Source organism: Mixta sp. Marseille-Q2659, from assembly GCF_940807255.1.
GTDB lineage: Bacteria > Pseudomonadota > Gammaproteobacteria > Enterobacterales > Enterobacteriaceae > Mixta.
In genome coordinates, this window is record NZ_CALNWY010000007.1 from 56,153 (window position 1) to 168,071 (window position 111,919).

Annotated in this window: 102 protein-coding genes and 10 pseudogenes (1 of these 112 only partly in view); 53 read left to right on the forward strand and 59 right to left on the reverse strand. The window is 53.8% G+C overall.

Annotated features, from left to right (window positions below; all coding sequences use genetic code 11):
• From P3C52_RS07390 to P3C52_RS07415, 6 genes are all read left to right on the forward strand, one after another.
• On the forward strand, positions 1–326 hold the 3' portion of the coding sequence (locus P3C52_RS07390; RefSeq protein WP_003100853.1) for a hypothetical protein. The gene continues 46 nt to the left of window position 1, outside the view; the window shows 326 of its 372 coding nt (coding positions 47–372); the start codon falls outside the window, past its left edge; it ends in the stop codon at positions 324–326.
• Positions 320–877, forward strand: a complete 558-nt coding sequence (locus P3C52_RS07395) for a recombinase family protein (RefSeq protein ID WP_003100847.1) — start codon at positions 320–322, stop codon at positions 875–877. Before P3C52_RS07390 ends, P3C52_RS07395 begins: the two co-directional genes overlap by 7 nt.
• Positions 878–913: 36 nt before the next feature.
• Positions 914–1,882, forward strand: a complete 969-nt coding sequence (locus tag P3C52_RS07400) for a magnesium and cobalt transport protein CorA (protein WP_032640602.1) — start codon at positions 914–916, stop codon at positions 1,880–1,882.
• 91 nt (positions 1,883–1,973) lie between these two features.
• On the forward strand, positions 1,974–2,546 hold the full coding sequence (locus tag P3C52_RS07405) for a hypothetical protein (RefSeq protein ID WP_004099040.1): 573 nt from the start codon (positions 1,974–1,976) through the stop codon (positions 2,544–2,546).
• Positions 2,547–2,633: 87 nt separating this feature from the next.
• Complete coding sequence (locus P3C52_RS07410) at positions 2,634–3,083, forward strand: hypothetical protein (RefSeq protein WP_004099042.1); 450 nt, start codon at positions 2,634–2,636, stop codon at positions 3,081–3,083.
• A gap of 106 nt (positions 3,084–3,189) precedes the next feature.
• Positions 3,190–3,591, forward strand: a complete 402-nt coding sequence (locus P3C52_RS07415) for a RidA family protein (protein ID WP_004099044.1) — start codon at positions 3,190–3,192, stop codon at positions 3,589–3,591.
• Positions 3,592–3,621: 30 nt separating this feature from the next.
• Here the strand turns inward: P3C52_RS07415 and P3C52_RS07420 are convergent, their stop codons facing one another.
• From P3C52_RS07420 to P3C52_RS07445, 6 genes are all read right to left on the reverse strand, one after another.
• Complete coding sequence (locus tag P3C52_RS07420; protein WP_004357638.1) at positions 3,622–4,893, reverse strand: MFS transporter; 1,272 nt, start codon at positions 4,891–4,893, stop codon at positions 3,622–3,624.
• On the reverse strand, positions 4,881–5,393 hold the full coding sequence (locus tag P3C52_RS07425) for a DM13 domain-containing protein (RefSeq protein WP_004357637.1): 513 nt from the start codon (positions 5,391–5,393) through the stop codon (positions 4,881–4,883). The genes P3C52_RS07420 and P3C52_RS07425 overlap by 13 nt, the downstream gene beginning before the upstream one ends.
• 3 nt (positions 5,394–5,396) lie before the next feature.
• Complete coding sequence (locus tag P3C52_RS07430; RefSeq protein ID WP_011191345.1) at positions 5,397–5,867, reverse strand: hypothetical protein; 471 nt, start codon at positions 5,865–5,867, stop codon at positions 5,397–5,399.
• 151 nt (positions 5,868–6,018) lie between these two features.
• Complete coding sequence (locus P3C52_RS07435) at positions 6,019–6,309, reverse strand: DUF1330 domain-containing protein (protein ID WP_011191344.1); 291 nt, start codon at positions 6,307–6,309, stop codon at positions 6,019–6,021.
• A 62-nt stretch (positions 6,310–6,371) separates the two neighbouring features.
• The gene (locus P3C52_RS07440) at positions 6,372–6,803 is read right to left on the reverse strand and encodes a heme-binding protein (RefSeq protein ID WP_004357630.1); all 432 of its coding nucleotides are present in this window, start codon (positions 6,801–6,803) and stop codon (positions 6,372–6,374) included.
• Between the two features lie 73 nt (positions 6,804–6,876).
• On the reverse strand, positions 6,877–7,887 hold the full coding sequence (locus tag P3C52_RS07445; protein ID WP_011191343.1) for a zinc-binding alcohol dehydrogenase family protein: 1,011 nt from the start codon (positions 7,885–7,887) through the stop codon (positions 6,877–6,879).
• A gap of 605 nt (positions 7,888–8,492) precedes the next feature.
• Between P3C52_RS07445 and P3C52_RS07450 the strand changes: the two genes are divergently transcribed.
• A complete protein-coding gene (locus tag P3C52_RS07450) occupies positions 8,493–8,876 on the forward strand; it encodes a molybdopterin-dependent oxidoreductase (RefSeq protein ID WP_224750805.1) in 384 nt (127 codons plus the stop codon).
• Positions 8,877–8,880: 4 nt separating this feature from the next.
• Here the strand turns inward: P3C52_RS07450 and P3C52_RS07455 are convergent, their stop codons facing one another.
• Complete coding sequence (locus tag P3C52_RS07455) at positions 8,881–11,778, reverse strand: Tn3-like element Tn5403 family transposase (RefSeq protein WP_001553819.1); 2,898 nt, start codon at positions 11,776–11,778, stop codon at positions 8,881–8,883.
• A gap of 94 nt (positions 11,779–11,872) precedes the next feature.
• On the opposite strand from P3C52_RS07455, the gene P3C52_RS07460 reads away from it, so the two are divergent.
• On the forward strand, positions 11,873–12,478 hold the full coding sequence (locus tag P3C52_RS07460) for a recombinase family protein (RefSeq protein ID WP_000509966.1): 606 nt from the start codon (positions 11,873–11,875) through the stop codon (positions 12,476–12,478).
• A 50-nt stretch (positions 12,479–12,528) separates the two neighbouring features.
• Here P3C52_RS07460 and P3C52_RS07465 read toward each other — a convergent pair.
• Positions 12,529–13,362, reverse strand: a pseudogene (locus P3C52_RS07465) (ISNCY family transposase); the annotation flags it as partial.
• A gap of 262 nt (positions 13,363–13,624) precedes the next feature.
• Between P3C52_RS07465 and P3C52_RS07470 the strand changes: the two are divergent.
• Entirely contained in the window at positions 13,625–14,578 is a 954-nt protein-coding gene (locus P3C52_RS07470) for an Rpn family recombination-promoting nuclease/putative transposase (protein WP_040113433.1), read from the forward strand.
• Positions 14,579–15,265: 687 nt separating this feature from the next.
• Here P3C52_RS07470 and P3C52_RS07475 read toward each other — a convergent pair.
• The 18 genes and pseudogenes from P3C52_RS07475 to P3C52_RS07560 all read right to left on the reverse strand — a co-directional run.
• Positions 15,266–15,423: pseudogene (locus P3C52_RS07475) on the reverse strand (type II toxin-antitoxin system mRNA interferase toxin, RelE/StbE family); the annotation flags it as partial.
• A pseudogene (locus tag P3C52_RS07480) lies at positions 15,420–15,575 on the reverse strand (antitoxin); the annotation flags it as partial. The pseudogenes P3C52_RS07480 and P3C52_RS07475, both read right to left, overlap by 4 nt.
• Before the next feature lie 26 nt (positions 15,576–15,601).
• Positions 15,602–16,609, reverse strand: coding sequence for a substrate-binding domain-containing protein (locus P3C52_RS07485; RefSeq protein WP_040113382.1), 1,008 nt, complete (start codon positions 16,607–16,609; stop codon positions 15,602–15,604).
• Between the two features lie 29 nt (positions 16,610–16,638).
• On the reverse strand, positions 16,639–18,048 hold the full coding sequence (locus tag P3C52_RS07490; RefSeq protein ID WP_040113381.1) for a sucrose-6-phosphate hydrolase: 1,410 nt from the start codon (positions 18,046–18,048) through the stop codon (positions 16,639–16,641).
• The gene (locus tag P3C52_RS07495) at positions 18,048–19,418 is read right to left on the reverse strand and encodes a sucrose-specific PTS transporter subunit IIBC (RefSeq protein ID WP_040113380.1); all 1,371 of its coding nucleotides are present in this window, start codon (positions 19,416–19,418) and stop codon (positions 18,048–18,050) included. The genes P3C52_RS07490 and P3C52_RS07495 overlap by 1 nt, the downstream gene beginning before the upstream one ends.
• Positions 19,419–19,482: 64 nt before the next feature.
• On the reverse strand, positions 19,483–21,003 hold the full coding sequence (locus tag P3C52_RS07500) for a carbohydrate porin (protein WP_275554476.1): 1,521 nt from the start codon (positions 21,001–21,003) through the stop codon (positions 19,483–19,485).
• Positions 21,004–21,251: 248 nt separating this feature from the next.
• Complete coding sequence (locus tag P3C52_RS07505) at positions 21,252–22,460, reverse strand: aldose 1-epimerase family protein (RefSeq protein WP_192415528.1); 1,209 nt, start codon at positions 22,458–22,460, stop codon at positions 21,252–21,254.
• Positions 22,461–22,791: 331 nt separating this feature from the next.
• Entirely contained in the window at positions 22,792–23,046 is a 255-nt protein-coding gene (locus P3C52_RS07510) for a Txe/YoeB family addiction module toxin (protein ID WP_040113377.1), read from the reverse strand.
• Positions 23,043–23,294, reverse strand: coding sequence for a YoeB-YefM toxin-antitoxin system antitoxin YefM (gene yefM, locus P3C52_RS07515; RefSeq protein WP_040113376.1), 252 nt, complete (start codon positions 23,292–23,294; stop codon positions 23,043–23,045). Before yefM ends, P3C52_RS07510 begins: the two co-directional genes overlap by 4 nt.
• Before the next feature lie 177 nt (positions 23,295–23,471).
• Complete coding sequence (locus P3C52_RS07520; protein WP_040113375.1) at positions 23,472–24,398, reverse strand: aminoimidazole riboside kinase; 927 nt, start codon at positions 24,396–24,398, stop codon at positions 23,472–23,474.
• A gap of 236 nt (positions 24,399–24,634) precedes the next feature.
• Positions 24,635–25,381 carry a MerR family transcriptional regulator gene (locus tag P3C52_RS07525; RefSeq protein ID WP_040113374.1) on the reverse strand — a complete coding sequence of 249 codons (747 nt, stop codon included), beginning with the start codon at positions 25,379–25,381 and terminating at the stop codon, positions 24,635–24,637.
• Between the two features lie 165 nt (positions 25,382–25,546).
• A complete protein-coding gene (locus P3C52_RS07530) occupies positions 25,547–26,779 on the reverse strand; it encodes a VWA domain-containing protein (RefSeq protein ID WP_040113373.1) in 1,233 nt (410 codons plus the stop codon).
• A 74-nt stretch (positions 26,780–26,853) separates the two neighbouring features.
• On the reverse strand, positions 26,854–27,429 hold the full coding sequence (locus P3C52_RS07535) for a TerD family protein (protein WP_040113372.1): 576 nt from the start codon (positions 27,427–27,429) through the stop codon (positions 26,854–26,856).
• A 69-nt stretch (positions 27,430–27,498) separates the two neighbouring features.
• Entirely contained in the window at positions 27,499–28,077 is a 579-nt protein-coding gene (locus P3C52_RS07540) for a TerD family protein (protein WP_040113371.1), read from the reverse strand.
• 68 nt (positions 28,078–28,145) lie between these two features.
• A complete protein-coding gene (locus P3C52_RS07545) occupies positions 28,146–29,180 on the reverse strand; it encodes a TerC/Alx family metal homeostasis membrane protein (RefSeq protein WP_040113370.1) in 1,035 nt (344 codons plus the stop codon).
• Positions 29,181–29,208: 28 nt separating this feature from the next.
• Positions 29,209–29,664, reverse strand: a complete 456-nt coding sequence (locus P3C52_RS07550; protein WP_040113369.1) for a tellurite resistance TerB family protein — start codon at positions 29,662–29,664, stop codon at positions 29,209–29,211.
• Between the two features lie 12 nt (positions 29,665–29,676).
• Positions 29,677–30,843 carry a TerD family protein gene (locus tag P3C52_RS07555; protein ID WP_040113368.1) on the reverse strand — a complete coding sequence of 389 codons (1,167 nt, stop codon included), beginning with the start codon at positions 30,841–30,843 and terminating at the stop codon, positions 29,677–29,679.
• Positions 30,843–31,421, reverse strand: coding sequence for a TerD family protein (locus P3C52_RS07560; RefSeq protein WP_094111573.1), 579 nt, complete (start codon positions 31,419–31,421; stop codon positions 30,843–30,845). The genes P3C52_RS07555 and P3C52_RS07560 overlap by 1 nt, the downstream gene beginning before the upstream one ends.
• 307 nt (positions 31,422–31,728) lie before the next feature.
• On the opposite strand from P3C52_RS07560, the gene P3C52_RS07565 reads away from it, so the two are divergent.
• The 8 genes from P3C52_RS07565 (at position 31,729) to P3C52_RS07600 (ending at position 39,484) form a co-directional block, all read left to right on the forward strand.
• Positions 31,729–32,826: an ATP-grasp domain-containing protein gene (locus P3C52_RS07565; protein WP_071882942.1), complete on the forward strand. Its 1,098-nt coding sequence runs from the start codon at positions 31,729–31,731 to the stop codon at positions 32,824–32,826.
• Complete coding sequence (locus P3C52_RS07570; RefSeq protein WP_192415530.1) at positions 32,826–33,956, forward strand: phosphoribosyltransferase domain-containing protein; 1,131 nt, start codon at positions 32,826–32,828, stop codon at positions 33,954–33,956. Before P3C52_RS07565 ends, P3C52_RS07570 begins: the two co-directional genes overlap by 1 nt.
• Positions 33,949–34,740: a hypothetical protein gene (locus P3C52_RS07575; protein ID WP_040113365.1), complete on the forward strand. Its 792-nt coding sequence runs from the start codon at positions 33,949–33,951 to the stop codon at positions 34,738–34,740. Before P3C52_RS07570 ends, P3C52_RS07575 begins: the two co-directional genes overlap by 8 nt.
• Entirely contained in the window at positions 34,727–35,812 is a 1,086-nt protein-coding gene (locus P3C52_RS07580) for a cysteine protease StiP family protein (RefSeq protein ID WP_040113364.1), read from the forward strand. Before P3C52_RS07575 ends, P3C52_RS07580 begins: the two co-directional genes overlap by 14 nt.
• A gap of 1 nt (position 35,813) precedes the next feature.
• The gene (locus tag P3C52_RS07585) at positions 35,814–36,746 is read left to right on the forward strand and encodes an HpcH/HpaI aldolase/citrate lyase family protein (RefSeq protein ID WP_040113363.1); all 933 of its coding nucleotides are present in this window, start codon (positions 35,814–35,816) and stop codon (positions 36,744–36,746) included.
• Between the two features lie 30 nt (positions 36,747–36,776).
• Positions 36,777–37,232 (forward strand): hypothetical protein, encoded by a 456-nt coding sequence (locus P3C52_RS07590; RefSeq protein WP_040113362.1) that lies wholly within the window; start codon positions 36,777–36,779, stop codon positions 37,230–37,232.
• Between the two features lie 166 nt (positions 37,233–37,398).
• Positions 37,399–38,952 carry a sensor domain-containing diguanylate cyclase gene (locus tag P3C52_RS07595; RefSeq protein ID WP_040113431.1) on the forward strand — a complete coding sequence of 518 codons (1,554 nt, stop codon included), beginning with the start codon at positions 37,399–37,401 and terminating at the stop codon, positions 38,950–38,952.
• Positions 38,953–39,049: 97 nt separating this feature from the next.
• Entirely contained in the window at positions 39,050–39,484 is a 435-nt protein-coding gene (locus tag P3C52_RS07600; protein ID WP_192415531.1) for a DUF4174 domain-containing protein, read from the forward strand.
• 56 nt (positions 39,485–39,540) lie between these two features.
• Here the strand turns inward: P3C52_RS07600 and P3C52_RS07605 are convergent, their stop codons facing one another.
• The gene (locus P3C52_RS07605; protein WP_040113361.1) at positions 39,541–41,640 is read right to left on the reverse strand and encodes a pyrroloquinoline quinone-dependent dehydrogenase; all 2,100 of its coding nucleotides are present in this window, start codon (positions 41,638–41,640) and stop codon (positions 39,541–39,543) included.
• 10 nt (positions 41,641–41,650) lie between these two features.
• The gene (locus P3C52_RS07610; protein ID WP_040113360.1) at positions 41,651–42,013 is read right to left on the reverse strand and encodes a hypothetical protein; all 363 of its coding nucleotides are present in this window, start codon (positions 42,011–42,013) and stop codon (positions 41,651–41,653) included.
• Positions 42,014–42,478: 465 nt separating this feature from the next.
• On the opposite strand from P3C52_RS07610, the gene P3C52_RS07615 reads away from it, so the two are divergent.
• Positions 42,479–43,176 (forward strand): IS1 family transposase gene (locus P3C52_RS07615; RefSeq protein ID WP_223429336.1). Its coding sequence is split into 2 segments (ribosomal slippage): positions 42,479–42,728 and positions 42,728–43,176, totalling 699 coding nucleotides; the frame shifts between segments, so codons are not numbered across the junction.
• A gap of 45 nt (positions 43,177–43,221) precedes the next feature.
• Here P3C52_RS07615 and relE read toward each other — a convergent pair.
• Both relE and relB read right to left on the reverse strand, forming a co-directional pair.
• On the reverse strand, positions 43,222–43,509 hold the full coding sequence (gene relE / locus P3C52_RS07620; RefSeq protein WP_040113359.1) for a type II toxin-antitoxin system mRNA interferase RelE: 288 nt from the start codon (positions 43,507–43,509) through the stop codon (positions 43,222–43,224).
• Positions 43,509–43,748 (reverse strand): type II toxin-antitoxin system antitoxin RelB, encoded by a 240-nt coding sequence (gene relB / locus P3C52_RS07625; RefSeq protein ID WP_040113358.1) that lies wholly within the window; start codon positions 43,746–43,748, stop codon positions 43,509–43,511. Before relB ends, relE begins: the two co-directional genes overlap by 1 nt.
• A 24-nt stretch (positions 43,749–43,772) precedes the next feature.
• On the opposite strand from relB, the pseudogene P3C52_RS07630 reads away from it, so the two are divergent.
• The 6 genes and pseudogenes from P3C52_RS07630 to P3C52_RS07655 form a co-directional block, all read left to right on the forward strand.
• A pseudogene (locus P3C52_RS07630) lies at positions 43,773–43,869 on the forward strand (hypothetical protein); the annotation flags it as partial.
• Between the two features lie 500 nt (positions 43,870–44,369).
• Positions 44,370–45,419 (forward strand): tyrosine-type recombinase/integrase, encoded by a 1,050-nt coding sequence (locus P3C52_RS07635; RefSeq protein ID WP_040113357.1) that lies wholly within the window; start codon positions 44,370–44,372, stop codon positions 45,417–45,419.
• 49 nt (positions 45,420–45,468) lie between these two features.
• Positions 45,469–45,852 (forward strand): lysozyme inhibitor LprI family protein, encoded by a 384-nt coding sequence (locus tag P3C52_RS07640; protein ID WP_275554477.1) that lies wholly within the window; start codon positions 45,469–45,471, stop codon positions 45,850–45,852.
• 322 nt (positions 45,853–46,174) lie between these two features.
• Positions 46,175–48,271: an EAL domain-containing protein gene (locus P3C52_RS07645; RefSeq protein ID WP_192415538.1), complete on the forward strand. Its 2,097-nt coding sequence runs from the start codon at positions 46,175–46,177 to the stop codon at positions 48,269–48,271.
• Entirely contained in the window at positions 48,265–50,046 is a 1,782-nt protein-coding gene (locus P3C52_RS07650; RefSeq protein WP_275554478.1) for a sensor domain-containing phosphodiesterase, read from the forward strand. The genes P3C52_RS07645 and P3C52_RS07650 overlap by 7 nt, the downstream gene beginning before the upstream one ends.
• A gap of 738 nt (positions 50,047–50,784) precedes the next feature.
• Positions 50,785–52,272 (forward strand): PhoPQ-activated protein PqaA family protein, encoded by a 1,488-nt coding sequence (locus P3C52_RS07655; RefSeq protein WP_040113427.1) that lies wholly within the window; start codon positions 50,785–50,787, stop codon positions 52,270–52,272.
• 183 nt (positions 52,273–52,455) lie between these two features.
• Here the strand turns inward: P3C52_RS07655 and alsS are convergent, their stop codons facing one another.
• A complete protein-coding gene (gene alsS, locus P3C52_RS07660; RefSeq protein ID WP_040113443.1) occupies positions 52,456–54,135 on the reverse strand; it encodes an acetolactate synthase AlsS in 1,680 nt (559 codons plus the stop codon).
• Between the two features lie 14 nt (positions 54,136–54,149).
• Positions 54,150–54,932, reverse strand: coding sequence for an acetolactate decarboxylase (gene budA, locus P3C52_RS07665; RefSeq protein ID WP_040113426.1), 783 nt, complete (start codon positions 54,930–54,932; stop codon positions 54,150–54,152).
• A gap of 104 nt (positions 54,933–55,036) precedes the next feature.
• Here budA and P3C52_RS07670 point away from each other — a divergent pair, with 104 nt between their 5' ends.
• Positions 55,037–55,918 carry a LysR family transcriptional regulator gene (locus P3C52_RS07670; RefSeq protein ID WP_040113425.1) on the forward strand — a complete coding sequence of 294 codons (882 nt, stop codon included), beginning with the start codon at positions 55,037–55,039 and terminating at the stop codon, positions 55,916–55,918.
• Here the strand turns inward: P3C52_RS07670 and P3C52_RS07675 are convergent, their stop codons facing one another.
• Positions 55,919–56,809 (reverse strand): ABC transporter six-transmembrane domain-containing protein, encoded by an 891-nt coding sequence (locus P3C52_RS07675; protein WP_052246541.1) that lies wholly within the window; start codon positions 56,807–56,809, stop codon positions 55,919–55,921.
• A 140-nt stretch (positions 56,810–56,949) separates the two neighbouring features.
• Positions 56,950–58,905 (reverse strand): annotated as a pseudogene (locus P3C52_RS07680) (methyl-accepting chemotaxis protein).
• 277 nt (positions 58,906–59,182) lie between these two features.
• Between P3C52_RS07680 and P3C52_RS07685 the strand changes: the two are divergent.
• Positions 59,183–59,779, forward strand: coding sequence for a TetR/AcrR family transcriptional regulator (locus P3C52_RS07685; protein ID WP_040113424.1), 597 nt, complete (start codon positions 59,183–59,185; stop codon positions 59,777–59,779).
• Here the strand turns inward: P3C52_RS07685 and P3C52_RS07690 are convergent.
• Positions 59,762–60,451: an aspartate/glutamate racemase family protein gene (locus tag P3C52_RS07690; protein ID WP_040113423.1), complete on the reverse strand. Its 690-nt coding sequence runs from the start codon at positions 60,449–60,451 to the stop codon at positions 59,762–59,764. The genes P3C52_RS07685 and P3C52_RS07690 overlap by 18 nt on opposite strands.
• A gap of 95 nt (positions 60,452–60,546) precedes the next feature.
• Between P3C52_RS07690 and P3C52_RS07695 the strand changes: the two genes are divergently transcribed.
• The 6 genes from P3C52_RS07695 to P3C52_RS07720 all read left to right on the forward strand — a co-directional run bounded on the left by P3C52_RS07695 (position 60,547) and on the right by P3C52_RS07720 (position 66,155).
• Positions 60,547–61,263 (forward strand): DJ-1/PfpI family protein, encoded by a 717-nt coding sequence (locus P3C52_RS07695; protein WP_040113422.1) that lies wholly within the window; start codon positions 60,547–60,549, stop codon positions 61,261–61,263.
• Between the two features lie 146 nt (positions 61,264–61,409).
• Positions 61,410–61,697 (forward strand): LysE family transporter, encoded by a 288-nt coding sequence (locus P3C52_RS20940; protein ID WP_071882944.1) that lies wholly within the window; start codon positions 61,410–61,412, stop codon positions 61,695–61,697.
• Between the two features lie 34 nt (positions 61,698–61,731).
• Positions 61,732–62,994: a DUF2254 domain-containing protein gene (locus tag P3C52_RS07705; protein ID WP_040113421.1), complete on the forward strand. Its 1,263-nt coding sequence runs from the start codon at positions 61,732–61,734 to the stop codon at positions 62,992–62,994.
• 90 nt (positions 62,995–63,084) lie between these two features.
• Complete coding sequence (gene betT, locus P3C52_RS07710) at positions 63,085–65,079, forward strand: choline BCCT transporter BetT (protein ID WP_040113420.1); 1,995 nt, start codon at positions 63,085–63,087, stop codon at positions 65,077–65,079.
• A gap of 102 nt (positions 65,080–65,181) precedes the next feature.
• Complete coding sequence (locus P3C52_RS07715) at positions 65,182–65,676, forward strand: DinB family protein (protein ID WP_040113419.1); 495 nt, start codon at positions 65,182–65,184, stop codon at positions 65,674–65,676.
• A 50-nt stretch (positions 65,677–65,726) separates the two neighbouring features.
• Positions 65,727–66,155 carry an ASCH domain-containing protein gene (locus P3C52_RS07720; protein WP_040113418.1) on the forward strand — a complete coding sequence of 143 codons (429 nt, stop codon included), beginning with the start codon at positions 65,727–65,729 and terminating at the stop codon, positions 66,153–66,155.
• A 73-nt stretch (positions 66,156–66,228) separates the two neighbouring features.
• Here the strand turns inward: P3C52_RS07720 and P3C52_RS07725 are convergent, their stop codons facing one another.
• A complete protein-coding gene (locus P3C52_RS07725; RefSeq protein WP_040113417.1) occupies positions 66,229–66,798 on the reverse strand; it encodes a DsrE family protein in 570 nt (189 codons plus the stop codon).
• A 211-nt stretch (positions 66,799–67,009) separates the two neighbouring features.
• On the opposite strand from P3C52_RS07725, the gene amyA reads away from it, so the two are divergent.
• Together amyA and P3C52_RS07735 are read left to right on the forward strand one after the other, a co-directional pair.
• Positions 67,010–68,488 (forward strand): alpha-amylase, encoded by a 1,479-nt coding sequence (gene amyA, locus P3C52_RS07730; protein WP_040113416.1) that lies wholly within the window; start codon positions 67,010–67,012, stop codon positions 68,486–68,488.
• An 83-nt stretch (positions 68,489–68,571) separates the two neighbouring features.
• Positions 68,572–69,255, forward strand: a complete 684-nt coding sequence (locus tag P3C52_RS07735) for a haloacid dehalogenase type II (RefSeq protein ID WP_040113441.1) — start codon at positions 68,572–68,574, stop codon at positions 69,253–69,255.
• A 144-nt stretch (positions 69,256–69,399) separates the two neighbouring features.
• Here the strand turns inward: P3C52_RS07735 and P3C52_RS07740 are convergent, their stop codons facing one another.
• The 7 genes and pseudogenes from P3C52_RS07740 to P3C52_RS07770 all read right to left on the reverse strand — a co-directional run bounded on the left by P3C52_RS07740 (position 69,400) and on the right by P3C52_RS07770 (position 77,731).
• On the reverse strand, positions 69,400–70,134 hold the full coding sequence (locus P3C52_RS07740) for a GntR family transcriptional regulator (protein ID WP_040113415.1): 735 nt from the start codon (positions 70,132–70,134) through the stop codon (positions 69,400–69,402).
• Between the two features lie 101 nt (positions 70,135–70,235).
• Positions 70,236–71,021 (reverse strand): annotated as a pseudogene (gene frlD, locus P3C52_RS07745) (fructoselysine 6-kinase).
• A gap of 127 nt (positions 71,022–71,148) precedes the next feature.
• Positions 71,149–72,171 carry a fructoselysine 6-phosphate deglycase gene (gene frlB / locus P3C52_RS07750; RefSeq protein WP_040113413.1) on the reverse strand — a complete coding sequence of 341 codons (1,023 nt, stop codon included), beginning with the start codon at positions 72,169–72,171 and terminating at the stop codon, positions 71,149–71,151.
• Positions 72,172–72,192: 21 nt separating this feature from the next.
• Entirely contained in the window at positions 72,193–73,530 is a 1,338-nt protein-coding gene (gene frlA, locus P3C52_RS07755) for a fructoselysine/psicoselysine transporter FrlA (RefSeq protein WP_224144874.1), read from the reverse strand.
• Between the two features lie 703 nt (positions 73,531–74,233).
• Positions 74,234–74,965 carry a complement resistance protein TraT gene (traT, locus tag P3C52_RS07760; protein WP_040113412.1) on the reverse strand — a complete coding sequence of 244 codons (732 nt, stop codon included), beginning with the start codon at positions 74,963–74,965 and terminating at the stop codon, positions 74,234–74,236.
• A 314-nt stretch (positions 74,966–75,279) separates the two neighbouring features.
• A complete protein-coding gene (locus P3C52_RS07765; protein ID WP_040113411.1) occupies positions 75,280–76,818 on the reverse strand; it encodes a methyl-accepting chemotaxis protein in 1,539 nt (512 codons plus the stop codon).
• Between the two features lie 112 nt (positions 76,819–76,930).
• A complete protein-coding gene (locus tag P3C52_RS07770; RefSeq protein WP_040113410.1) occupies positions 76,931–77,731 on the reverse strand; it encodes an SDR family oxidoreductase in 801 nt (266 codons plus the stop codon).
• 211 nt (positions 77,732–77,942) lie between these two features.
• On the opposite strand from P3C52_RS07770, the gene P3C52_RS07775 reads away from it, so the two are divergent.
• The 4 genes from P3C52_RS07775 (at position 77,943) to P3C52_RS07790 (ending at position 80,034) form a co-directional block, all read left to right on the forward strand.
• Positions 77,943–78,179: a DUF2171 domain-containing protein gene (locus P3C52_RS07775; RefSeq protein ID WP_040113409.1), complete on the forward strand. Its 237-nt coding sequence runs from the start codon at positions 77,943–77,945 to the stop codon at positions 78,177–78,179.
• 390 nt (positions 78,180–78,569) lie between these two features.
• Positions 78,570–78,815: a hypothetical protein gene (locus P3C52_RS07780; RefSeq protein WP_040113408.1), complete on the forward strand. Its 246-nt coding sequence runs from the start codon at positions 78,570–78,572 to the stop codon at positions 78,813–78,815.
• A 23-nt stretch (positions 78,816–78,838) separates the two neighbouring features.
• On the forward strand, positions 78,839–79,144 hold the full coding sequence (locus P3C52_RS07785) for a hypothetical protein (RefSeq protein ID WP_275554479.1): 306 nt from the start codon (positions 78,839–78,841) through the stop codon (positions 79,142–79,144).
• 192 nt (positions 79,145–79,336) lie between these two features.
• Positions 79,337–80,034, forward strand: a protein-coding gene (locus tag P3C52_RS07790; RefSeq protein WP_223429336.1) for an IS1 family transposase whose coding sequence is annotated in 2 segments (ribosomal slippage) — positions 79,337–79,586 and positions 79,586–80,034 — 699 coding nt in all. Because the reading frame shifts where the segments join, the coding sequence is not laid out codon by codon here.
• 289 nt (positions 80,035–80,323) lie between these two features.
• Here the strand turns inward: P3C52_RS07790 and P3C52_RS07795 are convergent.
• On the reverse strand, positions 80,324–81,457 hold the full coding sequence (locus tag P3C52_RS07795) for a glutathione-independent formaldehyde dehydrogenase (RefSeq protein WP_040113397.1): 1,134 nt from the start codon (positions 81,455–81,457) through the stop codon (positions 80,324–80,326).
• 71 nt (positions 81,458–81,528) lie between these two features.
• Here P3C52_RS07795 and P3C52_RS07800 point away from each other — a divergent pair, with 71 nt between their 5' ends.
• The gene (locus tag P3C52_RS07800) at positions 81,529–81,798 is read left to right on the forward strand and encodes a hypothetical protein (RefSeq protein ID WP_133052070.1); all 270 of its coding nucleotides are present in this window, start codon (positions 81,529–81,531) and stop codon (positions 81,796–81,798) included.
• Between the two features lie 118 nt (positions 81,799–81,916).
• Here P3C52_RS07800 and P3C52_RS07805 read toward each other — a convergent pair whose 3' ends face one another.
• The 5 genes and pseudogenes from P3C52_RS07805 to P3C52_RS07825 all read right to left on the reverse strand — a co-directional run bounded on the left by P3C52_RS07805 (position 81,917) and on the right by P3C52_RS07825 (position 86,336).
• On the reverse strand, positions 81,917–82,339 hold the full coding sequence (locus P3C52_RS07805) for a GNAT family N-acetyltransferase (protein ID WP_040113438.1): 423 nt from the start codon (positions 82,337–82,339) through the stop codon (positions 81,917–81,919).
• 506 nt (positions 82,340–82,845) lie between these two features.
• Entirely contained in the window at positions 82,846–83,313 is a 468-nt protein-coding gene (locus P3C52_RS07810; protein WP_040113396.1) for a GNAT family N-acetyltransferase, read from the reverse strand.
• Between the two features lie 226 nt (positions 83,314–83,539).
• Positions 83,540–84,400 (reverse strand): SMP-30/gluconolactonase/LRE family protein, encoded by an 861-nt coding sequence (locus P3C52_RS07815; RefSeq protein ID WP_275554480.1) that lies wholly within the window; start codon positions 84,398–84,400, stop codon positions 83,540–83,542.
• Between the two features lie 57 nt (positions 84,401–84,457).
• Positions 84,458–84,924, reverse strand: a pseudogene (locus P3C52_RS07820) (DMT family transporter).
• Positions 84,925–84,938: 14 nt separating this feature from the next.
• Positions 84,939–86,336 carry an amidohydrolase family protein gene (locus P3C52_RS07825; RefSeq protein ID WP_040113393.1) on the reverse strand — a complete coding sequence of 466 codons (1,398 nt, stop codon included), beginning with the start codon at positions 86,334–86,336 and terminating at the stop codon, positions 84,939–84,941.
• A 130-nt stretch (positions 86,337–86,466) separates the two neighbouring features.
• Here P3C52_RS07825 and P3C52_RS07830 point away from each other — a divergent pair, with 130 nt between their 5' ends.
• Positions 86,467–87,384: a LysR family transcriptional regulator gene (locus P3C52_RS07830; protein WP_010259086.1), complete on the forward strand. Its 918-nt coding sequence runs from the start codon at positions 86,467–86,469 to the stop codon at positions 87,382–87,384.
• A 94-nt stretch (positions 87,385–87,478) separates the two neighbouring features.
• Here P3C52_RS07830 and P3C52_RS07835 read toward each other — a convergent pair whose 3' ends face one another.
• Complete coding sequence (locus P3C52_RS07835) at positions 87,479–88,669, reverse strand: MFS transporter (RefSeq protein WP_040113437.1); 1,191 nt, start codon at positions 88,667–88,669, stop codon at positions 87,479–87,481.
• 87 nt (positions 88,670–88,756) lie between these two features.
• Between P3C52_RS07835 and P3C52_RS07840 the strand changes: the two genes are divergently transcribed.
• The 3 genes and pseudogenes from P3C52_RS07840 (at position 88,757) to P3C52_RS07850 (ending at position 91,067) form a co-directional block, all read left to right on the forward strand.
• Complete coding sequence (locus P3C52_RS07840; RefSeq protein WP_040113392.1) at positions 88,757–89,551, forward strand: helix-turn-helix transcriptional regulator; 795 nt, start codon at positions 88,757–88,759, stop codon at positions 89,549–89,551.
• Between the two features lie 214 nt (positions 89,552–89,765).
• Positions 89,766–90,550: pseudogene (locus P3C52_RS07845) on the forward strand (DUF4113 domain-containing protein); the annotation flags it as partial.
• Positions 90,551–90,758: 208 nt separating this feature from the next.
• Entirely contained in the window at positions 90,759–91,067 is a 309-nt protein-coding gene (locus P3C52_RS07850) for a hypothetical protein (protein ID WP_052246537.1), read from the forward strand.
• 725 nt (positions 91,068–91,792) lie between these two features.
• On the opposite strand, the gene P3C52_RS07855 is transcribed toward P3C52_RS07850, so the two are convergent.
• Entirely contained in the window at positions 91,793–92,161 is a 369-nt protein-coding gene (locus P3C52_RS07855; RefSeq protein ID WP_040113391.1) for a helix-turn-helix transcriptional regulator, read from the reverse strand.
• 630 nt (positions 92,162–92,791) lie between these two features.
• On the opposite strand from P3C52_RS07855, the pseudogene umuC reads away from it, so the two are divergent.
• Positions 92,792–93,960, forward strand: a pseudogene (gene umuC / locus P3C52_RS07860) (translesion error-prone DNA polymerase V subunit UmuC); the annotation flags it as partial.
• A gap of 365 nt (positions 93,961–94,325) precedes the next feature.
• Here umuC and P3C52_RS07865 read toward each other — a convergent pair.
• Positions 94,326–94,721, reverse strand: a complete 396-nt coding sequence (locus P3C52_RS07865) for an AraC family transcriptional regulator (RefSeq protein ID WP_343252008.1) — start codon at positions 94,719–94,721, stop codon at positions 94,326–94,328.
• 93 nt (positions 94,722–94,814) lie between these two features.
• Positions 94,815–95,105 carry an AraC family ligand binding domain-containing protein gene (locus tag P3C52_RS07870; RefSeq protein ID WP_224144871.1) on the reverse strand — a complete coding sequence of 97 codons (291 nt, stop codon included), beginning with the start codon at positions 95,103–95,105 and terminating at the stop codon, positions 94,815–94,817.
• Between the two features lie 959 nt (positions 95,106–96,064).
• On the opposite strand from P3C52_RS07870, the gene P3C52_RS07875 reads away from it, so the two are divergent.
• The 3 genes from P3C52_RS07875 (at position 96,065) to P3C52_RS07885 (ending at position 100,543) form a co-directional block, all read left to right on the forward strand.
• Positions 96,065–97,273 (forward strand): AAA family ATPase, encoded by a 1,209-nt coding sequence (locus P3C52_RS07875; RefSeq protein WP_192415537.1) that lies wholly within the window; start codon positions 96,065–96,067, stop codon positions 97,271–97,273.
• Positions 97,270–98,244, forward strand: coding sequence for a ParB/RepB/Spo0J family partition protein (locus P3C52_RS07880; protein WP_040113389.1), 975 nt, complete (start codon positions 97,270–97,272; stop codon positions 98,242–98,244). The genes P3C52_RS07875 and P3C52_RS07880 overlap by 4 nt, the downstream gene beginning before the upstream one ends.
• Before the next feature lie 1,252 nt (positions 98,245–99,496).
• Entirely contained in the window at positions 99,497–100,543 is a 1,047-nt protein-coding gene (locus P3C52_RS07885; RefSeq protein ID WP_082032682.1) for a RepB family plasmid replication initiator protein, read from the forward strand.
• Positions 100,544–101,447: 904 nt separating this feature from the next.
• On the opposite strand, the pseudogene P3C52_RS07890 reads toward P3C52_RS07885, so the two are convergent.
• Positions 101,448–102,140, reverse strand: a pseudogene (locus P3C52_RS07890) (IS1 family transposase).
• Between the two features lie 318 nt (positions 102,141–102,458).
• Between P3C52_RS07890 and P3C52_RS07895 the strand changes: the two are divergent.
• Both P3C52_RS07895 and P3C52_RS07900 read left to right on the forward strand, forming a co-directional pair.
• Positions 102,459–103,754, forward strand: coding sequence for an MFS transporter (locus P3C52_RS07895; RefSeq protein WP_275554481.1), 1,296 nt, complete (start codon positions 102,459–102,461; stop codon positions 103,752–103,754).
• Between the two features lie 14 nt (positions 103,755–103,768).
• Complete coding sequence (locus P3C52_RS07900) at positions 103,769–104,566, forward strand: substrate-binding domain-containing protein (protein WP_040113385.1); 798 nt, start codon at positions 103,769–103,771, stop codon at positions 104,564–104,566.
• Here P3C52_RS07900 and P3C52_RS07905 read toward each other — a convergent pair.
• Positions 104,541–105,440, reverse strand: coding sequence for a LysR family transcriptional regulator (locus P3C52_RS07905; protein WP_040113384.1), 900 nt, complete (start codon positions 105,438–105,440; stop codon positions 104,541–104,543). The two genes, P3C52_RS07900 and P3C52_RS07905, sit on opposite strands and share 26 nt — an antisense overlap.
• Before the next feature lie 248 nt (positions 105,441–105,688).
• On the opposite strand from P3C52_RS07905, the gene P3C52_RS07910 reads away from it, so the two are divergent.
• Positions 105,689–107,140, forward strand: coding sequence for a sugar porter family MFS transporter (locus tag P3C52_RS07910; protein ID WP_192415535.1), 1,452 nt, complete (start codon positions 105,689–105,691; stop codon positions 107,138–107,140).
• Between the two features lie 4 nt (positions 107,141–107,144).
• Here P3C52_RS07910 and P3C52_RS07915 read toward each other — a convergent pair whose 3' ends face one another.
• Positions 107,145–107,315: a DUF2256 domain-containing protein gene (locus P3C52_RS07915; RefSeq protein ID WP_071882943.1), complete on the reverse strand. Its 171-nt coding sequence runs from the start codon at positions 107,313–107,315 to the stop codon at positions 107,145–107,147.
• A gap of 357 nt (positions 107,316–107,672) precedes the next feature.
• Between P3C52_RS07915 and P3C52_RS07920 the strand changes: the two genes are divergently transcribed.
• The 3 genes from P3C52_RS07920 to P3C52_RS07930 all read left to right on the forward strand — a co-directional run bounded on the left by P3C52_RS07920 (position 107,673) and on the right by P3C52_RS07930 (position 109,592).
• Positions 107,673–108,038 carry a hypothetical protein gene (locus P3C52_RS07920; RefSeq protein ID WP_192415536.1) on the forward strand — a complete coding sequence of 122 codons (366 nt, stop codon included), beginning with the start codon at positions 107,673–107,675 and terminating at the stop codon, positions 108,036–108,038.
• A 197-nt stretch (positions 108,039–108,235) separates the two neighbouring features.
• Entirely contained in the window at positions 108,236–109,177 is a 942-nt protein-coding gene (locus P3C52_RS07925) for an Rpn family recombination-promoting nuclease/putative transposase (RefSeq protein ID WP_040113383.1), read from the forward strand.
• A gap of 85 nt (positions 109,178–109,262) precedes the next feature.
• Complete coding sequence (locus P3C52_RS07930) at positions 109,263–109,592, forward strand: hypothetical protein (protein ID WP_052246535.1); 330 nt, start codon at positions 109,263–109,265, stop codon at positions 109,590–109,592.
• Positions 109,593–109,961: 369 nt separating this feature from the next.
• On the opposite strand, the gene P3C52_RS07935 is transcribed toward P3C52_RS07930, so the two are convergent.
• The 3 genes from P3C52_RS07935 to P3C52_RS07945 form a co-directional block, all read right to left on the reverse strand.
• Positions 109,962–110,597, reverse strand: a complete 636-nt coding sequence (locus tag P3C52_RS07935) for a hypothetical protein (protein WP_275554482.1) — start codon at positions 110,595–110,597, stop codon at positions 109,962–109,964.
• Complete coding sequence (locus tag P3C52_RS07940) at positions 110,597–110,923, reverse strand: hypothetical protein (protein WP_275554483.1); 327 nt, start codon at positions 110,921–110,923, stop codon at positions 110,597–110,599. The genes P3C52_RS07935 and P3C52_RS07940 overlap by 1 nt, the downstream gene beginning before the upstream one ends.
• A gap of 148 nt (positions 110,924–111,071) precedes the next feature.
• Complete coding sequence (locus P3C52_RS07945) at positions 111,072–111,326, reverse strand: hypothetical protein (RefSeq protein WP_275554484.1); 255 nt, start codon at positions 111,324–111,326, stop codon at positions 111,072–111,074.
• Between the last annotated feature and the right edge of the window lie 593 nt (positions 111,327–111,919).

The window sequence follows — 111,919 nt, forward strand, 5'->3', positions numbered from 1 at the left end:
TTGCCGAGGAAGCGGAATTCCCCGCTGACTACGAGGGGACTGCCACACCACAAGCGCATCGGGCTAGCGAAGCTATTCAGGAGCAGATTCGGGAGCGCATCGTCGCCACCAACGACATGCGGCTGTTCAGCCTGCTGCACCTGCTGGGTCAGGCGTCGCTGCGCATGGAGCAAGCGCTGTGGCCGGAGGATTACGAGCGGATGACGCGCGAGGTTGAGGAAGCCCTGCGGCAAGCCACCGACGCCAACGCCAGATCGTACACCCACGAAGAAGTGATGCAGGCGATGCAGGAACGCATCGACCGGGCGCGAGACAAGCCATGTTGATTGGCTATGCGCGCGTCTCGACGCAGGATCAGAACCTGGAGCTGCAACGCGAAGCCTTGAGCAAGGCCGGATGTAAAAAGGTCTTCGAGGACAAGGTGAGTGGCACGCGGGCAGACCGGCCTGGCTTGGCCAAGACGCTCGAAATGCTGCGCGAAGGCGATACTTTGGTCGTCTGGAAGCTCGACCGGCTGGGCCGGTCGGTCAAGCAACTGGTCGATCTGGTCGGCGATCTGCACAAGCACGGTGTCCAGTTCAGGAGCCTCACCGACTCCATCGACACCGGCACACCATCCGGGCGGTTCTTCTTCCACGTCATGGCGAGCCTTGCCGAAATGGAGCGCGAGCTGACCGTCGAGCGCACCCGCGCCGGGCTGGAAGTCGCCAAGCAGCTCGGCCGCAAAGGCGGCCGCAAGCCGAAGATGACCGACAGCAAGATCGAGTCGGCCAAGAAGCTGCTGGCCAGCGGGGTGCCGCCCAAGGACGTGGCCAAGAACCTCGGCGTGTCCATTCCGACGCTGTACCGCTGGGTGCCAGCCTCCACGCACGCTTAGCGTGCTTTATTTTCCGTTTTCTGAGACGACCCCTGCATGACCATTATCGCCGCATATTATTACAACGAAGGTAAGCGAGTCCGTGAAATCAGGCTCGATGAGCACGTCGAACTAAACGAGAATCGCTCGGGCTTCTGCTGGATCGCGCTTAGCGAGCCCACCGCAGACGAACTCAGCGCGATCCAGACGACGTATAACCTCCATCCTTTGGCGATCGACAACGCCATGCACCCGCTGTGCCCGCCCAAGCTCGAGGTCTACAACGATGAGTTGTACGTCGTCGCCCAGACCGCCGAGCTGGTCGGCGACCGGATCAGCTACGGCAAGATGGCGATCTTCACCGGTCACAATCACCTTATCACCGTGCGGCACGGCAATGCCGGAGCGCTGGGCAAACTTCGGGAGCAACTCGAGGCATCGCCGACGCAGTTCGGCAAGGGTGTCGACTATGTGCTGCACGCGATCTTGCACCGAGTGGTCGACCAGTATCTGCCCATCTTCGAAATGATCGAGGACGACGTCCTGGCGATGGAGCGACGGTCGCTGCACGATTTCCTCGAGCCAGAAGAGGTGGCGCGAATCTTCGAACTAAGGTCCGAACTCACGCGGTTCCAGCGCACGCTCGGGGCTATGGCCGAGCTGGTGCGAAAGCTCGTTCGCGGCCACTTTCCCTGCATCAGCGCCGAAATGACACCATATTTCCACGACGTCGCGGACCATGTCCACCGCGTGCAGTCCATGGTCGACGGCCTCCTGCTTGTCCTGTCCACGGTCTTCGAGGCCAGCAGCCTTCTGGAAGCGCAAAGGATCGGTGTGGTCACTCGCCAGCTCGCGGCCTGGGCGGCGATCTTGGCGGTCCCGACGGCGATCGCCGGAATATATGGCATGAACTTCAAGCACATGCCGGAACTGGACACGCCATATGGCTACTTCGTCGTGCTCGGAGTGATAGCGGTGTTCTGCCTTCTCCTATTCATGCGCTTCAAGAAGGCCAAGTGGCTATGAGTAACGCACTTCGCGAGCTTCTCCGTCCGCCGAGTCACAGCGCGCTTTGTGCGCGAGCGTGTCCAATCCAGTTCAAGATGAAGGTGCTTCCATGACCTCCCAGGTGACCGACGTTCTAGAAGCAGTCCAGTCATTCATCGCCAAAGGCTATGACCGCGAATACCGCGTCAAGGACGGCAATCTCGTCGATCTCGAACTAGGGTCAACCCTCGATGCATGCAGCATTCGCGTCGATGCGGCGTTGCGCCTCGAGAGCGGGGACGACGGCGAAGATGCCTCCAACATCTACGCGATCACCGATCCGGCGACAGAGCATAAAGGCCTGTTGATCGACGCCTTCGACGTGTTCCACGAAATCTGCCCCCGCGACTTGTCCGAGCGCCTTGTGGCGCATCGGGAAACAGCACCGGCAGGTGACCAGGACGCGCCGAGCAAGCACGGACTACGGAAAGTCTACAAGAGCGAGTTTCACAGCGATCCCGAGCGTTACGTTCTGCGCGAGGGCTTTCCAGACTTCCCGCCATGCCCTTTCGGCCAATCCTTCAGCATCCTCGGCTTCGATACCGCCGAGCAGGAATATGTCTGGCTCGTCACGAGCATCATTCGAGATCCTCGGCTGATCAGGGTTCCATACCAGGGCGAAGACGTCATCAGCGACGAATAGCGGTGTCGCTTAGCCGGAAAGGCTGGCCTTCCTGGCCCACACATCTGCAGGCTGAACTTTAAGAACATCGAAAATTAGGAGGTGATTATGGACTGGAACAAGGACCACATACGAGAAACTATGCTCTTGCTGGAGACAGCAGCGTTGCACAGCGCTCGCGAAAACTACCTGGACTATGTCTCTACCGCTCGGCTCGATCGGAGCGAACCGATCGAAAACGACGAACTAGCTCAGGCCGAGGTCGCGAGCGACTTCGCTGAAGCGCTCGATGACACGCTCCATGACTACGCCAATAAACTCGAAAAGCTCAGGACGATCGATTTCGGCCCCAAGTTGGCCGTCAACGAAGGCGCTGTCGTCAAGCTGTCCGGCCGCCACTTTGTGATCGCGGTGTCAACGAGCAAGTTTACCTGTCAGGGGCGTGAGCTCATGGGCATTTCCACGATGGCGCCGATCTTCGAAGCGATCGAGGGTGCCCGAGCCGGGGAGACCGTGCAGTTCAACGGCCGGGACCTCACCGTAGAAGACGTGGAATAAAGCCCTCCACCGCAGCCGGCGCGCTAGTGCCGAACGCCCTGCATCTCTTTCTGCATGCATACGGTCACTTGCAGCCGCGTTGACCTGGCTCATCAAAGGCAAACTCATGACAACACCTTCATTCTTCATCACCCCCGGATACGGGACGCGCCTGCATGACGCGCTTCATTATTCTCAGGCAATGCGCATTGGTGACCGCGTGGAGATCTCCGGACAGGGCGGATGGAACGACGATCTCGTCATTCCGGAGTCGATTGAGGAAGAGATCGAGCAGGCGTTCAAGAACGTGGAACGGACGCTCGCGACCGCCGGAGCACGCTGGCCGCATGTGGTCCACGTCAATTCCTATCACGTCGGTGGATTCCCTCCCGTGATCAACGAAACAATGGCCAAGCTGTATCGCCACTACATGCCCGACCGCGCTCCAATCTGGACGCAGTTGGGAATCGAAGCGCTGGGGCTTCCAACCATGCGTATCGAAATTCGCGTAACAGCTATCATCGCCTGACCCCGCGGTTCGTGCAGGCGCCGTGCCGCGCTAATCCCGCACGCCCTGCGCCCGCTTCTCCATGCATATCATCGTATCGAGAGATCCGGTTATCATCGGCGTGCTCGGAGAACGGGGGGCCGCCTTGGCCTGGTTGGCGCGCCTCGGCTGCCTGCGGGCGATGGCCAGCACTGCCAGGAGCGTGAGCAACGCCGCCGCATAAAGGAACAGGCCGCCAGGGCCGACGATATTCATTGCAGCTGCTCCTATTAGGGGGCCAGCGGCTGTCCCGATCCCGTTGAGCAACAGAAGCCCGCGCGCGGTGCCGAGTAGCCGACCGGCCGGAAGATCGTCGTTTGCGACGGCGAGACACAACGAATAAATCGGGATGCCAAAGCCGCCGAACAGCGCACCTGCCGCAAGGAGCAGCGGCAGAGGCGCTTCCACCGCCAACGCTACGCCGATGGCAGACGCTGCGGACGCCAGCGCCGCACCGGCGATGACAAGATTCCGGGGCACTCGATCCGAAAGCCAACCGAGTGGCCAATGGAAGGCGAGCGTTCCACCAAGAACCGCAGCCATGAAGGCGGAGATACCGCCCACATCGAGGCCGATGCTCTGGGCGAAGTTCGCGCCCATGCCCCAGAAACCACCGATAGCCAGGCCGGCCAGGAAAGCGCCAGCCGCAGCGAGAGGTGATACGAGGACGAGGTCCCTGAACGCGACCCATTCCTGTTCCACCTGGGCCGGCGGATGACTGGGCAGCAAGGTGATCGGAACCACCGCCGCTGATATCAGCAGCGACACGATGAGGAACAATGTCACGTCGGCGGGCGGTGCGATGTTGAGTAACGCCTGCCCGATTGCCCATGAGCCCATAGAGACAACTCCGAATATCGACAGGAGCTGCCCGCGTGTGGATGGCAATGCGTGGGCGTTGAGCCAACTCTCCGTTGCGAGGATCATGCCCGCGTAGGCGAAGCCGGTAATCAGGCGAAGCGGCATCCAGGCGATCGGCTCCACGAACGCCACATGGAGAAGGGCGGTCATCGAGGCAATGGCCGCGAAGCCGGCGAAGGTTCTGACATGTCCCACGGAGACGATGATCGGTGGCAACACGAGCGCGCCGATCGTGAAACCCGCGAAATAGAAGGACATCATCGCGCTGATCGCGCCGGTCGAGAACCCCTTATGGCCGGCTCTCACGATCAGGAGCGTGCTCAGCAGGCCATTGCCCAGCAGCAGAGCGGCGACGCTCAGCAGCAGCGCCGCCACCGGCGCGAGAACGAGGCCGCGCTTGCCCGCCGACCTCATGGTATCCATCGCCGGGCTCGTTCTCGGGCCTGACTTGAGGGTTGATACTCTGCCGCACTGATGAACTGGTCGAATGCTTCGCACCAGATGACGACCGTGTTGTAGTCACGGACATCGATGCCGGCAGGCACCTCGACGATGAAGCCGTTGAACGTCTTCACATCGCCCACGCGGACTGATCTGTCCTTGATTAGGAGAAAGGCCTCCTTCGTGTCGACGAAACGTGGTGCGAGGTAGAGCTTGTAGTCGGGACCAGGGGCGAGGCGCCCGATATGGGCGATACGGTCGCGCGAGACCCGGATCTCGCCTTCCCCCCAGTGAAGCAGGTCGCTGCCTTTGAGATCGCGGGCCAGACGCCCTGCGTAGAGCGTCTCGGCTGAGATGGTCCGCAAGGCCGCCGCGTCCGGGGCCTGGGGGGCGGTCAGGATCGGCAGCGTGTAGACACCGCCCGCGAAGCCCATGGCGAGCATCGCGAGATGGGTGGCAATCAGGATGACCCAGCGCCGCATCGGTTACACCAGCTCCAGTCCCTTCACGAGCTGATCGGCGTCGAGATGGAAGTCCGAGAATACGATGCGGCCGCCAGCGTCCATCACGGAGAACCAGGGCGTTCCCCGCGTGCGGTAGTCCTCCATGAAGGTGGGAAGCGTCGCGCCGGCAGGTGGCTCGTCCTGACCGAACGCGACAGGAAGCGCATACTTGAGCTGGTTCACGCGCAGCTTCTCGAAGGTGTTCTCATCCGCTCCTTCGAAGACGGTCTGGATCACCGCGAAGCCCACGCCCTTGGCGCTCAATGCACCATGCAACCTTTGTAGCGTCGGAAATCCATGCAAATGGCAGCCACGGCACCAGTGCTGGAAGGCGAAGAGGACTTTCGGGCCGGTGCCGAGATCCGACAGCTTGAGCGGCGCGATGCTTTCTCCATCCGCGCCAATCCATCTCTGCACCCGCAGCTCGGGGGCTTGTCGTTCGTCGACGCTCATCTGATCCTCCAATTCCGATGCAGAAGTCCGATGAGTGGTCGCGTGTGGCGATGGCACGCGAACCTCACCGCCTTGATCCCCTACAGGTTGTAGGATGCGAGTTCGCCGACCGATACCTCGTGGCCAGCCCCGCCGTTCTTCCGTCGGTGTGTCACCGCCGCCCCTCAATGACAAAGGCGCGATAGCGGGAACCGGCAAAACGGTGCGCAGCGATGGTTTGGTAGGCGGGGCTATGATACCAATCACGGGCGGCCTGCATCGTCGGGAACCGCAAAATTACGGCCCCTTCGACGGGCGGCCCCTCCAAATGCTCCATCGCGCCATAAGCGGCGAGAAAGGTTACGTCGTGGCCATCGAACGATGGGCCGACGCCTGCAGAATAGGTTGCGAGTTCTTCCGGATCGGTGGTTTCTTCGCGGGTGAAGACGACGAACGCTTCCATCTTAAAGTCTTTCATAAGGTCGCATCTGCAGGCCACCGCCGCTGGCGATGGCCTTAAAGTCGTCAGGCTGGCAGCTCGAACCCGATTTTCGTGAGTGCCTCGACGCACGCATCCTGATCCTGCTGATAGTTGCCTCCGGAGATGCCGATCCCGCCGATCAACTTCCCGTCTTCCAGGATCGGATAGCCTCCGCCGACAGCGACCATCCGGGGGCGATAGGCCAGCGGCGCCACTTTTGGATCGTTCGAAACATAGTCGTTCCAGACATGGGTGGGGTACCCAAACGAGGCGGAACTCCAAGCCTTGTCGATGGCAACATCGACGGTGAGAAACGGCGCGTCATCAGTGCGCTCGAACGCGCGCAGGTTACCGGTGGCGTCGACGACGGCGACCGCAGCCGGGATGCCGATTGTACGTGCCGCGGCGATCGCCGCGTCGATGAGGGCGACGGCGGTTTCGCGGTTGATCGAGGCGGTGGCAATGGATTTCGTCATGAAATTTCCTTCGCCGTGGCGTAATCCGTCCGGCGTTCTTGAGGTTAGAAAAGACGTTCGGCGGTGGCAGTCATCAGAAGCCTTCGAGGACAATCTTGCCTCTTGCCGCGCCACTTTCGATCAGTGCGTGCACCGTCTTCAGATTGGCGGCATTAATTGGCGACAATTTTTCGGTTAGCGTCGTGCGAATTTTGCCGTCGTCCACCAGCACCGCCAGCGAATTGAGGATCTTGCCCTGCTCATCCATGTCGGGCGTGCCGTAGAGCGACCGTGTGAACATCAGCTCGTGGTGGATCGACACTGCCTTGCGCTTGAACAGCATGACGTCGAGCGCCTTGGGATCGTCGATGAATCCGAACCGTCCTTGCGGGGCGATCAGTTCGGCGATGTCGGATGCATGCTGCTCGGTATGCGTGGTCGAGAACACGAAAGCGGGAGCGCCGATGTTGAGCTCGGCAATCTGTGGCGCGAGCGGCCGAGAGTGGTCGATGACATGATGAGCCCCAAGCCCTTTAACCCACTCCTGGGTTTCCGGCCGAGAGGCGGTGGAGATGACGATGAGATCCGTGCGCTGTCGAGCGATCTGGATGGCGATCGACCCGACCCCACCCGCACCACCGATGATGAGGATCGCCGCCGCCCCGGGAACGGGCTTCGTCACGTCCAGGCGATCGAACATGGCTTCCCAGGCCGTCAACGTCGTGAGTGGCAGCGCCGCCGCTTCCGCCCAGTCGAGCGACGCGGGTTTACGACCGACGATCCGGGCGTCGACGAGATGGAACTCCGCATTGGTGCCAGGCCTTATGAGCGATCCGGCATAATAGACCTCGTCGCCTACCGCGAACTGCGTCACGTCGGGGCCGACCTCTTGCACGATCCCGGCCGCATCCCATCCCAGCACTTTCCAATCGCCATCAGCGGGCGGCGTGCTGCTGCGGATTTTGTAGTCGACCGGGTTGACCGAGACAGCCTTCACCTCAACCAGGATATCGCCTCCTTCAGCGACAGGCCGAGGCAGATCAATGTCGACCAGAGAGGCGTCCTCGGCGATGGGTCCCGGAACCTTGTAACCAACGGCTTTCATCGGTGTCTCCAGCTTGCTGTATCCTGAAGTCTTATCGATCAGATCGAAATTTCTTCCGAAATATACTCAGGATTTAAAGATTTCGCGTGTCAGACTATGAAGGTATGCGCGCAACATATCCAATAGCGGTACGACATAGTTTCCATACCTCGGAGCCGGATTCAGAAGTTTATCGAAAATAGCGGTTTATTGCTGTTCGGCGGGTGAGCATCCGGATGGAGGCGATAAGCGCCCAAGCGGTTGAGGAGTCGACCTCTCAGCGGTCGCGTTGGCAGGGGCGATCTCGCCCGCCGGTCTCACACCAACGTTGGCAAGCGACGGCGTCCGCTCGAAATCCGCTGACGGGGATACGCCTGCAATGCCGATTCGAAGCTATCGAAACTATAGCTACAGGGTATTGGGAAATCATACTGGACTGACGCTATAGTCTTCACGCATAACCACGACTCAAAATGGTCCAACACTTTTCTCTACGCTAATAGAGAATCCGGTATTCTGATTTTCAGTGAATTGGCTCGTTCGGCGGTTGTGCGCGCAAAGATCTTTTACAGAATTCTGAACTGAATCAGGTTCTGGTCTGTCGTGACAAGCAAGGGGGTTTCGCTATGGTCACCAGAGGTTTCACAGGCCGCGGTCCAGGCGGCGACCAGTCCGATCGGATACCGCCGGGTCAGCATCTCGTGGAGAATTTCCCTGTTCTGACGGCCGGGCCAACGCCGAGCGTGGAGCCCTCCGATTGGAAATTCACCGTCAAGATCGGTCCGAAGCCCGTCAAAGTGTGGAACTGGAGCGAGTTCAACGCCCTACCGAAGACCAAGATGACCCGAGACATTCACTGCGTCACGTCCTGGTCCAAGCTGGATACCGCCTGGGAGGGCGTACTCATCGAAGACATCCTTGCAGATGCAGGGCTCGATCGGCCCACCGATTTCGTCTTGGCGCACTGCTACGATAATTACTGGGGTCGGTTCCGGCTGAGGGCGAAATGACACCCTAAGCTTTCGGTTCCTTGGGCCAAAGATATTCGCCAGTCAGTAGAATGTGCGCCCAGCCCAATGGGGATATGTGGGGAAGAAATTCAGGGGGAACATCCAACCCTTCGTTCCGCCGCTCCGTGACGGCATGACCAAGATGGACGGTATTCCAGTAAATGATCACCGCAGTCAATAAATTGAGCCCAGCGATTCGGTAGTGCTGCCCCTCTGTCGTGCGATCGCGAATTTCCCCCTGCCTCCCGATACGGAGCGCATTTTTGAGCGCATGGTGGGCCTCTCCCTTGTTAAGACCGATCTGAGCACGCCGCTGCATGTCCGTATCCAGGATCCACTCAATAATGAAAAGGGTCCGTTCAATACGACCAACTTCACGAAGCGCAACTGCAAGGTTGTTTTGTCGTGGGTAAGAAGCGAGCTTGCGCAGGAGTTGGCTGGGCCTGATTTTGCCAGCGGTCATCGTCGCGGCACAACGGAAAATATCAGGCCAGTTCGCAACGATAAGATCCTCCCGGGCTTTTCCACCTACCAACTTGCGTAACTCCCTGGGGGTCGTATCGGGATTAAATACGTACAACCGCTTCGATGGCAGATCCCTGATTCGCAGAACGAGATTGTAGCCGAGCAGGCTACTGGCTCCGAACAAATGGTCGGTGAATCCTGCTGTATCGGCATACTGTTCGCGAACATGGCGACCGACCTCGTTCATCAGTAGTCCATCGAGAATATACGGTGCCTCGCTCACGGTCGCCGGGATCGACTGACAAGCGAATGGCGCGAACTGGTCGCTTACGTGAGTATACGCTTTGAGGCCGGGAACAGAACCATATTTGGCATTGACCATGTTCATGGCTTCGCCATGCCGCGCTGTCGGGAAAAACTGACCATCGCTCGATGCTGACGTGCCCATCCCCCAGACGCGTGACATCGGCAGTTTACCCTGCGCGGCCACCACAATTGCCAATGCCTGGTTCATGGCTTCGCTTTCAACATGCCAGCGGGCAAGGCGTGAGAGCTGCCAGTAATCATGCGTGTTTGTAGCTTCCGCCATCTTACGCAGGCCCAGATTGAGCCCTTCAGCGAGCAGGACGTTGAGCAGACCGATCCGGTCGCGACATGGAGCCCCGGTTCTCAGATGGGTAAACGCATCTGTGAAACCAAGGGCTGCATCAACTTCAAGCAGCATGTCGGTAATCCGAACGGACGGCATTCGGCGATACAGATCCAGTATGAGTGCCTCGGCACCATCCGGCACGTCTGCTGTCAACCTGTCGATCCGCAACGTTCCATCTTCTATGCTACCGTGCGGAATAGTGCCGTTACGGGCAGCCCGGGCCAGCCGCTTAAGAGCGATCGTGAGTCGCGCCTTTCTGTCTGCCAGCCAATCCTGTGGGTTGGAAGGCACGGCCAGTTTTGCATTTTCCTGCGCCGCGATCATCGGCACCAGTACCTGCTTGAGGTCACCATAGCGGCGCGAATGAGCGAGCCAGACATCTCCGGAACGAAAAGCATCCCGGAGGTGAAAGAGTACCGCCACTTCCCAAAGACGGGTATCTCCTTTTTCCTGAGCTCGTAAATGACGGTTCCATTTGGAGCTGGGCCGCAGGAAACGCCTTTCTGGCGATGCAACACCTTTCATCTCTCCGATCGACAAAGCTGCTGCTACCAATGGTCCGGCGACCGGCGCGGCTTCGAGCTTCAGACAGCGCAACATGCGGGGCGCATAACGACGAAAGCGATGGTATCCCTGCCCGACATATGCAAGAGGCTCATCGGCTAGCGTGTTGCTGAGTTGAGTCCCTGTCGCTACCAGTTGAGCGAGCCGGTCCCATGCAACCGAACTGGCGACAGCCATCTCCAGCGGGGTTCCGTCACTGCGGGCCTCAAGCAACGAAGCTCCCAGCGCGGTGAAGGTACGGATCGTATCCGTGAGTGTGGCTTTAGAGCCGGAAATTGTTTCGTCATGCTGGCGCTTCGCTTCCCGCCAGGTTTTTCCTACGATCCTGTCATGGGTTTCGACTATGGCATCAGCAATCGCCGCTTCCCACTCCACAACACAGACGGCAAGGATCGCCCAGCGGCGGTCCGAAGTGATGTCACGCAAACCGTCGGTGAAGTAGCGTTCACCCTGCCGACGCAGCCGGGCAATGCGATGGGCAGGTATGCTGGCCAAAGCACTATGATTGATATTCAGGGTACGCAGAAATTCGAGCCTGTCGAGCAAACGGTTAGCAGCAGCCGAGTTGTTACCAACCTCGAAGTTGCGAAGCCAGATGAAACGACTGATATTGCCGGCGAGCATTTCACTCAGAAGTTTGTCCAGGTGATCGCGAACATCCGCTGTTAAATTTTCCGCAATCCGCGTTTCAATCCGCCGCTCAGCGGCGACCAGAGCATCCGCGCACAAGCGCTCGATTGTCGATACTGCGGGCAGAATGGTGGAAGTTTCCCGACACCGCACAATAAAACGATGAGCAAGATCCTCGTTTGATCTGGCATCTTCGGCCTGGCCGAAAGTCCACTCCCGCAGATCACGGGCACCACGGCCCGTGAAGGTCTTGTAGCCGTAAATTTCGCGCAGCGTGTCCATGTGCTGCTGACGGGTTTGGCGCCGTGTGGCATAAGTGAGAAGCGCATCAGCCGGAACTCCAAGCTGAGCACCGACGAAGGAAAGGACTTCACGCGGGATCATCTCACCAGGAGCCAGTGCACGGCCCGGATATCGTAAGGCACAAAGTTGCAGGGCAAAGCCAATCCTGTTTTCCGGTCTGCGGCGCTGCCTAATGTTTTCCAGGTCATCATCGCCCAGCGTGTAGAACTTCAGTAGCGACAGTTCGTCCGTGGGCAGATCGAACAGCGCTGCTCGCTGCCGTTCGGTGAAAATATGGCGTCGTGACATACAAATTCGTCCCTTTTGAAGTATAGTCTGTTTTGGACAACAGCCAGCCCATATAAATCAGGGCGTTCCGATACAAAAATCCAGGAGGGTTCAATTGGGACATCGTGCCGCCATTTACTGCCGGGTTTCAACAGCGGATCAGTCTTGTGAACGCCAGGAATTTGATCTGCGAGCCTTCGCCGGCCGTGCCGGCTACGACGTGGTGGGAATATTTAAGGAAACAGGTTCAGGAACTAAACTCGACCGGGCCGAGCGAAAGAAAGTCCTGGCGCTTGCCCAGTCCAGACAAATTGATGCAATCCTGGTCACTGAGCTTTCCCGGTGGGGGCGCTCGACGCTCGATCTGCTCAATACGCTACGTGAACTGGAGAACTGGAAGGTTTCCGTGATAGCCATGAATGGAATGGCGTTCGATCTTTCGTCGCCGTATGGACGAATGCTGGCGACGTTTCTTTCCGGCATTGCGGAGTTTGAGCGGGATCTCATCAGCGAGCGGGTCAAGTCAGGCCTTGCTGTTGCGAAGGCACGTGGTAAGAGGCTTGGTCGTCAGGCCGGAGTGCGACCAAAATCAGACCGACTTTTGCCTAAGGTGGTTGCGATGAGGGCCGAGGGACGCAGCTATCGCTGGATCGCACGCGAGCTCGGTATCAGCAAGAATACCGTCGCTGACATCGTGCAACGACACAGAGCTAACGCTTAGGGTGTCATTTCGCCCTCAGCCGGAACCGACCCCTAAGAGTTGGCTTCACTCATTGAAGAAATGCCTTTAAGCCTAAATTCCTTTACTAGTCGGTCCTGAAGAGTGAGGTGCGCACGTTCAACGCGCCCTTTAGCTGAGCTTGTTTCAGCACATATAGTACGAATATTTAACTCATGCATGGCTCGTCCAAATTGTGTAAAACCATCACCGCCAGTAGCATTTTTGTTATTGATCCTGAAAACGCTGGCTTTATCACTATACAAAGAGAGAGGCTTCCCATGTTTTTCAATATAACCTCGCGTAGCCTCAAAGTAAGTGAATGTTGATTCCGATTTTACAAAGCGAAGCTGCATCAGTCGGCTGGTCGCATCATCAACGTAAACTAATGCTGTACATTTAGGCCCTCGGGCTTCAAACCAGTCGTGTTCACACCCATCGATTTGAATTAGCTCTCCGATGCAGGGGCGACGATAACGAGGTTGTTGAATTTTTGGTGCTCTCTGTCGCCTAGGGATCCAAAGGCTTGATTGTATCATCAGCTTTCTCACCGTTTCCTTCGACAGATAAACTCCATGAACTTCATTTAGCTTTTCACATGCGAGCGTTGGACCAAAATCTGAGTAATGTTTTTGTATGATAGAAAGCGCGTACTCAGCCATACCAGCAGGCAGCTGATTATTACTTGGTTGACCGGTACGTCTATTGGTCACACCAAGTGGGCCTTCGTCACGATAACGAGCTATCAGACGCCTGCATTGACGAGGTGAAATGCCAAGATGCTCAGCGGCTCGGCTTGTCTTCATGCGACCATCAATGACGTCCTGAATGATTTTGAGGCGATTGGCTTCTTGCAACGTGAAATATCCTGATTTCTGAGCTGTCATGCAGCAGAGTCCTCATTACATTTCCCCGTGGTTGATTAAAGTTCGCCACACCACGGAATTAGTATAAGTAGGACACTTGAACTTTGCCAGATACGGACATTACAACTTTGCCCCTACATGTGAAGTTCGCTTAACTTAATTTATGTTAAATGATAGCGAGTGTTAAATAGTTACCTGCTGACGTTGAAGAGCCGCCCCCTGTCAATAAAGGTAGTTGTCTGCCTGTGGTAATATACAGCGGTCATTTTCAGGGATGGAAATGATGAAGAAGAAAAATCGCACACCCACTCCTCACGATGCCACGTTCCGGCAGTTTCTGACTCACCCGGATGTTGCCCGCGATTTCATGGAGCTTCATCTGCCTGCAAAGCTTCGTGCTATCTGCGACCTCAGCACGCTGAAACTGGAGTCCGGTTCATTTGTTGAAGAGGATCTGCGGCAATATTTCAACGACGTGCTTTACAGCCTGAAAACCACTGCAGGCGATGGATATATACATGTTCTGGTTGAACATCAGTCCACGCCTGACAGGCATATGGCGTTCAGGCTGATGCGCTATGCTGTTGCCGCCATGCAGCGGCACCTTGAGGCGGGCCATAAACAACTGCCACTGGTGATACCGGTGCTGTTCTATACCGGCCGGCGCAGCCCCTATCCATACTCAACGCGATGGCTTGATGAGTTCGATGACCCGGCATTAGCGGAAAATCTCTACTGCAACTCTTTTCCTCTGGTCGATGTTACGGTTATTCCGGATGATGAAATCGCAGACCATCGTAGTATGGTTGCCCTGACTCTGCTGCAGAAGCATATTCATCAACGCGATCTGGCGGAGCTGGTTGACAGGCTTGCCCCCATTTTGCTGGCCGGATATCTCTCTTCATCACAGGTGATATCATTGATACACTATATTATACAGGCAGGCGAAACATCAGACGCTGAGGCCTTTGTACGCGAACTGGCACTGCGTGTGCCGCAACACGGAGACGGACTTATGACCATTGCACAGCAGCTTGAGCAAAAGGGAATCGAAAAAGGTATCGAAAAGGGTATCGAAAAGGGTATCCAGCTTGGTGAACAGCGCGGTATTGAAAAAGGCCGAAACGAAGTCAAACTCGACATTGCGCGTACCATGCTGCAGAACGGTTTCGACCGCAGTACGGTCATGACAATGACCGGCCTGACGGAAGAGGATCTGGCACAAATCCGGCACTGACTGTTTTACGCATCTTTCTGACTGTATCGCTGAGCCGTAATGCTTAGCATCACTGCTCCACCGTTGCATTATGCGCTTTCAGCAATCAGCTGCATTTCATCGGGATTCAGGCCGCCGTAACGCCTGGGCCTGAGCAACATTGCTTTATATCTGCATTAACGTTTACCTGCACCAGACATCCACTATAGACAGTAGCGTCGCTTTTTTACGATCCGCTGAAGAGAGCGTTTGCCTTACTGATTTGCCTGCTGTTGCTGCTTTATCAGCGTTTCCGGCAGTCAGTACATAAAGCTCTGAAGCTTCACTAACGATCATCTTCCATCTACAGTGGTCAGTCGCTCAGCACTCTGCGTTGTCATGCGTACCTGTTCACTGCCTGTTTATCCTGCTGGCAGATATCCAGAGTGGCGGGCTGAGAGATCCGTACCCGATCAAGCTATTCATTTATCTCAATACGCTCATCAGCACATAGTGCTGTACCTGCCGCCAGGTTCGCAGACGACACCTTCCATGCCAGCCTGCACAGTACCAATATGGCTGCGATTGATTTGTTGATTTTCGTAATCAGTTCAACCCCGGCTGCTGATAGCAGCGTCCACTTTTGTAGTGGAAATAACGATACTGTAAGCGAGGTGTCAGGATAGGCTGTTTTTCACCATCCGAAACCAAACCTGACGGCCGCAGTCAGATTTTATAGTAGTCCTTTACCCCGCGCAGTCTGGCAAAACCGATAGGGGGATCCCCGCAATACTTCTTCAGTTTTTCGCAAACTGCTGCTGAAGAGACGTATTCCGCTTTTGCCACTCCTTGAATGCCGTTTCCCTGAATGTGACCGTATACGTCACAAAAACGTGTCCGGATTGACATTAACTAACCGCTGACGACTGCGCTCATTCACTAACCTGACCAGATCCTGATCGTCCAGGGCATTAAGGATCTGGTCATAAAGCTCAGCCGGAACGCAATAGAACGCAGGCTGGTTGCAGTTGAGGCAGGCGCCTCTGCTCTGACCACATGGGGCCGCTAAGCGTGACGCAGTCTGAGCGTGGCTGGCAGCACTCTGCGGTTACAGGCGGGCTCTTCACCCGCAATCAGTGCGCTGACCAGCGCAAAGCACTCCTGCGCCAGACGCGGCACATCCTGCTCAACGGTATCAATCGCTACCGACAGCGAATCATAGAGATAGTGGTCATCAAAGCTGGCGATGCGGATGTTACTGTTGAGCAGATTATGCTGGCTCATATACCGCAGCACCCCTTCCATCAATCCGCAGGCGGCAGTGAAGATCGCCTGTGGCGGGCGGCCAAGCCGGGCGCAAAGCGCAGCAAACATCTCATAACCACTGCTCGGATGATAATTACCATGAATAATCCATTCCGGTCGTGGCGTGACGCCCGCCTGCTCCAGCCCCTGCAGAAAGCCTGCCAGCCGGTCGCGTGTCGGGGAGAGACGCGCCTGCCCGCCAAGGAAATAGATCTCTTCCGGATGGGCGCTCGCCAGCTGCGCCACTAAATCAGCGGTGGGTGTCACCGCATCCGTGATGACCAGCGGCAGCTGCGTATCATTCATATAGCGGTCAAACAGCACAACCGGTAGCTGCTCACTGAGTTTTACATAGTCGCTGTCGCCGGACATGCTGGAGGCAACAATCAGCCCGTCTACCTGACGGGCAACCAGGTTATCCACGACAACCCGTTCCTGCCCGGCATTTTCATCGGTACAGGAGATCAACAGCTGCAGTCCCGCTTCGCGGCAGAGGTTTTCCAGCGCATCAGAGAACACGGCAAACCCGTGGTTGGTGATCTCCGGCACCACCAGACCCAGCGTATGGCTGCGGTTATCGCGCAGCAGGCGCGCATGAATACTGGCCTGATAATGATGCTCACGGGCCAGGGTCAGCACGCGCTCGCGCGTCTCTTTGGCGACGCGCAGCTCTTTGCCCCGGCCATTCAGCACCAGGCTGGCGGTCGCTTTAGAGACGCCAGCCAGGGCAGCAATATCAGTGATGGTTACGCGTTTGGTTTTTCTCACGTCAGGGCATCATTTAGGGAAACAATGACTTATTCTACCACGCAGCGTCGCAGCGGCCAGTAGCGCGCAGTAACTTCTGTGTCCCCGATCAGCCTGAGCTGTGCTGCTGCTGCCGGAAAATAGCGGCTGCTCATTACGCCCTCGCCTTCGTTGATAAAAATCTCTACGCTGGAGTGGTCGCATAAAATCTGCAGCTGCGTTACCGCTCCGCACCAGTAGCGATAGTGCCACTCCCCGCTTTCCAGGCTGCGGCGCGCAAGACGCAGTCCGGCGTCATGCCACTCCAGCAGCAGCGTATCAGCAAAGTTCAGCGTGACACCGCCCGTACCGGTCAGCACCAGCTCCAGCCGCCGGGCGGGGATAGCAGGCACGTCGGCAGCCCGCCCCTGAAAAGCGTGCTCTTCGCCGCGCAGCGCCTGCAATTCAGCTACCGGACGCTGGTAGAGTTTACCGTCGCGCGTGCCCAGCTCGCGGATGCAGGTCATCTGATGGATCCAGCCGCGAGCGATAGTCGGCTGATATCTCTCTTCACCGTCGGGCACACCCATCCATCCCACCAGCAGACGACGGCCATCGGCGGTCAGCGTGGTCTGCGGCGCGTAGAACTCAAAGCCGGCATCCAGTTCATGAAAGCCGCCGTGGGTAAAGCGGGCAGTATCATAGTCCAGATCGCCGGCCAGCCATGCGCTGGGATGTGCGTTAAGAAAGCGCTGTTCCTCAGGCGCAATCCCCTGCGGACAGCAGATAAGAAACGTACTGTCGCCCAGCGTGAAGAGATCGGGGCATTCCCACATGTATCCTGCCGCGCCCAGTCCGTTGAGGCCGCTGCCGGCAATCTCGCCGCGGTTGTGCCACGTATGCAGATCGTCAGAGCACAGCAGCAGAACCTTGCCCTGCAGCTGCGTATCCTGCGCGCCCAGAACCATGTACCAGCGCTCACCGTGCCGCCACACTTTCGGATCGCGGACGTGTCCGGTATACCCGTCGGGCAGCGCAATAACGGGCCCCAGCTTATCGAAACCGCCCGCCTCATTCTGCACCGCCAGACACTGCCAGGCGGTACGGCCGCCGTCGTCAAATTTCACATTCCCGGTATAGACCAGCGTAAGTGCGCCATTGTTGTCCACGGCGCTACCGGAGTAGCAGCCGCTGCGATCATATTCTTCGTCCGGCATCAGCGCGATGGGTTCATGCTGCCACTGCAGCAGATCGGCTGAACTCCAGTGGCCCCAGCACTTATGCTGGTGCCGGCAGCTCAGCGCGTTCCACTGATAGAAGAGATGGTAACGCCCGTTAATGTGAATAAAGCCGTTGGGATCGTTCAGCAGACCCGTTACCGGAGCCAGATGCCAGCCTGGATAGTGTGCATCGCTGAGCGCGCGCGGCTGACCGCGCATCACCGCCTGCAGGATAGCGGGCAATAAGGTTGAGGAGACCATTAGTCTGCATCCGTTTTGTATTTAAGCAGGTACGAAATGACAAAGGCGGCGCTGAAAGCGATCACCATACCGATAGCATAATTGAGCAGCGAGCTGGCCTGCACAATCGCCATCCCCGGAAGACCGGTCAGGCCTACTGCCGTCATATACACATGCACCGAGACAACCCATGCCCCCCCGAGTGCGCCACCAATCAGCCCGGCGACAAAAGGTTTCATAAAGCGCAGGTTGATACCAAAAATGGCTGCTTCGGTGATACCCAGCAGCGCCGAGAAGCCGGAGGGCAGCGCAATAGCTTTGATCTTAATATCTTTGGATTTTAACCATACGGCCAGGCACGCCCCGCCCTGCGCAACGTTGGCCATCGCCCAGATCGGCAGCAGGAAATTCACGCCAATGGCGGGATTGCCCAGCAGTCCCGCTTCAATAGCATGAAAGCTGTGGTGTACACCGGTGATCACAATGACAGAGTAGAGACCGCCAAACAGTAACCCCGCCAGCCAGCCGGCGTGGGCAATCAGCGTGCTCAGGACAAAGGAGATCCCGTCACCCAGCGCACGTCCGGCCGGACCGATAATCAGCAGGGCCACAAAACCGGAGATAATTACCGTCAGGAATGGCGTCAGAATCAGATCCAGCGCGTCCGGGATCACGCGGCGCAGCTGTTTTTCCAGCACGCTCATGAACCATACTGCCAGCAGCACCGGGAACACCGTGCCCTGATAGCCAATCATCGCGACTTCAATACCAAAGAAGTTCATGGTGTGGAAGCCGGCTGCCACGCCCCAGGCGTTGGTCAGTGCCGGGTGTGTCAGGATCCCGCCCAGCGTCGCTCCGAGAAACGGATTGCCGCCAAACTCACGTGCGGCAGTGAACCCGATCAGGATGGGCAGAATGACAAATGCCGCCGAGCTGCACATATCCAGCATGATATAGAGCGCATTTTCCGGATTGACCCAGCCGTAGGTTTTCACCATGCCGAGTAACCCCATCAGCAGACCAGAGGCGACGATGGCCGGGATGATCGGAACAAAAATATTCGACAGCAGACGGGCAATACGCTGAAAAGGATTGAGTTTGCGTGCGGCAATATCCGCCGCTTCTGACTTACTGGTTTCGCTGATGCCAGCTTCGCGGATAAAAGCGGCATATACCTTATTCACCACGCCGGTACCAAAAATAACCTGCAGCTGTCCGGCATTGCGGAAGCACCCTTTTACGCCATCGAGTTTACCGATCGCTGCGGTATCTGCTTTGGCATCATCCACCAGTACCAGACGCAGACGGGTGGCGCAGTGCGCCGCGCTGGCAATATTTTCCCGGCCACCCAGCAGCGGCAGCAGCGCGCGGGAGATCTGTACAACATCCATCGTAACCTCTGTTTTTCGTTGTTGTGCCATTAATCAGAAGGCGGCCCCCGCAGGGGCCGGCTTATCAGAACCAGGTTTCCATCTGTACGCCAAAGTTCCACTCGCCGCCGGCTTTAAAGCCGCTGCTGCCGAATGCATCATCGCCCGCGTAATTATCGAGACGGTGATCCCAGTCCATCCAGCTGGCAAACAGACGAATTTCAGGACGTTTCAGGAAATCGCCCACGTCGCTGGCTTTCAGCGTCGGCGCCACGGTGAGCTTATAGAAGTTGCCGCTGACCGCATTGCGGTTGTTGTAGCCTTCAGGACGCAGATCCATGTACTGATATGAGCCTTCATACTGCATCTCAAAGTTCTGCGTGAATTCCTGAATCAGACGCAGGTTAGCGGTCGCCCATTCATAGCTGTCTCCTTTGACGTAGCGATCTTTACTGCTTTGAGCCAGCAGTGCCGGCGCAATATGCCAGCCGCCGCCCAGCGGCGTAATGCCGTAGCTTGCGAGGCGCCAGGTATCGGCTTCCGGCAGCAGCGCACCGTCTGATCCCAGCGTTTTCACTTCTGCACCCAGACCATGACCGTAAAGCAGCGCCGTTTTAGCCGAGCCTCCACGCAGGCCGTAGAAACTGTCGTTATGTAGCCCCGCTAACACATGCACACCGGTGTTAGCCGCGTTGCTTTTGACGCGATTACCTTCGATATCGGTGCGCTGATCGTTATCTTTAGCGCGCATGCCGCTGAGCATCAGCTGCAGCGGGCCGGCGAAGTTATTCAGCGAAAGGATATAGTTCTGCGCGGTGTTCTCGTTGTTTTCGATATCACCAAAGGTACGTCCGTAGAGTGACAGGTTACTGCGCGCTGTCTCGCCCCACTTTATGTCGTAGATCCCGGCACCGGTACCCGCGAGGAATACCACGTCGGAATCAATCCAGTGAATATCAAAGTTGTCGCGATCGAAGCGCTTACCGGCCCAGACGGTAGAATCTTTGAATGCACCGGAGAAGGTAGGCAACTGCCCCAGCTCAACAAAGGCCTGACGCAGATTGAGATCGCTGCTGGCAGCTGTCCAGTCATTATAAGTACGCTGCCCGTCTGCCAGCATCGCTTTAAAACGGGTGGTCGCGCCGTTCGCCAGCGTCTGTTTATGCTCCAGATTCAGCTCAACATAGGTGTCTGGCTCATTACCCAGCCGGCCTACATGGCCACCGGTCTCGCCGGCCGGCGTGACGGCCGGTCCACCCTGCGTTTTGGCCGCTGAACTGTTCATCAGCAGGCCTGAGCGGGCGTAGCCGTGAAATTCAAATCCTTCATCCCCGCTGTTCTTCGCCGCGGGCGCGGCTTTTGCGGTACGCTGCTCAACCTGATCAATCGCCGTCTGGTTTTGCTGCTGTGCGGCGGCCAGCTTTTGTGCCTGTTTTTCTGCCGCTTCTGCACGATTTTCTGCAACGTCAGCGCGCTGTTCGGCCGCTGCAAGACGTTTTTCCATTGCCGCAAGCCGGGCTTCAATGGCGCTCATATCGGTAGCGGCCCATGTCGCGCCTGGACTTAATAACGCACTGAGGGTGAGAGCGAGGAGGCTTTTTTTCATTGTGTGGCGTCCCTGAGAGGTAGCTATTATCAGATGTTATTTTTTGCTAAACCGGTTTAGTAAGCGAATCCTGACGAGCTTTGTTACAGCACGCAACTGATTTTGCTAAACCGTTTTAAGTGATGTGAACTATCTCGCAAAATAGCGTTGGTCAATAGGGGGGGAAGAGCCGGACAGGTAGCGCGTGAGGAAAAAAAGCAACAGTAGCGAAGCGCAAAAGGAGCAGAGTCAGACTCTGCTCCCGACGATTATTCCGTGGCAATCGGCTGCTGATCAACAGTGACTTTGTCATCACCCTGAATCTGCCGTATACGCTGTTCCGTCTTGCTGACGGCGTCAGCATCTTTCAGCAGCGTGTAAGTCAGCTCAAATGTTGTGCTCTGACCCGGCTGCAGCTGCTTTACTCTGCCCTGCTCTTTTTCAATAGTGACCGGATAGGCATAGCTGGTACCGGGTTCAATACCGGTAACGTAGCCCTGTTTCAGTGTGTCAGTGTTCTTCCACATGGTCAGCATTGGCAGCTGGCGGGTGTCAAACTCGATCGATGCACCTTTGTCGCCTTTGCTGTTAACCACAGCCGCCAGCGTTTTCCCGTTGCTGTCTGCTTTCGGCACCAGGTTAAATACCATCTCGTCAAAATCTCTGGCAGGCGCATCGTAAACGTTCCAGCGTTTCAGCCCTTTCTGCGCATAATCGTTGAAGGGAGAGACAGATTTCAGCGGGGCGATAAAGCGCGCATCTTTCTCCAGAATCGGCGTGCCGAAGTTGCTGTGATAAATAATCTGGTAATCCTGCGGATAATCACCGTGGTTGGTTAACACATCATGCAGGGTGAATGCGTCTGCACCCGGCACGTAACGCAGCTCGGTCCAGGTGGCAAGGTTCGATTTCTTAAACGTGTGCTCTTTCAGCAGGCCGCGAATACGGATTTCATGCGGGGCCTTGTCATCGACTGTCACTTCAACCTGCGAAGCGGGTGTATTGCCCGCTTTACCGTGCAGCGTATAAATGCGGCCATCTTTGGTGACCGGATGCCCGGTCCACTCATAACCGCAGCGCACCATCATTTCATTGAAGCCATCAAGCCAGCCGAGGCCGTTGCGGCTCTCCAGATTGATGTAAGCCGGGTTAACCACTTCATCCACAGGTGAATCCCAGCCCAGACGCACGCCATGTCCCCTGACGTGCAGCAGATCCATACCGCGGGTCGGGCTGAGCGCAATGGTCAGGCCATCGGGGCTGGTAATCGTGATGACTTTAGAGCCCTCCTGCTTGCCGCCATGCAGCACTTTCTGCTCAATGCTGAACGGCTGGCCGCCCAGCTTCAGCGCTTTACTGTCGATGTGCCAGTTTCCCTTATCTGTACCGGCTTCAGCATCCGTCAGCACCCATGTCTGTGCTGCTGCCTGAACGCTGATTCCCGCCATAACCATACCGGCCAATAGTGCTAATTTCATGATGATGCATCCTTTGCTGAATTGATTTAGCTAATGTCAGCTAAGCGTACAAACATGAGGAAAAAGAAACCGTGAGGTGCTTCACTTCGGTCAGTTATGCCGTCAGCAATCTTGATAAATTTGGCTTAGATCACGTTTTATAATGTTCAGACGGCGTTTTTGGCAGTTCAGAGAGCAAAGTTGAGCTGAAAATCCGGCATTCACCTAAATCGTTTCAGCTTTAAGGTGGGATAAATAAAGGTGCGCTGGCTGACTCTCAGCAACGAGAGCAGCCCGGTCACGGAATAGTGTCGTTTACGGAGGGAAGTTTCGATGTAACGAACAGGCAGGTTTAGTAGTGATAGCGGCAGGATGCTATCAGCAGAGCATCATCGCTAACGGCGTAGACAAGCCGATGTTCAGCTGTGATCCTCCGGGACCAGAACCCCGCAAGATGATGCTTTAGAGGTTCGGGCTTTCCCTTCCCCTCAAATGGCGTCCTGCTGGCATCCTTAATGAGCTCATTTATTTTTTTTACCGTTTTTTTATCCGTATCCTGCCAGTAAAGATAATCTTCCCATGCTTCAGCAGACCATGTCAGTTTCACTCAATGACGTCCCTCTCCATACCGTTACCGCTTTTAAGGCTTTCAATGGAGTCCATAAGTCTGCGCGCATTTTTCGGAGACCGAAGCAGGTATGCAGTTTCTTCAAGTGAGTTGTACTCCTCAAGTGACATCAATACGCATGATTCACCGTTCTGACGGGTAATAAGCACCGGGGCTCTGTCCTCAACCGTTTGCAGCATTGTTGCAGACAGATTCTGTCTTGCTTCACTGTAGCTTATTGCTTTCATATGAACCTCCCATCATTGTACTTATTATTGTACAGTGATTTCTATAAGGAAGAAAGTCAGTGAACAAAGCATTCAACGCTGCTCCCGGTTTCCCTGACATCAGCCCTGTAACCCTTTACTCACTGTAATCTTCAATTTCTGCTCCCGGTACGGTGCAATGACCTCAAACCCCTTCAATCAGGCAAGCTGCTGCTGCAGCTGATCAAGATAAGGCAGCGCGGTCATTGCGCCTTTTGCCGTGGTCGCCAGTCCGCCGCAGATCTGCGCACGCTCCAGGCACTCTTTAAGCTGCGCGTCATCCTGCGGCAAGCCCTGTCCGGCTAAATGCCACAGCAGCCCGGCCACAAAAGCGTCCCCGGCACCAGTAGTATCCACACTGACCACAGGGCGCGCCGGATAGTGTTGCAGCATGCCCCGCGACCATGCCTGTACCCCCTGCCTGCCCTGAGTCACCAGAACAAGCTTAATTGCATACTGTTCAGCCAGCTGCTGCATACCTGCCGCGATGTCATCAGTATTACAGATAAAGGTCAGCTCTTCTTCTGAAAGTTTCACTACGTCAGCCAGCGCCAGCGCACCGGAAAGCGCGTCGCGCAGCGCCGTGTCATCTGCCCATAAATCGTGCCGGATATTGGGGTCAAAACTCACAAAGCCGCCTGCTTCGCGCAGTTGCCGCATCGCTGTCAGCGTAGTGTTTCTGGAGGGATCTCTGAGCAATGCAATCGAGCAGCAGTGCAGCCATTCGCCTGCCTGGAATACGGGCAGTTCATGGGTTTCAATAAACAGATCGGCAGAGGGGCGAACCATAAACGTAAACGTTCGCTCGCCGTCAGCGTCCAGCGCCACAACCACGACCGACGTGCGCTGCGCGTCGTCCGGCTGCATAAATGCTGTATCTACCCGCTCGGCATTCAGGGTATCAATCAGGAAGGTACCAAAGGGATCGCCACCTACTTTGCCGATGAAGCCGCTGTTGCCCTGAAGTCTGGCGATGCCCACTGCCACATTCGCGGGCGCGCCTCCGGGACACTGAATCAATCTGTTATCACATTCCGGCAGCAAATCCACGACTGCATCGCCCAGACACCATACCCGCTTGGCCATTATTCCTTCTCCTGATTGTCAGCTAAATCGGTTTAGCTATAGCATATTATTATGCATAAACGGAAACAGTTAGGGAGGTTCAGGTCATTATTTTGCGAAAGTGTGCAGAAGATGCCAGATTTTGTGAGTGAAGAAAGGAGTTGAGACGCGCTAAAAGGCAGGGTGCCGGCAAGGTAATTGCGCGGCGCCTGACAGGGACAGCCCGGCAGACAGCCGGACTGTAAAACTCAGGATAATCAGGCCGCCGCCAGCACTGCACGGTCAGGACCGCTCAGCATGACAGGCTTATCATTACGCAGCTTTTCACGGTAATTCCACTGCATCAGCTGCGAAATCCCTGCTCCGCACCACATCATGTGGTGATCGTGCCGATAGATTGAGGTGGCCGGCAACCCGGTCACATTTTCAGAAATCTCTACCCGGCAGCCCTGCCCGGTCAGACGAATCGCTTCCAGCCAGATTTCAGTTGCATCAGTCACGCTCACAGCTTCAAGAAAAACAGCAACAGCTTTATGACGCAGAGAGGCCCGTATAACACAACGGGCGTGGAAGACCACGGCGTCATGGAAGCGCGTCTGACGTTCAGCAGCGCCCGCGCTGTTATCACTGCGTAGCAGCAGGTTCAGCGGCTTCAGATAGGCGTTAACAAAATCATCACCGCTGTAGTCGCTGCCCATCTGACGCATGCGCGCCTGCAGCGCTAAATCAGAGCTATCGCGCAACTGATTATGCATCTCTTCCTGCCTGCATTCCCAGCGGTTCTGTGGCAGGGTTTTGGCACCGTGCATAAAAGCATAAATTTCAGGCAGTGTACTGCCGGTAGCGGTCAGGGCCAGCACGCTATAAATACGGGTCAGCTGTCCGCTGGTGTATTCACCGTTATGTTCTGGCTGGGTAATCAGGCCTGCGCGCTTCCAGTTACGTAAGGTGGCGGGCAGAATGCCGGTAAGGCCGCAGATGGCCTCAATAGAATATAAACTCATCAGGTCCCCCGATATCGGGTGTGAGTCAGCAGCTCAGAACGCTGCCAACGAACCCCTATTGTGCGCTTAATTGGCCGCAATTGATACCATATTGACATTGATTTGCATAAAAGCTGCAGCGTTCTGCACGTAAAACGCAGCGGCAGAAAAACATCTCGCTGTGCCCTATCGCAAAATACGTTTTTGCTTTGCCGCATCCAGCCAGTCACGAAATTCCACCAGCAGCCAGTCGTAGAGTTGCTCATCGCTGATGTGTCCGACATCATCAACCGGGAAAAAGTGTGTATTGTCGATCAGGCGATCGTTAAAAGTATCCAGGCGTTCCAGCACGCCGTAATTATTACCGCCCAGACCTAAAAATTTATAAAAAACTGGCAGTGTGGCGGACTCTCTGAGCTTCTCTTTAATAAGGCGTGTTTTATTGATGCCGCCATCGGTAATAAAGACCACAAATACCGGCAGGGTGGCGTCGCGGTAAGTCTGGTTGATTGCCTCCAGTACCGGCGGCTCATTATTGGTGCCGCCCAGACCCGGCAGGATTTCCCACATAGTCCGCTTGCCATCGTTACGAATGCGGTCGATGTATCCCTCGAGGTTATCCAGTGACACATCCTCGTACTGACGAAATTTTTCGCCAAACGCCCAGACCGGCATACTGCCGTCATCATCAAACTGCACGGCCAGTGCCGCTACCCGCTCCAGCACCTTCTGCACATTACCGCGTTTAAATTGTGCCGTCATGGAACCTGACGCATCCAGAACAAAGGCGACCTGTGCTTTTACTGCAGAGAGCCGGTGCTTTTCCAGACTGACGCGGATTGGTTTTGCCAGGCTGACCAGTTGCGGCATTTGTTCAAGCTTCTTCTCCAGGCTAACCGCGGGTACTGCTGCGGGCACAGGGTCTGCTACATCCACGCCAAAATGCAGCGCCAGCGGATGAAGACCGCCATCAAATCCCTGCCCGACCGCGCGCAGTTTCCACTGTCCATTGTGACGATAGAGATGACAGACAATCAGGGCTTTCTCGCGTCGATCGCCCGGTGCGATAGCGTAGCGATGTTCACCACACTGCAGAGTAAGCTGCTGCAAACCATCTACAGTATCGCTGCCATCGATAACCAGCGTGACAGCGATACGCATGACGGCGGCAGATAACGCGTGAAGCTGGATCTGAAAACGCGCCTCTCCGGCATGGCTGTGCATAACAATACTGCGGTTTTCATTGTGTGGCTGGTTGAAAAAAATCATCGCCGCATCATTGAGCACCTTTTCATCTGCGCCGAGCAAAAACGCTGACGCATCGATGTCGCTGCTGAACCCCGGCCGGGTTTTCCAGGTCAGGCAGAGTTCATGACAGGTGTTATCAAGGGGAATATTTTGTCCGGTAGTCAGTTCCATATTTCACTCCCTGTGGGGGTTAACAGACAAAAAAAAGCCCCTTCACCGGGAAGAGGCTCTTTCGCAGCAGACCGTTACACGGATACGCCGTGCTGGGCTGCCAGCGCTTTCAGGCCGCCGGCAAAGCCCTGGCCCACCGCTTTAAATTTCCACTCGCCGTTATGGCGATAGAGCTCACCGAAAACCATAGCCGTTTCGGTGCTGGCATCTTCTGACAGATCGTAACGGGCGATTTCGCTGTTGTTGTCTTCGTTAACAATGCGGATGTAGGCGTTAGAGACCATACCGAAGTTCTGCTTACGCGCTTCTGCATCGTAAATAGTCACTGCAAACACTGCTTTCTGCACGTCAGCGGGCACGGTAGCCAGCGAAATTTTTACCTGCTCATCGTCACCCTCGCCTTCACCGGTGCGGTTGTCGCCCTGGTGCGCCACAGAGCCGTCCGGGCTGGTGGCGTTGTTGAAGAATACGAAGTGCTGATCGGATAATACTTTACCGTCCGCGCCGACCAGAAAGACTGATGCATCCAGGTCAAACGCCTGACCATCGGTGACGCGCGAGTCCCAGCCCAGACCAGCAATCGCTTTGGTCATGGTTGGGGCTTCTTTGGACAGGTTTACGTTACCGCCTTTTGTCAGATTAACTGCCATGGTGAAATCCTCTTTGCTTTTGGCTGATGCCCGGTCAGACCGGGCAGATAATGGGTATGTGACTGCGGATCAGGACGCGTTGATACCATACTGTGCGCAGACCGAGGCCAGGCCGCCTGCATAGCCCTGACCCACCGCGCGGAACTTCCACTCGCCTGCGTGGCGATAAAGCTCACCAAACAGCATTGCGGTTTCCGTGCTGGCATCTTCAGACAGATCGTAACGTGCAGCTTCTACGTTGCTGTCGTTGTTGACCAGACGGATAAAGGCGTTAGCTACCTGGCCAAACGACTGGCGGCGGGTTGCGGCATCATGAATGGTGACCACAAAAACAATTTTGGTCACGTCCTGCGGTACGCGGTCCAGTTCAACGATCAGCGATTCGTCATCCCCGTCACCTTCACCGGTACGGTTGTCACCGGTATGGGTCACGGAACCATCAGCTGATTTCAGATTGTTGTAAAAAATGAAGTCGTGATCGCCACGCACTTTGCCTGCATCGGTGAGCAGAAAAGCGGAGGCGTCAAGGTCAAAATCCTGACCGTCAGTGGAGCGGGTATCCCAGCCCAGACCAATTTTCACATTTTTCAGTGAAGGGTCGACTTTTGCCAGGGAGACGTTGCCGCCTTTAGAGAGAGTCACTGCCATGTTATTTTCCTCACGTCGTGCATACGCTGTATGCGGTATTCAATAGCGCGGCCGGGCCGCGCCCTGACTTACTCTGCCTGCTCTTCTTTTTTACCCGGGAACAGCAGGCTCGCGATAATCCCCAGTGCCAGCACGCCCAATACAACATAGAGGCTGGTGGTTGCGCCGATAGCGTAGCCGTGATGGAAGAAGTGCTCGGTCGCGTTCAGGCCCAGCTTGAAGGCGATAAAGAACAGCAGCACGATCACCGCTTTTTCCAGATGCACCAGATACTGCTTCAGTCCTTCCAGCACGAAATAGAGTGTACGCAGACCAAGGATAGCGAACATCATGGCGCTGTACACAATCAGCGGCTCGCGGCTGACGGCGATAACGGCCGGCACCGAGTCGAACGCAAACATCACATCTGAAAGTTCAACCACAGCTAAACAGAGCAGCATCGGCGTAGCGTAGCGGGCCGCTTTGCTTACGCGACCTACCTGCACATCCGCGTTCTCCGGCTTAGCGAGTTCAGCATCGACCTCTTTCTGGCTCAGCACAAAGGCGCTGCCTTTGAGTTTTGGCCAGATCGGATAGAAACGTTTCACCATGCGGTAAGCGAAATGCTGAGAGTAATCTTCGATCTCATCATCGTCGTCGCCGCTTTTCAGCATCATCACCGCGGTCCAGCCTACAATAATGGCAAATACCACTTCCACCCACGGACCGAGCGCCAGCAAGCCGGTACCGATGGCAACAAAAACGCCGCGGAATACGATGGCACCGATAATTCCCCAGTAGAGCACGCGGTGACGGTAGTTATTAGGAATGGCAAACCAGGAGAAGATCGCCATCATGACAAACAGGTTGTCTACCGACAGGACTTTTTCCAGCGCATAGCCGGTCACAAACAGGCTGGCCACTTCCGCGCCGTGATGGACATACAGGAAGCCTGCAAAGGCCAGCGCCATCAGGATCCAGAATACTGACCAGCCCGCCGCGCTTTTCAGCGAAATAGGTTTGTCATGCCGGTGCATGAACAGGTCGATAAAAATAGCTCCGACAGAGAGCAGTAAAAACACCGCTACCGTTTCAATCGGAAACCCGATATGGGTCGATTCCATCTATTAGCTCCAGAAAAGTCAGTAACGGTTACAGGCCAAATTCAGCGGGCTGAAAGCCCAGCGCCTGAATAATTTCGCGGGCGTTAGCCTGCTCAGTGGCGTCAAAGTCACCGTCGCTTTTGGCCACGGCAATACCCACCCGGACCGCAAGCTGCGCCTGTTCCGGTTTATTTTTTAAGGCGAGGATATATTTCATTGTTTCACCCTTGCCCACTTCCATATCGAAAGAGAATGAGGTCACCAGCTTTTCAAAAAACTGGATCACCTCATTGGTGTCGAAAATACTCAGCTCCGGCGACGCCCGCAGGAACCCCATCATTTTCTGCTTCTCTTCGCTGCTGACGCCATCGCTGGCGACAGCAATGCGGGCGCAGACGGCCACAGTGCCTTCAAGAAAGGCGCGGTTTTTATAGCGACCTGCCTGTTTTGTCAGCTCGTCGCGGCCGGCATTGAATTTGTCTTTAAGAGAGTTAAAAAAGCTCATGATTGCTCCTGATTACTTGGAACCAGCGCGCCAGTTAAAGCCCCAGCCAAACGCCTGATCGAGTTCCTGATGACCGCTGAAATAGCGGTTGATACGTTCCACGCGGATGGCGCCGTTGTCATTAATGAGACGGGCAATCGCGCACATGTTTTGCCGGTTATTACCTTCAGTGAGTGCTGTTTCCACCGGCGGCTGTCCAGGAACCTGAAGGGTTACTATGCCGTCAGTGTTCTCCCAGCTCGGCACGCCCTCATAGATAAAGGTGAAGATCAGGACTTCTTTGATCTGCTTCCACTCGCTGCCGTTAATGTAGATCCACTCACCGTCGCTGGCGGCACCGGTACGGTCGTCGCCTTTCAGCTCCACGAAGGGTTCACTGCGGAAGCTGCCAAATTTGTTGCCCAGCGCCTGTACGATGGTGCGATAACCATCTTTCAGCTCCACAAATGCGGCCAGGTCCAGGTCAACACCTTTGTTATTGTTGAAGATGCCCTTCAGAAAGCCACCGCCGCTGTTGCTGGCTGCGCGCTGATTCCAGTTCAGATTGACGCGGATCTGACCATAGTCATCCTTTTTCGTCAGGCTGATGGAGGGCTTCTCTTTTGTCAGACTGACTTTGCTGAGATTTACAACAGGCTGCGGTGCGGGTGCGGGTGCGGGTGCGGGTGCTGGCGCCGCGCTGCTCTCATCCACGTCAATACCAAAGTGTTCAGCCAGCGGCTGCAGACCACCGTTAAAGCCCTGAGAGACAAAGCGGAACTTCCATTCGCCATTACGGCGATACAGCTCACCCAGGATCAGTGCGGCTTCACTGCGCCCGGTGGTATCAACATGACATTGCACCAGCACTGTCCCGCCAGCTTCTACCTGAATGGCAAGGCGCGTCAGTGATGCTACGGTTTTGCCGGCATCACAGGTGGCGGTGAACGCAATTTTCTGCACATCACTTTTCAGCTGTGCCAGATTAACGGTGAACATGGTTTCGTTGCCGGACGCTGAAAGACGCACCGTGCTGTCATCATTCTCACGCTGACCATAAAAAACCATGTCCGTATCGCCGCGCACTTTGCCGTTGTCGTAAAGGCGAAACGCAGAGATATCGACCGGTACGCCAGAGGAGACACGCACCACCAGCGATTGATTGGGTACGGGGGCGTTGCCCCCTGGCGTCAGGTTCATCAGTAAAGTACCGCCTGAATGTCGGGGATCATGTCCTGAATGGTGCGGGCACGCGAAGCATTACCGTGCGCAGTAAAGTTCCACTCGCCGCCGCTGCGGCGCAGGGAAGCGATCACCACCGCGGTGTGTGAGCCCTGCTCAGTCAGCGTGAATTTCGCCAGCTCTTTGCCCTGCTGATCGACGACACGACAAAAGGCATTGGCGACATCGTTAAACGTCTGGCCGGTAAAGCTGTTTACCGTCAGCACCAGACTTTCAATGCTGGCCGGCAGACGTGAAAGATCGGCTTTGATCACTTCGTCATCACCATCGCCTTCGCCGGTGCGGTTGTCGCCGCTATGCACAATTGAGCCATCATTTGAACGAAGCTGGCGGAACCAGACGGTGTCCACTACGCCGCCGTGAGCGTCGAGCAGCACGCAGCTGGCATCAAGATCAATGCTATCGCCCCCGCCAAGAAGTTTGCCAAAGAGTCCTTTCTTTTTGGCAGGATCCCAGCCGAGCCCGAACTGAATTTGAGAAATCGCACTGCTGGATTTCGCCAGCGAAATTGTCTGATTCTTACTTAAAGATACCATCACTTCTCCTTAATGAGTGGTTTACTGCTGCAGTAAAAATGCCGGGCAATTTAACAGCTCAGCAATCATAACATGAGTTTTATCCCGCGCAACAAAACAATCATCATATGATTGCTTTCTCCGTTAATTGTAATGTTTTATAAAGAATTTACTATTTTTATCAGTCAAGCGCAGGCTGTCATTAATCTGTAAATCAAGCGAGGTTCTTTATTAGTTTATCCAATCATAATATGATTGCCTGAATGTTCAGTCGCAAATCGAATGATGCCAGCACGCCCTGCGCTGCAAAAATAAGGAATACAACACGATGAGTCAGCCGGATGCTATCTGGTTTATGGAAGGGGTTTCTTCCCAAAAAGATATGCTTGCGCTGGTGGCGCAGGCGCGACGTGCGGGCCGGCATGATTTCCTGCTGATTGCCTCTCACCGTTCATCCCGCCCGGAGATCCTGGCGGAAGCTGATATCGCTTATCTGGAACCCGAGGATGACAGTGCCCTGCTGGCTTTTATTCAGTACATCTGCCAGCAACATACGGTGCGTGCCATCCACGCCGGCAAGCGCGGAGCGTTGCTGGAGCAGCAGCGAACGGCTATTGAAGCGCTGGGCGTCAGGCTGGTGACAGGCGCCCGCGAGCGCGCCACATTTACTCTTGCTGACAATAAAACCCGTTTTAGCGCAGAGATGAGTGCGCACGGTCTGCCTGCCGTCCCTTCGATTGAAGTCCGTACGCCGGAGGAGGTGGCGGCTGCAATCTCGCAGATAGAAGCGCAGGGCCATCGCCCCTGCATCAAACCGGTGCATGGCATTTATGGTATGGGGTTCTGGGTGCTGCGGCGCGACGCGCACACCCTGAGCTTTTTTAATCACCCGGACAGCCGCCAGATCCATCCTGATGTGCTTCTGGAGAGCCTGCGCCGGGCGCAGCAGGCCGGTGAGTCGCTGCCGCTGCAGATTGTGATGCCCTGGCTGGCTGGCCCGGAACGCTCGGTGGATATGCTGGTGGAGAATGGCCGTGTCATTGCGGCCGTCGCCAGGCGCAAAGAAGGCTCTGTGCAAGTGTTTGAACAGGATACGCCCGCCTGGCGCCTGGCGGTTGCCTGCGCGGAAACACTGCATGCGGATGGTCTGATTAATGTGCAGACCCGCAACGACGCAGAAGGCCATCCGGTGCTGCTGGAGGCCAACCTGCGTCCTTCTGGCGGAATCGGCTATACCGCCTTCAGCGGTATCAACCTGCCTGGTCTGTTTGCGCTGCGCCAGCTGGAGCTGATTTCTGCAACGGACGCCATTGCACAGCGTGCCGCCTTTATTCCGGCACAGGTTATCCCGACGAATGCCGTTCAGCCGCTCCCACAGTGTGACCCTGTCACGTGGGCTGCCGTTTTATCAGAGGAGTGCCGCTGATGACCGCTGCATTACAGATTTATCAGCGCGAATTACCTGGCGGCACGCTGCGAGTGGAAACTGACAGTGAGACGCCACTGGAAACACTGTTTGATGTTGCCGCACGCCGTAATCCTAAACGGGCGTTTCTTTTTGTCAGCAAGGTCCTGGGCCGCCATATTCCGGTCAGTCCGGCCGTCATGCGCGCCAGTTATGAAACGCTGGCAGCAAAACTCCCGTCTGACCTTGCCGGCCCGGTGCTGTTTATCGGCATGGCTGAAACCGCCGTGGGCCTTGCCGCTGGCGTGTTCCGCGCTGCCAGAGAGCAAATAACTGAACCGGTGTTTCTCACCAGTACCCGACATCCGGTGGAGGGAGAATTGCTGTGTGAGTTTAAAGAGGATCACAGTCACGCCACCGATCATCTTATCTATCTTCCGGCAGATGCCGTGCTGCGCCGTCGTGCGCTGCAGGCGCGTACGCTGATACTGATTGATGATGAAGCCACCACCGGTAATACCTTTCTGAATCTGCTGCAGGCGCTGCGCGAAGCGGGTCTGCAGGCGGTTGCGCGCGTGGTTACCGTTACGCTCACTGACTGGAGCGACGATGCCGTGCGTCACCACTGCCCGTTGCCGGTGGAGTCAGTTTCACTGGTCGCAGGCCGGTGGCACTGGACCCCACGCGCAGAGGCACCGGTGCCGGTAATGCCGGCGGTAAATGTGACGGCACAGGGCGCGGTGGCGCTCTCTGACCGCCAGGACTGGGGACGGCTGGGCATGGCGGAGAGTCACTGCCGCTTTGCAGATGATATTCACTCTGAACCAGGCGAACGCATTCTGGTGCTGGGCTCGGGCGAATTTATCTGGCCCCCCTTTCTGCTGGCAGAGCGCCTGGAGCAGCAGGGTGCGTGCATACGCTTTGGCTCGCTGACGCGATCGCCGATCTCAGAAGGTCTGGCGATTACCTCAACGCTCGCTTTCAGCGATAACTACGGTCTGGGCATTCCAAATTTTGTCTATAACGTGGCACATCAGCAGTTTGACCGCGTCATTGTCTGTGTTGAAACGCCTGTAAACGCTGTTTGTCCGGCTCTGCTGGCAGGATTACAGCAGACGGCCCCCTGCGTTGAGGTGATAAGTTATGAATAAGCCTGTTGTACTGTGCGATCTGGATGACACGCTGTTCCAGACGAAAAGAAAAATGCTGACTGAAACCCTCCAGACCCCGGTTGAAGTGGGCGCATACGACCGCGAACTGCAGCCGCGCAGCTTTATGTCACAGGAGCAGGCGATGCTGGTCTCCTGGCTGCTGCAGAGTGCAGAACTGATCCCGGTGACCGCGCGCGGTACGGAAGAGACGGCGCGCGTGGCGCTGCCTTTTACGTCCTGGAAAGTCATGACGCACGGCGCGGTTATCGCGTCGCCTGACGGCAGCCTTAACCGCGCCTGGCAGGATCGTATTGTCAGCGAGCTGTCAGCGATGCGGTCACAGCTGATTAGCTATCGTCAGCAGCTGAGCGATGCGCTGGATCGCGCCGGCCTTAATGCCTGGTGTCGCATGAACTACGAGTATGACGGCGTTCCGGTCTACTTTGTGATGAAACATCGCGACAGTACGCAGATTGCCGAACTCTATGCGTTTAATGCGCAGATGCAGCAGCAGCTCGATACGCGGAGCTTCTATATTCATGCCAATGGCAACAATATTGCCTGGATCCCCGACTGCATTCAGAAAGGGCATGCGGTGGCATGGCTGCTGCAGCAGCTGCGCGACACACGCGGCCCCTTCCCGGTAATGGGACTGGGCGATAGCCTCAGCGACTTCAGTTTTATGCAGCACTGTGACTGGTTTGGTATGCCAGCCCGCAGCCAGTTCACTGACGCTATCCGTCACCATATTTTTGACAAGGTCGATTCCCATGAGAAACCCTGAATTGCAGCAGCTGCATGGCACCTATCTGCCCTCAGACGTGCAGTTTTTGCTTAATCCGGTTCAGCTTGAGATGACGCCGGTCGATGAGAAAGAGCGCCTGATCCAGTCCGGCCAGAAACACTATTCCGAGATGCTGAGCCAGGAGCCGGCCCCCTCTGCGGCGCATCTGGAGATATTTAATCGCGCACTGGAGATGGGCAGTGCACGACTGGCCCGTGACGTCGTGGCGCTGGCTAAAGGTCTGATAGCTCAGGCTGAAGGACAGCCCGTGATTCTGGTTAGCCTGGTGCGCGCCGGCGTGCCGCCGGGTGTAATGCTGCAGCGTGCGCTGCGCGATATGGGCGTTGTCTCGCATCACTACGGTATCAGTATTATCCGCGATCGCGGCATTGATGAAACTGCGCTGAGCCTGATTGAAGCGAAACACGGCACAGACGGCATTGTTTTTGTGGATGGCTGGACCGGTAAGGGTGCTATCACCGGCCAGCTGATTGAGAGCCTGCGCGATCGGCCCGGCTACCCGGCGCTGCCGCGACTGGCAGTACTGGCCGATCCGGCGGGCTGCGCCTGGCTCGCCGCCTCTGATGACGACTGGCTGATCCCGTTTGGCATTATGGGCGCGCCGGTTTCAGGCATGGTGTCGCGTTCTCTCTGGAGTGCCTCCGGCCTGCATGGCTGTGTATTGTGCGATCACCTGCTGGCGTACGACTGCAGTCGGCGTATGGTTGACACCGTGGATCGGTTCCGGCAATCACTTGATACCGTACAGATTGCTGCGGCGGTGCCTTATGCAACTCACCTTCGCAACCAGCAGGCGATCGGCCAGGCAGTGATCAACCAGCTGGCGGCGCAGTATCATATTCTTAACCGCAACCGTATTAAGCCGGGTATTGCCGAAGCCACGCGCGCGGTGCTGCGCCGCGTGCCCGATCATGTGCTGGTTCGCAGCAAAACCGATCCGGATGTCGCCCTGCTGATGCATCTGGCCGCGCAAAAAGATATTCAGGTAAAAGAGATGGGCGATACGCTGGGGCAGTATCGTGCCGTGACCATTATCAGGAAGGTGTCGTGATATGCGCACGCCACTCTCACCCTGGATGCTGGGTGCCACGCTCTATATGCCGGCTACCCGCAGCGACCTGGCTGACGTGATTCTGCATGGAAAGATCCCCCAGCTGCGTTCGCTGGTGATCTGTCTTGAGGATGCCGTCAGCGAGCGGGAGCTGACGCTGGCGCTGGATAACCTTCATGCTTTGCTGCGCCAGCTTCAGCAGCAAACTCCCACGCACACCCCGCCACTGGTATTTATCCGGCCGCGCGATGAAATCATGGCTGCCGGATTGCTGCACGATAGCGAGTTGTCTGGGATCGACGGGTTTGTTTTGCCGAAGTTTAATCAGGCTAATGTATTATCCTGGTGGCGTTTGCTGGCGCCGACCTCGTTATTGCTGATGCCGACGCTGGAAACGCGCGATGTATTCGACAGCACCGCGATGCAGCAGCTGGCAAGTCTGCTGGAACAGCATCCGTGCCGCGAGCGTATCCTGGCGCTGCGTATAGGCGGCAATGACCTGATGTCAGTTCTCGGACTGCGGCGTTCGCGCCACCTTACGCTCTATGAGGGACCGCTGGGCTACGTGGTGAAAATGCTGGTTGCTACCTTTGCCTCACGCGGGTTTGCGCTAACGGCCCCTGTGTGTGAGCGCATCGAAGATGTGGCGCTGCTGGAGCGTGAACTGGCGCTGGATGTGGCGCACGGACTGGTCGGGAAAACGGCTATCCATCCGGCACAGCTGGAGATTATTCAGCGCGGTCTGATGGCCGACCAGAGCGACTATGAAGATGCGCTACGTATTATCAATTCAGAACAGGCAGTATTTAAATCGCAGGGCGCGATGTGCGAACCTGCCACGCATCGCAACTGGGCTGCTGCCATGCTGGAGCGGTCTGCACACTGCGGTATTGTCAGCGCGTATACCGGCGCGGTTTATGCCCAGCGTCAGTGATCGCTATCTTTACTCTTTTAACGGTGTGCTATGCCTCTGAGCGCAAAACAGTACAGACAGTATCAGCTGGTCGCCTTGCTGAGCACGGGTAAACCCGTCGAAAAGGCGCTCTTACTGCAGCAGATGGCGTGCTCTGAGCCGACGTTTGTGCGCGATTTACGTGAAATCCGCAACAGCTATCAGGCTGAAATCAGGTTTAATAAATCCGCCGGCAACTATCAGATGACCGGCGCCGGATCGCTGACGCCTAAAATCGTTAAAATGATGCGCGAAAGTCTTGCGCTGCATGACAGTGCTGGCGCAGGCCAGAATCTCTCTGCGTCAGTAATCCTTGATAAAGAGGCAAAAAAATCCGTTTCACTCTCTCTGCGGCTCTCGGTATTGCGTAAAATTCAGCTTTACGCTAACCGCCATAATCTTAACCGCAGTCAGGTGATTGAGTGGCTGGTAGAGCAAAATCTGGGGAAAGGAGGGAAAAAGTCATAACGCGCGAAAGTCAGGCATCCTGCTGAGCAGTCCGGTGATGGCCAGCCGGCCAGAGCCAGTTTGAAAGGCAGTAAAAAGCGGACAGCATTGATAACCGCTTCTGAACAGATTGTGGCTGATGTATGATGCCTGCCTGATTTCTGCTGCCTGCTCAGAACACGACTTTATGCGAAAAAACTCACTCTATGCTTCAGGCTCTTCACTGCTAAAAACCTCGCTGGGAAAAAGCATGATGCTTTTCCTGGTATTAATTAGCCTGTTTGTGGTGGCAATTAATGCCTGGTCGCTGTGGAACTCCTGGCAGCAGATCATGAGTGAGAAAAAAGATGATGCGCGTAATCTGTCTGTGTCGCTGGCCAAACATGCAGAAGATTCGTTTTTGCAGGTTGAGATCACGTTAGCCGATGCGGTCAGGCAGTTACGCCAGCGCGGCAACGATTACGCGGCAACCCCGGCGTTTTTGCATCAGCTTAAAGAGCAGCAGAGTAAACTGCCGCAGCTGCATGGCCTGTTTGTTTATGATACTGACGGACACTGGATCGCCTCCTCCGGCAACTTTGTGCCGACCAATGCCAGCAATGCGGATCGCGCCTATTTTTTATGGCACCGCAACCACAACGACACCAATCTCCTGATTAGCCGCGTCATACGCAGTCGCTCGACCGGCGATCTGGTGATTCCGGTATCCGTACGTCTGAACGACAGTCAGGGTAACTTTGCCGGCGTGGCGCTGGCCACGGTGCGCGTGGACTATTTCCGGCAGTATTACAGCTATTACGCACTGGGTGACAAAGATACGCTGGGACTTATTCTTGCAGATGCATCGGCCCTCTATATTCGTCCTTTTCCGGACACTTATATTGGCAGGATGCTCTCTGCCAGTCCGCTGTTTAAAACCGAACTCAAATCTGCGTCCAGCGGCAACGCCATCTGGCAATCCTCGCTGGATGGTATCGTGCGCGTTTATGGATACGCGCGTCTGGAGCGTTACCCGCTGATTGTTACTGCCGGGTATGATATTGCCACTATCCGTAAAGCGTGGCTTACCGGGAATCTGATCAATCTGCTGCTTAACCTGACGCTTCTGCTTGCCATTGCCGGTATGGGGCTGCTGGTACTTCGCCAGGTCGGAACCAATGTCAGAAACCAGATTGAGCTGACCTTTGTGCGGGATGAGCTGACCAGCATTAACCATACGCTGCAGTCGCTGGCGCTGGTCGATGGTCTGACCGGACTGGCAAACCGGAGACAGTTTGACGCGCTGTTAGAGATGGCGTTGATGAAATCGCACAAAGCCGGCGATCCGGTGGCGCTTATCATGATTGATATCGACTATTTTAAACACTTCAACGATACCTACGGGCATGTTGCCGGCGATGAGTGTCTTCAGGATGTGGCGCAGGTGCTGAAAAGCTGTGTGCATTATCACGGGGACGTCGTGGCTCGCTACGGCGGAGAGGAGTTTGCGATCATTTTGCCTAACACCGACTTTTCAGAGGCGCGCATCGTCGCGGATCAGGCGGTTAAAGCGGTCCGGGAGCGGGGCATCGCTCATGAAAGCAGCGAGCTGCCAGAGGGTGTGATCACGATAAGCGCCGGTTACTATGCGCTGGTGTCGCAGGGTGACGTCAGTGAAGCAGACACGCTCAAGCAGCAGGCTGACCGCGCGCTTTATCAGGCCAAACGCAGCGGGCGCAATCGCGTCAGCGAACCGGCTTAATGTGACTGCGTAGTCTGGATGTAAAGAAGGGTCAGAACAGAGCCCGCTGAGTTGTGACGACCTATCCTTAACAGGTAGTGAACTGAGGAGGCGGGATATGAGAACGGCACGATGCAGTTTTGCGGTAGCAGGCACGCTACTGGCGCTTTCAATGAGCAGTCTGGCGCAGGCGGATAATGCTGACCTGTTCCGGACGCTGTCGCCGGCAAGCACCTCGCTTGACAGTTATCGCTGGAAACAGCGACCGGTTGTGATTTTTGCGCCCTCTGCACAGGATGCAGACTACGTCCGGCAGCTTACGCTGCTGCAACAGCATCAGCAGGCACTGAGTGAGCGCGATATGGTCGTATTAAGTGATACCCGCCCTGCGGATAACGGTGTACTGCGTAAAGCGCTTAATCCCGCGGGATTTGAAATTGTGCTGGTGGGTAAAGATGGGGGCATGAAGCTGCGGCAGACCACGCCAGTCAGTGCAGATGCCCTGCTTTCGCTGGTAGACAGCATGCCTATGCGTCAGGCGGGCCAGAAATAGAATAATAAAAAGCAGGGCGCTCAGGCCCCGCTCTGTTTACTGCTGCTAATAGAGGATCACTCTTCCGGCAGCGCGTAGACCACGACCTGATCGCCGACCTGATCTTTCAGAATCGTGTTACCACCAGCTACAAAGGCGACATACTGGCGTCCTTTGTACTCATAGACCGACGGGTTAGCAACGGCTGGCGCTTCAACCTGATCGGCCCACAGCTCTTTACCTGTGTCCACGGAGTAGGCGCGCACTTTGGCATCCATTGAGGCACCGATAAAGACCACGCCGCCTGCGGTTACAGCAGGGCCGCCAATAGTCGGTGAGCCCCAGCTTTCCGGCATAAAGAAGCCATACTGCTGCGAAGCTCCAACCGGACGACGCCACTTCACATCACCGGTATGCATATCGATCGCCACGATTTCGCCAAACGGCGGCTGCCAGCACGGCATGCCCAGCCAGTTGTTTGCGACCATCAGACGCAGGCCGTACGGAGCGCCTTCCTGTGGTGCAAAACCGCTTTCATTGCCCGAGCCGTTATCCGCTTTCTCATAATCTTCACGGCTGTAGAGCTTTATATACTGCACAATGTGCGAGGTGTTAACGATAGCGATCTGCTTTTGCGGATCGAACGCCACGCCGCCCCACTGTACGCCGCCGGCGCTGTCAGGATAGGTCAGCACACCTTCGCCTTTGGTTGTCGGCGGCGAATACATGCCATCGTAGCTCAGCTTGTCCCACAGGCGGGAACACTGACCTGCCCCTACAATGTCAGCCAGTTTCCAGATAGCCGGCTTTTTCGACTGATCCAGCAGCGGAGCGGGTTTGGTCGGGAAAGGCTGCGTAGGCGCCAGCTTTTCACCCTGTACTGAACCATCGCCCTGCGGCACCGGACGCTCTTCGATTGGCCAGACATCTTCGCCGGTCAGGCGATTGACCACAAACAGGAAGCCCTGCTTGGTTGCCTGAACCAGCGCCGGGATCTGCTTACCATTTACGGTAATGTCCATCAGCGTCGGCGCAGAGTTAATATCGTAATCCCACACGTCGTGATGCACCCACTGGCGCGACCAGACTACTTTACCGGTTTTGATATCCAGCGCGGTCGTTGAGGTGCCCAGTGGAATAGACTCCGTACGGTTGCCGCCCCAGTAGTTAGGCGATGGAGATGAAACAGGCAGATAGACCAGACCGTTGGCCTCATCGGCTGACATATGGGTCCAGACGTTGGCGGTACCGGTGCGAGCGCGAACGCTCTCCGGAATCGCTTCAAAGGTCCACTCCAGCTTGCCGGTCTGCGCGTTTACGGTAAATACCGTGCCCGGAGGCGCTTCTGCATACGCCCAGTCTTTACCGGCCCAGCCAATCATTAAATGGTCGCCCACAACCGTTGGCGGCTGCAGAATGGAGAGCGGATACTTCGCGTTAACGGTATTCCACTGATTAATGTCCAGCACGCCTTTATTGGCAAAATTTTCACACGGTTTGCCGGAGTCGGCATCCAGCGCCCAAAGCTTAGCGTCAACGGTGCCCATATAGACAATCTTCTGACACGCTTCGCCTGCTACCGGATTTTTAGCCTGCCAGTATGACACGCCGCGGTTTTTCAGGACCGGCTGCGTCAGCGCTTTACGCGGTGATTTGGTGTCGTAATGCCACTTCTCTTTACCGGTACCCGGATCGAGCGCAATTAGCCGGTCGAACGGCGTGCCAACGTAAATAGTTTCATTGGCAAAAATTGGCGTAGCGGACCAGACCGTGGCAGGCGTATCCCCTTTTCCGTCTGAGACATCACCGGTATGGAACTCCCAGATTTTCTTCAGTTTGCTGACGTTTTCAGTGGTGATCTGCTTCAGCGGGCTATATTTCTGTGCGTTCAGCTGACCGTGAAAGCTGTCCCAGGTTGCGCCTGCCGGCACCAGCGGTGTAGCCGGGTTAGCAGCGGATTCCACTTTTTTTCCATCGAGCTTGCCGGTGGACGCATCGTCAGTGGTTTTGGTGGTTCCCGCATCCTGCTGATCGGCAGCATCCACGTCCAGTTTCTGCCGCGCGCCCATTGACGCTTCGGTGGCTTTATCTTCGGCGTGCAGTGAGAATGAGCTCACCAGCAGCGCAAGTGCCGTCATACTGACTTTTATCAGCGGCGAATAGTTAGTGTTTTGCACAGGTGGCTCCTCAGACTCTGACGCGTTGGGCATGGCGCCCTGTTTGTTTACTCAGTGCGATAAGCCCAACCAGGCCAACCACCATCGCTGCAGTAATAATGTATTGATGCAGTAGCGCAGCGGAGAAGCCGATACCAAACAGCACCACCAGCGTTACAACGATCCAGAGCACGCGCGTGCCGCCGGTACTGCCGCGCAACAGCAGAGTCAGCAGCGCCAGTACTACGCTGGCAATAGCCACACCGAGTGCACCGATGGTACCGGTTACGCCGGTCAGCGGCGTCAGCCAGGCCCAGAGCGCCACGCCAAAGCCAATAACGGCTGCTATAAGCAGCAATATACTGCCCAGCCGTGAAGATTGAGAATGCAACATAGCAGGAGATCCCCTGTTGAAAGACGTCATGTAAACCCACAGGCAGTGCGCAACGTTAAGCACAATAGCCTGCAAAAAAGATAGCGCCGCCGCCGGGTTAAGAGCCAGCAACCGGTTATCTAACGCAGTGAGTATAGATGAAGGAGCGCAATGTGCTCAGGTAAACAGGATAGGAATTAACGCCAGCATTTTGCTTAATTAACACAGCATGCCCGACGCAGGAGCGGTGATATAGTTAAGAACATGCTGCACGCCATCCATTGCGCCACCTCAGGCCAGCAGTAAAATACAGAAAATGTGTCCTTTAATCGTAGTGCAATCACATTTCTTATATTCTTTTTTATTTAATAATATTAAATCCCGGCATATAATATGCTGTTACCCATAATGCAGCGTCGGGCGAAAAATGGGGTGATGCTGCCAACTTACTGATTTAGTGTATGATGGTGTTTTTGAGGTGCTCCCGTGGCTTCTGTTTCTATCAGCTGTCCCTCCTGTTCAGCTACTGACGGGGTGGTGCGTAACGGCAAAAGCACTGCCGGACATCAGCGCTATCTCTGCTCTCACTGCCGTAAAACATGGCAACTGCAGTTCACTTACACCGCTTCTCAACCCGGTACGCACCAGAAAATCATTGATATGGCCATGAATGGTGTTGGATGCCGGGCAACCGCCCGCATTATGGGCGTTGGCCTCAACACGATTTTACGTCACTTAAAAAACTCAGGCCGCAGTCGGTAACCTCGCGCATACAGCCGGGCAGTGATGTGATTGTCTGCGCTGAAATGGACGAACAGTGGGGCTACGTCGGTGCTAAATCACGTCAGCGCTGGCTGTTTTACGCGTATGACAGGATACGGAGGACGGTTGTGGCGCACGTCTTCGGTGAACGCACTCTGGCCACACTGGAGCGTCTTCTGAGCCTGCTGTCGGCCTTTGAGGTCGTGGTATGGATGACGGATGGCTGGCCGCTGTATGAATCCCGCCTGAAGGGAAAGCTGCACGTAATCAGCAAGCGTTACACTCAGCGAATTGAGCGGCATAACCTGAATCTGAGACAACATCTGGCAAGGCTGGGACGGAAGTCACTGTCGTTCTCAAAATCGGTGGAGCTGCATGACAAGGTCATCGGGCATTATCTGAACATAAAACACTATCAGTAAGTTGGAGTCATTACCCGGTGCGAAACAGAGATTTCATGCTTTGATTCAGAGAATGCGTTTGACCGCCTCGCTATATACTTCCGAGCGTTCTCTTTTCCCAACAGAAATCACGAAGACGACAACTTTCTCGTCTATAACCTGGTATACAAGGCGATAGCCTGAAGACCGGAGCTTAATCTTGTAACAGTCAGGCATACCACGGAGCTTGTTCGCTTCAATCCGGGGTGACTCAAGTACTTCAGCCAACTTCTTTTTCAACTGTTCACGTACCGTCGAGCCCAGCTTTCGCCATTCCTTTAGTGCCCGCTCGTCAAAATCCAGTAAATACGCCATCAGAGCTCATCCAGCGTCACGCGTACTGGCTTAGGATTGCGAAGACGCTCTTTCACTATCTCCACGAGTTCAGCGTCTTCATCACTAAGAAGTGTCTGTTTAAACGGCAAACGTTCATTTTCAGCGATATATTCAAGCATGAGACGAAGCGCTTCAGAGGGAGTAACACCCATTTTTTCAAGCGCGGCGTAAGAACGCGCTTTAAGTTCATCGTCAATACGCAGGTTTATGCTACCCATGTCTTACACCTCTTGTAATTACAAATGTCGTTACAATTATCGCACTACAACATGCTTAGGGCAAGTCACGATGGACTTCAGAAAAATAGTCGTAAGAACGCTGATCACAATCCGCTTTGTGTCAGAAGCGGACATTGTCAGTTCAACTGGTGTGAAGAGAGGGCTCTTCGAATATCTAAAATAACCTTAGTAAAAACAGTAACTGTCTCTTTGATCATGAAAAATTCCCCAGAAAATCGCCAGGGGACATTTTAGAATGGTTTAAAGGGGACATTACAGCTTAGCGTTAACATCGACAGGATAAATATAGCGTATAACCGTCACGCTTTTTGATTGGGTTTCCTGATGCATGATCCCGGACAAATTAAATCTTCATATCGGTACAACAGAGAGGTAACCGGACTGTTCTTATAAATTCATATAATACCCATTATATGAGGTTAGGATATTTACGTCATTCACGGTAAGATGAGTGTCATGCAGGAAACCTGACAACGCGAAGTCGTCGGGCGAATGTGTGTAAAATTCAGGCGTCGCTACGTCGATTCTGTACATTCATGTGGGGTAATCCCCTGCAGAAATCACGTAGCGTTGCCGTTAATGTGAGCAGAAAGAGTGTTTATGAGTGAAATAATCCCGGTTGCAGACCTCGTGGTCGCGGCTGATGACGATATAACGCAGCGACTCAAAGAGTTTGTCAGCGATAAGGATGCTTTTTCTGACAATACATGGCGGCAGCTGCTGAGCGTGATGCGCAGCTGTCGCCGCTGGGCAAGTGAGCATGGCCGCTCATTTTTACCGATGTCCCCTGCCTGCCTGCGGGATTATTTGCTCTGGCTGCAGGCCAGCGGCAGAGCTTCTTCCACCGTTGCCACGCACGCCGCGCTTATCTCTATGTTACACCGTAACGCCGGCCTGATGCCGCCTAACAGCGCTCCGCAGGTGTTTCGTGCCATTAAAAAGATCAATCGCACTGCGGTGATCCAGGGTGAACGCGCAGGTCAGGCGGTGCCGTTTCGCATCACAGATCTGCTGACGCTGGACCGACTCTGGTCAGGATCAGAGCGTCTTCAGCAGGTACGCGATCTGGCGTTTTTGCATGTTGCTTATGCCACGCTGCTGCGTATCAGTGAAGTAGGCCGGTTGCGCGTCAGAGATATCACGCGCGCGGCTGACGGACGCATTATCCTCGACGTGGGCTGGACCAAAACCATTGTGATGACCGGCGGTCTGATTAAAGCGCTGGGGGATCTCTCCTCAGAACGGCTCACGACGTGGCTGCAACTCTCCGGCCTGATTAATGAGCCTGATGCTTATCTTTTTGGCCCGGTTCATCGTACTAACCGCGCCGCAGTCGCGACCATGAAGCCGCTCTCAACCCGGGCGCTGGAAGATATCTTTGTTCGCGCCTGGCAACAGGCGGGGCCAGGCAAAGACGCTGCCACCAATAAAAATCGCTATCGTGGCTGGAGTGGCCACAGCACCCGTGTCGGCGCCGCTATTGATATGGCTGCGAAAAAATACAGTACTGCACAGATCATGCAGGAAGGAACATGGAAAAAGCCGGAAACGGTTATGCGCTATATTCGTCACATCGATGCGCACGACGGCGCAATGGTTAATTTTATGGATAATCACTTTTCACGACAAGATTTCCAGCGCCATGACTGACTACACTCGCAGAGCTACTATCAGCACAACGTAAAATGGAGAAGACGTGATGAAAAAGTTCATACTGGGTGCGCTGTTAATACTGCCTGTCGCGAGCACCATGGCAGCGGACTGCAGCAAGGCTGAAACGCAGATGGAAATGAATGAATGTGCAGCGGGTGCTTACAACGTCGCGGATAAGGCACTGAATAGCAGCTATCGGCAGGGGCTGAAGTGGATGAGCGGTGAGCAGAAAACGCTGCTTCAGACTGCGCAACGGCGCTGGATAGCCTGGCGCGATGCCGACTGCGAGTTTATGACGTCCGCCACGCGTGGCGGATCGATTCATCCTATGCTGATATCGCAGTGCCTGCAGAATAAAACAGAGCAGCGGACCAAAGAACTGCAGTCGCTGCTTAACTGCGAAGAGGGCGACCTCAGCTGTCCGCGCTAAGAAATAGTTACTTACGCTTGCAAACTTATTCCGCCTGAAGTTCTGGTCTGACATGCCGATAATGTAGCACCAGGAGAGTGGTATCAGACACTCTCCTGCCTGCTACTATCGGCAGCATTCTGACAAAAATCGCTTATCTGAGTTAATTAAATCAGGCAGGTGTGCAGGACCTTTCTTCCGGCGGCAGGCTCTCTGTCTGACTGAACGTGTCCCCACACTGCTGTGTCAAGCTGGTCACAGCATTCACTACAGGGGACCGACATTGCAACTCACATCAGACGCCGAAGCGGCGCGTCTCGAGGCGCTGGCACAGTATCAGCTGATGAATACCCCGCCTTCAGAGGCGCTGGATCGCCTTACCATGCTGGCAGCGCGGCTCTTTCGCGTGCCCGTGGCGTTTATCTCACTGATTGACAGTGACCGGCAGTTTTTTAAATCGCGTCACGGTCTGACTATCTGCGAAACCTCGCGTAGCGTCGCGTTTTGCCGTTTCACCCTTGAACAGGATGATGTGCTCTGCGTGCCGGACACCCGTCTGGATGCGCGTTTCAGCCAGAATCCGCTGGTACTGGGATACCCCCATATCCGCTTCTATGCCGGCATACCGCTCACTACCCCAAATGGTCACCGCATTGGCACCGTCTGCCTGATTGATACACAGCCGCGCGCCGTGCTGAACGCAACCGATCGCCGGCATCTGGCCGCTATTGCGTCACTGGTTATGGACCAGATGGAGGTGCATCGTCTGGAGCTGCTGCGTCACAGCAGTCAGCAGCGGCTGGAGGCGATCTCTTCAACTTCTTCCGACGCCATTATCTGCACGGATATCCGGCAGGGCGTCATATTCTGGAATCCGGCCGCGACCCGCCTGTTTGGCTATAGCGCGCAGGAGATGCTGGGTGAATATGTTGCCGACCTGGTTTCCGAGCGCTCGCAGACGGCCTACCGCCAAGAGCTGGCGCGCATGATGGCCGATCGGTCAGCCATCTCACAGCCGCGCCGGGTGCAAATCTGGGCCCGGCGACGCAATGGCCAGGCGTTCCCGGCAGAAGTCTCTTTTTCCGGCTGGCAGGAAGATCAGGAACGCCTGGTCGGCATGATTATTCGCGATGTTACCGATCGTCACGAGAGTGAAGCACGGCTGTGCGAACTCGCCTCCCTGGATATGCTCACGCGGCTGGCCAGCCGCAGTGCATTTATGGATCAGCTGGAGCAACTGACGCTGGCGGACGTTCCCTTCACGCTGCTGATGGCCGATCTGGATGGATTTAAAGAGGTCAACGATATGCTGGGGCACGCGGCTGGCGATGCGCTGCTGTGCCATGTTGCCGGACAAATCCGTACGGTCTGCACGCAGGCAATTATGGCAGCCCGGCTTGGCGGAGATGAGTTCGTGATCCTGCTTCCCGGAGATAGCCAGGCTGCGCAGCAGACCGCTCAACAGCTGGTGGAAGCGGTGCAAAGACCTTTCAGCTATCAGGACACGCCGGTGGTGGTGGGTGCCAGCCTGGGTATCGCCTCCTGGCCACAGCATGGTCGCGATGCCCCGGCAATGATGTATGCCGCCGATCTTGCTCTCTACCAGGCGAAAGCAGCCGGTAAAGGCTGCAGCGTGCAGTTTTTGCCTGCATTCCTTGAGGCTGAGCAGCAGCGACGTTGCTTTGAGCGCGAGCTGGAGGTGGCGGTGCGGCAGCATCAGTTTGTGCTTTTTTACCAGCCACAGTTTGATGCGGTCAGCCACGCGCTGACCGGCTGCGAAGCGCTGCTGCGCTGGCGGCATCCGACGCGCGGTTTGCTGCTGCCTGAGGCGTTTATTGGCATGCTGATGAAAAGCTCGCTCTCCATCACGCTGGGCGAATGGGTGCTGCGCAGTGCGCTGCAGCAGGTCATCCTGTGGCGACAGCGGCAACCGGGCCTGCGCGTCAGCATCAATCTGTTTCCCCGCCAGCTGGATGATATCCGGCTGGATAAACTGCTGCGGGAGCTTACCGACAGCGACGCCAGTTTTGTTGACCTGGAGGTGGATGAGTCAATGCTGACGACGCTGGTTCAGGAATTGCCGGCACGCTTAACCGCGATCAGGCAAACCGGCGCCAGCTTTATTATTGATCATTATGGCCGCGCGCTGGGCGCCATCAGTTTGCTGCAGCATGAATTTGTAACCGGACTAAAGCTGGATAAGTCGCTGACGGCACAGCTGACAGAGAGTGGTCGGGTTCGCATGATGTTCCGCGCGCTTGCAGCGCTGGGAAAAAGCCTGCAGCTGAAGGTGCTGGCTGAGGGCGTGGAGAACAGCGCGCAGCGTATACAGGTGAACCAGGCAGAATGCGATACGATTCAGGGGCATGCGCTGGGTGAACCGCTGAGTCCGGACGCCTTTCAGCGGCTGCTGCCCGGTAGCGCGGAGGCGTCATGCTGATCGATTCTGCTGATGAAGAGAGCCACTATCACTGTGTCCTGCAGGCGCTGCGCGAGCCAGACGAGTGTCGTGACAACGTACTGGGTAAATTTGCCCGGCTGGCCAGCCAGGTACTGAAGATCCCCGGATGTTTTGTTTCAGTGCTGGATGAGCGCGATCAGTATATCCGCGCGGCACGCAATTTTACGCTGAAACAGACCACGCGCGAAGAGTCGCTCTGCCGCTACGTGGTTGATGACGACAGCCCGATGGTCATACCGGATACCTGGCTTGATGCCCGGTTTGTTACGCATCGCTTTGTAACCGGTTCGCCGTGGATCCGCTTTTACGCCGGCGTGCCACTGAAAAATCGCGAAGGTGTTATCTTTGGTACCCTCTGTGTGACTGATACTGAGCCGCATCCTTTCGGCGCGGAGCAGCTGGAACACTGCGGCTGCTGGCGAACCGGTGATCCCTTTCTTGAGGCGTGGCACGCAGCCGGCTTCACCGATCCGGTCACAGGTCTGCCAAACCGGCAGCGGCTGATCCGCGATCTGCAGCATCTTGCCACGTCTGGCGATGCTGCCCCCCGGCGTCTGGTGTTGATTGAGTGTGTCGATATGCCGCGCGCCTGGGAGCTGGCGCGTTCAATGGGAATCGGACCAGTGGAAAGCCTGCTGAAAGATGTCGCCACGCTGCTGCCGCTGCGTCTGCGCCCGTCGCTGGGCGAACTGCTTTATACGGTAGCAACCGGACGTTTTGCGCTGCTCACCCGCACCAGCAGCCGCCTGAGCGCAGAGTGGATTGCCGGGCGAATGGAAGGAATAAGTGCTGATCTGGGAGAAGGCCTTTCTGTCGCGCTGACCACGCATACCGGTCAGGCAGATTTCACCGCCGGCTGCTTTACCGGCAGTGAGATTCTGCGCCGTGCGGTCAGCGCGCTGCATGAGGCTATCGGGCGTAATCTGCCTTCTGTGGCATACAGCGCGTCGACTGAAGTGCAGCACAGCCGCGACTATACGCTGATGCATGAGTTCGCGGCCGCGCTGCGCAGCGAAGGCGGGCTCTATCTGGTTTATCAGCCAAAAATTTGCCTGCAAACCGGTGCACCGATTGGTCTGGAGGCGCTGATCCGCTGGCGTCATCCGGTACATGGCGAGCTCTCCCCGGTGGCATTTGTCCCCCTGGCAGAGCAGACTGAGCTGCTGCAGGCGATGACCACGTGGGTCATCGACCGGACGATTACGCGCATGGCACGGCTGCGCAATCACTGTACGCAGCTGCCCGTTACGGTTAACGTCAGCCTCAACGATTTTGCGCGTGAGGAGTTTGCCGCCGTGCTGGAGGAGCAGATGCAGCGGCACCGGTTGCCTACCTCGCTGCTGGGCATTGAGTGTCTGGAAACCGAACGTATTATTGAAAGCCCGATGGCAATGGCCGGCCTGTTGCGGCTGAAACAGCGTGGCTTTGGTATTTCGCTGGATGATTTTGGCACCGGCTACAGTAACATCAGCTATCTGCGGCGTATGCCGCTGGATGTCATTAAGCTTGATCGCTCTCTGATCAGCGATCTCTCTTCAGATATGGCATCGCGTATCATCGCCCGCAGCATTATCAGCATGCTGAAGGAGCTGGACTATGTGGTACTGGCTGAAGGGGTCGAGAATGCGGAAACGGTGGATACTCTGATGGAGTATGGCTGCGATCAGGCGCAGGGGTACTTTTACGCCCGGCCCATGGCCGATACAGAGCTGGATGCGTGGCTGTTGTGGAAGCTGCGTGAACAGTGTCGCTGAGCGAGCCGCGCATGATTGAAGAGTAAGCGAAAACTCGCGTTAAGGGGTTTTAGCAATGCGATGACAAAATGCCACGCATCAAAAAAGGGATCTCAGAGAGATCCTTTTTTGGTACCTATATCGCCTGTTTCATTGACAGCAACTTGTCATAATCCGGGAAAATACTCGGTATATCTTCACGATTGATCTCCGGATAAGTTGCTGTCAGATTTCCTAGATGATTTGGCGGGTTCAATACAACAACTTTCATAAGATGAACAACAGGTTCGATAGCTATATGTTGTGTATTGCCTGGACTAAAACGCCTGCGCCACTTTTCTGTTCCCGTCTCTTCCCGAATAACTTCAAGCTGACCGTGTTATCGATGTGATTAGCAACCATAGGGAAAAAATCCTTTTTAATTAAATTCGCTTTCTTATTCTGTTAAGAAACGGATCTAAAGCCCGCAGATTCAGGAAGGGCATGCTTACCCGTGTGCTGTCAGCTATGAAAACATAAAGGTGAGTGATTCAACGATCGGATAGATAAGATTTGCGACGGATGTGAGCTCACTGGCAGCGCCTGCGCCTGCAACTGGTGTGACGGGTGCGAGCCGGAAAAAGGTGGATTCGCTCTTCGTAGCAAACTGGCGTTTTTTCGGGACAAAGCTGTAAGTCAATCTGCAGCAATAAGCCTTAATATCATGATGCTCAGTAACCTGCGCTAATCAGTTTATTTATCTTTGAACGGAGATTCATGATGAAAATAACAGCATTATATCTTGCGATGCTATTTATCTCGCCTGTCTGTCTGGCGTTATCTGCCGGAGAATATAAGAACAACACCCGTCTGACGCACCTTATTTCTGATTACAGAGTATCACTTGCATCACTTCCACTTGATTATTCTCTTGTGGAAAAAAAACAGTTGCCTGGCGTTATGCTTCACAGGTATAGCCTGAATTCACAGGTGTGGTCTCCGCAAGGTGTCGTTTCCCCGGAACGCTGGCAGAATGGAGTGGATATCTATATTCCTGACGCTGCCAGAGAAAAAACCGCCCTTGTTGTTGTCAATAATGGCAGCAACGATGATGGCTCAGGCACTCCTGTCGCGCCTGCGGATTTCAGTGAGCACACCCTCTCGCGCATTGCGACTGCAACAAAAACCATTGTAGTATCAGTAAGTAATGTTCCTAATCAGGGACTGAGTTATCAGGGAGTCACAGACCCTTTGGGTGAAGATAACAGTGTGGCCTATTCCTGGAAACTGTTTATCAAAGACACTCAGACATATCAGAACGCATCCCTTCATATTCCTATGGCAGCCTCGGTGTCACAGGCCTTCAGGCTGGCAAAGAAAGAACTGGGGCAGCAAAATATAGCTAAATTTATTGTCACCGGAGCCTCCAAGCGCGGCTGGACCGCGTGGCTGACAGCGCTGTCTGACCCGGACGTCGATGCCATCGTTCCGTTTGCCATGGACCTGCTGAATACTAAAAAGTCGCTTGAACACATATATCGGTCATATGGAAAAAACTGGCCGGTAGCTTTTTATCCGTATTATAAATCGGGCATTGATCAGCTGTTGGGTACGGATGAATTTGCAAGCCTGATGACGCTGGAAGATCCCCTCACTTATCTGAATACTGATATAGGTGAGCGTCTGAAAATTGACAAATATATTATTAATGCCAGCGGTGATGATTTCTACGCCCCGGACAACAGTCATTTTTATTATGATAGGTTACCTGGCGTCAGGTCTTTACGGATTGTTCCTGACACCACGCACAGTGGCATTCTGTCCGTTACGGAGCAGTCGCTGATTACGTTTGTTAACCGTTTTCAGGAAAAGAAAAAGCTCCCTGACATTACGGAAAAAACAGAGAGTCGCGGTGACGGAAAAAAATATCTGACGGTCAGTTTTTCAGAAAAGCCGGCAAGCGTTTTGCAGTGGACAGCCAGAAACCCGTTAGCAAGAGACTTTCGATATGCCTGCGGCGTTAAATACAGCTCGGTACCCGTCAGTCTGAAAGGTGACGGGGAGAGACTCAGCTTTCAGCTGACAACCTCCGACAGCGGATGGCAGGCTACTTATATTGAAGCCACCTTCAGTGACGGGTATATAGCCACAACGCAGGTATATGTTACGCCCGATGATAAATACCCGGAAACAGCGCCTCCGTCTACAGGGGCAGCGTGTCAAATTCTCCCGGGTCGGGGACTGACTCCCGAATCTGCCAGACAGTGATGCACAGCCCTGCTCCCTGTATTGAAACCCGGCGGCCAGGCTGCCGGGTCCGGATGATGTAGCCTTCTGCCGTGATGGCAATCTGGCCACATCATCGGAGTCAGCATCGGGCAGATACGCCCCGCTACTGCCCTGAGCGGCGCCTGTCACGGATGCCACTCTGGCGTTCATCATATTGCGTGATTACAGCAGCTGGCTGAGGTGCAGCTGACCCATCAGCAGCGGGTTATCGCTGTAGTCGACCGGAATGGCGACCACCGCCGGACCATTAACGTCCATTGCCCGGCGCAGTACCGTTTCAAGCTCTGCTGCGCTGTTAACAGAGAAGCCGGCTGCGCCAAATGCTTCGGCATAAGCTTTGAAATCTACCGGGCCAAAGTTCACCCCGGAGACGCGCTGATATTTTTTCTCCTCCTGAATGGCTACCATGTTGTAGGCATTATCCACCCAGATGATATGCAGAATATTGGCGTTGAGCCGCACCGCCGTCTCCAGCTCCATACTGGATTGCAGAAAGCCGCCATCGCCGGAGACCGATACCACTTTGCGGGAGGGGTCAACCAGCCAGGCCCCAATCGCCCACGGCAGCGCAACGCCCATGGTCTGCTGCCCGTTAGAGATCATGATTTGCCGCGCGCGGAAGCTGTAGAGATAGCGGGCGATCCAGATATGAAAGCTGCCCATATCGACCGTCAGGCTGACGTCGCTATTGATAATGTCCTGCATCGCACGCACGATCCGCAGCGGATGCAGCGCAAACTGATCGAGGCTCGCACCCTGCAGCGTCAGCAGCTGCCGCTGCTGCTGTCGGTCATCAAGAATGGCCGCGGCCGCAGCGCTGAGCTGCAGCGGCGCCTCAATGCGTGCCGCAATATTACGCACGGTTTGCGCGATGTCTCCCACCAGCTCAGCATCGGGCAGATAGCGGTTATCGGTCTGGGCGGGCAGCACATCGATATGCACCAGGATTGCGTTGCCGCGGTTCCACATCGCCGGCTCATACTCCACCGGGCTGTAGCCGATAGTGATGATCAGGTCAGCCTGCTGCAGCAAACGATCGCCCGCTTGGTTATTAAACAGACCGATACGGCCGGCAAAGCGCGGGAAATGTTCCTGCCGTACCGCGCCCGCCGCCTGATAAGTACTGGTCACCGGAATATGACTTCTGCTCAGCAGCTCATGGATGGCCGCACTGTTCTCCGGCTGGCTCGCCATCAGTCCCAGCAGGATCACCGGGTTTTTTGCGTGCGCTATTTCACGGCTGACCGTCTCCACCAGCGTATCTGGCGCGGCGCCCAGCGTGACGCGTGCCTTATGCTGCAGCAGGCTGCCGGTCACCGGCTGATCGACGATATCCTGCGGCAGACTGAGGAATGCGCCGCCGCCGCGCCCGTTTTCCGCGTGACGGAAGGCGTTAGACACACATTCTGCCAGCGCGGAAGCGTCGGTGACTTCGACGGCAAACTTAGTGACCGGCCGAAACATCGACACCGTATCCATGCTCTGGTGAACCTGTTTTGCGCTGTCCGATCGTTTCACCGCGCCGCCAATCGCTACCACCGGATCGCCCTCGCTGGTGGCGGTCGCCATGCCGGTGACCAGGTTGGAACAGCCTGGCCCGGAAGTGACCAGTGCGACGCCTGCGTTACCGGTGAGCCGCCCAACCGCTGCCGCCATAAAAGCGGCATTCGCCTCATGACGCACCGGGATCAGTTCAATGCGCGAATCCACCAGCGAATCGAATACTTTATCGATTTTCGCACCGGGAATGCCAAACACATGCTTTACGCCCTGGGTTTCCAGCTGCGCCACCACCAGATCTGCCCCGCTACGCCAGCTCGTTTGGGTTTTATGTTCTTTCATCATTACCTCGGTTATTAACTCTCAACGGAGCGGATAGCTTCATCCAGGTTGTCAGGGTTCAGGTTGGCCTGCAGGAAGTCGCGATCCTGCGGTAAGTCGATCACCAGCTTGCTGATTGCACCAAAGGTCAGCGTGCCCTGCGCCAGTACATAATCGAGAATGTGGCCGCCGCCCTGCCGGTCATCGGTAATAAAATGTTCGTGATAGCCCGCGACATTGATGCCCTGCATATATTGCGGCGTGCGGAAACCAATCAGTTCGCCTGTGCGCTGACGAAAATCAAAGGTGGGCTGATTGCCCAGGACGTCAGGCATGGACCGATAGGGACGGCACTGGCAGGGCACGGTGCGCGTCTGCACCGAGACAAAGTCACCGCTGATACGCAGCGCGCAGAAGTGGTTATCAGAAGTAATCACGCTGTCGATAACGCGGTGTACCTCTTCACGGCTGCTCTTTTCGCTGAAATGGTGCTGATGTTCCGGGGTAAAAAAAGTCATGACGGCAAAGGGAGATTGCTGCTCCGGACGGGCGGGACGGGCACTGCCGTCAGCCCGCAGCTGCCAGACCTGACGATCAAACGCGACCAGCTCGCCATCAAGCTGATTAAAGGTGCCGAGACCAAAATCGCCCTTCTCCAGCAGCCGGGAAACGGTCGTCTTACCGTCATAGACGCCGTGCAGCAGTGCGCTCATCAGCGAGGTCTGATAGATAACTTTTTCTGCTGATTGCCCTGCCAGCTGATTAACGGTTGTCTTTAGCTGTTCTTCGCATGAACAACCCGATACAAAATCATACATTTACTGCCTCGCAAACTGATAGTTAAGCCGTGTTAATATCAGGATGAGCCAGCCTGCTCACAGAATCCAATAGCGAAAGCTGCCAGCTTTGAGACGTTTTTGATATGGAACTGCGCCATCTGCGTTATTTTGTTGCCGTCGCTGAGACGCTGCACTTTACCCGTGCGGCTGAGATGCTCGGTATTTCTCAGCCGCCATTGAGTCAGCAGATCCAGCGTCTGGAGCATGAGATAGGGACGCCACTGCTGAAGCGCCTGACGCGCGGCGTTGAATTGACAGAAGCGGGACGCGCTTTCCTGCCTGATGCGCTGCAGGTTGTACAGCTTGCGGATCACGCGCTGGAAAAAGCGCGCGGCGTGGCGCGGGGAATGAGCGGTCAGATGTCGCTGGGGTTTGCCAGCTCCGTAGCCTTTGGCTCGCCGGTATTTGAGCTTCTTGGTCGCTTCAGAGCGCGCTATCCGGCGATGGAGCTGATCACCCGCGAAGAGAATATGGCGCTGCTGATGCAGGATCTGCGTGACGGACTGCTGGATGCCGCGTTTATCCGCCTGCCGTGCGAAAGCAGCAAAGCGTTTAACCTGCGGGTTATCGCGACTGAACGCATGATGATTGCGCTGCCGGCCGGGCATGCGCTGAGCCAGCAGGCAAGCCTGGCGCTGACGCAGCTGGCGGAAGAGACACTGATTATGTTTCCGCGCGAGGTGGTACCCAGCCTTTATGAGCTGATCGTCAGTACCTGCCTGCGCGCCGGCTTATGCGCCGATCGCTTTCAGCAGGCCCCGCAGATCGCCGCTTCGCTGGGCATGGTCGCGGCCGGCTGCGGCGTCGCGCTGGTACCTGCCTCACTGTGCTGTATCAATAACCCGCAGCTGCGGTTTTGCGAAATTGAAAACAATACGCTGTTTACGGATATCGCCTTTGCCTGGCGGCGCAATCACCCCAGCAGAAGCGTGCTGCATCTGCTGAGCCTGGTCAGTGAAGAATGATCAGCTCCCGCTGTTTACCCGGCGCCCGATATCCCTGAGCTGGGAATATTTTTCCAGCAGCTGAGGCGCATCATCAAGGCTCATGGCAAACATCCACATATAGGTCATGACAGAGTACACATGCCCCGCTTCCACGCCGCCTCTCAGGCTCATGACCAGAATGGTGCTGCCAAACAGCAGCGCGGCTACGCTGCCGATGGCCAGATAGCCAACGGCTTCCCGATCGGAGAGGCAGATCCGCAGCCGGGCCAGTACGCGATAGTGCCGTACCAGCGGTGAGGCGGGCGCGTGGCTTACCATATCAACCTCTTTTTCCAGCCGGTTGTTCAGGCGCAGAAACAGCTGCTCGTTCTGACGCGTAAACCCTTTCAGGAACAGCGCAAAAAACAGCAGAATGCCGAGACACGCCATGCCTGACCAGAATTCAATCAGCAGCAGCATCCCTGCCGCGCCGGCAATGGATGCTACTGACGTGATCAGCACCGGCAGATGCTTCTCAAAAAAGTCGACAAATTCACGTGACAGCGTCACTCGCGCAGCCACCATTGAAGCGCGGTTATTTTCACGCCGCTGAGCGAGGATCACCGGGACGGCCATCTCAGCATAAATGCGGGCAAAAGTGCGGGTATCAACGCTGCGTCGTGCCGCGCCAATCAGCCACATTACCAGAACCATGACGGCATAAAGCACCGCGTGCAGCGCATTGCCTGCCAGGATCGCGTTGACGGCAAAGCCCGCCAGTAAGGGATAAAGCAGATAAAGCGCGTTTTCCGCAACCACCAGGCCGAGCGTGATGATGAGTTTTTTGCTGTGGCGCATGCCAAGCATTTTAAGCATGGCGGCTGCACCTGTCGGGGCCGGCTGAGTGGAAGCTGCACTAAGGATTTTCATAGGTTCATCTGATGTAATTGCATATTTGAGCGGTTGCTCAAACTCAAGGCGAGTCTATTTGAGCAACTGCTCAAAGTCAATCTGCAGAAAAGCGGAAACAGGAAACGGGCGCAGCTGAGGGTGCGCCCGGAGTAAAGAGATTAACGTTCGGCCGAAAGCTTTTGCAGTATTTTCAGTTCATCAACGGCAGCCTGCATGGCATCCATACCGGCCGTCAGCGTACGGAGGTTTTGTAGCTGCTGTGTAATGTCAGCCCGTTCACTGCGCGTCTGCTGGCTCATGGCCGCGATGGCATCCGCCGCGTGCAGACTGCGATCGGCCATGTCGCTGGCAGTCTGAACCGTATGGCTGGCCACGCTGCGGATGCGGGAAATGGTACCGACAGCGTCGCTGATATTGCTGGCGGTGGCTTCCGCCTGCTCTTTTGACGAATGCGCCAGCCGGCGGACCTCGCCTGCGACCACGGCAAAGCCGCGTCCCGCTTCGCCCGCGCGTGCGGCCTCAACGGCGGCATTCAGCGCCAGGATATTAGTCTGAAACGCGATGTTACTGATACCGTGCGTGATGACATTGATGCCATCGGAGATCCGCTCCAGATCGTCCAGACCCTCACCAAGCTGACTTTGTGCCTGCTGACTTTCGCTGGCGATAGCGCTGATTGCACGGATGCTGTTCTCTGCCATGTTCAGCGTTTCACTCTGGCTGTGTGTGGCGGCTTCCAGCGCCGGCAGCGCCTGCACAATAGGCGTCAGCTCCTGCTGATAGCTCACCACGCGCCCCAGTACCCGGGTCTGGATGCCGTTAAGCGCTTCCCAGCGGCGCAGCGCGCGCTGGGCATAGTGCGCCGCATAGCCCGCATACTCTACCGGAAACTGCGCCATCGCTTTCACGTCGCGGTTGAAAAACACCAGCGCCGAGAGCGTCTGATTAATCGGCACGCCAAGGATTTCACCAAAGCTGGAAAACCCGGCGGCCGGAATACCTTTGAAGAAATGTGCATTCTGCAGGGCACTCAGGTTTCCCTGACGCCGCAGAATGCAGTCATTCATCATGACTGCAGCAGGCTTGCCGTGGCGTGAGACAAACTTTTCCCAGTCCTGCAGCGTCGCCGCTTTGAAGTCGCGCTCCTGCATCAGCCAGAGGCGGTCGCCAAATTCAAGGTCGCAGAAAAAATGTACGCGCCCGGCCTCGATTTTTGCGACCGAGCGTATGAAATATTCGTTTCCTGCTTTAACGGCAAACGTCAGACCTTGCAGACGCTGACTCAGCTGCTGTTCACTGCAGCCGAGCTGGTCTGCCAGCGCGGCGGTGAACGGCTGCTGCTTGCCCTGAGCGGTAAAGACAGAGGTCACGGTACGCGTCAGCGGATCGGCTTCCGCAATCAGCCAGCTCTTTTCCAGCGGCGTAAAATTCTGGCTTTTGAACGGCGCAAATGATTTACCGGCCGCCATGCGGCAGAACACTACCACCGTCTTGCCCTGCAGCACCTGCCCGCCTGCCCCTATCCACGTACCGTCAAAGCTTGTACGCCCGCCTGCTGAGCCGCCAATGGCCAGGCAGGGAAAGCGACCGCTGTTATACCAGGCCTGCATAAAAAAGCCTTCTGACGCAGATAAGCCGTCGCAGTAGATCATCGCAAACGTGCGATCGGCAGAGAGCGGCATACGCAGCTGGAGCGCGGCCAGATCGCGTTGAATGGCACTGATACGCTCGGTGACGCTGTGGGTATCCTTCAGATGCAAATCGATGATATGGGTTTCATGCTCCGCGACCAGTGAGTCAGGCAGCCAGAGCCAGCTGCCTTCCTGCCCGTTACCGTCACAGTAGGTGCTTTGTTTACCGCTGGCGCTTAGCGCCCCGTTGGATGAAAGCGTAATGACCGTTAACGCAGCCGAGTTGAAACGCTGCTAGGCCTGACTGACACGATAAAAATCCGCCTCCGGCGGCACAAAGGTCAGTAAAATGCCAGCCGCACGCGAGGAAAGACCAATATCGCCCGGCGAGGCAGGCAGATTCTGGCAATGATAGATACCATCTGCAGGCTGAGATCGTGCGGTAAAACGGGCGCGGCTAAACATCGTCTTCATTAAAGACATATTCTTATTTTTCCTGCTGTAAGCTATTGCGCATTAAAGCTGCGCAGCCTGGTGTGGTTAAAAGAGGGCTAAAAGCAGGGTCCGTTCGCAATCAGAACTCATCAGTGCGTTGCCGCCGCTGCACGCTGAACTGTGCAGAAGCGGACCACGGTTATCGGCCTGCCCGGAACAATCTTCAGCAATTGCTGATATAGACCACACCAATGGTTAAACGCGGCAATCACCGGTATATCTGCTACCATGCGCCCTGTGTTGTGACCGGAATGCAAAAGCGCAGATGAAGAAAAATACCGACGAATTAAAGCACCGTATTCTTGATACCGCTGTGGCGCTGTTTATCGAAAAAGGCATTGCCGGGGTAACGACCCGTGACGTTACCGAGCAACTTGGCCTGTCGCGCAGCCATATCTATCACTACTTCAGTAACTGGCAGGCGCTCTCACTGGCTGCGCTTGAGCGCTTTATGGCGCAGGAGATCGCACAGTTTACGCGCGAGGCTGAAGGGCTGGCACCAGAGCAGCAGCTGCGGCGGCTGGCCGGGATCTACCTGCCGGATAGTGTGGATGCAACGTGGAAGCTTTATGATTCCCTCTGGCAGATGGCAGCGAACAATGACGCATGGGCCGCCCTCGCTGAAAAGAACATAGCCAGCTGGAGCGCACTGATTGGCGGGATGATTCAGCAGGGAGTGGATCAGCAGCACTTTCACACTGCCGATACAGGTCAGGTTACCCGTCAGCTTAGCGCCATGCTCAATGGTTACGCTGAGGTGCTGAGTATCAGCCCTTCAGCAGAGAAACATCAGCAGGCGATGACGGATATCACCGCGTTTATCCGGCTGGTGCTGCAGCCGACGTCAGGGTGTCAGCGCTAACGCCAGCGCTGCTTCACAGTGGATCAGCGTGGTGTCAAACACCGGCACAGAGACATTGCCCTGATTGAGCAACATGCCGACCTCAGTGCAGCCAAGGATCATGCAGTCCGCGCCCTGCGCTACCAGCCGCTCTGCCACCTGCACAAACGCCTCGCGGCTGGCTGCTGTGGTGATATCTTTGCACAGCTCATCATAAATAATCTGGTGTACCCTGGCACGATCGTCGTTAGCCGGGATAAGTGGCTGTAGCCCGGCCGTTTCCAGCCGCTGACGGTAGAACTGCTGCTCCATGGTGAATGCGGTAGCGATCAGGCCCGGCGCGCGCAGTCCCGACGCCACAATACGCTCTGCAGTCGCATCGGCGATATGCAGCAGCGGAACAGCAACGTCTTTCATCATGGTTTCAGCCAGTTTATGCATGGTATTCGTGGCCAGCACAATAAAATCTGCACCACGAGCCAGCGCATGCGCCTCTCTGTTCAGGATCTCACCGGCAGCCGCCCACTGACCGCTGGCCTGCAGCTGCTCAATGCGTGCAAAGTCGAGCGAGCGGATCAGCAGCTCCGGCGAATGCAGTCCCCCCAGCCGCTGACGCGTCAGCTCGCATAGCTGACGATAGTAGGTTTGCGTTGAGGCAGCAGACATTCCGCCCAGAATACCAATGGTTTTCATTGCCTGTTATTTCCTTCTCTGGACTGCCGGGGAGCTATACACGCTGCGTGTATATTCGCTATGGTGTTTTATCGCACACCTGAAAGGATGCTGTCATGCACGGGTCTGAACTTTCTGTAGGATTACTGCTGTTTCCGGGCGTCACCCAGCTGGATCTCACCGGACCCTTTGAGGTCTTTGCCCGCGCGCCACACACCCGGGTGCATCTTGTCTGGAAAACGCTGGATCCGGTGATTTCAGATCGGGGATTAGCGATGTTGCCCACCACCACTTTCGACGACTGTCCGTCGCTGGATGTGATCTGTGTGCCGGGCGGTCCGGGACAAATTGCCCTGATGACGGACAGCGCTGTACTGGCGTTTATTCGTGAAAAGAGCGAGCGGGCCTCACTCGTGACGTCAGTTTGTACCGGCTCGCTGGTGCTGGGGGCGGCGGGTCTGCTCAAAGGTTACCGGGCCACATCTCACTGGGCATCGCTGGATCAGCTGTCACTGCTGGGTGCTGAGCCGGTCAGCGCGCGCGTGGTACGCGACCGGAACCGCATCACCGGCGCAGGCGTGACTTCAGGCATCGACTTCGCGCTGACAGTGGTAGCTGACCTGCAGGGTGAAGCGGTGGCGCAGATGATTCAGCTGCAGATGGAGTATGACCCCCAACCGCCCTTTAACAGTGGATCGCCGGGTACCGCACCGGCTGAGCTGTTAGCGCAGGCCACGACACAGATGGCGACGTTTATTGAAACGCGCCGTCAGGCCACCGTCACGGCAGCTCAATATCTCGTTTCTCTCAACTCAGGCATGGATGATCGCTGAATGCCTCACGTTAGCGAACTGTTACTCGTCTTTATCACCTGTTTCGTGGCCACAGCAAGTCCGGGCCGCGGCAATATGGCGATTATGGGTACCGCAATGCGCAGCGGCCGGCAGAAAAGCGCGCGGACACACATCCGCAGCCTGTTGTGCGCGACGGTAAACGGTTCCGGCAGGGTGTGCTCATGCACATATTAAATCCCAGGGCTATTCTTACCTGGGTGTCCATTATATCCGTGACGCTGACGCCCGGTGCTGATGCCGGGGTGCTGCCCAACATAATGGGTGGCTGCGCAGCAATCTGTGTTGCGGTGTTCTGCAGCCTTGCGCTGCTGTTCTCCGCGCCCATGATGGCTGCTCTTTATCAGCGCGTTCAGCGCATGCCCGACGCCGTGCTGGGGATATACTTTCGCTTGCCGGCATACGCCTGCTGCTGAGCCGCAGTTAACCAGTCTGATTACAGGGAAGACGATGTCGAAAACACAATGGTTACTGCGCCGGCTGACAAAACAGCTCTGGTTTCGCAGCTCGCTGTTTGCCGTACTGGCGGTGATCACCGCGCTGGTGGCTATCGCGGTGAAACCGTTTATTCCTGCTTCCGTATCCGGTCTCATCGGCAGTGAAGCCGTGGATGAAATCCTGGCTATCCTCGCCTCCAGTATGCTGGCCGTTACGACGTTTTCGCTGAATATTATGGTCTCAGCCTATAACTCTGCGAGCAGCAGCGTAACGCCCCGCGCCACCAGTCTGCTGCTGGAGGATCGCACCACGCAGAATGTGCTGGCGACGTTCATTGGCTCGTTTCTCTACAGCCTGGTAGGGATCATTGCGCTGGGGATGGGCGCATACGGCACACAGGGGCGGGTTGTGCTGTTCTTTGTAACGCTGCTGGTGATCGCCATGATTGTGATCACCCTGCTTCGCTGGATCCAGCATCTCGCTAATTTTGGCAGCCTCGGCGAAACGTCTCAGCGTGTTGAGCAGGCAACCCGCGCGGCGCTGACTGAACGCTTACAGGATCCCTGTATGGGCGGATCGGCCTGGCAGGGTGAGTTGCCCGCTGCGGCCACACCGCACCCGCTTTTACCCGAGGCGATTGGTTACCTGCAGCATATCGATTTGCAACGGCTAAACGACTGGGCAGACGCGCAGCAGGTGCATCTTTATCTGGCTGCCCAGCCCGGCAGCTTTGTGCATCCGCGCTCGCCCCTGCTGTGGTGCACACAACCGATGTCCGAAGAAGATCAGGACCATCTGCAGCGTGCATTTACCGTTGGTGAACAGCGTTCTTATGAGCAGGATCCCCGTTTTGGCCTCTGTGTGCTCGCAGAAATCGCCTCGCGTGCACTTTCGCCTGCCGTCAACGATCCGGGCACGGCCATAGATATCATTGGCCGTGCTGTCAGATTGTTTGGTCACCCTGTCCCTGCGGCTTCTGATGAGGTGACCTGGCCGCGCATATTTATTGAGCCCGCCCGGATCAGCGATATGTTTGATGATATTTTCAGTGCTATAGGGCGCGATGGTGCTGCACTGGCTGAGGTACATATTCGTCTGCAGAAGGCGCTTCAGGCGCTGGCACAGATTGCACCGCACCGTTACGCCGCTGATGCTCAGCGCCATTCCAGGCTCGCCCTGTCACGCGCAAACGCGGCGATGACCTGTAAAGCAGACAAAGTAGCCGTGGAGCAGGTAGCCCGCTGGTCACTCCCGGAAATAATTTCGCGTGATTAGCCTGGTTTTTAAACACCTGCTGGCGTATCGCTTTTACTCTTCCATACTGATTGTTACATTTGGTCTTCATTCACGTTATGCAGGATACTTATGCCAACATCAGAAACGGATATCCAAAAGAAGCGAAGCCATATCAATCCACCGGTATTCTTCACGTCTGCTGCCCTTATTTTTATTCTGGTAGCCTTCGCCGCGCTATTCCCTGAACAGGCGGATACCCAGCTTACTGCACTGCAGACGTCGCTGTTTGCCAATGCCAGCTGGTTTTATATTCTCGCTGTTGCCCTGATTTTGCTGACCGTAATCTACCTGGGGGTGTCGCGCTACGGCGATATTAAACTCGGGCCCGATCACGCAGAACCTGATTTCAGTTATCACTCCTGGTTTGCCATGCTGTTTTCCGCCGGCATGGGCATTGGGCTAATGTTTTTCGGCGTGGCAGAACCCGTGATGCACTATATGGCGCCGCCATCAGGCGAGCCGGAAACCGTAAACGCGGCGCGGGAAGCGTTGCGTATCACGTTCTTTCACTGGGGGCTGCACGCCTGGTCGATTTATGCGATTGTGGCGCTGATTCTGGCCTTTTTCAGCTATCGTCACGGACTGCCTTTAACGCTGCGCTCAGCGCTCTATCCGATTATTGGCGACCGTATCTACGGCTGGATGGGCCACGCCGTGGATATTTTTGCGGTGATTGGTACCGTACTGGGCGTGGCCACCTCGCTGGGTTACGGCGTACTGCAGGTTAACGCCGGTCTTAATCACTTGTTTGGCCTGCCGGTCAGCGCCACGATGCAGGTGATCCTGATAGTGGTCATCACCGCACTGGCAACCCTTTCCGTTGTCTCCGGACTGGATAAAGGTATCCGGATTTTATCGGAAATTAATCTTGGCCTTGCGGTGCTGCTGCTGATTCTGGTCGGTACGCTGGGTCCGACGGTGCTGCTGTTGAAATCCTTTGTGGAGAATACCGGCGGCTACCTCTCAGAGCTGGTCACCAAAACCTTTAATCTCTACGCCTATGAACCCAAATCGAGTAAGTGGCTCGGCGGCTGGACGCTGTTCTACTGGGGCTGGTGGCTGGCGTGGTCACCGTTTGTCGGCATGTTCATTGCCCGCGTATCGCGCGGTCGTACCATCCGTGAATTTGTCACCGGCGTGCTGTTTGTGCCGGCGGGCTTTACGCTGCTCTGGATGACCTTCTTTGGCAACAGCGCCATCTGGATGATCATGCAGCAGGGCGCCGCCGATCTGGCGCAGACAGTGATGAGCGATCAAACGCTCGCGCTGTTTAATTTTCTGGAGCATTTTCCCTTCAGCTTTGCTCTCTCCTGTATTGCCGTCGCCATGGTAGTGGTGTTCTTTGTCACGTCAGCGGACTCCGGAGCGATGGTGGTGGATACGCTCGCTTCAGGGGGCACGGATCAAACGCCAGTCTGGCAGCGTATTTTCTGGTCCGCGCTGATGGGGGTCGTGGCCATTACTTTACTGCTGGCCGGCGGCATGAAAGCGCTGCAGGTTGTGACTATCGCCAGCGCCCTGCCGTTTGCCATCATCCTGTTAATGTCGATGTATGGCTTGCTTAAAGCGCTTCGTATTGATGCCTGGAAGCGCGACAGTAAGCAGATTGCGACTATCGCGCCCACGGCTGCGCGCAACCCGATTCCGTGGCAGCGCCGTTTACGTAACATTGCCTACTTTCCAAAACGCTCGCAGGTGAAGCGCTTTATGACGGAAGTCATCTATCCGGCGATGGAGATGGTAGAGCAGGAGCTGGCAAAGCAAAACACCCCGTCGCATACCCGTGCCGATGAAGACGATCGTGTGCGGTTTGAGGTGGATCTGGGACAGGAGCTTAACTTCGTTTACGAAGTCCGCGCGCGTCCCTACCTGCAGCCCGCCTTTGCGCTGGCAGGGATGTCAGGAAGTGACAAAGCGGAGGAGCAGAAGTATTACCGTGCAGTCGTCTACCTTAAAGAGGGCGGCCAGGATTATGACGTAATGGGCTGGAATCAGGAGCAGATCATCAACGATATTCTCGACCAGTATGAGAAGCACCTGCACTTCCTGCACATCGTGCGTTAACGTGACTGCATGACAAAAGAGGAGCCTGGCTCCTCTTTTTTATTGCTCTGGTGTTTTTTTTTGCTGCTATGATGAGACTCTGCCTTTTTTCAGGATGAAACCATGAGCAGCACCCTGACCACCCTTCTCCGTTATAAATTGTGGATAGACGCCGCCACCCTGCAGGCGATTTCCCACATTGATGCCGCACAGTTTGCAGAAAAACGTCATCTGGCGTTGCGTCTGATGAACCACGTCTATGTTGTGGACGCTATCTTCAAAGCAAACCTTACCGGTGAGCAGCACGGTTACACCGCACTGAATACCCCTGAAACGCCTGCCGTTGAAGAACTGATGCATGCTCTGTCGGAGACCACCCGCTGGTACCTGAAGCATGTCGCTACGCTAAACGAAACCGATCGCGCTAAAGTGATCCGCTTTCGTTTTGTAGATGGTGGTGCCGGAGAAATGCAGGCTGAAGAGATGATCAACCATATGCTGTTTCACGGCACCTACCACCGCGGTGCGGTCGGCTGGCTTTTATCAGCGTGCGGCGTCACGCCGCCGAAAGATGTGCTGGCGGTATTTTTGCGGGATCACAATGATAAAAATTTGTAACGGAAAGAACGCACTCTGCCTGTCACTCCGGATACCTGAAAGGAATCAATATGACTGAGATAAATGCACTTAAAGCGAAATACCCGCAGGCGCTGAGCCGGGCGTTTGGTGATTCACCTGCCCTGGCGGATACCCTGGCGAAACTGATTACAGAGGGCAGGAAAACCGCCACCTGCGGTTCGCTGGCTGCTTTTCAGAACGATGCTGAAGCGCCGACTGTCGGCAGCTACAGCATTGTCCTGGACGGCCACAATCAACCGGTCTGCGTGGTTCGCATCGTCAGTCTGCAGCTGATACGCTTCTGCGATGTCACCGAAGCGTTTGCCCGTAAAGAGGGTGAAGGCGATCTGAGCCTCCGCTACTGGCGTCAGGAGCACCAGCGCTTTTTTGAAAGCAGCGGCGTTTTTGATGAGCGTATGGAGCTGGTGGCTGAAGAGTTTGAGCGGGTAGAGGTCGTGACCCCTCAGGCCGGCTTTTAAGGCACACGATAGCCGTGTTATTCAGTCTGCTCTTCCCGCGCATCGCTCACCTAAAACAATCAATCAGCAGATGTTATTTATCCTGTCTTCCTCCCTGCGTATCCAGCAACGCATAACCCTGGTTCTGCAGCACGGTCATCGTGGTCAGCGCTGAGGGGGTAGTGATAACGGGTGCCGCGACCCAGTGAGGATCGTAATGATGCCAGGCCAGCGCCTGGCTGCACAGTGTTACTTTAACGCCTGCATCATTCAGGGCTTTTATCAGCTGCAGATTCGGGTTGGCCGCACCGAATAGCTTGTGGTAGTGCTGCTCATCCAGCATAGCGGGCGTGGCGCCGCCATTAACGGCTACTACGGCGTCAATCTGACTGAGCGGCACGCCGGAACGGCCATAAAGATTGATAACGCGCGCCACTTCATTCAGGCCGGGATTGATATCCGCGGCGTTGCTCGCTGCCTCACTCACCTTGAAAACCAGTTTGTAGCGCTGCGTGCTGTCAGGCTGAAAAGCCGCATCAGGCGTGTCATAGAGTTTACCGTAGCCGGCAATCAGCGGCGTTCGGGACGTATCCGCATGCGCACTTTGCATCAGGCAAAAAGAGCTGAAAAGAATCAGTGAGCAGGAGGAAAGGTATCGGATCATGTACGCTCCGCGTAAGTCAGTAGCAGGCATCAGGGAGAATCAGCATAAATAAAAAAACGCGGTTGCAAAGTGGCACACCTGCTTTTAGGAGTAATGCACATCCCATGCCGGTCCTGCTGTCGCAACAGCAAAAAGTGCGGTGACCGCTGAATAGTCGCGCGCTTTTCCATTCCCGCTCCATAATTCTTTTGACTATAAACGGAGCCCGGCGATGAAAAATCCAACCCTGTTACAGGCATTTCACTGGTATTACCCTGAAGGTGGCCAGCTCTGGCCTGAGCTGGCCGAACGTGCAGCGCATATGAGCGAATCGGGTATCAATATGATCTGGCTGCCACCGGCCTATAAAGGCGCCTCCGGCGGCAGTTCAGTCGGCTATGACACTTACGATCTGTTTGACCTGGGCGAATTTGATCAGAAAGGCACTGTTGCCACGAAATATGGTGACAAAGCGCAGCTGCATACGGCGATTTCCGCGCTGCAGCAGCAGCAGATTGCAGTACTGATGGATGTGGTGGTTAATCACAAAATGGGCGCGGATGAGAAAGAGCGCATTCTGGTTAACCGCGTCGACGAGCAGGATCGTTCACAGATTCATGAAGAGGTAGTGGAGTGCGAAGCCTGGACCCGCTACACCTTCCCGGTCCGTGCCGGACAGTATTCAAAGTTTGTCTGGGACTATAAGTGCTTCAGCGGTGTCGATCATATCGAAAACCCTGATGAAGATGGTGTGTTCAAGATTGTGAATGACTACACCGGCGAGGGCTGGAACGACCAGGTTGATAATGAACTGGGCAATTTTGATTACCTGATGGGCTCCAATATCGATTTCCGCAACCGCTCGGCGACGGAAGAGATCAAGTACTGGGCGCGCTGGATGCTGGAAACCACCCAGTGTGACGGATTCCGCCTGGATGCGGTTAAACATATCCCGGCCTGGTTCTACAAAGAGTGGATTGACCATGTGCAGGAGGTCTCTGAGAAGCCGCTGTTTATCGTGGCGGAGTACTGGTCATTTGAGCTGGATAAACTGCAGCAGTATATCAATCAGGTTGAGGGTAAAACGCTGCTGTTTGATGCCCCACTGCACATGAAATTTCACGAAGCCTCTAAGCAGGGCAGCAGCTACGACATGAGCCAGATCTTCTCCGGTACGCTGGTAGAAGCCGATCCGTTCCACGCCGTCACTATTGTTGCTAACCATGATACTCAGCCGCTGCAGGCACTTGAAGCGCCGGTGGAAGCCTGGTTCAAGCCGCTCGCCTATGCGATGATTTTGCTGCGTGAAAATGGTGTGCCTTGCGTGTTCTACCCGGATCTTTATGGTGCCAGCTATGAAGATACCGGCAGCGATGGTGAAACGCATAAAGTTGAAATGCCCGTAATCGATAAGCTCGATCAGCTGATGATTGCGCGCCAGCGCTTTGCTCACGGGGTACAGACGCTGTGGTTTGATCATCCCAACTGCATCGCTTTCAGCCGCAGCGGGACTGAAGATGAGCCAGGCTGCGTGGTAGTGATGTCTAACGGCGACAGCGGAGAAAAAACGCTGACGCTGGGAGAAAACTACGCCGGTAAAAACTGGCGCGATTTTCTCGGCAATCGCGATGAGACGATTACCACTAACGAACAGGGTGAAGCGGTGTTCACCTGTAACGGCGGCAGCGTCAGCGTCTGGGTTATTGAGTGATACCCGCGCGGGCTGCGCCTCTGGCAGCCCGCGCGTTATGCTCTGCAGTAATACGTTTTATGAAAAAAGGTGCACAGATAATAATGAAAGAGGCTACCCTGCTGGTATTTGATGTTAACGAAACGCTGCTCGATCTGACCTATCTGGATACTTTTTTTCTGGATACCTTTGGCGATGCGCAGGTGATGCGTCAGTGGTTTGCGGAACAGATCCTGTATTCCCAGACGCTCACGTTAAGCGGTCGCTATGTGCCGTTTGGTGAACTGGCCGTTGCCGTATTAAAGATGGTGGCGACGATCCGCGGGATTGCGCTTGATTCATCACAGATAACGCGTTTTCAGCAAGAAATGGCGGTGTTACCTGCTCATCCTGATGCGCTGCCCGCGCTGAAAAAACTGCAGGCTGCGGGTTTTGAGATGGTGACGTTTACGAACTCATCGGCAGACGCCGGCAAAAAGGTGCTGGCGCAATCCGGACTGGCATCGTTTTTTTCACAGCAGTTCTCCGTTGAGCAGAGCGGCTGTTTTAAACCTGCCGCTGCCGCTTATCGGAGCGTCAGTGAGGCGCTGGATCGGCCACCTGCTGCGCTCAGGATGATAGCCACGCACGCCTGGGATATTATCGGCGCCATGGCCTGTGGCTGGAAAGGCGCGCTGATCACCCGCCCCGGTAACGCACCGCTGTTGCTGGGTGAACAGCCTGATATTTCTGGTCCCGATTTACCGGCAATAGCAGAACAGATCATTGCGTTAGACAGGCGGGCGTAACATAGCGCTCATGATTACTGCAATGAATTGATGAATGCAGTAATCCGGCGCTGACCGGGCGCGATCGGCAAATGTGCACAAAGCGTATCCCGCGTTAAAAATTTGCCTGGCAGAGAAACATTAAGAGGGCCCTGGCCCTCTTTTTTATTTCTGACGCTGGTTATCGATAGTCAGGCTAACGCGGTTAGCGCGGCAAAACAGTTCCGAATAGTGCACTGGTTTCGCGTTTTGATCGAAAGCGATTTTACTGATGCGAAACAGCGGCTCGCCCAGTTCACATTTCAGCCTCTGGGCCTCGGCTTTAGTGGCCATAAAAATATCTATGGTCTTCTTATCACTCACCACGCGAGTGTCGAATTTTTCCTGAAACAGCTTATAAGTAGAGGCGCCTGCGGTATAAATGGTGTCAAATGCCGGGTAACGGGAGAGCGGGATCCAGGAAATATCGATAAACAGCGGCTCATCATCAAGATACATGACCCGCATCAGGCGAAAAATGTCGCTGCTACCGGGAATATTCAGCCTTTCACAAAATGGATCGGCGTTCATGCACTCCTGTTCGATGACCTCTTCCCGGGTCGGCTTACCCTGGGAAACGCCAAAATCAGTAAAGCCGCTTACCGTCAGCAGCGCATTTTCAACCTTTTTACTTTGCACAAAAGTGCCCTTGCCCTGCCAGCGCTGCAGCACACCGTCATTGACCAGATCGCTGATTGCTTTGCGGATAGTGATGCGGCTAACGTTATAGAGCGTGCATAACTCGCTTTCAGTCGGGATCTGCTGGCCAGCCTGGTAAACTCCCTGCGCAATATCATCAAGCAGGCGCTGGCGCACGGTGGCGTAGAGGAGTTGATGTGAGTAGCGCTCCGTAGCTGACATGAATCGACCCTGAAGTTGTAAGAGGAGTAGGGTTGATTATATGGGCCTTTTCGGATGAGTAACAGGCGCTGGCATGGGTAATGTCACGCCAGCGCTGACCCTCACCAGGCACCATGATAGCCAATAGTACGCGCAGCGCACCGGGTACCCTGTTTCATCGCACCCTACAGCGGCAGGTCGTTAGCGATAGCGCACAGGAACCCGGCGATGTATGAATCCCCTGCCCCCATGGTATCTACTACGCTGACGCGCTGCGGCGGCATCTTCCAGAACTGTATGCCGTCCCACGCCAGGCTACCGTTTTCACCCAGCGTGGCGATCGCCACCCCTGCGCCACACTGCACCACGGTTTGTAGCCGGTCGCGCAGCCACGCATTATCAGTATTTGCTGAGGCAAAAACATAATCAAGATGTTCCGGCAGCGTGTGCCATAACGGGCTTTCCCATTTATCTGCAAAATCAAACGACAGGATTTTTCCCGCCGCCTTCAGTGCGGGAAAAGCGGACTCAGCATGACCCCAAATGGCGGAGTGAATAATGTCAAACTCCATTAGCCACGCCAGTTCCTGCTCACCCACGCTGAAATCTGCCATCACGCCTTCGGTATAGTCACCGAGAATGCGATCGTTATCGCGCAGTTCCACCTGCGTCTGCGCTGTCAGACCGGGCATCACACGCAGCCGGGAAATATCCACGCCATGTTGCGCAAGATCGCGGCGCAGCATGGCACCATAATCATCTTCACCCACCCAACTGACGCAGGCGGGCTGCATCCCGTAACGCGTGCTGTAAACCGCCACGTTAACAGCGTTGCCACCAGAAAACGCTTTACCCAGCCCGGGATAAATATCCACGCAATTATCACCTACCGTTGCCAGCCGTTTCATTGACCCTCCTGTGACAGCCGCACGCGCGCGCCAGCAATGAATGCTGATGTCCGCAGGTAAACATACCCGTTTTCATTCGTATGTCCTTGCTGTGATGCCCGGCCTGCATGGAGACCGGGCGGGGAAATTAATACTCGACGATCCCGCCATAGTAACGGCGATCGTCCGGGTTATGGTCTTTGTAGATGGAGAGGTAGTAACAGAGCCACTCCATCGGGACAAACATCAGGAATGGGGCGAGCCACGGGTGCAGTCCCTGAGCGATCTCGGCATAGTCGATCACGATAACGTTATCGGTACGCTCGCGTACGAAACGGATAGCGCGCTCGGTGGTATGACGGCTTTCGTCATTGCCCAGCAGGAACAGAAAGGGCACGCCCGGCTCTACGATTTCCAGCGGGCCATGGCGGAACTCGCCGCTCTCAATCACCGATCCATGTGTCCAGGTAAACTCCATCAGCGTAACAATCCCCTCTTTGTAACTCAGCGGACGCAGCGGACCGGCGGCAACGGTATAGATCATCGGCCACTGTGAGGCCTGCTCACCAAGCTGACGCCCTTTTTCTTCCCAGGTACGCACCAGATGCCCGAGCGCCTGCGGAAGCTTATGCAGATCGTTTTTAATTTTGCCGATTTCGGTGTGCGGCGCGAGGCGCGTAATCATCTCCAGCACCACGCTGTAACACAGCAGCAGATGAATTTCCCAGATGCAGTCTGCTTCATACGCCACCACATGCTGCGCAGCCTGATTGATAGGGCTGTCCGGGCGTTTGGTAAAGGCAGCGGTCAGTGCGCCGCAAGCCGCACCCAGCTCCAGTGCCTTAATCACCTCTTCGGTTTTGCCGTAATCAGAGACGCCTATTACCGCGCAGCGCTGATCCAGCCGGTGGGGGGTGTTATCGCAAAATTCCCAGCCGGAAAGCGCATAAACCTGAAGGCCGGAGAAACGATCAGCCAGATGCTTTGCCGTCTGCGCAGCATTCAGCGGGGAGCCGCAGGCGACAAAGTAGATGCGATCGACGCCACGTTTGATCATTTCATCAACAAGGGCATGCACGCGGGGAACGTCTTTCTCAAGAACCTTCTCCACTTCGCTGACCATGTTTTCAGTTACCAGGAAATCCACCGTGTTTTTATCAATATTCAGCATGCAACAACTCTCCAGACAGGGTTAAGAAACGTGAGCCAGACGGCGGTTGCGCTTTTCCCAGAAGGCGTAAGCGGGCAGGCCGGTGGCGATAACAATCAGGGCGCAAATCAGCCCCGGAATTGGCGCCCACACAAAGGTGGAGGCAACAAGAATTAAGCTTGAGGCGATAGCGGCAAAGGTCATCAGGCCGAACGCCGGTGTGCGCCACAGTGGTTTATAGTCTTCACGTTTGCGACACCAGATAATCGAGCCGAAGGTCAGGGTGTTTTTGAAGCACATCACCAGCGTGAAATAGCCCAGCAGGCTGGTCAGGTCAGAGACAAAAATAAAGAAGATGCCGAGGGCGCACTGCAGGATAATAGAGATATCCGGCGTGTTGTATTTTGGATGTACATGCCCGAAGCTTTTGAAAAACAGGTTATCTTTCGCCATCGCATATTCGAGACGCGGCTGATACATCACACAGCTGGAAAGTGAGCCAAGGATCACGATGATGGCAGTAATGGCGACAAAGACTCCCGCCACGCTGCCGAGCGCCGGAATATACGTGAGTGCGTCGGAAATTGGCGTTGCCGAGACGGCAAGTTTATCGAATGGCATCAGCCCGGTGATCACCAGCGCCAGCAACGAATAGAGCACTAATACCAGTAAACAGGAACCGATCAGCGCACGCGGCATGGTTTTGCCGGGGTTTTTGATCTCTCCGGTCATATAGCAAATAGAGGCCATGCCGGTATAGGACCAGCTGGTAGCGGAAATCCCGGCCAGCAGCGCCATTATTCCTGCCGTCGTACCGGAGGTTGCAGTGGCCGGTGCGTTAAAATTATCCCCTTTTAACCAGAACACGCCGATGCCGATGACAATGGCAAACGGAATGATTTTAGCGATGGTGATCAGCGTCTGAAAGGTCGCGCCGCCTTCAACCGAACGCAGATGCAGCAGCATAAACGCCAGAATCAGACCGGTGGCAATGAGTTTCCCGGTGAACGGGTCGATCGGTATCAGAAAGGCCATATTACCGACAATCGCCAGCGCCATGATAGAGAGCGACGGCGCGTCATTTGCCCAGAAGCTGGCCCAGCCGGAGAGAAATGCCAGCGGACGGCTGCCCGCGTTTTTCAGATACACATAGTCCGCGCCGTTTTCGGGATACGCGGTAGACAGCTCCGCATAGACGCACATCTGCGGAATAACAATCAGTCCGCCAATCACGAAAGCCAGCACCGTGAGCCACGGCGAGCCTGCTGCCTTTGCTACTTCACCAACCGAAACGAAAATACCGGAACCGACGGTCGTTCCGACGGAAATGGCCAGCACGGCCCAAAAGCCGAGCTTGCGTTGGAGTTCCTGGCCTTCCATATCGTTACCTTTTAATTATTAAATGGAGTTGTAGGGTTCAGTACGCCTGAATGAAGGCAGCAGGTCACCGCACGATCTAAAGCAGAAAGTGTGAGATGGCGTGTTGCTGATTTTCATTATGAGATGACGCATAACGAATATAACAACATATAATGAATGTTACTGGCGAGGTAGATCACAAAATCGTCATCTGGAAACAGACAGTTATGTGATTTTCAGATAAGTTGTTGAAATTAAAAGCTTAAATATCCAACGTTCATGAAAACGGCAAAAAGAACGAGAAAAGGAAGCGGGGCTTGATGACAGGGTTTGCGTTTTTCAGCCTGAACCCTAAGCTCCTGAATGCTTCCTGATAACAGTCAGTGGAATAATTTTGATATCAGGTGTAATCAGAAACGTAACGCTGATGGCCGGGCTGAACATGTGACAATCCTTTTCCTGTCAGACGTTTTATTAGTTACAGCACCCTTTTACCTGTTCCACTCATTCCGGCCCTTCGGGCCGGGCGCTGCGGCAAGTCAGGAGGGGCAACCCGGTTTCAGATTTGCGCCTGAGGCTGAAAGGGTCAGAGAGGGGCAATGTGTGTCAGGCCGGCACCTGTTAGGGTTTTACGTTAAGGGATGCTGTAACTATTTAGGGAGTATATCTTTAGCCATTCAGTTGCGATCTGCCGCCAGCCGGAAAGCGCCAGCGGCAACCGTGATTACATAATGCCTGCCACGGATTTCGCCAGCTGCGCTTCCAGCACCGGCTTCGCCTCTTCAAACTTGAGGTTGACCTTATTGGCGTTGGACACCACACGCGTCTGATACTTCATGCGGTTGCCCTCTTCGCTGCTGGTCTGCAGCTTGATGCCAGAGGTACCCTGACGCAGCGCCGCAATGTTATCAGTGGTAACGGCATTTTTGCTGCGTTCGGAAATCTGCAGATCGGTCACCATGGTGAAGTTCACATCTTCGATCAGCGCATCGGCTGCCATTCCCGCCAAACCCGCCGCCAGGCCGACACCAAGCATCGCGCCACCCGAGTTACCGTTATAAGCCGTAATGCCGGCACCCAGCGCTGCACCGGCAACCGCACCTTCATAACCGGTAGCCAGGAAGCCCTGTGACTGGCGCAGATCCATCTTTTCCGCTTTCAGCACGTTAGCCTGGATCCAGTAGTAAGCCGCATCAGGCGAGGATGTGACGGTATACCCTTTCGCCTGCAGGTCCTGCGCCAGCAGCGACTGCAGATCGCTCATATCTTTGTCAGAGGTATTACGCACCTGCAGATAGACCGTTTTCTGAGTGGAAGGCTCAAGCCATACCGTCTGGCTCATCTGCGTTTTAACTTCAAGGTTGCGCTTTTTGATGGCGGTAGTCATGGCGCTGCAGCCGGAAAGGACGATGCAGGAGGCGACGACGGCCGCCACCAGGGGTTTACGATGGTTCATTTACTGCTCCCTGAGAAGAATTAACTGCGGCGCACTCTTGCCCGCAGCACACCTGTGAAACAGGCGCAAACACACCGGTTTGCGCTAAGGTGGCAGGAAGATATATCGGCAAAGCGTAAGATAAATTTACGCTTTGCGAAAAAAAGCCTGAAAAAATCCCCTGTATCTGAGCAAGCTCATGAAATAAAGCATTTTTATAAGCAACAGTTTCAGGCGTGATCTTTTAATCATTAGCCGCGCAGAAGTAATCAGCAGGCCCTTGCTCTGCAGTCTGAGAGATTGCCGGCCCTGAATAAAGAGCCGGCAAATGACGCTTATGCCAGACGGAAAGTGGAAACCGAACGGGTCAGATACTGTACCTGCTCTTCAAGCGATGCTGACGCAGCCGCTGACTCCTGTACCAGCGCGGCGTTCTGCTGCGTTACTGAGTCCATTTCAGTTACCGCTTTTTCAATCTGCCCGATACCGCGACTCTGCTCGCCCGACGCCACTGAAATATGTTCCATCAGAAGATTAACGCGGCTGACCGAGGCGATGATGGCGCTCATCGCCTCGCCGGTGCGACTGACCTGCTCTGAGCCGGTGTGAATAATCGCCACCGATTCTGCAATCAGCGTCTCGATCTCTTTAGCCGCCAGCGCACTGCGCTGTGCCAGATTACGCACTTCTCCGGCCACCACGGCGAACCCCCTGCCCTGTTCACCTGCGCGTGCCGCTTCCACAGCGGCATTCAGCGCAAGAATGTTGGTCTGAAACGCAATGCCGTTGATCACCGAGATAATCTCTTCGATTTTTTTCGAGCTGGCGTTAATCAGGTCCATCGACACAATCACTTCACGCGAGACTTTTTCGCCGGTTTCCGCATTCTCTACCGCCTCGCCAGTCAGGCGGCACGCTTCAAATACGTTATCAGTGTTCTGCTTCACCGTAGCGCCCAGCTGCTCCATGCTGGCCGCGGTTTCTGTCAGCGCCGCAGCCTGCTGCTCAGTGCGCGAGGCCAGATCAACGTTCCCGGCCGCAATTTCGCCCGAGGCAGTGGAAACCGAATGCGCGGAATCACGTACCTGCGTAATGATCTGCGTCAGAGCGAGACGCATCGCTTCCAGCGATCCCATGAGGCTCTGAATTTCACTGCGTGAATCACCTTTTGCCGGAACAGCGCAATTAAGCTCGCCGGCAGCAATTAAATCGCAGTGCTGCTTTGCCGCGCTGAGCGGCACCAGTACAAAACGGTGCATCAGCAGTGAAATCACGACAATAATGCCGACAAACAGCACACCAAACAGCACCAGCAGCATCAGGCCGGAGTGAAAGTGACGTTGTGCATCATCATTGAGCTGGCGTGCGTAAGCTTCGTGCTGCGCCAGGACTTTATCAAGAATGATTTCATACTGACGATCGAGACGGACGACTGTCGGGATCTGCGCTTTAAAACGTGCCTGATCGTGCGCTTCAGCGGCAGCCACCAGCGGCCGGATCCCTTCATCGCGGTAACTGAGATAGGCCTGCCGGTAGGCTTCAGCCTCTGCTGTTTCACCAGCCAGACGCGGTGCATCCATGTAGGCCTGAAAGGCCGCATCTGCTTTAACCGCCACCGCTTTCACGCTCTCAAGTGACGCGGCTGATGCGCTATCGTTCCCCTCACTCGCTTTCATATACTCCATAACCCGGACGCGCAGTGTACGGCTGTGGTTGATGGGATCGATTACGGAGAGCACTACGCGGATCTCTTTGTTGACGGCGGTCAGCGAAGCATTACTGCGCACCAGCAGCCAGCTGCTGATAGCCACGCTGGCCAGGAACAGCACCAGCATAGTGAGGAACACAAGCAGTGAGGATTTTTTAAGCGACATAATTAACTTCCGGTTGAAGATGGAGAAGTAGTTATATCGGCCTGGCGGCGCAACTCATTAGCGGGGAAAAGTGTCGCAACCGACTGATTGCGGCAGCACAAATCTTAAGTCCTTAACCGTTATCACGAAAGCCGGGATACAGGCTCATGCCACCATCAATAAACAGCGTGGTGCCATGCACGTAGTCGGACAAATCGCTGGCCAGCCATACCACCGCGTTACCCACATCTTCCGGATCGCCTACCCGGCCATAGGGGATAAGCTGCAGCAGCTTTTTCTCAGCTTCACCTTCGGTCGCTTCGGTATTGATTGGCGTTCTGATCGCACCCGGCGCAATGGCATTGATACGAATATGTTCTTCGCCCACTTCCTGCGCCAGACTGCGCATCAGCAGATCGACACCGCCTTTGGAGGCCGCATAGTTAATATGCCCGGCCCACGGGATGAGCTGATGCACCGAGCTCATATGGATGATTTTGCCGGTAGCGCGGCTCACATCCGGACGTTTCTCCTGCTGGCGAAACTGACGCAGCGCCGCCCGGGCGCAGAGAAACTGACCGGTAAGATTGACCTGGATAACCTTATTCCACTCATCCAGCGTCATTTCTCCGGCTGGTGCATCGCGCTGCAGTCCGGAGTTCGCGACCAGAATATCCAGCCGTCCAAAATGTTTAATTGTTTCAGCAAACAGCGCATCCACCGCTTTTTCATCAGAAACGTCACCCCCTACTGCCACTGCTTTACCGCCACGCTGCCGAATCGCGTCTGCCAGCGCCTCGGCAGGCTCCTGCTGGCTGTTATAGTTGATCACGACCGCTGCACCCGCCGCCGCCAGCGCTTCAGCGCAGGCATAGCCCAGTCCTGAACTGGCGCCAGTGACCAGTGCAACCTGTTTCTCCAGTGATATCTGCATGCTGTTAATTCCTGTTATGAACAGAGAAGAGGCTGACGGCGTGTGCCGCCAGCGGCTACAGGAAATCATAGTCGGCGCAGCAGAATTGGTCGCATTACGGTTCGCCTAAATATTTCATTCTGTAAATTACTGGAAATCTGCAGATTAATAACCAGACTTAAGCAGTCCGGCAGCAGAACTGCTGCATTTATATTCACAGAACGGAGGCAATATGGTAAGCAAATCAGAAATCCTGGATCACGCACAGGTTGTTGACGTCAACGGTGAGCACGTGGGCATTGTCGATCACTTTGAAGGCGAAGATAAAATCAAACTGGCGAAAAGTGATCCGGAAGCGGGCGGCCAGCACCACATCATCCCGTTCAGCTGGGTTAAAGAAGTCGATGACAACAAAGTCATCCTTTCCAAATCAAAGGATGATGTCGAAGCCGAATGGCAGAGCGCATAATCTATCCCCGGACCGCAGCAGCCCTGCTGCGGTCTGGTTTTCGGTAGTAAGAACCGCTAATTATCGTTTATTTTCCTTCCCGGCAGCATCGGCCTGCACCTGTACGCTTAACTCTGGCACCTGGTTCAATCATGCTTCAGCAGTGACAACGTTTACGTATTGCATACTACGGTGCGTTTCTGCTTGTCAGGCCGTAACAATGAACCTCAGGCCGAGGCAGAATTGTGCGCTCTTCCTGCCGGACATGCTCACTTTCACCCTCCGCAACTTCCTGCTGTGTGCATGACAACGTAACGCAGGCTTTGGATTCCGTGACGCTTCTGGCTATGATGACACCCAGTCATGACGTAGGTGGAGCCGTAAAGCGTCAGATCAATACAGGAGGCAGCGATGCTTAGCGACGAACGCCTGCAATATATAGCGGGCAACCCTGATAACAACTCCCCGGAAGCCGTTGAAATGGCGCGCGAAATATTGCGCTATCGCCGCGCACTGGCAGAGCCTTATGCCATCATCGAGCCGCTTGGTATGCAATACCTTGGCGATGGTAACGGCGCTATGGTATTCCCGCCCCGCTACCGCGAAAGAAACGATATCAATCTTTATCGTCTTGATGAAAATGAGATGGCTGACTGAGGCTGATCGCGCTTCAGTGCCCTGTGATCGACTTGCCGATAGACCTGAATCCGGACCACATAATGCACAGTGACCAGGAAGAAAAACTGGCAGAAATCATTATCGGCGAAGCCGTGATAGAACTGCTTGATACCGGTGCTGCTATATCCTGGCGCACGCTGCTGGATCGGCTGCATAAGATGATGAAAAACATCACGGATGAAAAGCATCTGCGCGCAGCGCTGTACGCTATTGATAACATCAGTCGTGAACTGCAGATAACCGTTGCTGAAAAAAGCGATGCGGCTGCGGGTATCGAATCGTACAGTGCAGAAGATAATGTGCATTGAAGCAGCAGCTAGCAGCTGCGATAACGCGTATCGGAATGTTCCTTTTATAACGTCGGTTTCAGGCGAATTATATAATCCGTGCCAGGCTTATTAAACGTTGAGCCTGTTGATTAGAGGAATAAAAGGATGAAGGTGTGGGTGATGCTGCCAACTTACTGATTTAGTGTATGATGGTGTTTTTGAGGTGCTCCCGTGGCTTCTGTTTCTATCAGCTGTCCCTCCTGTTCAGCTACTGACGGGGTGGTGCGTAACGGCAAAAGCACTGCCGGACATCAGCGCTATCTCTGCTCTCACTGCCGTAAAACATGGCAACTGCAGTTCACTTACACCGCTTCTCAACCCGGTACGCACCAGAAAATCATTGATATGGCCATGAATGGTGTTGGATGCCGGGCAACCGCCCGCATTATGGGCGTTGGCCTCAACACGATTTTACGTCACTTAAAAAACTCAGGCCGCAGTCGGTAACCTCGCGCATACAGCCGGGCAGTGATGTGATTGTCTGCGCTGAAATGGACGAACAGTGGGGCTACGTCGGTGCTAAATCACGTCAGCGCTGGCTGTTTTACGCGTATGACAGGATACGGAGGACGGTTGTGGCGCACGTCTTCGGTGAACGCACTCTGGCCACACTGGAGCGTCTTCTGAGCCTGCTGTCGGCCTTTGAGGTCGTGGTATGGATGACGGATGGCTGGCCGCTGTATGAATCCCGCCTGAAGGGAAAGCTGCACGTAATCAGCAAGCGTTACACTCAGCGAATTGAGCGGCATAACCTGAATCTGAGACAACATCTGGCAAGGCTGGGACGGAAGTCACTGTCGTTCTCAAAATCGGTGGAGCTGCATGACAAGGTCATCGGGCATTATCTGAACATAAAACACTATCAGTAAGTTGGAGTCATTACCTAGAATCCTTATAATATCGCACTTCATTCTCACCCACTCTCATCGTTATTACATGAATAGCGTTTATTTCGTTTATGCCTGAAGAAGATCGGGCGCTATTCACAGGTCCTGATAATATTCATAATGCGTCATTAAACATCACAATAGATACAGGGGCGGGCCTGGCAGCAGAAGATAAATATTATGACAGGATACGCAATGGTATCCCGTCGATATTTCTACATTGTTCCGGTTTAATTGTTCTGATTTAACTTTTATAACCGATCAGCGTCAGTTAAGGCTTAAGGATAACCTTCGTCCATCCCTCATCGCGATCGTCAAAGTGCTTATATCCCTCAGGCGCCTCAGCAAGTGAAAGACGGTGTGAGATTATGCCGCCCGGGCTGGCTTTACCCTGATGGATCAGACGGGCCAGCTGACGATTATAGGCTTTGACGTTCGCCTGGCCGGTGCGGATTGACTGTCCTTTAAACCAAAAACTGCCGAAATCAAACGGCATCTTACCTTCTTTGGCAAGGTCTGATGCAGCTCCTGGATCCTGCGGGATAAACACGCCAACCACACCAATTCCCCCGGTTGCTTTGGTTGATGCAACGAGGCTGTTCATAGTGACCGAATTATCTTCATGGCCATGTTTGTTACAGCACTGATAGCCCACGCATTCACAGCCACAGTCAGTGCCGCGTCCGTCAGTTAAGTCGAGAATTCGTTGCACGGCTTCATCGCCGGTCGCATTGATGCCCGTCGCCCCCATTTTCTCTGCCAGCGCTAAACGGTCCTGGTGTGTATCCACTACAAATACCTGTGAAGCGCCTTTTATCATGGCTGAGTGTGCGGCCATCAGACCCACCGGCCCCGCGCCGTAAATGGCTACGCTTTCGCCAGGCTTTAATCCGGCGAGTTCTGTCGCATGCCAGCCGGTAGGGAAAATGTCAGAGAGCATCACATAATCATCTTCTTTTTCTACTGCGTCAGGCGGAAGCACCAGGCAGTTAAAGTCTGCAAAGGGGACCCGAAGCAGTTCCGCCTGACCACCCTCCCAGGAGCCCATTTCAGCAAAACCATAGGCCGCGCCCACATTACCGGGATTGGTGGTGAGGCAAAAACCGGTCAGACCTTTTTCACAATTCTCGCAAAAACCGCATCCGACATTAAATGGCAGACAGACATAGTCACCGACCTTAACACGCTCCACTCCTGAGCCAATTTCAACCACCTCACCCAGGTTTTCGTGCCCCAAAATACGTCCCTGCTCAAAGCTGGTCCGACCCTCGTACATGTGCAAATCCGATCCACAAATATTGGTGGTGGTAATGCGGACAAGCACATCGGTGGGGCGAACAATTTTTGCATCCGGCACGTCTTTAACTTTTACATCATAGGGACCGTTGTAAATAACTGCTTTCATGATCTTCTCCTGCTTGCGGCCGGAAAGGTGTGGCTGCCCGACCGGGTAAGTATCAACTAAGTTTAGCTGGCATGATTGATAACGCAATCGACAGCAAGGCAATCGGGAGGTTTCTTATCGGATACGTTGAGGAATGCTGGCCGGGGATGACGGTCAAAGACAGCCGGGAAAAGGTCAGGATCATGCCGCATCAAGCCGAGCGGCAGCAGCCGGTAGCGTTGCGGGAATATTTGCGTAAAACAGTTATCAATTATCGGCAGCAATCTCAGACGCAGCCTGAAGGTAAAGACCCGATTTATCAGAAAGATGATTTACCTTACACCCGGCCAGTTTTTGCCTGATTCACTGCCAGAACCTTCTCAGAGAGGCACTTCCCGTTAGATACAGAGGTCGCTAAAACCCTGGCCTCGCTGAGCCTGGCACCCTGGATATGGGTGTCTGTGTACCCTTCTCTCTGCGCTACGTTAAGGCTGGAATAAAAAATATCGCTTCCGGGTCCCCGTCATCGAGATTGTCGACCTGACCGCTGGGGATAAATCCGGCGTTCAACAGCAGCCGTTGCATTGGCAGGTTAGAACGATGGGTGGAGGTGAACAGCTTCGGGTGCTGGCAGCGGGACTTCAATGCTGCAATCAACGCCAGACCGATACCCCTGCGGCGGTAGTGTTCCCCTACCATCAGCATTTCAATAAAGCCGTAGCCGAAGAAATGGTAGTTCAGCACGCCATATCCCATCGCTATTCCCTGCTGTTCGGCAATATAACAGACAGACCAGGCACACCAGATGCGGATTTGCGCCGCACCTTTTGGCTGGCTCTTGGCAACAATGTCGATAGTAATCAGGGATATAGCATCGTTTTCAGTGGTCAGGCGAACACGCATATTCAGTCTCCCTCTCTTTAATTGACTGCAGTGCAGCCTTAATAAAACGGCAATCCCGAACAGATTTTTTAATTTCATACGGGATTTTACAATTCCATAAGATGATTAGTTAATCCTAATCATCCCAGAGAGGCAGGGTTCATTTTCTGAAAGTTATCGTTAACCGGATATTGGGCCACCAGAAAAGCCCTCATGATTCAGAAAGTAAGCAAACGTTTTAACCTGCAGCCTATGGAAGCAGTCTGCGGCTGGTTCACCTGTGAGATTCGATACACTGACAGGAATGGGGAGCGCCATATATCAGAATATAACCGGCGGAGCCGGGCTTACGGCGCCGTTCAGCTCAACGTTATCTAACGCTTCCTGCCGCTAAAGCCGCATTCAGCGGGCCTGCTCCTGCCTCAGACAGTGAGTCAGGATTCATGACAAAGGTCGCTTTGTGCCAGAAGCGGACTATGCAAACTCAGGAGCTAATACGCCAGCCTGGAGATGAGTATGAGCGCAGGTTAGTCAGGTTTTTTTTCGTGGTTATAAATATCAGGCCGGGTAATGCTCCATGCGTAGTTTTTCCGATTAACAGGTTCGTAGCCAAATTTTTCATAGAGCCAGGGAGCTGTCGTTGTAAACAACATAATTCTACGAAGCTGCTCAAAGACAGGATGATGATGAATACACTGCATCACCCATCTTCCCAGCCCCTCTCCCTGATATTTCTCCAGAATATAAACATCACAAAGGTAAGCGAACGTAGCGTAATCTGTTATCAAACGCGCGAAACCTATCTGGGTTTTCTCATGATAAACGCCAAAATTAAGGCTGTTTTCGATTGATACATTGACAGTAGCCAGATCAATCTCTTTAGCCCAGGTCGACCTCGTCAGATAGCGATGGATGGCCTGCAGATCCAGTTTTTTCCTGTCTGTACTTACAAGATAGTTATCCTTATGCCACTCCTGCTTCTCTGAAATGTTCACATACGCTCCTGTTTATAAAAGTCCGGGTAACATGACCATATCATTTGATGTTAAATCGTACTATCAGCACTGCTTCGGAATAATTTAATTCTACGCTGTTATCAATGAGGCTTTAGGTCCGCTCCTCGCTCATAGCGGACATCAGCCCGATGATAGTCAGCTTTGTGCCAGAAGCGGACATTTTCTTTGAGCCTGAACTGGCAAAATTCTGTCAGTATCAAAACCGTTAAACTGTGTGTGCCGCAAAGCGATTTTCAGGTAAGCCGGGGCTGACATCAGATTCAGCTTTCAGCAATGCACCGTCATATTCAGACAGCGCAGTGAGTCCCACTGTAGCCGTGGTGCAATAGAGACGGGTAAAACCCTCACCGCCGAATGTCGGACAGGTGCTCTGGATTCCAGGTGACGTCAGAATAGCGTCTGTGGTCCCATCCGGGCGGTAACGGACAACACGGTTTCCTCCCCATTCAGCATTCCATAGATAGCCCATCTCATCCACGCAGGAGCCGTCAGGCGCGCCGCTGCCTTCGATTTCGGCGAACACGCGCTGGTTCTGCATCAAGGGGTAATCACAGCACATTATCCGACCCTGCATCGAGTCACAGTAATAGAGCGTACCACCATCGGGGCTGAAACAGATGCTGTTCGGTATAGCGACATCGGGCAGTGCAAGCGTCTCAACAGTCAGCGTTGCCGCGTTGAGTCGATGAAACTTACCGATGACTTTAACGGGATAACCGTCATCCATCGTCCCGAAGACAAAATTACCGGCACGGTCACATCGTCCATCACCTATGCGGGTCCCGATGTCTCCCGGTGAAGCGGCCACTGGGGTAATTAAACTGCTGTTGAGATCATAGAAAGCCAGCCCTGACGCGAATCCCATCAGCAGAATGTGACTTTGTTCAGTCAGTGCAAAGGAGCCAAGGCGTTCAGGCAGCGACCAGCGCATCACTGCATCATTGCCTTCTTCTATGGCGAGCAGTTCACTGGCTTCAATGTCAGTCCAGTAGAGTCTGCGGGTTCTTTCACACCAAAGCGGGCACTCTCCAAGCGTATTCCTGACTTCAGCTGCAATTGAAAACATGTTAATCCTCCGGATATAAAAGGTCGAACTGCAAGATGGCAAAAGTGGATAACGCAGTTACTGCAGAAAACGTGCAGAGAGCCGATCGCCGAAAAGCATGACGGCAAGTCCGATCAGCATGACAACCATCCCCCCCAGCCTGAGTAACGAAACCGGCCGACGCACAGCCCCCAGCAAGCCAAAATGGTCAATCATCTGCGAGGAAAGTAACTGTCCGACAATCGCCAGCCCGAGCAGAGCTGAAAACCCGATTTTCGGCGCAAGCACGACATAGCTGAACAGGGCACATGCGCCTATCATTCCACCCGTCAGACTCCAGAGGGGTTGCGACGGGATCGCCGCCAGCGATGTCATCAATCCTCCCCTCAGCAGCGCGTAAACCCCCAGCCTAACCGCGCCCGCCGTAAAGGAAAACAGCGCCGCAGTGACCGGGTCGCCGCCCAGTCCCTTTGCCAGCTGGCTGTTCAGGGTCGTCTGCAGAGTGATCCGAGACCTGCGGCAAAAGCGATTACGTAATAGATCATGCTTTTCATTCCTTTCAGTCTGCCTGCTCCAGCGGCAGGAAGGTGTCAGCAAAATTGTCGGGCTGGTAGCCAGAGGCGGCAAACAGGTGCTCACGTGACTCGTCAATCGCCGCCCGCAGTCGCGTGCTGTCCACGCCCAGCACCTTACCGTTCTGCTTAACGATGCGTCCGCCGATCATGACGGTGTCGATATTGCTGCGCTCGGCGGCATGAACCACCGTACCAAAGGCATTGCCGGACGGGTAAAGATTGAGATCACTGGTATTAATCAGCACCAGGTCAGCCTGTTTGCCTGGCGTCAGGCTGCCCACTTTGTCCTGCATCCCTGCACAGGCCGCGCCATCAAGAGTCGCGGCTTTAAGGAGCTGCACCGCCGGAAGCGTTTTCAGCGTATGTTCAGAATCGCAGCACTGCTGCTGATGCATGCCCATCACGCGCTGCAGGTAAAAGGCGACGCGCATCTCCATAAACATGTCGGTGCTGTACGACGTTTCATTGTCTACGCTCAGGCCAGGATTGATGCCATGACGCTGCGCGGCCTCAATGGCGAACATTCCGCTTTCGATGCCATAGTGCGAATCTGAGCGCGGGCAGACGTTCACCCGGACACCGGCTTCGCGCAGAATTTTCCATCCCTCGTCAGGCAGCGCCGTGCAGTGATTAAAAATATTGTCCGGACCCAGCAGCCTCTGCTGATGCAGTGATTTAAGTTCAGCTCCCATCTCCGCACCAAAGAACTCAGTGACAATCGACAATCCCAGTCTGCGGGCCTCGGCCCACAACTCCGGCTCCAGCTGCGCCATGACGGCGAGAGAGACCAGGCTTTCAGGGTTGTCGTTGAAATACTTGTCCTGCAGACGCTGCCAGTTTCCCGGCCAGTGCGCTTTATCCCATTCGCCAGCTACCGGTGCGCCGGAAGCATGAATGGCACGAATGCCGGTATCAAGCAGGGCCTCGACGGCGGCATCGGAATGCGCTGCGGTTCGGCTGTTGTGCGAGTTATCGATCATCGTGGTGATGCCCGCGTCAATAGCGCCAAGCGCCGTCAGCAGGTTGCCAACATAGATATCGGCAGGACGGTAATATTTAGCGAACGAGAAGTGTGTGGCATTGCTGTAGTCGTCCAGGCAGGTAGCGTTTGGGTTAATGCGGCGCAGCTGTCCTTCCCATGCGTGACGATGAGAATCGACCATTCCCGGCATGGCGATCATGTTAGTGGCATCAATGACATGCGCACCCGGTACATCAAGGTTCTGGCCAACGGCGGTAATCGTTGAGCCGTTGATGAGAATATCGCCACGCTCAATGTTACCGACGTTCTCGTCCATGCTCAGTATCGTCGCGCCACGAATCAACGTAGCCTGTAAAGTGACATTCTGATTGTTAACAATATTTCTGATGTAGTCGGTCATTAAACCTGCCTCTTTCCTGATTAATGGGGAAACGATACGCCACGTAATTACCCTGAAAAAGATGCTTAAAGCGTTTTCATAATTCATAATTGGCGAATAATCAGACTCACTTTTACCCAGGAGCAGAACGATGGATCGGATTCAGGCTATGCAGGTTTTCACGCGGGTTGCTGAAGCCGGGAGTTTTGTACGCGCGGCAGAAACCCTGTCGCTGCCTTCTTCCACCGTCACCAGCACGATTAAAAACCTGGAGAAATACCTGCAGGTGCGTCTGCTGAACCGCACGACAAGGCGGGTCAGCCTTACTCCTGAAGGCCTGCAGTATCTGGCGCAATGCCGGGAGATCCTGTCGCTAATTGAACATAGTGAATCCAGCCTGACTGAATCCATCAGACGCCCTCAGGGGCGGCTGCGGGTTGATATGCCTGGTGGAATTGCCCATTTCATCGTCATGCCCAATCTGAAAGACTTTTACCGGCATTATCCGGATATTTACCTGATGATTGGTGTCAGCGACCGGCAGGTCGATCTTGTTCAGGAAGGAGTGGATTGCGTCATCCGAACCGGGGAATTAACTGACTCCACACTGGTTGCCCGTCCGCTTGGCCGGTTTCGCTGGGTAACCTGCGCCTCTCCGGACTATCTCAGGGAGTATGGTGTCCCTGAGACGCCGGAAGCGTTGTCGCAGCATCGGGCGATTCATTACTTTTCCGGTTCGGTAAGGCGCACTAATGAACTGCGTTTCACACGAGGCACTGAGCCCTTCTCTGTTCAGGTTGAGGGGGATGCAGCCGTTAACGAAACGGGACTCTACATCAGACTGTGTCTTGAAGGTTTTGGGCTGGCACAGCTTGCTGAGAATGTGATTTCGGAGAATCTGCAACAAGGCAAACTGATCGAAGTTCTGGCGGACTGGCAGCCACCCTCCGTGCCGGTGACGATGCTCTATCCGCATCAGCGTTTTCTCTCTCCTGCCGTGCGTGCTTTTGCTGACTGGGTTGCCGGACTTTTCAACGAAGGAGCAGGTGAGAAACGGTCTTCCCGGTAAAAGACGGCTCCGGTAACAGGTAAACGCTTCAGAGCGACAATTAATAGCATCCTCAGCAGAGGAACCGATCGTTTCCCCTGCTGTGTCAGCTAATTCACCCCGGCTGCTGTACAGGTTCCAGGTGAGCGTTTCGTCCGGCAGCCATTCCGGTGCAGGCACCTGCGACTGCGATTGCTGCGGTTATCAGTAATGGCACCGTCCAGCCTCCGGACAACTCCTGTACTTTGCCCAGCAACAGCGGACCCATCGCCGCCATCAGATAACCGACACTCTGCGCCATGCCTGACAACGCGGCAGCATCACCGGCGTTTTTAGTACGCAGCCCGATGAAGGTCAGACCCAGCATCATGCTGGCACCTGAGCCAAAGCCGAGAAGCGCAGCCCAAAGCATCGCCAGATTCGGCAAATACAGGATGCCGATAAATGACACCCCGGTTAACAGGCTGACGCCAGCAGCAGCTAATTTCTGATCGTTAAGACGACGCAGCGTGGCTGCCAGAATCAGGCCGGGAATGGCGGTGGTAAGCTGAAGGATGCCATGTACCTCACCAGCCTGAGCTGAAGAGAGTCCACTGTCCGTAAGAATGGCTGGCAGCCAGCCGACAGCAACATAAAACGGCATCGCATTCAGGCCCATAAACAAGGTGACCTGCCATGCCAGAGGCGAGCGCCACACCGCGACGGTCGCCGCTTTTTTCTCACCCGCTACTGGCAGCTGATGCTTCTTCTTTAACTGGGGCAACCATAAAAGCAACGCAAGCAGCGGTGCTAAAACCAGCATGGCTAACGCGATGTTCCAGCCCCAGCTCTGCGTCAGAGGAATGACAATGGCAGAGCCAATGGCGCCAGCGGCGCCCATGGTGATGGAATATGCCCCTGTTACGGAAGCCACGTTGCCAGAAAAGTCACGCTTTATAAGGCCAGGCAGCAGGACATTGCCCAGAGCAATCCCGATACCTATCAATATGGTTCCGCCATAAAGCGCCCAGACACTGCCTGTGGAGCGAAGCAGGATACCCCCCGAAATCACGGCCAGGGCACCAAAAAGGGTGCGCTCCAGACCGTACTTCCGGGAAATTGATGCACTCAGGGGAGAAAATGCGGCAAATGCCAGTAAAGGCAGTGAGTTAAGCAACCCAACGGCAGTGATACTTAACCCAAAATCATGGCGAACGGACTCTAAAACGGGTGCGATAGCGGTAAATGGAACTCGCAGGTTAATGGCAATAAAAAGGATGCCGGTCACAAGTATGACAGAAGACCACCTGTTCGTAGTGTAGGACATAAATTTTGCGTTCTCTGGTAAAAAGAAAGACTTTAAAGGACGCATGAGTTACACAATATAGATAACCTGACAACATATAACTAAATCATGCCAGTTAATAAAAAACCGGTGACCTCACCGGATGAGTTTAATGCCGATGCTTTCAGTCAGGCTGCTATCGCGCTGCATGTATCATCGTCAGGCGAGTATGCAGGTCAGAGTCCGCACGCTCACCGTAAGGGACAACTTATTCTCTCTTTGCGCGGTGCAGTGAGCTGTAAGGTTCAGGATGCGCTGTGGCTTGTTCCACCGGGACATGCTGTCTGGGTTCCGGGAAAAATCCCCCACAGTTGTCGGGTCACGAAGAATGCAGACACCTGCTTTTTATTTATTGAGCCCGGCGCGGCAGCGATGCCGGAAACCTGCTGTACCCTTGCTATTACTCCTCTGGTCCGCGAGCTGGTTCTTTTTCTGGCAGAGCAGGAACATGCTTATTCGCCTGACAGTAAAACCGCGAGGCTGGCAGCGGTGCTGCTGGAACATATACCGGATGTGCCGGTTAAAGCGCTCCACCTGCCTGTATCCGACCATCCTAAAATCCGGATTATGGCTGAGGCACTTTTTAATGATCCTGATGACCGGAGAACGCTAAAGCAGTGGGCTGCGCATCTGGCTACCAGCGAACGATCTCTGGCCAGGCTGATAAAAAATGCGACAGGAATGAGCTTTGGTCGCTGGCGTCAGCAACTGCATTTAATGATTGCGCTGAGCCATCTGGCAGAAGGCCAATCCGTGCAGCACGTAGCCGGAACGCTGGGATATGATTCGGTCAGTGCGTTTATCACTATGTTCAGAAAAGCGCTGGGGAAGTCACCAACTCAATATTTTTCATCTCTAAACTAATCCAAAACGACACCAACCGGAATTTTATAAACAACGCCAACGTCCGCTCCTCGCTCTTAGCGGACATTAGCTTGGTGTTAGTACGCTTTATGCCAGAAGCAGACGTTCAAAGAGTTTCATTATTGATATAACCTGGCCATTTGCTGCATAAGCCTCCACAGCGATTTCTGTAGCCTGAGGGTGGCAGGTTATCTCAGAAATGTCTTAGCAGTTCGCGCTTACGCCAGACAACCCAAAGCGCCCCGCTATTATTCTGGAAAATCAGTCTGTGGAAGAAATCTGGGGGGTGGAATGTCACATCAGCAAACGTCTGAATTTGATGGGTATCCATAATGCGCTACAGCTGGCACGCGCCCACCCTACCCTCATCCGGAAAAACTTTAACGTGGTTCTGGAGAGAGCCGTACGCGAACTGAACGGCGAATCCCGTATTCCGCTTGAGGAACTGCCCGCTGCTAAGTAACAAATTTGCTGCTTCCGCTCTTTAGGTGAGCGCATCACCTCAAAGGTCTCCATGCAGCAGGCGCTGTGCTTGTACGCGACAAGAGCGGCCGAAAAGCTTCGGGGAGAATGGCAGTTCTGCCGGCGTGTCAGCGTGTTTATTCGCACCGCGCCGCATGCGGTCAACGAGGTGATTTACGGAAACAGCGCCGGAGAAAAGCTCACCCTGCCCACCTAGGGTACGCGGGACATTATTGGCATGGCCATGCCTTGCTCGATCACATCTGGCTCGAAGGTCGCCAGTACATAAAAGCGGGCATTATGCTCGATGACTTTATCCCGGACGGAGTGAGTCAGCTCAATTTCTTTGATGACAGGCAGTCACGAAAGAACAGTGTGCAGCTCATGAAAATGCTGGACGGCATTAATCAGTCCGAGCGGGGAAACGTGTGATTTGCAGAATAGGGAGTGAATACCGAATAAAACATGAAGCGAGAGATGCTCAGCCTAGCCTGTACCACACACTGGGCTGACATTCCGGTTGCACGCGTATTATAGCCGGGCAGGCAAACAGGATAATGCCCCGGAAATAAAGAAATTTTCTTGGTTTGAGGTCTTTCACCGCGTGGCGTTTGGCTACAAAAAGAACTTCTATTTCTGGTGGCAACTGGCGAACTACCTGCACACTCAGCCTTCTGAGCGTAAACGTAAATGGGCCCGCCGTATCAACTACGGGTTGCTCAGGAAGTAAGGCACAAATATCAGCGTGGCTGCCTTTATCGGCCCGGGTATGAAGCTAAATCATTACGTAGGGATTGTTGTTCGCGCTGAAAGCGTCATCGGGAAAAATATCAATCTGCGGCAGAACACAACTATCGGACGTAAAGACTCTAAAAACCCTGGTGGCAAGGTATATATTGGCGATAACTGCGATATTGGCGACCATACCTGTATTATCGGTGACATCCGAATCGGTGATAACGTGACGATCGGGGCGATGTCATTCGTTAATAAAGATATGCCAGGTGACAGTGTTGTTTACTCAGAAAAATTGATATCTGTACGCTCAAAGTGAATGGCCTGCCCGAACGGCTGCGGATAGCAGCCGGTCCCGGCCTTTGTGCAGCGTAGAGCGTGGGTCACGCATGTTTTCTGATAGCACGCTCATTAAATGCTGCAAGGAAATTACACTCTGAATCCGGCGAGGCGCCTGTAAGACCATCATAACCCATCGTTAGTGCCGTACGCAGGATATGCCGTGTGATTTGTCGTGACAGGTCAGTATATACCAGGGCCTGCATCTGCTGCGGCGGCAGCTCCGTTTCACCCGATTCGCGACTGAAATGCGCGTGGATCCTGTGCCTACTGCATCATTTCCTGGTCTATATCGCAGGACTTCTCCTGTTTTCCAGCCTTCATGCCAGTGTTCAGGAATAACGTTTAATGACTCTTTCAGTAAATGATGTTCTTCAACGCGCTGGCGCAGCTGTTCTGCAGCTTTTAAATCAACCGCGCAGTTTAGAATGGCAGAATGCCAGGCGAGTCACACCTCTTTTGTCCTGGCCCCATCTCTGCGGGCTATTTCAGCGCGGTCGTATAAAATAAAAGCGTCAGGAAGGGCTAATATATCTTCCCTGACACTCTTACTGAAAGCCGATATGAGTTTATGTAAATATCAGCGTGATACGTAATACCACGTTTTATCGAAGTTTTTGTGCATATTGTTTAATGACCTAATTTAATAGGCTGCTGTGAAGAAGAACACGAAAAGCTCGCTGCGCACGGGCTTGATTGGTAGTTTTAATACAGTTGCGCCACGCGGCAGTCATAGATGCAGGCCAGCTTTTCAAGCGTCGCCTTTTGAGGCTTAACTCTTTTCTCCATGTTAGATACGCCCGCCTGAGTAATGCCCAGCGCTTCAGCGACATACTCCTGCGAGTAGCCGCGAAAGATGCGCCATGCCGCGTGTAGCGGCACATTTTTGTAATGACGTATATCAACGACAGCGTCGGGAATTGTCTCGTCGTCATTGTCATCAGACTCAAAGGGTACTGACTCGAAAAACTCATCCAGTTCGCTTTCGGCCGCCAGTCTGTTAAACAGCTCGATAGGGATAACGGCGCTGATGCGGTTCCCTTCGGCATCTGTCAAAAATTGTATTGCACTCATACGATTACACTCTTTACATTAAGTTTCAGTGTCCGGGGCAATGCTGGAGAGGCAGACAAGCGGGTTTCCCCGCCGTCCTTTTACCGTTTGCTGTATGTTTTACTTGTTCGTCTCAGCACTTCCACTATCTCGATAATTACAGGCTGACCTTTCACTACTTTTCAGAACACGCGGTAGTTGCCTATCACGAGCTTTTAACGTTCCTCTTTGTCAACTGTCAGTTTCATGATCTCAAGGTGCCTGACGTCAGGCCATTTTTGCAGCTCCTTTAACGTGTGATTTATCGCTGTTCGATACGGTTCAGGGGTTTTGCTTTTCGGCTTTTCGGCTTTTCGGCTTTTCGGCTTTTCGGCTTTTCGGCTTTTCAGCTTTTCGTTTCCACTCAAGCTCCGGCATTTGCCTTTCCATGTTAATAAAGAACATATCCCGATGAGATGAGATGAGATTAATATGACTAAACTTAGCTGAAAAGAAAAAGTATTTTAGTTATTTGGTGTTGTGTTTAGTTGTAATAAGATAACTAAGCTCGTTTTATTTGGTTATAAAATCATAACTAAATCATCCAGTTGATAATTTACAAAGCCTTATTGATACTTTATGGATAAACAATAAACATTAGAGAAATTTGCTATGTTTGCGCTGTCTGACGCTGACAATTTTTACGCATCTTGCAAAACCGTATTTCGCCCCGATTTGTGCGGGAAACCTATCGTCGTAATCTCAAACAACGACGGGTGCGTGATCGCCCACAGCGCGTAGTCGAAAGCGCTGGGCATCAAAATGGGTGATCCCCCTGTTCAAAAATGAGCGCTATTTTCGCGAATGTGGGGTCATTGTCTTCAGCTCTAATTACGTCCTTTACGGTGGCATGAGTCAGAGAATGATGTCTATCCTAGGCGAGATGGTGCTTGATCAGGGGATTTATTCGATTGATGAGAGCTTCTTTGATATGACCGATGTTGCCAGTTATATGCCCCTTGAGAAGTTTGGCCATCAGATGAGAAATCGCGTCAGGATGAAGAGGGGTCTTACAATTGGAGTCGGTTTTGGGCCAACAAAGACGCTGGCTATGCTGGCTATGCTGGCTAACCATACAGCGAAAAAGTGGACACAACAAATGGCCTGGTAGACCTGTCGAGCCTAGTTTGTTAGCAAAAGCTGATGGCGCTGAATGATATCATCGAGGTGTGGGGCATTGGAGGCAGGATAAGGAAACGTCTGCAGGCTATGGGTATCAATACTGTTCTGGAGCTGGCTAACAGTAATACGAATCTGATCAGGAAGAATTTTAACGTCGTTCTGGAACTAACGGTCCGGGAGCTTAACGGAGAGTCCTGCATCGAGCTTGAAGAGGTGCCTCCTGCTAAACAACAGATTGTCTGCTCAAAATCATCTGGGCAACGTATAACCGAGCTTGAAAACATTTAGCATGCAGTAGTTATGTATGAAATCAGGGCGGCAGAAAAACTGCGTGAGCAGGGATCCAGGTGCCAGCATATCAGTCTGTTTATTGCTACAGGTCGTTACGGTAATGAGCCTCAATATGCCAATACAGCCTCACTGATAAGTGAATATCCAACCAGTAATACACGCGACATTATAAACTTCACTATGCGCGGGCTCTCGATTCTATCTGGCGGCAGGGATATCGCTACGCTAAGGCAGGTATCATGCTGGGTGATTTTTATTAGTCAGGCGTGGCGTGACTGGATATGTTCAGCGGGCAGCTTCCGCGTGCAAATGCAGATGAACTCATGGCTGTGCTGGATCAAATTAATAAATCCGGACGGGGAAAAATTTGATTTGCCGGTAAAATGCTGGTGGCCGCATACCGAAAGGCAGCAGAACTTAATGTCAGCGAAACTCACTAAGCTCCGCCGCTCCTGCGGGAGTTCGGGCAGATATTGTGCTAGCAATGTCCTCGCTCACAGCCATCTTATGGTTCGCCACCGTGGGCGGTGCGTTAATTTTCCGGATGGGTCATCATAGCCTGACTGGCACGTCGTGGTTTCTGAATGGGTTCTTTATAGCGGATATGTTCTGGACATGCGTGCTTTGCCTTGTCGGGAACTTCGGTGGCAGGATGCTTGGTCAGCGACTGCTTAAATATTCCTACACTGCCTCGGCCCTTATTTTCAGTTATTATGCGCTCTATGTCATTGTGTCAAGATATCGAGAATTTATGGTGGCCGGAGCAGACCAGCAAAACATAGTGATGAGGCGCCGTCCCTATTACTTTGCGAAAGGCATTAATGAAATGACTCTGATCGTAAAAACCTAGCATTATTGCTGTATCAAGCGGACGAAAGTTTCTGTGAAGTAAGTCACAAGCGTAATGCAGGCGAAGCTGCATATGGTACTGCAAGGGCGGCATAACCGTATGCTGGGTAAAGAAGCACACAAGATGATATTTACTCCACCCTACCATCTGCGCAAGCCTATCCAGCTGGGGTTTTACGCTGAGATTTTCTCTCAGGTATTCAATTACAACGTTGAGCCTCCGTTCGTCATCGTCCTGCAGAAATGCCGGGGTCTCCAGCAGTTCGCCACACAGCAACATCAGCTACTGCTTTTCACTTGCCCCTTCACTTTCTCGCGCAGAAGCCGCAAACCGGTACGGCGCATTAAACAGTAGTCTATTTTCAATAATGCCTTAGCGCAGAACGGGCGCATGGCTGTCGCTGCGTATATTGCCCTCATCAGCCAGCGGTTTCATGACGCTCTGGGGCATGTGCGCGCTGATAAAATCAACGGACTGACTGTCAAAATGCGACGCGTGTAATTTTCCCGGATTATATAAAGTCACCTGCCCACTCTTAACGTATGTGGTTTTACCTGCCAGCCAGATTTCCTCCACACCTGTCAGGTTGGCGCTCATGACGTATTCACCATGAAGATGTTTTGGGAAGCCAGCATTACAGGCACTTACGCGGGAGTATTCCACGCTATTAAGGCTGAACCACTCTGCAGATTATAGCGACAAAATAACGGGGCCTTATGCAGTAATAGTGAATGATTGTTAACTTTTACTAACCCATTCTCAGCCGGTTTTTTCAACTCTCTGGGGCAAAGCTTTCACATTGCCTGAAAGGCTATAAAACTGTCCGGTATCCTTTTGTGGAATGCTGAGTCGGTATTTTACGTTCGGTATTTCTTTTCCCTACTCTGTATAAAAGAGGGCAGGGCAAAGCCCAGCTTTTAGAAAAAATTTGGCAAGCGAACAGATGAATTCAAAAGATGGTGTGCCCATGCGTTCATCTGCAGCCTGACGACAAGCACTCTCTCCCTAGCTGCGTAACAAGCTGACAGCCAATCCGATCACAGGTGCTGCAATATAGTCAGCGGCCACAGTGTCGGGGCGGTTGCCTTTGCGAAAATCCGTGTGTGGCCTGTACCATTTGCCATGTTCATGAGAAGTACACACTTGCAGGTTATCGTCGCTGCAATTAAACAGTCCAGCGTGATGAGGAGGACCTGATCAGCATTAGGCTACTTTTTACTTCCCGTAATGCTTGTTCATCATAGCCTTATGCCCGCGAGCAGTCGCCTACCTGATAATCGCATAAACTTGCTCATTAAAGCGGAATTAAGCAGTAATCCCATTGGGAATTTCACATTGAAATAAATTCATTAAAATATTTCAAATCAGTAACTTAAAAATGAAATTTGCATGGGAATTTCATTCTTGTTTCAGGAACTGAGACGTCGCATTTAAGGCAGCGAAAAAGCAGGAAGCTTGCGGCATTTCACCCGCTGCCTGTTAACTAATCCCTTATAAAGCAGAATAAGAGGCAATAAGTTCACACAACCTTACTTGTACATCTTTTTATTGAATACATGAAAATATTGCACAAAGCATTAATAAATGTACACTGGCTAAATTAATTGTCAGCGGAGCGGATGATGAAAAGTAACTACGGTGGAGTGGATGAAACTGCGCGCAGAGCGAATGCTATGTTACGCAGTATGAGTGATGACATAATCGATAAGCGCCAAGAATTCGGTCTCGATCAGTTTTATCAGACGTTTACACGTAATGCCGTGGCCAACCTGCCTAAGCTTAGCCGCCGTGCTGTTGAGCAGGCCATTGAAGAAATGGAATCCAAAGGGCATGTGTTTGGCAAAAAGGATGCCGGGAATGCAAAACATTACGCGCTGACTGTTCAAAACGTTGTTGATATCTACGCTCACCGGAAGGTGCCAAAATACCGCGACCTCCATAAGGGCGAAGGTCCATTTGTGATCTTCGTCGTCAATCTTAAGGGTGGGGTATCCAAAACGGTCAGTACCGTGACGCTTGCTCATGGATTACGCGTTCACCCTGACCTACTGCAGTATGATTTGCGTAATCTGGTTATCGACCTGGATCCGCAGGCATCCAGCACCATGTTCCTGAATCAGGCAAACAGCATCGGGTCAATTGTCGAAACCGCCGCTCAGGCCATGCTAAATGATCTTGATGCGCAACAGCTCAGAGAACAAATCATCAAGCCAACCATCATTCCGGGAGTGGATATTATTCCAGCTTCCATTGATGATGGGTTTGTGGCCAGTCAGTGGGATCGCTTGGTTCAGGAACACCTGCCCGGCGGGTTGCCTTCTGAAGTCCTGCGCCGAAACATTATCGATAGGGTGGGAAGCGACTATGATTTCATATTCGTCGATACCGGGCCTCATCTTGACGCATTCATGCTTAATGCTATTGCGGCAAGCGATCTGCTTCTCACGCCAACACCGCCTGCGCAGGTGGATTTCCACTCGACCCTGAAATATCTCACCCGCTTACCCGATATGCTGGAGCAGTTGGAAGAGGAGGGGATTACACCGCGTATAAAAGGAAATATTGGCTTCATGTCCAAGATGACGTCCAAACGTGATCATGAGATGACGCATGGCCTGGCCCGTGACGTGTTTACGTCTTACATCCTGGACGCCACGCTTCCCCGACTGGATGGGTTTGAGCGCTGCGGGGAAACGTTCGACACCATCGTCAGTGCCGATCCACAGTCATATCCGGGTAGTTCAGAAGCGCTCAAAAATGCCAAACGTGAAGCCGAACGCTTTACCCAGGCCGTGTTTAAACGGATTGAGTTCGTTAGAGGGATGCAATAATGAAAGAACTGAAGAAAATGGGACGTACCCTTGGTAACTCCAGCTTCAGCAAAATGCTGAGCGAAAAGGAAAGTACCCGTACTTTTACCCTTAAATCCAGTGCCACCGCGCGGTTTACGCTGACCAAGATTCTGCATGATGACATTGAGACGCAGACTTACGTGGATGCCACGATTAACGGCCGCGATCAAGCCTTTTTAACTGAAGAATCCGTCAGCGACATTTCACGCACCATTAAACTGCAGCAGTTCTTTCCGGCTATTGGTCGTGAGGTAGATGGGCGTATTGAAGTCCTGGACGGTTCACGCCGCAGGGCTGCATGCATTTACAGCGGTATGCCATTTGAAGTGTTAGTGACGAAAGATGAGCTGTCGCTTTCAGACGCCCGGCAGCTGGCCATTGACATTCAGACAGCAAAAGAGCACACACTGCGTGAGCTGGGTAATCGCCTTAAGCTAATGTACCCGGAGCATATGAATCAGTCTGACATTGCTGCAGCGGAAGGGCTGTCGCCGGCAAAAGTCACGCGTGCTTTCCAGGCGGCGTCAGTACCTGATGAAATGATTGCGGTCTTTCCGTCCGTCGGCGAGCTCTCTATTAACGACTATAAGACCTTACTGGATATTGCAGAGAAAGCGGCGAGCAGGCAAATCAGTGTCCAAGAACTGGCAGAGGGCGTGCGTGAACGTATTGCGCATGATGCGCTCACTGAGCACGATGATCCGGCTGTTAAGGCAAAGATTATTGGTTACTTCCGTGCAGCCAGTGCTGAACCTAAGTCAGCGCGTGATGCGAAAAAAGTCGTGACCGAGAAAATAGCGGAATTCGGCGATAAAAAGCAGTTTGCGCGGAAAAAAACAGACACCGAAAAGCGCCTTGTGACGTATGAGTTTTCGCGTATTCCTGCGGCCTGGCAAGCAGAGCTGGATGATGCTGTGAAAACTGTTATTGAAAAGATGCTCACAAAATAATTTTCAATCCAGCGTGAAAACAAGAGGGGTTACTCCAGTGAGTATCTCCCTTTTTTATTGGATACCCACCAAGAAAACTCTCTAATGTGCTGTTATATCTGAACAGTTTTGAAAAATTTCAAGCTGAAATTCCCATCCCTGAATATCCTGTTTCTATACGGCTTAGCGTTCACAGACAACTCAACTGCTCCATCTGCCTAATTCTTGGATTCTCAACGTTCTGCTTATAGAGAATCATCGATCAACATGCCTGAGTGATAGGGAAACCCACAATGACCATTTTGATGGCGCAACACTACTCAAGATGCCATATGTTCTGTTAACTGTAATCGCTGTTTTTTGACTATGGCTTGAATGGTAGGAGAAGAGATATCTGTGGCGTCTCCACGTACAATTTGATGGAAAAATCTTTCCTTATTGTTATGGTGACCGCGCTGATAACGTTACTTTCAACATATTACAGGTCTGTGCAAAAAACATACTGGCAAGTTTGGAAAAATAAAAATGTTATTAAATAACAATCTCTTAAAAGATAAATGGGCGCATTTTTTACATACTTTTTGGCAGTCCTAAACGATCAAGGTCTTTATATGCGAGAATAATTTTAGATCTTCTTTCTGTGACATTACTGTTAAGTAATCGCTTAAGAGGGAATGCCTGACGAACTCGTAGTGAGCACAAAATATCTCTCAGACAATTTCAGAGGGATCCTTCATAACATTTCCTTTCATAGTGTGAGGGTGATACCCCGTAGCACCTAAAGGCTTTCATCAGTGCATAAATGTAAGCTGGTTAAGAGTGGTCTACAGCGACGGTTTATCTGTAGCAGAGATCGGCTGTAAATGGGCCATTGATGATGGTATGGACATACCTATTGAGCTGAGAGCCCTTAGGGTTATCCACTTATCCACGCGATAGATCCCAATAAATTGATCCCAATGAGATCCTTTATAGATCCCAAAGAGATCCCCGATCGCCGCAGGCCGCGTCAGTTCTGGTCTCAAGAGGAGGACGCATAAGCTATAGCAAGTAAAATATAAGCTATACAGAGATCACGATAAGCTATAGAAAGTAAAATATAAGCTGTAATAAGGAAAATACATAAGCTATAGTGAGTTTATTGCTCATTGTCCCGTTTTGATTGTGGATAACTAATCTGATTACCTGTCATAGGATTACTTCGATCATTGGCGAGTTGTTATCTAATAATTCACAATCCGGATCGGTTGATTATGCTCAACGATCCTCTGAAATGTTTGCAGGAACGCTTGTGGCTAGCGACAATCTTGACTTAACAAAGCTTTTTGAAGAAAAAGACACGAAATCCGGTGAAATCGTTACTCTGACGCCGAATGCCAACAATACTGTGCAGCCTGTGGCACTGATGCGCCTAGGCGTATTTGTCCCTACGCTTAAGTCCTTAAAAAACAGTAAGAAAAACACATCTTCAATAACCGATGCGACCGAGGAACTGACGCGTCTGTCTCTTGCAAAAGCAGAAGGCTATGAAAAGGTTGAGATAGTCGGTCCGCGCTTGGATATGGATAACGATTTCAAGACCTGGGTTGGGATCATCCATTCCTTTGCAAAGCACAAAGACAAGGTCATTGGCGACAAGGTACAGCTCTCATTTGTAGAGTTTGCTAAGCTCTGCGGCATCCCCTCAAGCCGCTCCTCAAAGCAGCTCAGAGAACGTATCAGCCCGTCTCTGAAGCGTATTGCCAGCACCACCATCTCTTTCTCTTCAAAAAGCGGCGACGACGCAAAAGAATACATCACGCATTTGGTCCAGTCTGCTTTTTACGATACCAAAAAAGATATTGTTATCCTGCAGGCTGACCCAAAGCTTTTTGAGCTCTATGAGTTTGATCACAAGGTGTTACTGCAGCTCAAGGCGATCAACGCGCTTAAACGCCGTGAGTCCGCTCAGGCGCTCTATACCTACATTGAAAGCCTTCCAAAGAACCCGGTTCCTATCTCCCTGGCGCGTCTTCGCGAAAGGCTGAATCTGCGCTCTCCTGTGTTTTCGCAGAACCAGACAGTACGCCGTGCGATGGAGCAGCTTAAAGAGATTGGTTATCTGGACTATAGCGAAGTTCAGAAGGGACGCAGCGTCTACTTCCAGGTCCATAATCGCTATCCAAAGCTCAGAGCGCCCAAGACGGAGCAGCTGGAATCACCGAAGGTAACAACGAAAACAAAAGAGCTACTCGACCCGCAACTGCAGGAAAAGATTGAACTTCTCGATAAGCTCGGTATTTCTCTTCAAGATCTGGAAAAGATTTTTAAGTCTCAGTAATACATAAGCTATGATGAGTTGTTGTCTTCTCTGGAGAGAATAAAATCAATGAAGCTGTAAGTATAGCCTTATACTAACTCGCTGTAGTTTATCAATTTTATAAAAAATCCACTCACTGCAGCTTAGGTTTGTGGCGAAAAAGACGCGTTTTACTCCTTATAGCTTATATTTATGCGCTGAGGAGTGGGTGTTACTCACTATACTTTACAAAAAACGCAAATTATTGCTTTTTTCACTCACTATAGCTTATACAGTGATGGCGAGCAGCTGATTACTCACTATAGCTTATGACTGACAAGTGAAGGTTTTTCTTATCTGAACTTATCCTTTTGATTTTTAGTGAATTGTACCCCCTGTCCGCTTCTCAGCTTTAAAACACTAAAACTTACATCACTCTCTATAGCTTATGTTTACTCCTTATAGCTTATGATCATGTCAGAATAGCCACTCTCTATAGCTTATATAAGCTATAGAGAGTAAAAGCTCACGTTAAACTCCACATAGCAGCACCCGAAGGTAAAGTCCTTTGCGAGGCTTTTTATGGTTTTCAGCAGGAAGGAATTTCTGGTGTAAAGCGATAAAGAACAGGAGTTGGTATCTTGCTTAATTAGTTGGCACTTTAAAAGAGACCTCGTCATGAGGAACTATTCATGCAGGATTATCCCTGAAGCCAAGGTTTTTTTCCGGCTAACGACATGAACGTAGCTGCTGCGCTCTCGCCAGACTTATTGACTGAAACAGTATTAAAAAGGCAAAAGCCAAAACAACCATTCAGCACGAAAGTTTACCTTGTTAATAGTGCTCAGGAAGCTGACGTTAATGAGAAGATAGATAAATATATTGCCTTTTCGCAGCCATACGTATACAGTTATCAATGCCATAACTTATGGGTAATGACTCCAACTTACTGATAATGTTTTATGTTCAGATAATGCCCGATAACTTTGCCATGCAGCTCCTCCGATTTTGAGAATGACAGTGACTTCCTGCTCAGCCTTGCTAGACGCTGCCTCAAATTCAAGTTATGCCGCTCTATTCGCTGCGTATATTGCTTGCTGATAACGTGCAGCTTTTCCTTAAGGCGTGATTCATACAGCGGCCAGCCGTCCGTCATCCATATCACCACGTCAAAGGCCGACAGTAGGTTCAGAAGCCGCTCCAGCATGGCCATAGCGTTCTTCTAATACATGGGTCAACTGTCCTGCGTATCCAGTCATACGCGTAAAACATCCAGAGCTGGCGTGATTTCGCACTGACGTAGCCTAATGTTCATCCATTTCAGCGTAGACAATGACGTCACCTCCCGATTGTATACGTGAGGTTACTGACTGCGGCCCGAGTTTTTCAAATGGCGGAAAATGGAGTTGAGGTCCACGCCCATAATGCGCGCTGAGGCCCGGCATCCGACGCCATTCATGACCATATCAATAATCTTCTGGTGTGTACCGGGCTGAGAGGCGGTGTAAGTAAACTGCAGCTGCGATGTTTTACAGCAGTGAGGGCAGAGATAGCGCTGATATCCGGCAGTGCTTATACTGTTACGCACCATACCTTCAGTAGCTGAATAGGAAGGACAACTGATGGAAAGAGAAGCCACTGGAGCAACTCAAAAAACCCCATCATGCACTAAATCAGTGAGTTGGTAGTATTATCAGCTTTTGAGTATAAAAGTTTGGACTTTAGGCTTGATGCTGGTCACAAAGCTGATGTATCACCTTTCAGCCTGAATTTTCCTGACATGATGCTTACATATATTTAACAACATAATATATAAACCAATTTTCGATACCCGCCCCGCATTAATGCATACAACACATCAGTGCATGAGTTTATTGCGCTTATTAACTCTATTTTTCTGATCCAGTCTTTCGTGACAGGCGCAACGATAAAGCGCCCATGACAACTGGAGATTCTGATGCATTCCTCTACCTCACCCATGACCACCCGTTCGCGTATCAGTGCCATACTGCGCGTAACATCCGGTAACTTTCTGGAGCAGTTCGATTTTTTTCTCTTCGGCTTCTACGCCACCTATATCGCCCATACCTTTTTTCCGGCAAGCAGTGAGTTTGCCTCACTGATGATGACCTTTGCCGTCTTTGGCGCCGGTTTTCTGATGCGTCCTATCGGCGCCATTGTGCTTGGCGCGTACATCGACAAAGTGGGCCGTCGTAAAGGGCTTATCGTCACGCTCTCTATCATGGCGGCGGGCACATTCCTGATTGTACTGATCCCCTCTTATCAGAGTATCGGCCTCTGGGCACCCCTGCTGGTGCTGACCGGCCGTCTGCTACAGGGCTTTTCAGCAGGCGCTGAGCTGGGAGGGGTTTCGGTCTATCTTGCTGAAATCGCCACGCCGGGCCGCAAAGGGTTTTACACCAGCTGGCAGTCTGGCAGTCAGCAGGTTGCCATTATGGTTGCAGCCGCAATGGGCTTTGCTCTGAACGCCGCTCTGGAGCCGGGTGAAATCAGCAGCTGGGGCTGGCGTATCCCGTTCCTGTTTGGCTGCCTGATCGTGCCGTTTATCTTTATTCTGCGTCGCAAACTGGAAGAGACGCAGGAGTTTACCGCGCGCCGTAAACATCTGGCGATGGGTGAGGTATTTAAAACACTGCTGAGCAACTGGCCGGTTGTGATTGCGGGTATGCTGATGGTGGCGATGACCACTACCGCGTTCTATCTGATCACGGTTTACGCGCCTACCTTCGGCAAAAAGGTGCTGATGCTCAGCGCATCAGATAGTCTGCTGGTCACGCTGCTGGTGGCCATTTCTAACTTTCTCTGGCTGCCGGTGGGCGGTGCCCTGTCTGACCGCTTTGGCCGTAAGCCGATGCTGGTCGCGATGACGCTGCTGGCGCTGGCAACCGCTTACCCGGCGCTGACCATGCTGGCGGCGGCACCGAGCTTCTCTATGATGCTGACGGTACTGCTGTGGCTCTCCTTTATTTACGGGCTTTATAACGGCGCGATGATCCCGGTCCTGACCGAGATCATGCCAGCCGAGGTACGCGTGGCAGGCTTTTCACTGGCTTATAGCCTGGCGACCGCGGTCTTTGGCGGCTTTACGCCGGTTATCTCCACTGCGCTGATTGAGTATACCGGTGATAAAGCGTCGCCAGGCTACTGGATGAGCTTTGCCGCGATTTGCGCGCTGCTCGCCACGCTCTATCTCTATCGTCGTCGCGCACTGACGCTGCAAACTGCACGCTAACAGGGAATGAAATAATGCATATACCGATTCTGAGCCTTACTGCAATCATGCTCGCTACGTTCAGCACCAGCGTGCTGGCGCAGGATGTCAGCGTGATGATCTCCGGCGGCTTTAAAGCTGCACTGGAAAAACTGGCACCCGTCTATGAAAAACAGAGCGGTAACCATCTGGTGGTTATCCCCGGCCCCTCAATGGGGAAGACGCCGCAGGCTATCCCTAACCGCCTGGCACGCGGTGAACAGGCTGATGTGGTGATTATGGTCGGTGATGCGCTGACGCATCTGCAGCAGGATAAGCGCATTGCCGCCGGCACCCGCCAGGAGCTGGCAGACTCGCCGATTGGTATCGTGGTAAAGCAGGGCGATCCGCTGCCGGCGATTAAAACCGAGGCTGAGCTGCGTACAACACTGCTTAGCGCAAAGTCTGTCGCCTATTCAGACAGCGCCAGCGGCCGCTATGTCAGTAATGAGCTGTTTAAAAAGCTGGGGATCGATCGGGAGATGCAGACAAAAGCGCAAATGGTAGAGCGCATTCCGGTCGCCTCACAGGTGGCGCAGGGACGTTACGCTATTGGCTTCCAGCAGGTCAGCGAGCTGCTGCCGGTGCCGGGTGTCAGCTTTGTCGGTGAGCTGCCGGCAAACGTGCAGTACATTACCCGCTTCGCCGGCGCGGTAACGGTAAACGCACAGCACCCCGATGAAGGTAAAGCGCTGCTGAGTTTCCTCGCCTCTCCGCAGGCGCAGAAAATCGTGACCGCAACCGGTATGCACAGCGTAACCGCGACCGCTAAGCAGGGTGATACTGTTCAGTAATGAGCTTCTCCAACTCGGCGGCAACGTATGACTGAATACGGCCACGACGGCGAATCAGACCCACGGATCGGGTCACCACCGGATGCGTCAGCGGTATCTGCGCCAGTAATGAGTGCCCTGAGGAGGGCATCGACATCGCCGGCACTGCCGCAATACCAATGCCCGCCTCGACCATGCCTAACAGGGTAGTGACGTGGCGCGTTTCACAGATGCTGGGTCGCGCCGGAATGATATGCGCCAGCGCCTGGTCGAGCAGGGAGCGGTTACCGGATACCTTATCCAGCCCGATATACTCCTGCTGAAAATACTCCTCCCAGCTCAGTGATGATCGGCGCGTCAGCGGGTGATCGTGCCGGCAGGCCGCAACATACACATCTTCTTCCAGCGGTAAAAATTCAATGGCCGGCGGCAGGCTTTTCGCAAAGCAGATCCCGAAATCTGCCTGGCCGCTGCTGACCGCCTCAATAACATTACCCACGCTACTGTCGATAATTTTGACCCGCACGCGCGGATAGCGTGCGCGAAAGCGCCGGATCACTTCAGGCATAAAGTAATATGCAGCCGAAGGCACTGTCGCGACCGTCACCAGACCGGTGCGCTCCTGGCTTACCTGATTGATGTCGGCCAGCACCGCTTCCACGTTTGCCAGCAGCTGTTCAGATCGTTCAGCAAAGCTCTGGCCATAGAGCGTCAGCGTAACGCGACGCGTTGTGCGGTCAAAAAGCCGTGTGCCGAGCGCCGCTTCCAGTTTTTCAATCCGGCGGCTCAGCGCAGATTGCGACAGACAGATCGACTCCGCTGCCAGGCGAAAGTTGCCGTACTCCACCAGCGCGCGGAACGCATAGAGGTCATTAAGATCAAAATTCACGGGCATCAGGCAGCATCCTTTCAGGCAGTGCGGAGTAAGGTATCGGCCGGCACGGGCGTTCCGGAAACGGATACAGCAGAATGATTGCGCCCGGCTTACAGAGGCAGACGGCATACCTTACTGGTTTAGTACCGGGGACCCGCTGCTTTTAACGAATTATGTGATTCAGATCCCATTCCGAAGATCGCTCCTATACTCATACCTTTCTTTACACAGCAGCGTGCTGTGTGTGCCATTTAAACAGGGATGCAGCTATGCAAAACTCTTCTCAGGGCTCGCCGGACGACGGCGGCGCGCTTAATTTTACCGTACAGCAACGACTGTTTTTTGTGGTGCTGGTGGCCACAATGGGAGCCCTCGCATACGGCTATGACACCGGGATTATTTCCGGCGCACTGCCATATATGACACTACCTGCTGCACAAGGCGGACTTAACCTTACGCCCTTTACCGAAGGGCTGGTGACATCCTCACTGACGTTTGGATCCGCGGTAGGTGCGTTTCTCAGCGGTTACGTCTCCGATCGCTTTGGTCGCCGCATCACCCTGCGCAGTCTGGCGCTGCTGTTTGTCGCCGGCGCTTTTGGTACCACGGTGGCACCTGATATCGAAATCATGGTGGTGATGCGGTTTATACTCGGCATCGCCGTAGGCGGCGGGTCATCTACCGTGCCGGTGTTTATCGCTGAAATCGCCGGCCCTAAGCGTCGTGCGCCGCTGGTAAGCCGCAATGAGCTGATGATTGTTTCTGGCCAGCTGCTGGCTTATATCGTCAGCGCGGCGATGAGTCTTCTGCTGCATGATCCGAAAATGTGGCGCTATATGCTGGCACTGGCAATGGTGCCGGGCGTACTGCTGTTTATCGGCACTTTCTTCGTCCCCGCGTCGCCGCACTGGATGGTAGCGGAAGGCCGCCTCAGTGAAGCGATGCGCATCATGCGTAAGCTGCGCGAAAACCCGCGCGAAATTAAAGCTGAAATGAAAGAGATGCGTGAAAACGCCCGCATGGCACGACAGGGGCCGGCGGCGCGTGAGCTGCTGAAAGAGAAGTGGATTGTTCGTCTGCTGCTGATGGGCTGCGGCATGGGTATTGTACTGCAGTTTACCGGCGTCAACGCCTTTATGTACTACACGCCGATTATCCTGAAGAGTACCGGCATGGGAACCAGCGCCTCGATTGCTGCGACCATTGGCAACGGTGTGGTTTCCGTACTGGCGACGTTTGCCGGTATCAAGGCAATCAGCCACTTTGGCCGACGCAAAATGCTGATGACCGGGTTATGTATTGTTATTGCAATGCAGCTGGCGCTGGGCGCGGTGCTGGTGTTTATGCCAAACAGCATGACGCAGAGCCTGCTGGCGCTCGCCTGTATTCTGGTATTTCTGTTCTTTATGCAGATGTGCATTTCACCGGTTTACTGGCTGCTGATGTCAGAACTCTTTCCAATGCAGGTACGCGGCGTACTGACCGGTTCGGCGGTGGCTTTTCAGTGGATCTGCAATGCGGCAGTGGCCTTTGCCTTTCCGCCTCTGCTGTCGCTGGTGGGTAATAACGCCTTCTTTATTTTTGCCGCTATCAATGTCGGATCGCTGATTTTTGTCGCGCTGGTGCTGCCGAAAACGCGTGGCAAGTCACTGGAGCAGATCGAAGCGCACATGCGTGAACGGTTTGGTGACAAGCGCCAGGAAACGGCGCCTGCAAACTAATCTTTTATGACTCTGCTGCTGTCCGTGCCGCTTTCGCGGCGCGGCGGCAGCGTTCAGAGCAGTACTGTACCTCATCCCAGTTTTTCTCCCACTTTTTGCGCCACGTCATGGGCTTGTGACACTGCTTGCAGTAGCGCACCGGCAGCGCCTGTTTATTACCTTTGAAATCTTTCATTCTTTATCTCCCCCGTAATTAACCCTGGCTATGCTGACGGATATTAATCCGACATTTAGCCTATGAAACGTTAGGTAAATTTAATTTTTAATCATAGTAACAATGACTGCAAATGCGAATCTTTGATTGAATTTTGAAAGAAGAAAAAGAGAGAAAATGATTAAATCATTGCTTTAACCAAGAGGGGATATTTTAACCGTCAATAGCATTAAATCAAAAAATAAACAGGGCATTAAGTTTTTTTATTTCGGATCTGGCGAGGTTGCTGCGATATCCCATAATATTAAACGTGTTTCAAATAAAAACAAAAACCTAAGATTAAATGTAGGCCCTTTCGCCAATAGCTATGGGAATGAAGTGCTAAGCCCACTTTTTAAAAGTTGCAAAATAGAGACTGTGTCATCATTGTATGATGGTGATCCGGTAGAAAACTATAGTGATTTACATAGTGAATCTCACAAACCCAGTGCCAGTGAAGCCAAAATCATAAATAGAGGTGATGAAGTAATTGAAATTAAAGAAATTGTTGAAAGAGTTAATTCCGGCATTGAATTCTTTCCCAGCATCCATGCTTTTGCTCAAGATATCTTCGAAGATAAATTCAAAGTTGAACAATTAGCTGGTACTTCAGAAGTATTTCCTTCACCGCCGGAGTCTTTTATAGAACCACATGAACTAAACCCAAGAAATTCCATCCTTATACCGGAAAACTATTTATTTTAACTAATGACTTCTCTTAATGATTTTTGCGAAAAACCAAGCTTATCAAACGATGGGCAACATTCAGTTTAATGTATTTCAATAATGACTGGCAGGCTGAAAAAGTAAATCATGCCTGCTGAATTTATTTTTTCATCGTCTGCTTTGATTGAGGCCTCAATAATATCACAGAAGCTCAGGGAAAATGCTCAGGTGACGCAATGAAGAATAACAGCACGCCTACATCGCATGATGCGGTCTTCAAAACATTTCTCTCCCACCCGCAAACCGCGCGGGACTTTATGACGCTACATCTGCCGCCTGCGCTGCTCGCGATTTGCGACCTTGCGACTCTCAGGCTGGAGTCTGGTAGTTTTGTTGAAGATGACCTGCGTTCTTACTATAGCGATGTGCTTTATTCGCTAAAAACCCAAAAAGGTGACGGGTATGTACATGTCCTGATTGAGCATCAAAGCTCGCCGGACAGACATATGGCGTTCCGCCTGATGCGCTATGCCGTGGCGGCGATGCAACGTCATCTTGATGCCGGGCATAACGCTTTGCCGCTTGTCATTCCCGTGTTGTTTTATCAGGGTAAGCGCAGCCCCTATCCTTATAGTATGAACTGGCTGCAACTTTTCAGCGAATCGAAGGTAGCAACAACGCTCTATAGTAGCGGATTCCCGTTAGTAGATTTAACGACAATCCCTGATGAAGAAATTATGCAACATCGGAGTATGGCCGCACTAACCCTGCTACAAAAGCATATTCGCCGGCGCGATTTGAAAGAGGTGCTGAACCAGCTGGCTCTGCTAATGGCTGCGGAATTCATGACCGGACAGCAGATGCATGCGCTGGTAAACTATATGCTTCAGGCGGGTGAAACTGCTGATGCAGGCGCCTTTATCCGCGAGCTGGCGCAGCGGGTACTACAACATGAGGATGAACTGATGACAATTGCACAGCAGCTTGAGCAGAAAGGCCGTCAGGAGGGACGTCAGGAAGGGCGGCAGGAGGGACGAGAAGAAGGTTTACGGGAGGGCGTACAGGAAGCGAGCCTCAGGATCGCCCGCAATCTGTTAAAGAATGGCATGGACATTCAGTCTGTTATGAATATGACTGGTCTGACTGAGGAAGAGCTGAAGCACTCTGTCACTAAGTGATTTAAAAGAGGCGCCTAACCAGCTGGCTTTGCTAATGGCTGCGGAATTCATGACCGGATAGCAGATACACGCGCTGGTAAACTATATGCTCCAGGCGGGTGAAACCGCCGATGCAGGCGCCTTTATCCGTGAGCTGGCGCTGCGGGTACCACAACATAAGGATGAACTGATGACGATTGCACAGCAGCTTGAGCAGAAAGGCCGTCAGGAAGGTCGCCTGGAAGGACGACAGGAAGGTCGTCTGGAGGGACGACTAGAGGGACGTCAGGAGGGGCGAGAAGAAGGTTTACGGGAGGGCGTACAGGAAGCGAGCCTCAGGATCGCCCGCAATCTGTTAAAGAATGGTATGGGCATTCAGTCTGTTATAAACGTGACTGGTCTAACTGAGGAAGAGCTGAAGCAAGATTGCCACTAAGAAGCTGAAAATAATCAAAATTAGCCAAAGTAGTTTAACATAAAAAACGCTACCCAGTTCGTATAATGCTATTTATGTTAAATGTAAGTGTGTTGACTTAACCGCATTATCTTTTATGCCTCGCCACACCATGCTGGCCACAGCCCAAAAATACAGTCAAACGTTCCCTCTGACCGTAACGACTCACCGGCAAGGCATTTCTCTTCTTCCTGCATCTCGTGAGAGTAACGTATACCCCAGACTCTAAGGAGTCCGTTAATCCGCCTTTTCTTGCAAAACAGTATTAACGTGAGATATTTTCCGCTTCCCAAGCGGCTCCCTACCTGTAAGACCAGATTGATTATGCAGGAGAGGCTCTTTTCCAGTTGATTAAACAGGGCGTGCAGTCAGAATGATGTTATCAAAAGCCCGGTAAGCGGGCTTGAATCCCAGTACTTCGGGATCGAAAAGTTCATGCGCTTCGGAAGCCCCGCCCCAGATAGTCGGCGCAGCAGCTTCCAGCGCATCAGGTTCCCCGCAATATTCTTCAGCCATACCATTTTTAACTCGGCAGCGGAGTCTATTGCCTGCGGTTTCCATAATATTGAGGAGGATTTGATCATCCTGCGCCATCAGCAGCCAGATAAGGATGCCGCCCTGCGTCTGTACTGAATCACTCATAATCGCACCGTAGTGCGCCATCAGCAGACGATATACCATCTGCGCGATTTTCAGGCCACGAAAGTCATCACTGACAAAAGCCGAGGTGATCTGCGGAACGCGTTGTGGAAAACCTTCGGGCGGGATCAGATCGAATTCCAGTACGAAATTGGCTGAGATTATGCCGGTGCCACGCACGCGGCTATAGACAGAGGCTATGCCCGCTTCATCATAAAGGAGCACCTCATGAGCCTGTCCCAAGTTATCAAAGATGTCGGGCAGGTTTATATAAAGGTCAGGATTTTCAATCTCATCAGGCCAGATGAGGATTTTGTCGTGTTCTTGATGATGAAGGCTGGGCGACATTAGGCAAACTGGGCCGGATGGTTATGATGGAAGAATTCTAGCGCCATCTGGCTGAAATCAAACCGCTGAGTATTCACCCCTGGAAGGGCTTCATCCTGCTGCAGTTGATGCTGTTCGCCATTGGCTTCAAGCTCAACAACACTCACCGGCGCAACGCGCTCACGACGGGAAGCCTTCTCCCAGCTCTCATGAACGACAATCAGCAGAGGACGAGTTTTGCGCCCATTATGTGAACGCACTTCAAATTTACCCTGAATGCCAGGCACGCAGAACTGGCCTAAAAGGCTGTACTGTTTTGCGATCGTCTGTGGTGTATGGCTAAACATAAGCACCTCCGGGGATTCAGTTAGGGAAATAATACGCTGTAGTATAACGACAATCGGTTTACATAGTAAACAAAATGGTCCGCAAATCGTGCTGCAAAAAGTATCCAGTCCCGCTTAATAAGAAAGATTCAGATGAAGATCATCCGCTTCATAAACTTAGGCTCTTTAAACAGTTCGCTGATTTCGTTAGCAGCTGGCGCAGCGCGGCCTTGCCGGCAGGCTTACCAAGCGTTTTAATATCACATGATAGCTGCAGCACAAGGGTAGCAATCCCGTACAGGCGTTTGTTCTGCCAAGCATAGCCCATCATCACACTCAGGCTTATCTGAATGCTGGCCAGCGGATCATACTCGTCCCCCTCAGTGAACAGGCTTTCCAGTTCGCCGCGCGCGACATCGTTCATGCGGCTGAAATCTTGCTAGCGATATCAGACCACAGAATTTTTCACCACGATGGCCATCATCCGATTAAATTCTGTTTATTCATTCTCGCTCATATACCCTCAGAGGTATTAGTCAAAAAGCCTGCAAGCATCAGAGCATGCTGCCCATGGGCTTAAAGGGGTATCGTAGTTCAGCCAGTTCTGACAGGATATCGGAATAGACATTAAGGCAGGCGCGCAGTGCGTAGCCTCCCTGTATGCCGCGTAGCGGCATGAAGGCGCCAGCAAATGCTACATATCATCTGCGGTCAAATGGCGCCGGTAGCGCGGCGCAGCCGCCCTCAAACGTATATATAGCACAAACCCAACCACGCCCTGCCAGACGCCGTTAAAGCAACGGCCTGTCAGCCAGTCAGAAGTCTGACGGTCGGAGACAAAAGAACCTTTCAGCGACACTACTAACAGCAACACTAATGAATTAGTTACAACACCCATTTATCAGCCACTGCAGTACCGGCCCTCCGGGCCGGCGCGGCGGGGGCTGTTCAGTGAGGGCAACCAGGCTTCAGGTACGGCGCAGGTCTGGTCTGGGTGGAGTTCGGTGTTTTATGTTT

What these genes read in the sequence shown, in the direction of transcription:
- P3C52_RS07395 (WP_003100847.1), top strand. Translation starts at nt 320, where the DNA reads ATGTTGATTGGCTATGCGCGCGTCTCGACGCAGGATCAGAACCTGGAG.
- P3C52_RS07400 (WP_032640602.1), top strand. Translation starts at nt 914, where the DNA reads ATGACCATTATCGCCGCATATTATTACAACGAAGGTAAGCGAGTCCGT.
- P3C52_RS07405 (WP_004099040.1), top strand. Translation starts at nt 1,974, where the DNA reads ATGACCTCCCAGGTGACCGACGTTCTAGAAGCAGTCCAGTCATTCATC.
- P3C52_RS07410 (WP_004099042.1), top strand. Translation starts at nt 2,634, where the DNA reads ATGGACTGGAACAAGGACCACATACGAGAAACTATGCTCTTGCTGGAG.
- P3C52_RS07415 (WP_004099044.1), top strand. Translation starts at nt 3,190, where the DNA reads ATGACAACACCTTCATTCTTCATCACCCCCGGATACGGGACGCGCCTG.
- P3C52_RS07420 (WP_004357638.1), bottom strand. Translation starts at nt 4,893, where the DNA reads ATGGATACCATGAGGTCGGCGGGCAAGCGCGGCCTCGTTCTCGCGCCG.
- P3C52_RS07425 (WP_004357637.1), bottom strand. Translation starts at nt 5,393, where the DNA reads ATGCGGCGCTGGGTCATCCTGATTGCCACCCATCTCGCGATGCTCGCC.
- P3C52_RS07430 (WP_011191345.1), bottom strand. Translation starts at nt 5,867, where the DNA reads ATGAGCGTCGACGAACGACAAGCCCCCGAGCTGCGGGTGCAGAGATGG.
- P3C52_RS07435 (WP_011191344.1), bottom strand. Translation starts at nt 6,309, where the DNA reads ATGGAAGCGTTCGTCGTCTTCACCCGCGAAGAAACCACCGATCCGGAA.
- P3C52_RS07440 (WP_004357630.1), bottom strand. Translation starts at nt 6,803, where the DNA reads ATGACGAAATCCATTGCCACCGCCTCGATCAACCGCGAAACCGCCGTC.
- P3C52_RS07445 (WP_011191343.1), bottom strand. Translation starts at nt 7,887, where the DNA reads ATGAAAGCCGTTGGTTACAAGGTTCCGGGACCCATCGCCGAGGACGCC.
- P3C52_RS07450 (WP_224750805.1), top strand. Translation starts at nt 8,493, where the DNA reads ATGGTCACCAGAGGTTTCACAGGCCGCGGTCCAGGCGGCGACCAGTCC.
- P3C52_RS07455 (WP_001553819.1), bottom strand. Translation starts at nt 11,778, where the DNA reads ATGTCACGACGCCATATTTTCACCGAACGGCAGCGAGCAGCGCTGTTC.
- P3C52_RS07470 (WP_040113433.1), top strand. Translation starts at nt 13,625, where the DNA reads ATGAAGAAGAAAAATCGCACACCCACTCCTCACGATGCCACGTTCCGG.
- P3C52_RS07490 (WP_040113381.1), bottom strand. Translation starts at nt 18,048, where the DNA reads ATGGTCTCCTCAACCTTATTGCCCGCTATCCTGCAGGCGGTGATGCGC.
- P3C52_RS07495 (WP_040113380.1), bottom strand. Translation starts at nt 19,418, where the DNA reads ATGGATGTTGTACAGATCTCCCGCGCGCTGCTGCCGCTGCTGGGTGGC.
- P3C52_RS07500 (WP_275554476.1), bottom strand. Translation starts at nt 21,003, where the DNA reads ATGAAAAAAAGCCTCCTCGCTCTCACCCTCAGTGCGTTATTAAGTCCA.
- P3C52_RS07505 (WP_192415528.1), bottom strand. Translation starts at nt 22,460, where the DNA reads ATGAAATTAGCACTATTGGCCGGTATGGTTATGGCGGGAATCAGCGTT.
- yefM (WP_040113376.1), bottom strand. Translation starts at nt 23,294, where the DNA reads ATGAAAGCAATAAGCTACAGTGAAGCAAGACAGAATCTGTCTGCAACA.
- P3C52_RS07520 (WP_040113375.1), bottom strand. Translation starts at nt 24,398, where the DNA reads ATGGCCAAGCGGGTATGGTGTCTGGGCGATGCAGTCGTGGATTTGCTG.
- P3C52_RS07525 (WP_040113374.1), bottom strand. Translation starts at nt 25,381, where the DNA reads ATGAGTTTATATTCTATTGAGGCCATCTGCGGCCTTACCGGCATTCTG.
- P3C52_RS07530 (WP_040113373.1), bottom strand. Translation starts at nt 26,779, where the DNA reads ATGGAACTGACTACCGGACAAAATATTCCCCTTGATAACACCTGTCAT.
- P3C52_RS07535 (WP_040113372.1), bottom strand. Translation starts at nt 27,429, where the DNA reads ATGGCAGTTAATCTGACAAAAGGCGGTAACGTAAACCTGTCCAAAGAA.
- P3C52_RS07540 (WP_040113371.1), bottom strand. Translation starts at nt 28,077, where the DNA reads ATGGCAGTGACTCTCTCTAAAGGCGGCAACGTCTCCCTGGCAAAAGTC.
- P3C52_RS07545 (WP_040113370.1), bottom strand. Translation starts at nt 29,180, where the DNA reads ATGGAATCGACCCATATCGGGTTTCCGATTGAAACGGTAGCGGTGTTT.
- P3C52_RS07550 (WP_040113369.1), bottom strand. Translation starts at nt 29,664, where the DNA reads ATGAGCTTTTTTAACTCTCTTAAAGACAAATTCAATGCCGGCCGCGAC.
- P3C52_RS07555 (WP_040113368.1), bottom strand. Translation starts at nt 30,843, where the DNA reads ATGAACCTGACGCCAGGGGGCAACGCCCCCGTACCCAATCAATCGCTG.
- P3C52_RS07560 (WP_094111573.1), bottom strand. Translation starts at nt 31,421, where the DNA reads ATGGTATCTTTAAGTAAGAATCAGACAATTTCGCTGGCGAAATCCAGC.
- P3C52_RS07565 (WP_071882942.1), top strand. Translation starts at nt 31,729, where the DNA reads ATGAGTCAGCCGGATGCTATCTGGTTTATGGAAGGGGTTTCTTCCCAA.
- P3C52_RS07570 (WP_192415530.1), top strand. Translation starts at nt 32,826, where the DNA reads ATGACCGCTGCATTACAGATTTATCAGCGCGAATTACCTGGCGGCACG.
- P3C52_RS07575 (WP_040113365.1), top strand. Translation starts at nt 33,949, where the DNA reads ATGAATAAGCCTGTTGTACTGTGCGATCTGGATGACACGCTGTTCCAG.
- P3C52_RS07580 (WP_040113364.1), top strand. Translation starts at nt 34,727, where the DNA reads ATGAGAAACCCTGAATTGCAGCAGCTGCATGGCACCTATCTGCCCTCA.
- P3C52_RS07585 (WP_040113363.1), top strand. Translation starts at nt 35,814, where the DNA reads ATGCGCACGCCACTCTCACCCTGGATGCTGGGTGCCACGCTCTATATG.
- P3C52_RS07590 (WP_040113362.1), top strand. Translation starts at nt 36,777, where the DNA reads ATGCCTCTGAGCGCAAAACAGTACAGACAGTATCAGCTGGTCGCCTTG.
- P3C52_RS07595 (WP_040113431.1), top strand. Translation starts at nt 37,399, where the DNA reads ATGCGAAAAAACTCACTCTATGCTTCAGGCTCTTCACTGCTAAAAACC.
- P3C52_RS07600 (WP_192415531.1), top strand. Translation starts at nt 39,050, where the DNA reads ATGAGAACGGCACGATGCAGTTTTGCGGTAGCAGGCACGCTACTGGCG.
- P3C52_RS07610 (WP_040113360.1), bottom strand. Translation starts at nt 42,013, where the DNA reads ATGTTGCATTCTCAATCTTCACGGCTGGGCAGTATATTGCTGCTTATA.
- relE (WP_040113359.1), bottom strand. Translation starts at nt 43,509, where the DNA reads ATGGCGTATTTACTGGATTTTGACGAGCGGGCACTAAAGGAATGGCGA.
- relB (WP_040113358.1), bottom strand. Translation starts at nt 43,748, where the DNA reads ATGGGTAGCATAAACCTGCGTATTGACGATGAACTTAAAGCGCGTTCT.
- P3C52_RS07635 (WP_040113357.1), top strand. Translation starts at nt 44,370, where the DNA reads ATGAGTGAAATAATCCCGGTTGCAGACCTCGTGGTCGCGGCTGATGAC.
- P3C52_RS07640 (WP_275554477.1), top strand. Translation starts at nt 45,469, where the DNA reads ATGAAAAAGTTCATACTGGGTGCGCTGTTAATACTGCCTGTCGCGAGC.
- P3C52_RS07645 (WP_192415538.1), top strand. Translation starts at nt 46,175, where the DNA reads ATGAATACCCCGCCTTCAGAGGCGCTGGATCGCCTTACCATGCTGGCA.
- P3C52_RS07650 (WP_275554478.1), top strand. Translation starts at nt 48,265, where the DNA reads ATGCTGATCGATTCTGCTGATGAAGAGAGCCACTATCACTGTGTCCTG.
- P3C52_RS07655 (WP_040113427.1), top strand. Translation starts at nt 50,785, where the DNA reads ATGAAAATAACAGCATTATATCTTGCGATGCTATTTATCTCGCCTGTC.
- alsS (WP_040113443.1), bottom strand. Translation starts at nt 54,135, where the DNA reads ATGAAAGAACATAAAACCCAAACGAGCTGGCGTAGCGGGGCAGATCTG.
- budA (WP_040113426.1), bottom strand. Translation starts at nt 54,932, where the DNA reads ATGTATGATTTTGTATCGGGTTGTTCATGCGAAGAACAGCTAAAGACA.
- P3C52_RS07670 (WP_040113425.1), top strand. Translation starts at nt 55,037, where the DNA reads ATGGAACTGCGCCATCTGCGTTATTTTGTTGCCGTCGCTGAGACGCTG.
- P3C52_RS07675 (WP_052246541.1), bottom strand. Translation starts at nt 56,809, where the DNA reads ATGAAAATCCTTAGTGCAGCTTCCACTCAGCCGGCCCCGACAGGTGCA.
- P3C52_RS07685 (WP_040113424.1), top strand. Translation starts at nt 59,183, where the DNA reads ATGAAGAAAAATACCGACGAATTAAAGCACCGTATTCTTGATACCGCT.
- P3C52_RS07690 (WP_040113423.1), bottom strand. Translation starts at nt 60,451, where the DNA reads ATGAAAACCATTGGTATTCTGGGCGGAATGTCTGCTGCCTCAACGCAA.
- P3C52_RS07695 (WP_040113422.1), top strand. Translation starts at nt 60,547, where the DNA reads ATGCACGGGTCTGAACTTTCTGTAGGATTACTGCTGTTTCCGGGCGTC.
- P3C52_RS07705 (WP_040113421.1), top strand. Translation starts at nt 61,732, where the DNA reads ATGTCGAAAACACAATGGTTACTGCGCCGGCTGACAAAACAGCTCTGG.
- betT (WP_040113420.1), top strand. Translation starts at nt 63,085, where the DNA reads ATGCCAACATCAGAAACGGATATCCAAAAGAAGCGAAGCCATATCAAT.
- P3C52_RS07715 (WP_040113419.1), top strand. Translation starts at nt 65,182, where the DNA reads ATGAGCAGCACCCTGACCACCCTTCTCCGTTATAAATTGTGGATAGAC.
- P3C52_RS07720 (WP_040113418.1), top strand. Translation starts at nt 65,727, where the DNA reads ATGACTGAGATAAATGCACTTAAAGCGAAATACCCGCAGGCGCTGAGC.
- P3C52_RS07725 (WP_040113417.1), bottom strand. Translation starts at nt 66,798, where the DNA reads ATGATCCGATACCTTTCCTCCTGCTCACTGATTCTTTTCAGCTCTTTT.
- amyA (WP_040113416.1), top strand. Translation starts at nt 67,010, where the DNA reads ATGAAAAATCCAACCCTGTTACAGGCATTTCACTGGTATTACCCTGAA.
- P3C52_RS07735 (WP_040113441.1), top strand. Translation starts at nt 68,572, where the DNA reads ATGAAAGAGGCTACCCTGCTGGTATTTGATGTTAACGAAACGCTGCTC.
- P3C52_RS07740 (WP_040113415.1), bottom strand. Translation starts at nt 70,134, where the DNA reads ATGTCAGCTACGGAGCGCTACTCACATCAACTCCTCTACGCCACCGTG.
- frlB (WP_040113413.1), bottom strand. Translation starts at nt 72,171, where the DNA reads ATGCTGAATATTGATAAAAACACGGTGGATTTCCTGGTAACTGAAAAC.
- frlA (WP_224144874.1), bottom strand. Translation starts at nt 73,530, where the DNA reads ATGGAAGGCCAGGAACTCCAACGCAAGCTCGGCTTTTGGGCCGTGCTG.
- traT (WP_040113412.1), bottom strand. Translation starts at nt 74,965, where the DNA reads ATGAACCATCGTAAACCCCTGGTGGCGGCCGTCGTCGCCTCCTGCATC.
- P3C52_RS07765 (WP_040113411.1), bottom strand. Translation starts at nt 76,818, where the DNA reads ATGTCGCTTAAAAAATCCTCACTGCTTGTGTTCCTCACTATGCTGGTG.
- P3C52_RS07770 (WP_040113410.1), bottom strand. Translation starts at nt 77,731, where the DNA reads ATGCAGATATCACTGGAGAAACAGGTTGCACTGGTCACTGGCGCCAGT.
- P3C52_RS07775 (WP_040113409.1), top strand. Translation starts at nt 77,943, where the DNA reads ATGGTAAGCAAATCAGAAATCCTGGATCACGCACAGGTTGTTGACGTC.
- P3C52_RS07780 (WP_040113408.1), top strand. Translation starts at nt 78,570, where the DNA reads ATGCTTAGCGACGAACGCCTGCAATATATAGCGGGCAACCCTGATAAC.
- P3C52_RS07795 (WP_040113397.1), bottom strand. Translation starts at nt 81,457, where the DNA reads ATGAAAGCAGTTATTTACAACGGTCCCTATGATGTAAAAGTTAAAGAC.
- P3C52_RS07800 (WP_133052070.1), top strand. Translation starts at nt 81,529, where the DNA reads ATGATTGATAACGCAATCGACAGCAAGGCAATCGGGAGGTTTCTTATC.
- P3C52_RS07805 (WP_040113438.1), bottom strand. Translation starts at nt 82,339, where the DNA reads ATGCGTGTTCGCCTGACCACTGAAAACGATGCTATATCCCTGATTACT.
- P3C52_RS07815 (WP_275554480.1), bottom strand. Translation starts at nt 84,400, where the DNA reads ATGTTTTCAATTGCAGCTGAAGTCAGGAATACGCTTGGAGAGTGCCCG.
- P3C52_RS07825 (WP_040113393.1), bottom strand. Translation starts at nt 86,336, where the DNA reads ATGACCGACTACATCAGAAATATTGTTAACAATCAGAATGTCACTTTA.
- P3C52_RS07830 (WP_010259086.1), top strand. Translation starts at nt 86,467, where the DNA reads ATGGATCGGATTCAGGCTATGCAGGTTTTCACGCGGGTTGCTGAAGCC.
- P3C52_RS07835 (WP_040113437.1), bottom strand. Translation starts at nt 88,669, where the DNA reads ATGTCCTACACTACGAACAGGTGGTCTTCTGTCATACTTGTGACCGGC.
- P3C52_RS07840 (WP_040113392.1), top strand. Translation starts at nt 88,757, where the DNA reads ATGCCAGTTAATAAAAAACCGGTGACCTCACCGGATGAGTTTAATGCC.
- P3C52_RS07855 (WP_040113391.1), bottom strand. Translation starts at nt 92,161, where the DNA reads ATGAGTGCAATACAATTTTTGACAGATGCCGAAGGGAACCGCATCAGC.
- P3C52_RS07865 (WP_343252008.1), bottom strand. Translation starts at nt 94,721, where the DNA reads ATGTTGCTGTGTGGCGAACTGCTGGAGACCCCGGCATTTCTGCAGGAC.
- P3C52_RS07875 (WP_192415537.1), top strand. Translation starts at nt 96,065, where the DNA reads ATGAAAAGTAACTACGGTGGAGTGGATGAAACTGCGCGCAGAGCGAAT.
- P3C52_RS07885 (WP_082032682.1), top strand. Translation starts at nt 99,497, where the DNA reads ATGTTTGCAGGAACGCTTGTGGCTAGCGACAATCTTGACTTAACAAAG.
- P3C52_RS07895 (WP_275554481.1), top strand. Translation starts at nt 102,459, where the DNA reads ATGCATTCCTCTACCTCACCCATGACCACCCGTTCGCGTATCAGTGCC.
- P3C52_RS07900 (WP_040113385.1), top strand. Translation starts at nt 103,769, where the DNA reads ATGCATATACCGATTCTGAGCCTTACTGCAATCATGCTCGCTACGTTC.
- P3C52_RS07905 (WP_040113384.1), bottom strand. Translation starts at nt 105,440, where the DNA reads ATGCCCGTGAATTTTGATCTTAATGACCTCTATGCGTTCCGCGCGCTG.
- P3C52_RS07910 (WP_192415535.1), top strand. Translation starts at nt 105,689, where the DNA reads ATGCAAAACTCTTCTCAGGGCTCGCCGGACGACGGCGGCGCGCTTAAT.
- P3C52_RS07915 (WP_071882943.1), bottom strand. Translation starts at nt 107,315, where the DNA reads ATGAAAGATTTCAAAGGTAATAAACAGGCGCTGCCGGTGCGCTACTGC.
- P3C52_RS07925 (WP_040113383.1), top strand. Translation starts at nt 108,236, where the DNA reads ATGAAGAATAACAGCACGCCTACATCGCATGATGCGGTCTTCAAAACA.
- P3C52_RS07930 (WP_052246535.1), top strand. Translation starts at nt 109,263, where the DNA reads ATGCTCCAGGCGGGTGAAACCGCCGATGCAGGCGCCTTTATCCGTGAG.
- P3C52_RS07935 (WP_275554482.1), bottom strand. Translation starts at nt 110,597, where the DNA reads ATGTCGCCCAGCCTTCATCATCAAGAACACGACAAAATCCTCATCTGG.
- P3C52_RS07940 (WP_275554483.1), bottom strand. Translation starts at nt 110,923, where the DNA reads ATGTTTAGCCATACACCACAGACGATCGCAAAACAGTACAGCCTTTTA.
- P3C52_RS07945 (WP_275554484.1), bottom strand. Translation starts at nt 111,326, where the DNA reads ATGAACGATGTCGCGCGCGGCGAACTGGAAAGCCTGTTCACTGAGGGG.